At 38.9% G+C, this 113834-nt stretch carries 84 protein-coding genes, 1 other RNA gene and 1 riboswitch (1 of these 86 only partly in view); of the genes, 43 read left to right on the top strand and 42 right to left on the bottom strand.

All coding sequences use genetic code 11. The features are described 5' to 3' along the window. Positions 1 to 229 precede the first annotated feature (229 nt). From BM179_RS10910 to BM179_RS10900, 3 genes are read right to left on the bottom strand one after another with little or no spacing between them, the layout of a single operon-like run. A complete protein-coding gene (locus BM179_RS10910; RefSeq protein WP_092016667.1) occupies positions 230 to 1549 on the bottom strand; it encodes a SusE domain-containing protein in 1320 nt (439 codons plus the stop codon). A 24-nt stretch (positions 1550 to 1573) separates the two neighbouring features. Then, complete coding sequence (locus tag BM179_RS10905; RefSeq protein ID WP_092016665.1) at positions 1574 to 3142, bottom strand: RagB/SusD family nutrient uptake outer membrane protein; 1569 nt, start codon at positions 3140 to 3142, stop codon at positions 1574 to 1576. A gap of 44 nt (positions 3143 to 3186) precedes the next feature. After that, the gene (locus BM179_RS10900; protein ID WP_092016662.1) at positions 3187 to 6192 is read right to left on the bottom strand and encodes a SusC/RagA family TonB-linked outer membrane protein; all 3006 of its coding nucleotides are present in this window, start codon (positions 6190 to 6192) and stop codon (positions 3187 to 3189) included. 624 nt (positions 6193 to 6816) lie between these two features. Between BM179_RS10900 and BM179_RS10895 the strand changes: the two genes are divergently transcribed. Continuing rightward, positions 6817 to 9669 (top strand): alpha-amylase family glycosyl hydrolase, encoded by a 2853-nt coding sequence (locus BM179_RS10895; protein WP_092016660.1) that lies wholly within the window; start codon positions 6817 to 6819, stop codon positions 9667 to 9669. 100 nt (positions 9670 to 9769) lie between these two features. On the opposite strand, the gene BM179_RS10890 is transcribed toward BM179_RS10895, so the two are convergent. After that, positions 9770 to 10618, bottom strand: a complete 849-nt coding sequence (locus BM179_RS10890) for a DUF481 domain-containing protein (protein ID WP_092016658.1) — start codon at positions 10616 to 10618, stop codon at positions 9770 to 9772. A 217-nt stretch (positions 10619 to 10835) separates the two neighbouring features. On the opposite strand from BM179_RS10890, the gene fabG reads away from it, so the two are divergent. Together fabG and BM179_RS10880 are read left to right on the top strand one after the other, a co-directional pair. Beyond that, positions 10836 to 11582: a 3-oxoacyl-[acyl-carrier-protein] reductase gene (fabG, locus tag BM179_RS10885; protein WP_092016656.1), complete on the top strand. Its 747-nt coding sequence runs from the start codon at positions 10836 to 10838 to the stop codon at positions 11580 to 11582. A 174-nt stretch (positions 11583 to 11756) separates the two neighbouring features. After that, positions 11757 to 13841: a vWA domain-containing protein gene (locus tag BM179_RS10880; RefSeq protein WP_092016654.1), complete on the top strand. Its 2085-nt coding sequence runs from the start codon at positions 11757 to 11759 to the stop codon at positions 13839 to 13841. A 47-nt stretch (positions 13842 to 13888) separates the two neighbouring features. Here the strand turns inward: BM179_RS10880 and BM179_RS10875 are convergent, their stop codons facing one another. Further along, complete coding sequence (locus BM179_RS10875; protein WP_092016652.1) at positions 13889 to 14680, bottom strand: S1/P1 nuclease; 792 nt, start codon at positions 14678 to 14680, stop codon at positions 13889 to 13891. Between the two features lie 122 nt (positions 14681 to 14802). On the opposite strand from BM179_RS10875, the gene BM179_RS10870 reads away from it, so the two are divergent. From BM179_RS10870 to trmD, 9 genes are all read left to right on the top strand, one after another. After that, the gene (locus tag BM179_RS10870; protein WP_092016650.1) at positions 14803 to 15714 is read left to right on the top strand and encodes a DUF2279 domain-containing protein; all 912 of its coding nucleotides are present in this window, start codon (positions 14803 to 14805) and stop codon (positions 15712 to 15714) included. A gap of 177 nt (positions 15715 to 15891) precedes the next feature. Beyond that, positions 15892 to 16884 (top strand): Smr/MutS family protein, encoded by a 993-nt coding sequence (locus tag BM179_RS10865; RefSeq protein ID WP_092016648.1) that lies wholly within the window; start codon positions 15892 to 15894, stop codon positions 16882 to 16884. A 42-nt stretch (positions 16885 to 16926) separates the two neighbouring features. Beyond that, positions 16927 to 18342: a DUF4403 family protein gene (locus tag BM179_RS10860; protein WP_177219361.1), complete on the top strand. Its 1416-nt coding sequence runs from the start codon at positions 16927 to 16929 to the stop codon at positions 18340 to 18342. A gap of 99 nt (positions 18343 to 18441) precedes the next feature. Then, positions 18442 to 18832, top strand: an RNA gene (gene rnpB / locus BM179_RS10855) — RNase P RNA component class A. Between the two features lie 636 nt (positions 18833 to 19468). After that, entirely contained in the window at positions 19469 to 21544 is a 2076-nt protein-coding gene (locus tag BM179_RS10850) for a S9 family peptidase (protein WP_092016644.1), read from the top strand. 73 nt (positions 21545 to 21617) lie between these two features. Next, positions 21618 to 22931 carry a DUF418 domain-containing protein gene (locus tag BM179_RS10845; RefSeq protein ID WP_092016642.1) on the top strand — a complete coding sequence of 438 codons (1314 nt, stop codon included), beginning with the start codon at positions 21618 to 21620 and terminating at the stop codon, positions 22929 to 22931. Between the two features lie 154 nt (positions 22932 to 23085). Next, complete coding sequence (locus BM179_RS10840) at positions 23086 to 23619, top strand: 30S ribosomal protein S16 (protein ID WP_092016639.1); 534 nt, start codon at positions 23086 to 23088, stop codon at positions 23617 to 23619. Positions 23620 to 23751: 132 nt separating this feature from the next. Beyond that, entirely contained in the window at positions 23752 to 24279 is a 528-nt protein-coding gene (rimM, locus tag BM179_RS10835) for a ribosome maturation factor RimM (RefSeq protein WP_092016637.1), read from the top strand. A 12-nt stretch (positions 24280 to 24291) separates the two neighbouring features. Beyond that, complete coding sequence (trmD, locus tag BM179_RS10830; protein ID WP_092016634.1) at positions 24292 to 24975, top strand: tRNA (guanosine(37)-N1)-methyltransferase TrmD; 684 nt, start codon at positions 24292 to 24294, stop codon at positions 24973 to 24975. A 99-nt stretch (positions 24976 to 25074) separates the two neighbouring features. Here trmD and BM179_RS10825 read toward each other — a convergent pair whose 3' ends face one another. After that, positions 25075 to 26361 (bottom strand): O-acetylhomoserine aminocarboxypropyltransferase/cysteine synthase family protein, encoded by a 1287-nt coding sequence (locus BM179_RS10825; RefSeq protein WP_092016632.1) that lies wholly within the window; start codon positions 26359 to 26361, stop codon positions 25075 to 25077. A 762-nt stretch (positions 26362 to 27123) separates the two neighbouring features. On the opposite strand from BM179_RS10825, the gene BM179_RS10820 reads away from it, so the two are divergent. Continuing rightward, on the top strand, positions 27124 to 30687 hold the full coding sequence (locus BM179_RS10820; RefSeq protein ID WP_092016629.1) for an SdrD B-like domain-containing protein: 3564 nt from the start codon (positions 27124 to 27126) through the stop codon (positions 30685 to 30687). Positions 30688 to 30780: 93 nt separating this feature from the next. Here BM179_RS10820 and BM179_RS10815 read toward each other — a convergent pair whose 3' ends face one another. Further along, positions 30781 to 31722 carry a hypothetical protein gene (locus BM179_RS10815; RefSeq protein ID WP_092016627.1) on the bottom strand — a complete coding sequence of 314 codons (942 nt, stop codon included), beginning with the start codon at positions 31720 to 31722 and terminating at the stop codon, positions 30781 to 30783. Between the two features lie 288 nt (positions 31723 to 32010). Here BM179_RS10815 and BM179_RS10810 point away from each other — a divergent pair, with 288 nt between their 5' ends. Both BM179_RS10810 and BM179_RS10805 read left to right on the top strand, forming a co-directional pair. Beyond that, positions 32011 to 32922, top strand: coding sequence for a cyanophycinase (locus BM179_RS10810; protein WP_092016625.1), 912 nt, complete (start codon positions 32011 to 32013; stop codon positions 32920 to 32922). 173 nt (positions 32923 to 33095) lie between these two features. Next, a complete protein-coding gene (locus BM179_RS10805) occupies positions 33096 to 34043 on the top strand; it encodes a glycoside hydrolase family 43 protein (RefSeq protein ID WP_092016623.1) in 948 nt (315 codons plus the stop codon). A 67-nt stretch (positions 34044 to 34110) separates the two neighbouring features. Here the strand turns inward: BM179_RS10805 and BM179_RS10800 are convergent, their stop codons facing one another. Further along, positions 34111 to 34710, bottom strand: a complete 600-nt coding sequence (locus tag BM179_RS10800; RefSeq protein ID WP_092016621.1) for a dTDP-4-dehydrorhamnose 3,5-epimerase family protein — start codon at positions 34708 to 34710, stop codon at positions 34111 to 34113. Positions 34711 to 34727: 17 nt separating this feature from the next. Between BM179_RS10800 and BM179_RS10795 the strand changes: the two genes are divergently transcribed. Genes BM179_RS10795 through BM179_RS10785 form a run of 3 tightly spaced genes read left to right on the top strand, consistent with a single transcriptional unit; the run spans position 34728 to position 37033 of the window. Further along, on the top strand, positions 34728 to 35654 hold the full coding sequence (locus BM179_RS10795) for a Gfo/Idh/MocA family protein (protein ID WP_229632938.1): 927 nt from the start codon (positions 34728 to 34730) through the stop codon (positions 35652 to 35654). Beyond that, positions 35651 to 36487 (top strand): glycosyltransferase family 2 protein, encoded by an 837-nt coding sequence (locus BM179_RS10790; RefSeq protein ID WP_092016619.1) that lies wholly within the window; start codon positions 35651 to 35653, stop codon positions 36485 to 36487. The genes BM179_RS10795 and BM179_RS10790 overlap by 4 nt, the downstream gene beginning before the upstream one ends. Before the next feature lie 24 nt (positions 36488 to 36511). Beyond that, the gene (locus BM179_RS10785) at positions 36512 to 37033 is read left to right on the top strand and encodes a hypothetical protein (RefSeq protein WP_092016617.1); all 522 of its coding nucleotides are present in this window, start codon (positions 36512 to 36514) and stop codon (positions 37031 to 37033) included. A 29-nt stretch (positions 37034 to 37062) separates the two neighbouring features. On the opposite strand, the gene BM179_RS10780 is transcribed toward BM179_RS10785, so the two are convergent. After that, positions 37063 to 37542, bottom strand: a complete 480-nt coding sequence (locus BM179_RS10780) for a YciI family protein (protein WP_092016615.1) — start codon at positions 37540 to 37542, stop codon at positions 37063 to 37065. 237 nt (positions 37543 to 37779) lie between these two features. Between BM179_RS10780 and BM179_RS10775 the strand changes: the two genes are divergently transcribed. After that, the gene (locus BM179_RS10775) at positions 37780 to 39786 is read left to right on the top strand and encodes a heavy metal translocating P-type ATPase (protein ID WP_092017048.1); all 2007 of its coding nucleotides are present in this window, start codon (positions 37780 to 37782) and stop codon (positions 39784 to 39786) included. 207 nt (positions 39787 to 39993) lie between these two features. On the opposite strand, the gene metE is transcribed toward BM179_RS10775, so the two are convergent. Both metE and BM179_RS10765 read right to left on the bottom strand, forming a co-directional pair. After that, on the bottom strand, positions 39994 to 42324 hold the full coding sequence (gene metE, locus BM179_RS10770) for a 5-methyltetrahydropteroyltriglutamate--homocysteine S-methyltransferase (protein ID WP_092016614.1): 2331 nt from the start codon (positions 42322 to 42324) through the stop codon (positions 39994 to 39996). Between the two features lie 170 nt (positions 42325 to 42494). After that, a riboswitch (cobalamin riboswitch) is annotated at positions 42495 to 42711 on the bottom strand. A gap of 289 nt (positions 42712 to 43000) precedes the next feature. After that, a complete protein-coding gene (locus BM179_RS10765; protein ID WP_229632937.1) occupies positions 43001 to 43933 on the bottom strand; it encodes a glutaminase in 933 nt (310 codons plus the stop codon). Positions 43934 to 44085: 152 nt separating this feature from the next. Between BM179_RS10765 and BM179_RS10760 the strand changes: the two genes are divergently transcribed. From BM179_RS10760 to BM179_RS10735, 6 genes are all read left to right on the top strand, one after another. Beyond that, on the top strand, positions 44086 to 45000 hold the full coding sequence (locus BM179_RS10760; RefSeq protein WP_092016612.1) for an alpha/beta hydrolase: 915 nt from the start codon (positions 44086 to 44088) through the stop codon (positions 44998 to 45000). Positions 45001 to 45156: 156 nt separating this feature from the next. Then, positions 45157 to 45771 carry an RNA polymerase sigma factor gene (locus tag BM179_RS10755; RefSeq protein WP_092016610.1) on the top strand — a complete coding sequence of 205 codons (615 nt, stop codon included), beginning with the start codon at positions 45157 to 45159 and terminating at the stop codon, positions 45769 to 45771. A gap of 86 nt (positions 45772 to 45857) precedes the next feature. Next, entirely contained in the window at positions 45858 to 46964 is a 1107-nt protein-coding gene (locus BM179_RS10750) for a FecR family protein (RefSeq protein ID WP_092016608.1), read from the top strand. Between the two features lie 234 nt (positions 46965 to 47198). Beyond that, positions 47199 to 50681, top strand: a complete 3483-nt coding sequence (locus BM179_RS10745) for a TonB-dependent receptor (protein WP_092016606.1) — start codon at positions 47199 to 47201, stop codon at positions 50679 to 50681. A gap of 30 nt (positions 50682 to 50711) precedes the next feature. Further along, entirely contained in the window at positions 50712 to 52589 is a 1878-nt protein-coding gene (locus tag BM179_RS10740; protein WP_092016603.1) for a RagB/SusD family nutrient uptake outer membrane protein, read from the top strand. Positions 52590 to 52980: 391 nt separating this feature from the next. Further along, positions 52981 to 55104, top strand: a complete 2124-nt coding sequence (locus BM179_RS10735) for an outer membrane protein assembly factor BamB family protein (RefSeq protein ID WP_092016600.1) — start codon at positions 52981 to 52983, stop codon at positions 55102 to 55104. 147 nt (positions 55105 to 55251) lie between these two features. Here the strand turns inward: BM179_RS10735 and BM179_RS10730 are convergent, their stop codons facing one another. After that, positions 55252 to 55542 (bottom strand): DUF4884 domain-containing protein, encoded by a 291-nt coding sequence (locus BM179_RS10730; protein WP_092016598.1) that lies wholly within the window; start codon positions 55540 to 55542, stop codon positions 55252 to 55254. Between the two features lie 399 nt (positions 55543 to 55941). Between BM179_RS10730 and pdxR the strand changes: the two genes are divergently transcribed. Then, positions 55942 to 57444 carry a MocR-like pyridoxine biosynthesis transcription factor PdxR gene (pdxR, locus tag BM179_RS10725; RefSeq protein ID WP_092016595.1) on the top strand — a complete coding sequence of 501 codons (1503 nt, stop codon included), beginning with the start codon at positions 55942 to 55944 and terminating at the stop codon, positions 57442 to 57444. Between the two features lie 67 nt (positions 57445 to 57511). Here the strand turns inward: pdxR and BM179_RS10720 are convergent, their stop codons facing one another. The 15 genes from BM179_RS10720 to BM179_RS10645 all read right to left on the bottom strand — a co-directional run bounded on the left by BM179_RS10720 (position 57512) and on the right by BM179_RS10645 (position 76111). Beyond that, on the bottom strand, positions 57512 to 58120 hold the full coding sequence (locus BM179_RS10720; RefSeq protein WP_092016592.1) for a succinate dehydrogenase/fumarate reductase transmembrane subunit: 609 nt from the start codon (positions 58118 to 58120) through the stop codon (positions 57512 to 57514). Between the two features lie 63 nt (positions 58121 to 58183). Next, entirely contained in the window at positions 58184 to 58645 is a 462-nt protein-coding gene (locus BM179_RS10715) for a cupin domain-containing protein (RefSeq protein ID WP_092016589.1), read from the bottom strand. A 250-nt stretch (positions 58646 to 58895) separates the two neighbouring features. Continuing rightward, a complete protein-coding gene (locus BM179_RS10710) occupies positions 58896 to 60095 on the bottom strand; it encodes a PepSY-associated TM helix domain-containing protein (protein WP_092016586.1) in 1200 nt (399 codons plus the stop codon). Between the two features lie 4 nt (positions 60096 to 60099). Continuing rightward, entirely contained in the window at positions 60100 to 62409 is a 2310-nt protein-coding gene (locus tag BM179_RS10705; protein ID WP_092016583.1) for a TonB-dependent receptor, read from the bottom strand. A gap of 66 nt (positions 62410 to 62475) precedes the next feature. Continuing rightward, positions 62476 to 64890, bottom strand: a complete 2415-nt coding sequence (locus BM179_RS10700; RefSeq protein ID WP_092016580.1) for a TonB-dependent receptor — start codon at positions 64888 to 64890, stop codon at positions 62476 to 62478. A gap of 469 nt (positions 64891 to 65359) precedes the next feature. After that, positions 65360 to 65875: a DinB family protein gene (locus tag BM179_RS10695; RefSeq protein ID WP_092016578.1), complete on the bottom strand. Its 516-nt coding sequence runs from the start codon at positions 65873 to 65875 to the stop codon at positions 65360 to 65362. A 113-nt stretch (positions 65876 to 65988) separates the two neighbouring features. Further along, positions 65989 to 66639 (bottom strand): NAD-dependent epimerase/dehydratase family protein, encoded by a 651-nt coding sequence (locus BM179_RS10690; protein ID WP_092016575.1) that lies wholly within the window; start codon positions 66637 to 66639, stop codon positions 65989 to 65991. Positions 66640 to 66747: 108 nt separating this feature from the next. Beyond that, on the bottom strand, positions 66748 to 67707 hold the full coding sequence (locus tag BM179_RS10685) for a Fic family protein (protein ID WP_092016572.1): 960 nt from the start codon (positions 67705 to 67707) through the stop codon (positions 66748 to 66750). A gap of 122 nt (positions 67708 to 67829) precedes the next feature. Then, positions 67830 to 68228 carry a hypothetical protein gene (locus BM179_RS10680; protein WP_092016569.1) on the bottom strand — a complete coding sequence of 133 codons (399 nt, stop codon included), beginning with the start codon at positions 68226 to 68228 and terminating at the stop codon, positions 67830 to 67832. Positions 68229 to 68409: 181 nt separating this feature from the next. After that, on the bottom strand, positions 68410 to 68703 hold the full coding sequence (locus tag BM179_RS10675) for a Dabb family protein (RefSeq protein ID WP_092016566.1): 294 nt from the start codon (positions 68701 to 68703) through the stop codon (positions 68410 to 68412). Between the two features lie 202 nt (positions 68704 to 68905). After that, positions 68906 to 69472, bottom strand: coding sequence for an LURP-one-related family protein (locus BM179_RS10670; protein WP_092016563.1), 567 nt, complete (start codon positions 69470 to 69472; stop codon positions 68906 to 68908). A gap of 393 nt (positions 69473 to 69865) precedes the next feature. After that, positions 69866 to 71302 carry a TolC family protein gene (locus BM179_RS10660; protein ID WP_092017044.1) on the bottom strand — a complete coding sequence of 479 codons (1437 nt, stop codon included), beginning with the start codon at positions 71300 to 71302 and terminating at the stop codon, positions 69866 to 69868. A gap of 4 nt (positions 71303 to 71306) precedes the next feature. Continuing rightward, positions 71307 to 74501, bottom strand: coding sequence for an efflux RND transporter permease subunit (locus BM179_RS10655; protein WP_092016559.1), 3195 nt, complete (start codon positions 74499 to 74501; stop codon positions 71307 to 71309). 25 nt (positions 74502 to 74526) lie between these two features. Then, entirely contained in the window at positions 74527 to 75612 is a 1086-nt protein-coding gene (locus BM179_RS10650; RefSeq protein ID WP_092016557.1) for an efflux RND transporter periplasmic adaptor subunit, read from the bottom strand. Between the two features lie 157 nt (positions 75613 to 75769). Next, entirely contained in the window at positions 75770 to 76111 is a 342-nt protein-coding gene (locus BM179_RS10645; protein WP_143095201.1) for a hypothetical protein, read from the bottom strand. 704 nt (positions 76112 to 76815) lie between these two features. Between BM179_RS10645 and BM179_RS10640 the strand changes: the two genes are divergently transcribed. From BM179_RS10640 to BM179_RS10625, 4 genes are all read left to right on the top strand, one after another. Continuing rightward, on the top strand, positions 76816 to 77235 hold the full coding sequence (locus tag BM179_RS10640; RefSeq protein WP_092016552.1) for a lipocalin family protein: 420 nt from the start codon (positions 76816 to 76818) through the stop codon (positions 77233 to 77235). A gap of 541 nt (positions 77236 to 77776) precedes the next feature. Then, positions 77777 to 79156: a PepSY-associated TM helix domain-containing protein gene (locus tag BM179_RS10635; RefSeq protein WP_218159200.1), complete on the top strand. Its 1380-nt coding sequence runs from the start codon at positions 77777 to 77779 to the stop codon at positions 79154 to 79156. A gap of 151 nt (positions 79157 to 79307) precedes the next feature. Beyond that, complete coding sequence (locus tag BM179_RS10630; protein WP_092016546.1) at positions 79308 to 82157, top strand: TonB-dependent receptor domain-containing protein; 2850 nt, start codon at positions 79308 to 79310, stop codon at positions 82155 to 82157. Between the two features lie 4 nt (positions 82158 to 82161). Further along, complete coding sequence (locus BM179_RS10625) at positions 82162 to 83424, top strand: hypothetical protein (protein ID WP_092016543.1); 1263 nt, start codon at positions 82162 to 82164, stop codon at positions 83422 to 83424. 92 nt (positions 83425 to 83516) lie between these two features. Here the strand turns inward: BM179_RS10625 and BM179_RS10620 are convergent, their stop codons facing one another. From BM179_RS10620 to BM179_RS10600, 5 genes are all read right to left on the bottom strand, one after another. Next, on the bottom strand, positions 83517 to 84569 hold the full coding sequence (locus BM179_RS10620) for a ferritin-like domain-containing protein (RefSeq protein WP_092016541.1): 1053 nt from the start codon (positions 84567 to 84569) through the stop codon (positions 83517 to 83519). A gap of 24 nt (positions 84570 to 84593) precedes the next feature. Next, on the bottom strand, positions 84594 to 86525 hold the full coding sequence (locus BM179_RS10615; protein ID WP_092016539.1) for a hypothetical protein: 1932 nt from the start codon (positions 86523 to 86525) through the stop codon (positions 84594 to 84596). A 667-nt stretch (positions 86526 to 87192) separates the two neighbouring features. Further along, on the bottom strand, positions 87193 to 88524 hold the full coding sequence (locus tag BM179_RS10610; protein WP_143095200.1) for a BACON domain-containing protein: 1332 nt from the start codon (positions 88522 to 88524) through the stop codon (positions 87193 to 87195). Positions 88525 to 89059: 535 nt separating this feature from the next. After that, entirely contained in the window at positions 89060 to 89263 is a 204-nt protein-coding gene (locus tag BM179_RS10605) for a KOW motif-containing protein (RefSeq protein ID WP_092016533.1), read from the bottom strand. Between the two features lie 82 nt (positions 89264 to 89345). After that, positions 89346 to 90920, bottom strand: a complete 1575-nt coding sequence (locus BM179_RS10600; protein ID WP_092016529.1) for a Na+/H+ antiporter — start codon at positions 90918 to 90920, stop codon at positions 89346 to 89348. 273 nt (positions 90921 to 91193) lie between these two features. Here BM179_RS10600 and BM179_RS10595 point away from each other — a divergent pair, with 273 nt between their 5' ends. Next, the gene (locus BM179_RS10595) at positions 91194 to 91604 is read left to right on the top strand and encodes a (R)-mandelonitrile lyase (RefSeq protein WP_092016525.1); all 411 of its coding nucleotides are present in this window, start codon (positions 91194 to 91196) and stop codon (positions 91602 to 91604) included. Between the two features lie 71 nt (positions 91605 to 91675). After that, complete coding sequence (locus BM179_RS10590; RefSeq protein WP_092016521.1) at positions 91676 to 92113, top strand: putative quinol monooxygenase; 438 nt, start codon at positions 91676 to 91678, stop codon at positions 92111 to 92113. 146 nt (positions 92114 to 92259) lie between these two features. Here the strand turns inward: BM179_RS10590 and BM179_RS25690 are convergent, their stop codons facing one another. Further along, a complete protein-coding gene (locus BM179_RS25690) occupies positions 92260 to 93066 on the bottom strand; it encodes an SRPBCC family protein (RefSeq protein WP_092016518.1) in 807 nt (268 codons plus the stop codon). A gap of 4 nt (positions 93067 to 93070) precedes the next feature. Beyond that, positions 93071 to 93553 (bottom strand): SRPBCC family protein, encoded by a 483-nt coding sequence (locus BM179_RS10580; protein ID WP_218159199.1) that lies wholly within the window; start codon positions 93551 to 93553, stop codon positions 93071 to 93073. 125 nt (positions 93554 to 93678) lie between these two features. On the opposite strand from BM179_RS10580, the gene BM179_RS10575 reads away from it, so the two are divergent. The 6 genes from BM179_RS10575 to BM179_RS10550 all read left to right on the top strand — a co-directional run bounded on the left by BM179_RS10575 (position 93679) and on the right by BM179_RS10550 (position 102954). Then, entirely contained in the window at positions 93679 to 94659 is a 981-nt protein-coding gene (locus BM179_RS10575; protein ID WP_092016515.1) for a GlxA family transcriptional regulator, read from the top strand. A gap of 387 nt (positions 94660 to 95046) precedes the next feature. Next, entirely contained in the window at positions 95047 to 96147 is a 1101-nt protein-coding gene (locus BM179_RS10570) for a sensor histidine kinase (RefSeq protein ID WP_092016513.1), read from the top strand. Continuing rightward, positions 96144 to 96899 (top strand): LytR/AlgR family response regulator transcription factor, encoded by a 756-nt coding sequence (locus BM179_RS10565; RefSeq protein ID WP_092016510.1) that lies wholly within the window; start codon positions 96144 to 96146, stop codon positions 96897 to 96899. Before BM179_RS10570 ends, BM179_RS10565 begins: the two co-directional genes overlap by 4 nt. A gap of 307 nt (positions 96900 to 97206) precedes the next feature. Next, positions 97207 to 98358, top strand: a complete 1152-nt coding sequence (locus BM179_RS10560) for an efflux RND transporter periplasmic adaptor subunit (protein WP_092016507.1) — start codon at positions 97207 to 97209, stop codon at positions 98356 to 98358. Between the two features lie 28 nt (positions 98359 to 98386). Continuing rightward, the gene (locus BM179_RS10555; protein WP_092016504.1) at positions 98387 to 101542 is read left to right on the top strand and encodes an efflux RND transporter permease subunit; all 3156 of its coding nucleotides are present in this window, start codon (positions 98387 to 98389) and stop codon (positions 101540 to 101542) included. Next, positions 101542 to 102954, top strand: coding sequence for a TolC family protein (locus BM179_RS10550; protein WP_092016501.1), 1413 nt, complete (start codon positions 101542 to 101544; stop codon positions 102952 to 102954). The genes BM179_RS10555 and BM179_RS10550 overlap by 1 nt, the downstream gene beginning before the upstream one ends. Positions 102955 to 103068: 114 nt before the next feature. Here the strand turns inward: BM179_RS10550 and BM179_RS10545 are convergent, their stop codons facing one another. From BM179_RS10545 to BM179_RS10510, 8 genes are all read right to left on the bottom strand, one after another. After that, positions 103069 to 103884 carry a helix-turn-helix domain-containing protein gene (locus BM179_RS10545; protein ID WP_092016499.1) on the bottom strand — a complete coding sequence of 272 codons (816 nt, stop codon included), beginning with the start codon at positions 103882 to 103884 and terminating at the stop codon, positions 103069 to 103071. Between the two features lie 130 nt (positions 103885 to 104014). Continuing rightward, a complete protein-coding gene (locus BM179_RS10540; RefSeq protein WP_092016496.1) occupies positions 104015 to 105034 on the bottom strand; it encodes an SDR family NAD(P)-dependent oxidoreductase in 1020 nt (339 codons plus the stop codon). 103 nt (positions 105035 to 105137) lie between these two features. Next, positions 105138 to 106112 (bottom strand): aldo/keto reductase, encoded by a 975-nt coding sequence (locus BM179_RS10535; RefSeq protein WP_092016493.1) that lies wholly within the window; start codon positions 106110 to 106112, stop codon positions 105138 to 105140. Between the two features lie 199 nt (positions 106113 to 106311). After that, a complete protein-coding gene (locus tag BM179_RS10530; protein WP_092016491.1) occupies positions 106312 to 107130 on the bottom strand; it encodes a PhzF family protein in 819 nt (272 codons plus the stop codon). A gap of 118 nt (positions 107131 to 107248) precedes the next feature. Continuing rightward, entirely contained in the window at positions 107249 to 107698 is a 450-nt protein-coding gene (locus tag BM179_RS10525; protein WP_092016488.1) for a hypothetical protein, read from the bottom strand. A 276-nt stretch (positions 107699 to 107974) separates the two neighbouring features. Then, positions 107975 to 108559, bottom strand: a complete 585-nt coding sequence (locus BM179_RS10520) for a Crp/Fnr family transcriptional regulator (RefSeq protein ID WP_092016486.1) — start codon at positions 108557 to 108559, stop codon at positions 107975 to 107977. 121 nt (positions 108560 to 108680) lie between these two features. Further along, complete coding sequence (locus tag BM179_RS10515; RefSeq protein WP_092016483.1) at positions 108681 to 109208, bottom strand: VOC family protein; 528 nt, start codon at positions 109206 to 109208, stop codon at positions 108681 to 108683. A gap of 64 nt (positions 109209 to 109272) precedes the next feature. Beyond that, positions 109273 to 109944 carry an SDR family NAD(P)-dependent oxidoreductase gene (locus BM179_RS10510; RefSeq protein WP_092016480.1) on the bottom strand — a complete coding sequence of 224 codons (672 nt, stop codon included), beginning with the start codon at positions 109942 to 109944 and terminating at the stop codon, positions 109273 to 109275. Between the two features lie 226 nt (positions 109945 to 110170). Between BM179_RS10510 and BM179_RS10505 the strand changes: the two genes are divergently transcribed. The 5 genes from BM179_RS10505 to BM179_RS10485 all read left to right on the top strand — a co-directional run. Further along, entirely contained in the window at positions 110171 to 110863 is a 693-nt protein-coding gene (locus tag BM179_RS10505) for a helix-turn-helix transcriptional regulator (RefSeq protein ID WP_092016477.1), read from the top strand. 76 nt (positions 110864 to 110939) lie between these two features. After that, on the top strand, positions 110940 to 111353 hold the full coding sequence (locus tag BM179_RS10500; RefSeq protein ID WP_092016474.1) for a DUF1761 domain-containing protein: 414 nt from the start codon (positions 110940 to 110942) through the stop codon (positions 111351 to 111353). Between the two features lie 11 nt (positions 111354 to 111364). Then, complete coding sequence (locus tag BM179_RS10495; RefSeq protein ID WP_092016471.1) at positions 111365 to 111931, top strand: YdeI/OmpD-associated family protein; 567 nt, start codon at positions 111365 to 111367, stop codon at positions 111929 to 111931. A gap of 187 nt (positions 111932 to 112118) precedes the next feature. Continuing rightward, the gene (locus tag BM179_RS10490; protein WP_092016468.1) at positions 112119 to 113015 is read left to right on the top strand and encodes a helix-turn-helix domain-containing protein; all 897 of its coding nucleotides are present in this window, start codon (positions 112119 to 112121) and stop codon (positions 113013 to 113015) included. A gap of 285 nt (positions 113016 to 113300) precedes the next feature. Further along, positions 113301 to 113834, top strand: the 5' portion of a protein-coding gene (locus BM179_RS10485) for a YdeI/OmpD-associated family protein (protein ID WP_092016465.1). Its footprint extends 57 nt past the window's final position; only the first 534 of its 591 coding nucleotides appear in the window; it begins with the start codon at positions 113301 to 113303; its stop codon lies beyond the right edge, outside the window.

Raw genomic sequence — 113834 nt, 5'->3', positions numbered from 1 at the left:
CCTTTAATCGCACCAGATAGGAATTGAAACAAAACTCAGTTTTGGTTTGGCAAAAGTGGCAGACTACCTTTAATCGCACCAGATAGGAATTTAAATACAGCACTTGATCTTCAACTTAATAAGTTTCCCGGTATTAAAATTTTGCTTTCTTTCAACAAAAAATACCTGACAAATTGCTTCGTCAGGTATTCATGATTTATAGGATTTTAGTTTGTTTCTGAAGTATCTGTTATTTTTTACTTAGCTTATAAGTCAGTTTACTGGCATTTGATAAATCCAGGATAACAGCATAGGTTCCGGCTGTTACAGGAATATTGTCTGTCCCTGCTTCCAATGTACCATCGGCACCTTTGTCCCCGTAATTCAGATCCCATTTATCATTGAAACGGAATTTGATTTCTCCGGTTTTTAAAACTACATTGTCCAGAATCCAGACCCCGTCATGAGAGAAATCCGGTCTGAATTTGGCATCCGGCCCATCCCAGCCATTTGGTGCAGCACTTCCGACAAGTCCCCAGGTAGCAAAGGCTTCCAAAGTAAACTTCGAAGTCGCAAAATCTACTGTAATCAGATAGGTACCTTTAGTGACTTTAATATTATCTCCTCCGGCATCCAGTGTTCCGTTAGCCCCGGTGTCTCCGAAATTGACAGTCCAGTCATTATTCTGGCGGATTTTAATTTCCCCGGTGTTTAAATAGACAACCGCTTTCCAGAAATTTGTCGTAGGATCATATACTAAAGGCATATCCGGCCCATCCCAGCCATTGGCCACAGCACTTCCGACAAGTCCCCATGAATAAGTCTGGATAGTATATTTAAGGACATTCAGATCCAGTGTGATTTTATAGGTTCCGGCTTTTACCTTAATGTTGTCTCCACCATTATCCAAAGTATTGTCTGCTCCGGTATCCCCATAATTTACATCCCATTTATTATTCTGGCGGAATTTGATTTCTCCTTCCTTAAGCGTTACATAAGCGGCAAAAACATTATCCTTATCCGTTTTATAGAAAGGCATATCCGGTCCGTCCCAGCCATTGGCAGCAGCACTTCCCACTATTCCCCAGATAGAACTCAGATCCAGTTTATCAAGATATGGAGTGGCTTTGATAGTACTTACGGCTGAAGTGACCTTTGTAACAGAAGAAGCATCTCCGATTGCTGATACTACTCTTACATCAATATCGGCAGCAGCTCCCGCAGGAAGACCTAATTTTAAAAGAAGTGCATTTAATTCAGCATTTTTAAAAGTTTTGTTTAAATCAGTACCTGTTTCAACGGCCATTGCATTGCTGAAATCACCCCCTTTTTTATCAATAAGAACGGAGTATTTTACCCCTGGCGTAAAACCATAGTCCGGCTTTGCCCATGAAACGGTTAGCGCATCTTTATCTGCATTCTCTTTTGTTAAAACAACATTCTGAGAAGATAAGGTTATTGCCAATTTTACATTGGCATTCATGATAATTTTGTCCTCGTCTTTTTTACAGGCCCCCAATAAGACCAAAGCACTAAGGAATATAAAAAATCTATTGATTGTCGTTTTCATTACTTTGTCTATTTAATGGTTGAATTAATAACCTGAATTTTGTTTCAGGTTTGGATTGGCAGTAATATCAGCCGCAGGAATCGGGAAAATGTTGCGGAAATCCTCAACAGCTTTACCTGCTTTTATACCACCTTTCCAGGCCCATAAATAAGTACCGGTTGTGAATTTACCATATCTGATCAGGTCGGTACGACGATGACCTTCCCAATACAGTTCACGTGCTCTTTCATTGAGGATAAAGTCGAGATCAATGGTAGAAACCTGACTGGCTCCCGCTCTTTTACGAAGCAGATTCACATAATTCAACGCAGTAGTTCTGTCTCCTCCGGTTCCGTTGCGTAATACAGCTTCAGCGTACATCAGGTAAGCATCTGCCAGGCGGAACATCGGGAAATCAGTATCAACAAAAGTAGGATTGCTTCCTGCGGCTCCTGTGGAAGTAAGATTTTTGTATTTTCCTACCGCATAACCGTCCGGGAAGTTTGTAATGTCATCAATTTCAATATTTTGTCCATCTTTAAAAAACATCGCACGGGAATCTCTGGCATCGTCAAACATGGCAACAAATTGTTTGGTGGTACGCAAACCGGCCCAACCGCCGTCGATACCATAATCGGCTGCATTCATTTTTCCACCCACTGAAGCATGAACAAGGAAAGTAGTGCCACCATAGGTTTTGGTACGGGTTCCGTCAAAATTCACAGTAAAGATATTTTCCCCTGATTTGTGGTTATCAGCCAGGAAAAGGTTTTTGTAATTCCCTTCCAGACTATAACCTGAAGAAATAACTTTGTTCAGATAAGTTAATGCTTCGGTATTTTTATCCTGACCGATATACACTTTTGCGTTCAGATATAATTTTGCTAAAACCATCCAGGCTGCGGCTTTATCGGCTCTGCCATATTCATTTTTGCGGGCATCAACCAGGTCTCCTTCAATGGCTTTTAATTCAGATTCCACATAATTGTATAAATCTGTGCGATTGGTCTGTTTCGGGAAAAATGAACCGATCGGGTCATTTTCAGTTACGAAAGCAACATTACCGAAAAGATCAAGTGCATGATAATAACTTAAAGCCCGAAGGAATCGTGCTTCAGCACGGTAAGCCTTGATCTCAGGGATTGAAATTCCTCTGCCAGACATTTTGGCATCAGTTGTTTCTCTGATAAATTCATTGGCAACTACAACCTGATAGATCAGACGAACATACAAACCTCTGATTTTATCACCGCTGGAAGTCCAGTCCATCGTATGATAATTCACCAGAGTTCCGTCTGATTTCCAGGCAACTACTGCTTCATCAGTAGTCAGCTCCTGAGCACCCCAGTAATTTCTGATATACTGAGATTCTCCTTCATTAATTACACTTTCCGGAATATCAGGTTTTCCGGTCGGGCCTTCCTGCCCGGTTACGGCCAGACCTGCATAGATTTTGGCCAGCAATGGTTTGTAATTGGCAGGATCTTTATAGACTGCCAGAGAAGTAGATTCAATAAAAGGTTCCCGGTTCAGGTCTTTGGTACAGGAGAAAGTTAGTCCGAGGAATGCAGCACAGATTGCTGCTCTCTTTATATTTATCGTTAATTTTTTCATTTTTCTGAATGTTTTAAAACCAATGTTATCACTTTAAGATCTTCTTAGAAACCTACCACGGCACCTAAAGAGATGGTTCTGGCTCTCGGGTATAATTTGTTGTCAATACCTCCGGCAATTTCCGGGTCAAGACCTCTGTATTTTGTGATGACAAATACGTTCTGGGCAGTAGCATTCAATCGTAATGTTGCTCCCTGACGGGTGATTTTACCAAAATTGTAACCTACCGTGAAATTATCCATTCTCAGGAATGAAGCATTTTCTACGTAGTAGTCACTTTTATTCTGATTCAGGTTAAACTGTGTAGTATTGATATCTTTTGAAAGATTGCTCAGGAAACCTGTAGAATTGTACAGGCCAGTGTAGTTGCCATTGCTTGAGAATACGTTGTTATAAACATAGTTTCCGATATTCCCTCTGAGCGTGAATCCTGCATTGAATTTCTTATAGCTGAAAGTCGAGGTAAAACCATAGAAATAATCAGCAGCCGGTTTCTTATAACGGTAACGATCATCCGGGGTAATTTTTCCGTCCCCGTTCAAATCTGCATAAACACCTTCCAATGGTTTTCCGTTAGCATCATAAACCTGCTTGTAAACAAAAAAGGAATTAGGCGCATAATCAACCGTGTGGATCTGGATGTTTCCTCCGGTTCCTCCGGCAATACCACCTACTTCCAGACCAGCGTAATTCGGATCAGGGTTTCGGGTCAGATTTGTAATTTTAGTCGAATTTCTGGTAATGTTAAATGAAACATCCCAGCTGAAATCTTTTCGGGCAATCAGGTTGGTATTAATGGTCAATTCAACCCCCTGGTTTTCCATATTTCCTACGTTTGTCAGCAAGCGACTTGAGAAGTTTGATCCTGTTGGCAAATCAACTTCAGCCAGTAAATCCTTGGTTTTCTTGAAATAATAGTCAACACTACCTGAAATACGGGCTTTTTTGATGGCAAAGTCAAGACCAATGTTTGAAGTGGCAGTTTGTTCCCATTTAAGATTGGCATCATATCCTTCAGGACGGATTGTATTGTAATAATTATCTCCCAGCTGATAACCTGCTGTTGGCAAACCAGGTGTATAAAGACCCAGATAAGGATAATTGCTTGAAGAGATATTCTGCTGTCCGGTGATACCATAACCAAGACGTACCTTCAAATCAGAGAAAACATCACTTTCTTTAATAAAAGGCTCCTCACTGAGTTTCCAGGCAAAACCGGCAGAAGGGAATGTTCCCCAGCGATTGTCCGGTGAGAAACGGGAAGAACCATCCTGACGGAGGGTAAAGGTAAGTAAATAACGATTTTTGAAAGCGTAGTTCAAACGGCCATAAAACGATACCAGGGTACTTTGTGTTTTATAGAAATAATTTTTCAGGTAACTGCCTGTATTAAGAAGGTCTTTGTTCTGGTCAAACCTTTCAGAAAGAAAATCCTGATATGAATAACCACCCATTACATCAATACGGCTATCGATGCTTTTAAGGTCTTTTACATAATTCAGGTAAAATTCTAAAGTAGAGTTGTTATTTTTTCGGGTATAATATTCATCAAGACCTTTTGAGCTGAAATTAATAGCTGAGGAAGCAGGAATATTTCTTTGTCCTTCACTTGAGGTAAAATCATAACCTAAGTTCAGGTTAGCGCGTAACTCAGGTAAAAAATGAAATTTGTAATCGAAAACAATGTTTCCGATACTTTTCTTCACTTTTGCCTTATCTGTTCTCATTTCCAGCAGCCCGAGCGGGTTTCTTGGCGCAATGGTAATAGGCGTTCCTGAGGCATCCAGCCATTCAAAATAACCATTATAAGCTTCTTTGCTCGAATAAACCGGCTGAGTGGGATCAAAAGAAACGGCTGTTCCGTATGCTCCGTCGTTCGCAAAATTGTTATTGGTAACTGAACCTTTTAAATTAAGATCTACTTTCAGGTGATTATTCAGAAAAGTAGGAGAAAGACCTAATGAAAGAGAAGTTCTATCCATACTTGAAGTCTTGATAATACCATTTTGATCAGTGTAACCGGCAGAGAAGCGATAAGGCAGGTTTTTGTAAGAACCGGAAAGGCTCAGGTTATTATCTGTACTGATTGCGGTACGTGTAATAGCATCCTGCCAATCGGTATTTGACTTACCTAACAATGCTTTTGCTGCATCATTTCCTTTGGCATTTACAAGCGTACGAAACTCATCTCCTGAAAGCACATCAATTTTGCCCTGTTTTACGGAAGCAGAAGCCTGAGTACTGAAAGTCGCTCTGAAGTCGTCACCTTTTTTACCTTTTTTGGTAGTAATTAGAATTACACCGTTTGATGCTCTTGAACCGTAAATAGCGGTAGCAGAAGCATCTTTTAATACAGTAAATGTTTCAATATCATTCGGGTTAACAAAAGCTAATGGGTTTGATGCACCGTCTATTGTGCTGTTATCGATCGGCAGACCGTCTATTACAATCAAAGGATCATTGCTGGCATTGAGAGAAGAACCGCCTCTGATACGGATCTGAGAACCGGAACCAGGCATACCACCATTTGTGGTAATCTGAACTCCGGCCATTTTACCTGTAATCAACTGGTCAGGTGTAGAAATATTCCCTTTCTGGAAATCTTCCGAATTGATGCTGACAATAGAACCTGTCAGGTCTTTTTTCTTCTGAGAGCCGTAGCCGACTACAACAACCTCTCCGAGTGCCGAAATGTCTTCCTCAAGGCTAATATTAATTTCGGTTTTGTTTCCGGCTGAAACTTCCTGCTTTTTGTAACCGACAGAAGAGATTACTAAAATGGCATTTGATGGAGCAGAAAGAGAAAATTTTCCTTCCTGGTTGGTGGAAGTTCCTTTTGAAGTTCCTTTCACTACTACGTTTACACCCGGAACGCCGGCACCACTTTTACGATCGGTAATTTTACCGCTAATCAATGTCTGGGCATTCGCCACAAACTGGGATCCTAATATCAGAAGCATGCAAAAGGTAAATGCTCTTATGCTTGCTTTGCTAAATTTAACAAAGGGATTTTGACTATTCCTTTGAAACCATACTAGAGATTGCTTCATATTTTTTAGTTGGTTTTAAATGGTTTATAAAATGGTTATTGAGTAATATATAACCGATTTAATCTTGAAAAAGTAAAATATTGAATGGGAATAATATAATTTTTCAGGAAAATAATGTCACAAAATAAATTTACAAATTCCTTTTGTGCAATTCTTTGCCGAGAAAGTTTTATTCCGGTGTTGACTGATGATATCTTGAAAATTTAACAAATCTAATATTGTAGTATTTAGAATATTTGCAAGAATTAAGAAGAGTGATTTGTAACTGTGCTGGTTCAATTTTTTAATCGAAAAATAAAGCTATTTTTTTATGCGTAAATAATTGATTATAAGGTTATTGTATGTTAAATAAAACTCCGGATATGAAATTTTACTTTTTTAGAATAGCATAGTATAGTAGTGTATTGTAGCATAGTTTAGCATTGTATTATATTGATAAAAAATATTTTTCATAAAATAGGAATAAGCGGATAAATTATAGTCTTAAAACTTCTGATTTATTCGTTTTTCTGACAGGTTTCTGGTTAATTTTCTAGTTAAAGTGCAAAAATTTATATTTTTTGCTTTTTGTAAATAATTTTAAGCATTATATTCGCCGACCATTAACCATTTTCCTTTAGTTTTATGAGAAAAACTCTATTCCTTTTTTTCCTGATTTGGGTGAGAATATGCCCCCTTTGGGCACAGGTGATTACTACTGATCCCTCTTTGCCAACCGCAGGACAAAACCTGACGATTACATTTGATCTTAAAAAAGCTTCAGATGGAAGAGCCTTGAATTTGCTTGGAAAAAAGGATGATGTTTTTCTTTGGTCGGGTGCAGGTACCACAGACAGTGGGCCTGCATTCGAATACCAGCCATCCGGGCAAAATGATTTTTCCAAACCTTTTGAACCCGGTAAAATGACTTATTTAGGAAATGATTTATGGAGCATCACAATCAATCCGAGGAAGTATTTTAATGTACCGGATAGTAAACCCATAAGAAAACTCGGACTTTTGCTGAAGAGCGGAGACGGGAAAGCGCAGACTGAAGATCTGTTCCTGACGCTTTTGGAAGAAAATAAATTATATGTATCTTTTTCAAAACCGGTTACAAAATCCTTGTATATCGATGGAAATTCCTCAATATTGTTCGAAGGAAATACCAGCCAGACTGCCAAGTTAAAGTTTGACTTCTTATGGACTGATAAAAAGACCGGAATATTGAGTAGAAAAACAATCGGAATCCCGGATTCGGCTAAAGTATTTTCACAGAATATTACCGTATTCAGGGAACTGGGACAAATAGCGGAAGGAACTCAGATTACGGTCAGAATTACGGCAGTAAACCGTTTAAATGAAACAGCTTACGATGAAATTATGCTTACGGTAAAACCCACTAACCAGATTCTCACGGTACCTGAAGGGCTAAAGGACGGAATAAACTATATTTCTGATTCCAAAGTGATTTTAGTGCTTTTTGCCCCTTTAAAGGAATTTATTTATGTTATCGGCGATTTCAATGACTGGAAAACAGATTCCGGATTTCTGATGAATAAAACGCCGGATGGGAAACGTTTCTGGATTGAGATTTCCAATCTGATTAAAGGTCAGGAATATGCTTATCAATACCTGATAGATGGAAATATTACAGTAGGCGATCCTTATGCTGAGAAAATACTTGATCCGGATAACGATAAATATATTCCGGAAACGACCTATCCAAATCTGAAAAAACTTCCTGCGAATGTAAAATCAATAGCTTCGATTCTGCAAACCGGTCAGACTGCTTATTCCTGGAAGGTAAATAATTTTGTCAGACCAAAGCAGGATAATCTGATTGTTTATGAGCTTCTTGTTCGGGATTTTGTGGCCGATCAGCGTTATAAAACTGTAACAGATACCTTACCTTATCTGAAAAAACTCGGGATCAATTGTATTGAGCTGATGCCGGTAATGGAATTTACCGGGAATGATTCCTGGGGTTACAATCCGGTTTTTTATTTTGCTCCTGATAAAGCATATGGTACGAAAAACGACTTAAAGCAATTTATCGATAAATGTCATGAAAATGGAATTGCGGTAGTACTTGATATGGTTTTAAACCAGGCCGATTATGAGTTTCCTTATGTGAAAATGTATTGGGATGGCAGTAAACCTTCCGCAGATTCTCCGTTTTTTAACCAGACGGCTCCTCATCCTTTCAGCGTATTTTTTGATTTTAACCATGAAAGTCAGGCTACCAAAGACTATGTTCAGCGTGTTAATGACTTTTGGCTGAAGGAATATCGTTTTGATGGCTTCAGATTTGATCTGGCTAAAGGTTTTACGCAGAAAACGTCTTCAGATGATGGTTTTTTCAGACTTTATGATCAAAGCCGGATTAACATCTGGAAAAATTATTATGATAAAATAAGAGCTACAGATGCAAGTGCATATGTAATTCTTGAGCTTTTCTCAGAAGATAAAGAGGAACAGGTTTTAACTGACTACGGAATGATGGTCTGGGGAAATCTGAACGGGGACTACAGAAGTACAGCAAAAGGATATAACGGAGATTTTTCAAGAATGTCATATAAATCCAGAGGGTTCAGAAATCCGAATTTGATTGGATATATGGAAAGTCATGACGAGGAAAGACTGATGTTTGATGCCTTGAAAAATGGTCAGACTACCCAAAACTACGATGCGAGAAATCTGACCAATGCACTTGAAAAAATGAAATCAAATGCAGTTTTTTTCTTAGGAGTACCCGGGCCGAAAATGATCTGGCAGTTTGGAGAGCTGGGATATGATGTTTCAATTGATGAAAATGGCAGAACAGGCAGGAAACCTTTGAGATGGGAATATACCAAGGATCCTCAAAGAGCGAAACTATATAAGGTTTTTGCAGCTTTAAACAATCTGAAACTCAGCCAGCCTGCTTTTAATACTACTGATTTTGAATTATCGCTTAGCGGTTTTCAAAAACAGATTATTTTAAACCATGCTTCGATGAAAGTAAGTATTGTCGGCAATTTTGACCTTGAAGACCGTTCTTTTTCTAACGTTTTTCCTTCAGCGGGCAAATGGTATGACTATTTTACCGGTACAGAAATTCCTGTTGACAATACCGGAATCAGGTTTATTTTCAAACCGGGAGAATTTCATATTCTCACAACTCAGCCACTTGCAAAACCTGAAAGTGATCTGGTTCCGTGGAAAGCACCTCAGGCATTGGTTACCGGAATTGAGGAGGAAAAAGAACAACAGATAAAAGTCTTTCCTAATCCGGTTTCTGATTATCTGAACATTTCATTTCCGGAAAAAACGGCAGGAAATCTGGAACTTTCCATCCTTGATTTAACCGGAAAACTTTACCTGGAAAGTAGTATTAAGATAGACAAGCAAGGAGAAAGCCTGAAATTGGATATAAAGAAACTTCCTTTGGGAAATTACCTTTTGAATGTGGCCACAGATCATTCACATGGCGTAATTAAGTTTAACAAACAATAGGAAAAATATCGGAAAAGCGCCCTGGCTTTTAAGCATAATCTGGCTGGAATGTCAGCGTGTGTTTAAACCAATTTGAATTTTAATGATATCAAGGGCTGATTTAATTAGATGAACTGTAATTTAACCCGAATGTAAGATTCGTCTGAGCATTGCTGACGCCCTCCACATTTATGCTCTCATAAGTGTTTTCGAAAGTCAGAGTGAAGGCAACATGTTTCCCTAATTTGTAGGAGATTTGAGAAAAAGAGTTCCACCGCAGATAGGCCTCACCTAAGGAAGGCTGAAAAAATGTGGTATTCTGGACAAAGAGTTTTTCTTTAACAATCTCAGCTTTTACCCTGAATCTGGTGGAATTTCTCCAGACATTTTTATCCTGACTGGTATAGAAATCCGTCACCTCATGCAGAAAAGCATTGCTGATATTCATTGAAATCCTGGTATCAGGGTACTTTTTTCCTCCCAGAATTCTAAACCCTAATCCTATACCTGTCATCCATCTGTAATTGATCTTTCTAAGGTTGCTTTGTTCATAAGAACCAAAAACCAATCCGTATAAATCACTTTGTGTATAGAAAAGGGTACTGTTTAAATCTGCAAACAATTCTCTTTCCTGAAGCTGGTCATTAGTAGAACCGATCTGAAATTTAGGAGAAGTGAAAAAGCCCACAATTGATGCAGGATTTTCATAATTGACTGTAAATCTGGTACCAAAAAGCTTACGGTTTAAATTTCCGGAGCTGAAATTGCCATCCAGCCCAAGGTTGTAAAACAATCTGGGAAGTTGGGGTAAGCTATCAGTGGAAGGAAAGTTCTGGTCATCCGGATCAATTTGAACAGAATCCGGCAAGGCCTGCGGGCTGCTGGTATTTGTACTGTCCGGTGTTTGAGCGAAAGCCAGGTTTTGAGAAAGTAAAAAAACAGAAATCAGTAAGCAGAAAATATTCTTCATTATCAATGTCAACAATTCATAAATGCAAAGCTGCTCAAAAATAAGGATTGTTCCAGTAAAGTTTAATATTTTCTCAATATCTGGACTTTTTCAACTAATTTTGAACAATTAAAAAACTAAACTTTTTAAGTTTTTAGTATGGGTAATCTCTGAATGAACGCCGGCAAATATCCTTGCAGGTCATTCAATTACCCGATAATGTAAAAAAAATACACAAATGGCTTTATTACAAAACAAAGTAGCATTGGTCACCGGTGCTTCCCGGGGAATTGGTCGGTCAATTGCTTTCAAATTAGCTCAGGAAGGTGCATCAGTCGCTTTCACGTATTTATCTTCTGTAGAAAAAGGTCAGGCTCTTGAAGCTGAATTGGCAGCTTTAGGTGTAAAAGCAAAGGGTTATCGCTCAGATGCCTCTGATTTTAAGCAAGCTGAAGAGTTGGTTAATTCCGTTGTGGCAGATTTTGGCACAATTGATGTATTAATTAACAATGCAGGTATCACGAAGGACGGTCTTTTGATGAGAATGACCGAAGAACAATGGGATACTGTTCTTCAGGTAAACTTAAAATCTGTATTTAATTTAACCAAGGCTGCAACCAAGCCAATGATGAAAGCCAAAAGTGGCTCAATCATTAACTTAACGTCAGTAGTAGGGATTCGCGGAAATGCAGGACAATCCAATTATGCTGCTTCTAAAGCAGGGATTATTGGTTTTACCAAATCTGTAGCGCTGGAATTAGGTTCAAGAAATATTCGTTCAAATGCTGTAGCTCCGGGATTCATCGAAACGGAAATGACAGGAGAACTGGACGCTGCTACCACTGAAGAATGGAAAAAAACAATTCCATTGAGAAGAGGCGGCCAACCGGAAGAAGTGGCTGATGCCTGTGTTTTCTTAGCATCAGATATGTCCCGTTATATTACAGGACAGGTACTTCAGGTTGATGGAGGTATACTTACCTAGATTCAGATTCGTCTGATGTGAACAGTTATCGGTTATTCTTTGTTTTCGAACGATTTTCCTGCTATTTTAATAATTCGGTCCTTACAGCGTTAATAAACTGTTATGAATTGTTAAATTAACTGTTAGAATAACTGATAACTGAAAACATATAAATTGTTCATTGTCTTTGAGTTTATGAAAGTAGATTTCCTCTTACAATCCTCGCCCTGGCTGGTACCTATTTGTCTATTGACCGGTGCAATTTATGCATACGTTCTATATCAGAAAAATTCTAATTCCTGGAATAAACGACTTCTGTATTCCCTGACGTTCCTCAGATTTCTCGCAGTCAGCATTACTTCGCTTCTTTTACTTAATTTCCTGATTCGTCAGATTAAACAGGATATAATCAGGAAAACCGTCGTTTTAGCCATCGACAATTCCCAGTCTATGCTGGTGGCGGGTAAGAAAAACCTGTCTCTGGCAACTTCCGGACTTACTCAGCTTAAAAAGGATCTGGAAGATAAAGATTTTGAGGTTTCCTTCGCAAGTCTGGATGATGAGGCTCCTGAAAATATTGATAACCTGAAGTTTAGCAAGAAAATCACAGACCTTTCCGGTTTAATTAATAAAGTTAAAAATAATTTCGAAGGACAGAATTTAGTGGATGTCGTCCTGGTTTCAGATGGTATTTCAAATGAGGGAATTGCTCCGGGTTCAGAGAAATACAATTTCCAGGTACATACCATTGGTTTGGGTGATACTGTTCAGAAAAAGGACTTATTGCTTAAAGCTGTTTATGCTAATAAAATTGCCTATTTAGGGAATAAATTTCCGATTCAGGCAGATGTTTCTTCGTTTGGATTTTCTGGACATAATGCTACTGTTTTTTTAAAACAGGGCGGAAAAATACTTGAAAAACAACAGGTTTTTTTCAAGCAGAATGATGATGTAAAAACGCTGACATTTAATACTACAGCCTCGCAGGTAGGCGTACAGCATTTTGTGGTAGAAATTGAACCGGTTTCCGGAGAATTTACAACCAGAAATAACCGGCAGGATGTGTATCTGGAAGTGATTGACGGAAAAGAGAAAATCCTCTTACTGGCACTGGCACCTCATCCTGATTTGAAAGCATTGAAGAGTATTATTGAAAAGAATGATAATTATGAACTGGATATCCGGATTTTAACACAAAATCCTAATCCGGATTTATCAGGAAAATCATATGATCTCCTTATTTTACACCAGTTACCGGATGCTTTTAATTCTTACGCAAATGTCTTCAAACCATTAATAAACAACGGATTACCTTGTCTTTTTGTTCTGGGAAACCAATCCGGGACAACTTATCTGAATCAGCTTAATCAGGTAATGCAGATTAACTCCAATGCCGGACAATCTGATAAAGTAACCGGGATTTTTAATAATAATTTCCGGTTTTTGAATTTTGAGGCAGACCGGATGGAACTGATTAAGAAATTTCCACAGATTTCTGTTCCTTTCGGAGAATATAAAATTTTACCCGGAACGGAAGTCTTACTTTATCAGAAAGTTGGAAATCTCGCTACCCAAAAGCCACTCTTCGCAGTAAATACCGGAGCTAAAAAATCAGCGATTTTTGCCGGAGAAGGTCTTTGGTCGTGGCGGCTTGAAGAATTTCAGCTAACTGAAAAACAGGAAGTTGCTGATGAACTGTTTTTGAAAGTAATCCAATATATTTCTGCCAAGGATGACAAACGGAAACTGAGGGTATATCCGGTTAATTCTGAGATTTTATTAGGAGAAAAGGTTGTTTTCGAGACCGAAATTTATAACGGTATTTATGAAAAACAGTACGATATTCCTGTAAAACTGGAAATAAAGGATGAAAAGGGAAGCAGCCGAAATTACACGTTCACTACAAGTCAGGAAAATGCTAAGTTTGAAATCAGTGGTTTACCTCAGGGAATTTACAGATTCAAAGCAGGAGCAACGGTTTCAGGGAAACAGGAAAGTGCTTCAGGGGAATTCGTCATTAAGGATTTACAAATAGAAACCATGAATACCCGGGCGGATTTTGATGCCTTGCGTCAGCTTTCAGCTGCTACTGGAGCAAAGTTTTATCAGATTAATCAATTTGAAAACGTACAACAGGCCATTTTGAATCATAAGATTCCGGATAGAATTGATGCAACAGAAGATCTGAAAGAGCTGATAAACCTGAGATGGTTGTTTTTCCTGATTCTCGGATTACTCAGTCTGGAATGGGTATTGAGGAAGTATAACGGAAGTTATTAAAAACATGAAGCGCAGGACTCAATCCTGCGCTTCATGTTTTTTGAGGCTTATTCGAAAATATCGTTAAGGAATTTTGCTAATCTGACCCCGCCTTTCAGCAATTGGCTTTCTACAATACCAATATGGTCAAAATTGTATTTATAACTCAATTTATCATTCGGCCTGATTTCAGTATACAATTTCTCACAAATCTGGTAAGATTCATAAATACTTTCCTGAACACTGGTTCCCTGCCATTCTTTAATTTGTTCAGGGGTAGCAAAAGCCAGGGTATTTGAATATTCTGTATAACTCAGCTGCTGATAATCGATCAGGTTTTCATCCCATACTTTATGGAGGTTTGAGTTTTCATTAAACCACATTAGTTTAATCTGATTTCCACCTAAATCTTCTTTTCTGGCAGTATGCATCGGTTGGTGTAAATCTCCCATAAAGTGAATAATTAACCTTAAGTCCATAATCTTCTGCTGTTGGGAAGTATTAGGATTTTTCATATCAACCGCCAGCATTTTGATACGGTTGTAAATATTCGGAATAGTGTCGGTTTCAAGGTATTTAATAACATCTTCCTTAGAAAGCCCGGAAGGAAGATTAACATAATGCCAGCTGTTAAGGTAGTTGAAAGAAGGGTCAGACTTAATAAAATCGGGCCAGTTACTTGCCATGGCGATTGATTCATTACCTAAAAGCTTCCGGATTTCTTTTTTGGCCTTTTTGCTCAGGTATTTATCTGCAATCTGTCCTATTATCCGGTGGCCAAGCAGACCCCATGCATTTGTATCTTTGGGAACCAGTAGTAAAGTACTCATTAAAAGGAGCAGGGCTATTCTTTTTTTCATAACAGAAATTTTTATGTTTAATATTTGGATTAGTTCGTTCTACCTTTGATGGACAATTATTTCTGAAGTCTTTCTTCTCTAAACAAATTTAGGTAAAATCATTTAGCAACCAAACCATAACAATGAGGTGCAGTTTTAATTTTAATAAGTATTTAATCGGTGTTTTGTTATTTTTTTATGCACAGGTACCGGATTGTGCAGCCCAGTCAGACAGCACTCAGACAAAACTTAATGCAAAAAGACTCAGGGGATTTATAATCGGCGAATCAGTAGGTTATGTCGGAACTTTGGCAGGTTTAGGTTCGGCCTGGTATGGTGATAAAACTTCCGCTTTTCATTTTTTTGATGATAATTATGAATGGCTTCAGATAGATAAATTAGGACATCTTTATACGGCCTATAACCTTTGCCGCGTCAGTAATCAGGGTTTTTTATGGACAGGATTATCAAGGAAAAAATCAGCTGTTTACGGTGCAGTTTCAGGGGCGGCTTTCATGACGACTATTGAGATTTTAGATGGCTTTCAAAGTGAGTATGGCTTTTCTTTGGGAGATATGGCCGCTAATGTTGTGGGGCCGGGGCTTTTTCTGGGGCAGGAATTATTATGGGGAGAAACGCGGATTCAGCCAAAATGGTCCTTTCATCATACCAGTTATGCTAAATTATATCCTAACAAACTGGGTTCTTCCTGGAACGAAGAATGGTTAAAAGATTATAACGGACAGACCTATTGGTTTTCAGCAAATATTTACAAATTTTTACCGAAAGGAAGTAAGTTTCCCAAGTGGCTGAATATCGCCGCAGGCTATGGGGTAGAGAATATGGTTAATGCAGACCCTGTCAAAAGTATCGCCGAAGGTTATGCTCCTTATCGTCAGTATTATCTTGCACTTGATGTAAATCTTCAGCATTTCAAAACAAAATCCAGGTTATTGAATACCCTGATTTTTATTCTGGATCAGATTAAAATTCCCGCCCCAACCCTGGAATATAATTCAAAAGGAGGTTTTATCTTTCACGGTTTATATTTCTAGAATTTCAGCAGATTTCAGGGGTTTTGAACAAATGAAGTACAGGAAAATACCAGTTTCCCTGCTTTTCAAAACTTAATCTTCAAATTGAAAACATTTCAAACTCTTTTCCCTTCCCGCAGAATTTTATCAATAACTTTGTAACCGGATAGAATCCGGTTAACAAAATTTAGAGAAGAAATGAATATCGGGGATAAAGTAAGGCTCACTCATGGGATAGAGCAGGGGGTAATTACCAGAATTTTACAGGGAAATATTGTTGAGGTTGAAATAGAAGACGGATTTAAAATTCCGGTTCAGCGTTCTGAACTATCTGTTGTTTCTTCAGTGGAAGCACAGGTTTTTAAAGCACCTGAACCTAACAGATTTGAGCCTCAAAGACAACAGGAATGGGGGACACAAAGAACTTCCGGCCCGGAGATTGTTGCCAATAAAGGCATTTATATGGCTTTTGTAGTGGTAAATGACAGGGAATTATCTTTACATCTGGTTAACAATACAGATTGGGATTTACCGTTTATGTTATCGGTAGGAACAGACCCGCATCATAAAGGCCTGGCTTCTGGTACTTTGAAGCCTAAAACTACCTTGAAAGTACAGGATTTTCTGGTTAAAGAATTTGAAGAATGGGGAACATTTGTTTTCCAGGCTTTCTATTACAGACTGGCTTTTATGTCGCTGAGAGAACCTTTGATTAAAAAGATTAAATTCAGAGCCAATACCTTTTTTAATAATAAGCAGAAAGCTCCGATTTTAGCCAAAGATGCTTATGTCTATCAGCTGGATGCAGAAGAAAGTAAAGCTGCCAGACCTTTGAAAATTGAACCTGAGAAAATTATCGAAAAGATGTTTGATACTCAGGTAAATGAAACAAAAGTAAATTTGCCAAAACCTTCCCCGAGTGTGGATTTGCACATTGAGGTTTTGACGAAAGATTTTCTTTCAATGAGTAATACCCAGATGTTGAATCTGCAACTGGAAACCTTTGAAAAACAATTTGAAGCTGCTATTGCCAACGGAATGGATGAAATTACGTTTATTCATGGCATTGGAAATGGCGTTTTGAGAACAGAATTGCATAAAAAACTCTCTAAACACAAGAATGTAAAGTTTTTTGAAGACACTCAGAAAGAGAAATTCGGATACGGAGCCACTAAAATAAAAATTAAATAATAATCCATGTATCACGATTCCGGAAATCGTGTTTCAACTCAAATGAAAAATCTATTAATTTTCTCAATTGCCGCGCTGATATTGCAGAGTTGTGCAAGTTCGAAAAATTCAACAACCCAAATCACCGACCCGAAAGCCCCGAAAGAAGCTTATAGTTATAACGGAAAGCAAGTGGAAAAGTATCTCTCAACAATCAGTGTTCCTTTCGAAATATCAATGACAGATGTTGAAAAACAAATCAACAACAATGTTAAAGAATTGATTTTTGAAGATAACAGCATGGATGATAATAACTTCGACAATTTTATGTGTCGGGTTACCAAAAAACAAAATATCTCTGTAACAGCTGAAAATCAATCTTTTGTATTCAATGTGCCTTTGAAAATCTGGGTGAAGGTTGGTTATAAAGTGATGGGGATTTCTATTCCGGCGCAGGAGCTGAACTTCGAAATGAATGTAAAATTTGGTTCTCAGTTCAGCATTTCACCTAACTGGGAAGCCAATGTAAAAAGTTACCCGATTGGTTATGAATGGGTGAAAAAACCGACAATCCGTCTGGCGGGAGTTGATATTCCGGTAGGTGTTTTGGTAGAAAAAGCACTTAATTCAAAACAGGATGCTATTTTAAAGTCGTTGGATGAAGCAGTCCGTAAAAACGTAGAAATCAAGAAATATGTAATTCAAGCCTGGAATACTGCTTCTCAGCCTTATTTACTTTCAGAAAAATATCGTACCTGGTTGAAAGTGACTCCGGTTGATCTGGTAATGACTCCTATTACCACGGTAAACAATAAAGTGAAAGCCACGATCGGGATTCATGCCTATACAGAAACAATAACGGGCGGAAAACCTGTTGTGCAGAACGTAAGTGCCATTCCTGATTTAAAGCCTGTACCAAGCGTTCCGGAAGATTTTCAGGTCGCTATCATCTCTGATATTTCTCTGACCGAAGCCACGAAACTTACCGCAGATACTTTGGTTGGGCAAAAGTTTTCTTTCAAAGAAGGTAAATACAATGTAGAGGTTACCGGAGTTGATATTTACGGAAATCAGGACAAGATGATTATTAAAGCAGGTTTAAAAGGGAGTTTAAACGGGAATATTTATTACAAAGGCATTCCGGCTTATAATCCTGCCAATAAAACAGTGTATCTTGAAAATTTTGATTATGATCTTGAAACCAAGAATATCCTGATCCGAACTGCTAACTGGATCTTGCAGGGTAAACTTGGCCGGAATATGAAAGAAGCACTTACTTTCCAGATGGGTGGCCAGATTGACGAAATAAAGAAGCAGATTCAGGCTAACCTGAGCAACAATAAAGTGGCAAAAGGAATTGTATTGAATGGCAAAATAGAAGAACTATCACCTGATAAAGTGTATCTGACGCCAAATTCAATCATTGCCGTAATTCTGGCAAAAGGTAAATTGAATTTGCAGGTTGACGGACTTGATTAATAAGCGTTTAGCTTACAATTGGTTAGTGTCAGCCGAAGACCTGTCATAAATGAAACCGGCTTGGTCTTGATTACTGCCTGTAAAATGTGTAATTTTGCAGAAATAAGTCGTCTTATCGCCTTTGCTTGCAGGGGAGGAAAGTCCGAACAACACAGAGCATCATGCTTCCTAACGGGAAGGTACTTAACTGGTGACGGTTTTGTAACAGACAGTGCCACAGAAAATTACCGCCCTTTTGGCTTGCTGAGAGGGTAAGGGTGAAAAGGTAGAGTAAGAGCCTACCGCTCGGCTGGTGACAGCAGAGGCATAGGTAAACCTCATGCGTTGAAAGACCAAATAGGCTGATTGCTCAGTAAGAAATTACTGTAAAAGGGCTGCTCGCCCGAAGTCAGCGGGTAGGTTGATAGAGGCAGTAGGTGACTACTGTTCGAGATAAATGATAAGACTATCTTCGGGTAGACAGAATTCGGCTTATAGACTTATTTTATTTTTAGCACAAACTTTTTCCAGATTCAAATGGCTAAAGTTTGTGCTATTTTTTTGAGAAATCACTTCACCATGGTCCGTGGCGCACGGACCACCCAACTCTGTCCGTAGTCTTTTTGACTACTGATAATCTATGGAAAGAGTGTCTGTGACACGGGGAGTACCCATTAATTTCATTTTATCATTTTTTTCTCAGTCCTTACTCTTCCTGATTTACCGTGTCAGAGACAATTTATTCATTTGCAATCCGTAGAGTTCCGCAGGGCTCTACGGACAGGGTTTGTACAGATTATCTTCATTTTATATTTTTTCTCAGTCCTTACTCTTTCTGGTTTACCATGTCAGAGACAAATTATTCATTTGTAATCCGTAGATCCCTTCACCGTGGTCCATGGCTCACAGACCATTTGCCTTTTGAATTTATGCTCTGCGTGTCACAGACCATGGATTAAGGAATGATAATATCCAGCATTAAAAGGTTGCAAATCTAAAACTCAGGAAGTTTTATAGCCTCAAATTGCTATATTTATGAAAAGTTATCTCATCAACCTAAATTATCAAATTTATTGCCGGAAGGGAGTCTGATGATTCCATTATCAGGATTATTGAAAGTTTTCCGGCAAAATAACTAAAGCTATCTATGAAAAAAATCTGTACTTCGCTCTGTTTATTACTGCTGTCTCTACAAGTATTTGCACAATTTTCACTGGAACAAATTCTCAATTCACCTTTCCCGACAGAGCTGAAAGCTTCCCCTTCCGGAAACAAGATTGTCTGGGTTTTTAACCAGCAAGGGTCAAGAAATGTCTTTATAGCTGAAGGACCTGATTTTAAGGCCAGACAATTAACGGCTTATGAAGGTGACAACGGACAGGAAATAAATAGTCTGGCTTTTACCCCGGATGGTAATTCTGTCATCTTCCTGAGAGGAGGTGCCAGTAATTCGAGCGGTGAGATACCTAATCCGACTCAGACTCAGGAAGGTATTGACCGTGCTATTTATGTAATCGGAACGGATGGAAAAAACCTGAAAAAGCTGGCTCAGGGTTTTTATCCTAAAATTTCGCCTAAAGGAGATGTTCTGGTCTATTTATCGGCCGGACAAGTCTGGACTGTGCCTATGGATGGTTCCAAAGCCGGTGTGAAATTATTTCAATCCAGAGGAACACAAAATAGTATTCGCTGGTCGCCTGATGGACAGCAGATAGCATTTATCAGTGGGAGAGGAGATCATAGTTTTGCAGGGATTTATGATTTTAATACAAAGAGTATCAGATTTTTAGACCCCAGTGTGGATGGAGATACAGATCCGGTCTGGTCTCCTGATGGCAAATCGGTAGCCTTTATCCGTGTTCCGTTTTCTAAAGACGCCCTGATATTCGGGCCTGAAAGAGAGTCAAATCCCTGGTCGATCCGGGTGGCAGATGTTGAGACCGGAAAAGGAAGAGAAATCTGGAAAGCTAAAGAAGGAAAAGGAAGTGCCTTTTTTACAGGAGCATTGGTAGCTGAAAATCATTTGTTCTGGACTGCGGATAATTACCTGGTTTTTGGTTATGAAGGGGACGGTTGGCATCATCTGTACTCAATTAGCGGCAACGGGGGAGAAGCCCGTCTCTTAACACCTAATGAGGGGGAAGTAGAATATGCAGGTCTTTCAGCAGATAAGAAAACCATCATTTATAACGGAAATATCGGCGATATAAACCGACGTCATATCTGGCAGGTCGCTGCCGCAGGGGGAAATCCTAAACTACTCACTCCCGGGCGGGGAATAGAATGGTCTCCGGTTCAGATGGCTGACAATCAGATTGTTTTTCTTCGTTCCGACGCAACCGTTCCGGCTCGTCCGGCTGTTCTTGCTAAATCCGGTGCAATAAAAGACCTTTCTCCTGAATTGATTCCCTCAGAATTTCCCTCTTCGCAACTTGTGCAGCCTCAGGCTGTGATTTTAACGGCAACAGATGGAATGAAAATACACGGACAGCTTTTCCTGCCTGGAAACCATAAAAACGGGGAAAAACACCCTGCGGCAATATTCTTCCACGGAGGATCAAGAAGGCAGATGTTACTGGGGTTTAATTATGGAGAATATTATCACAAAGCTTATGCGATGAATCAATACCTTGCCAGCAAAGGATATGTGGTTTTAATGGTTAATTACAGATCAGGAATAGGATACGGCATGGAATTCAGAGAGGCGCTGAATTATGGTGCTACAGGAGCGAGTGAATATAATGACGTAGTGGGAGCAGGGTTGTTTCTGAAAAACCGTGAAGATGTTGACGGCACTAAAATCGGATTATGGGGAGGTTCTTACGGAGGGTATCTGACAGCATTGGGACTGGCAAAAGCTTCTGATTTATTTGCCGCAGGAGTTGATTTGCATGGCGTTCATGACTGGAATGTAGTTGTTAAAAACTTTATACCTTCTTATGACGCCAATAAAAGACAGGAATGGGCTAAAATTGCCTATCAATCTTCACCCCTGCCTTTTGTAAATACCTGGAAATCCCCTGTTTTACTGATTCATGGAGATGATGACAGAAATGTGCCGTTTTCGGAATCTGTAACGCTGGCGGAGGCTTTGAGAAAGAATCATGTTTATTTCGAGCAGATTGTATTTCCGGATGAAGTGCATAGCTTTTTACTGCATCGGAACTGGCTGGAAGCCTATAAAGCATCCAGTGCTTTTTTCGATAAATTCCTGAAGAAATAAGACATTCTGTACAGGAAAACAGTAATACTCATTAAACGATGTTATGCTATAATTAATTTAACTTACCATTTTTATGCAGCAAGGTCAGGCCTCATTGTGGCCAATTGAAAAAACAGAGAGGATTCAGTCAATCGATATGATTCGGGGGGTAGCACTTTTGGGAATACTGCTGATGAATATTGAGAGTTTTGGTTATTTTCATGAATATGTTGAAAATCCGGTCATTTACGGAGGAACTTCAGGAATCAATTATTGGGTCTGGTGGGTGATAACGGTTGTTTTTGAAGGGAAAATGCGGGGATTATTTTCAATGTTATTTGGGGCTAGTGTGATATTACTTACTTCGAAAAAAGAAACGGAGGGTCTTTCTGTTGCAGATGTATATTACCGACGTTTACTGTGGCTGTTGGTTTTTGGGTTAATTAACGCTTATATTTTACTGTGGCCGGGAGATATTTTATATGCTTATGCCATTTGCGGTTTGTTTCTTTTTCCTTTCCGTAAAATGAAACCGGTTTATTTAATCATCTGCGGTGTTTTGTTTCTGTGCAAGGATGTTGTTCAGTCTCAAATGGAATTTCAGGAACGTAAGGAACTGAGAAGAGAATACGTGGAAACGCAGAAATTGCAAAAGACCGGAAAGAAGCTCAGTGAAAAACAGAAGCAATCAGTACAGAAGTGGGAAGAATTTGAGAAAAGCACCAGGTTTGATCCCAAAAAAATAAAAGAAAATGATGCCCTCATGTTATCCGGTTACGGAACAATTTTTGGTTTTTGTTTTAAATTAAATCAGGAACTTCAATCCTCTGAATTTTATAATGAAACCTTCTGGGATTGCATCGGTATGATGCTTATCGGAATGGGTCTGATGAAAATCGGAGTATTTTCCGGTAAATTAAAAACAAAAGAATATCTCTGGCTTATGTTAATTGGCTATGGCATCGGGATTCCGATGGGTATTTTTGTGGCATTTCAGGAACTGTCCTTTTTCCGGGATGCGGTAGCCTTTATCGATCTTAATACGATTGATACCGTAAGTGCTACGTATGAACCCCGACGCCTGTTTATTACTGCCGGTCATGTAGGTTTGCTGATGCTGATTTTTAAATCGGGTTGGTTTAAAGGATTTGCTAAAGTTTTGTCTTCTGTCGGACAAATGGCTTTTACCAATTATCTGATGCAAAGTGTGCTTTGTACTTTGTTTTTTTATGGATATGGCTTAGGGTATTTCGGCAAACTTCAGCGATATGAATTATATCTGGTGGTATTATCAGTTTGGATTATTCAACTGATATGGAGCAATATATGGCTCAGAAATTTCAGACTCGGGCCTCTGGAATGGCTTTGGAAATCTCTGACCTATGCCCGGAAGCAGCCAATCCGATAAGGCAGATTTCAGTCCTCTCAGAGAAAGTCCCGGTAATAAATAAAAATTATTAGGGCATCATTGTTAATTGTGAAGATTTTTTGTACCTTTGCACCCTAATTCAGTAATACCATAACAACCGAAGGACGGGTTCCTTCACAAATAAACACAGAAAATGGCTGTAAAAATCAGATTAGCACGTCGTGGACGTAAGAAATTAGCAATGTTCGATGTAGTTGTTTCGGATGCAAGAGCTCCCCGTGACGGTCGTTTCATTGAGAAATTGGGAACTTACAATCCTAATACAAACCCTGCGACAATCAATATTAATGATGATAAAGCATTTACTTGGGTGATGAATGGTGCTCAACCAACTGATACTGTAAAAGCTATTTTGTCATACAGAGGTGTTTTGTTGAAAAAACATTTACAGGTAGGTGTTAACAAAGGTGCTATTACTCAAGAAGCTGCTGACGCTAAATTCAACGAATGGAAGTCAACAAAAGATGCTAAAATCAGTGGAAAAGCGGATAGCGTAGTAGCTAAGAAAGATGCTGATAAAAAAGCAAGATTAGAGGCGGAAGCTAAAGTTTCTGCGGCTCGTGCTGAAGCTATTGCAAAGAAAAATGTAGTAGAAGAAGAAGCTCCTGCTGTTGAGGAAGTTGCTGCTGAAGCGGAAGCTCCTGCTGCAGAAGAAGCTGCTGAGTAATCAGATAGATTTTAACAAGGAATGGTACAAATCAGTTTTAATAACGGGTTTGTATCATTTTTTGTTTCTGACAATTTCTGTTTAAAAATCACACTCGTATTCTGATTTGATTTTACAATTCTGTTTTGAATTATGACTAAAAACGAATGTTATGAGTTAGGTAGAATTACCAAAACTCATGGAATAAAAGGTGAAGTAAATATCTGGCTGGATGTTGACTTCCCGGATGAATATGAAGACCTTGAAAGTGTTTTTGTCGACATTAAGGGCGAACTCGTTCCCTATTTTGTTCAGAAAATACTGATTCGCCCTAATCAGACTATTGTGCAGTTTGAAGATGTTGATACTTTCGAAAAAGCGGAAGCCCTGCTTGGAGCAAGTCTGTATCTTCCTTTGGACGTACTTCCTGATTTGGAAAAAGATCAGTTTTATTACCATGAAATTGTTGGTTTTCAGGTAGTTGATAAAAAACTAGGTGTTTTAGGAACCGTGAATACGGTTTATTCAATGCAGGTGCAGGATTTGGTTTCAATGGATTATCAGTCTAAAGAAGTCTTAATTCCGGTTTCTGACAGTATTGTACTTTCTGCAGATAAAGCACAAAAAATATTGAATGTTGATTTACCTGATGGGTTGATTGATGTTTACCTTTCTGAATAGAGAATAATAATCATGCGGATAGATATAATTTCGGTAGTACCTAAGTTAATGGAAAGCTTTTTTGCCCATTCAATTCTGAAAAGAGGGCAGGAGGCAGGACATGTTGAGGTTGTTTTACATGATCTGAGAGATTATTCTGTCAATAAGCACAGACAGGTTGATGATTATGCCTTTGGCGGAGGGGCAGGAATGGTTTTAGGAATAGAACCGATTGCCCGTTGTATCAGAGCTTTGCAAAGTGAGAGAACCTATGATGAGGTGATTTATATGACTCCCGATGGTGAAACATTTAACCAGAGAATTGCTAATCAATTGTCATTGGGTGGAAATCTGATCTTTCTTTGCGGACATTATAAAGGTGTGGATCAGCGGGTTAGAGATTTATTTATTACCAGAGAGATTTCAATCGGAGATTATGTGCTTTCCGGAGGAGAACTGGCTGCGGCAGTTTGTGCTGACGCAATTATCAGGTTATTGCCAGGTGTTTTGAATGATGAGACTTCTGCTCTGACCGATTCGTTTCAGGATAATTTACTGGCTCCGCCGGTTTATACCAGACCTGCAGAATTTGAAGGTTCAAAGGTTCCGGAAATTCTTTTGTCGGGGCACGAAGCCAAAATTACAGACTGGCGTTTTAGCCAGGCTATTGAAAGAACCAGGACCAGAAGACCGGATTTGCTGGAAGGAATGGAATAGAAACAATTTTACAGGATACTAAAAAAGCGGTCGGAACGTAATAATTCCGACCGCTTTTTATATGAAGAAAACGTAAGAAACGCTTCTTTTTCATGAAAACTACAATTGAGCGAAAGCCTGCTCAATGTCGGCTTTTATGTCATCAATGTGTTCAATTCCTACCGAAATTCTGAGAGAACTCGGATCAACACCTGCTGAAATCTGTTCTTTTTCAGAAAGCTGCGAATGGGTTGTTGAAGCAGGGTGAATAATGAGTGTTTTGGCATCTCCCACATTCGCCAGATGGCTGATAAGTTTAAGGCTATTGACAAATTTTTCAGCTCTGGCCTTATCACCTTTTAGTTTGAAAGAGAAAACTCCGCCAAATGCTCTTGTAAGATACTTTTTAGCTAATTCGTGGTATGGACTGGTTTCGAGACCCGGGTAATTAACACTTTCAACTTCCGGATGTGACTGAAGCCATTTGGTAAGGTTCAGCGCATTTTCTCCGATTCTTTCTACTCTCAGGCTAAGTGTTTCCAGACCTTGCAGCAACAGGAATGAATTAAACGGACTTTGTGAAGGCCCCCAATCGCGTAAACCTTCCACTCTTGCTCTGATAATAAACTGAATATTGCCAAAAGGACCATTTAGTCCGAAGACATCATTTAAAACCAAACCATGATAACTTGGTGAAGGTTCTGTAAACTGCGGGAATTTGCCATTGCCCCAGTTATAAGTTCCGGCATCAACAATCACTCCGCCCATTGTTGTTCCATGTCCTCCGATCCATTTTGTAGCAGATTCTACAATGATATTGGCTCCGAACTGAATCGGCTTGCAGATAGCTCCGCCAGCACCAAAAGTATTATCGACGATCAAAGGAAGATCATATTTTTGAGCCAGTTTGGCAAAAGCTTCAAAATCAGGTACATTGAAACCAGGGTTTCCGATGGTTTCCAGATAAATCGCTTTGGTTTTTTCATCAATCAGAGCCTCAAACGATTCTACTTTATCGCCGTCAGCAAAACGTGCTTCCACCCCGATATTTCTGAAAGAGTTTTTAAACTGGTTATAAGAACCTCCGTAAAGAAAAGAAGTTGTTACAAAATTGTCACCAACTGTTGTAATATTATTAATGGCAACGAATTGGGCAGCATGTCCTGAAGAAACCGCAAGTGCTGCTACGCCACCTTCCAGTGCTGCTATACGCTTTTCAAAAACATCATTGGTCGGGTTCATAATCCGGGTGTAAATATTCCCGAATTCCTTTAACGCAAACAAATTTGCACCATGCTCTGAATTTTTAAACTGATAAGCGGTTGTCTGATAAACAGGTACTGCTCTGGAATTTGTGGTTGGATCAACTTCTTGCCCTGCGTGTAATTGGAGTGTTTCGAAATTCATGAGATTGTAAATTGGTTTATGGTTTTATTCTATAATGTCTATAGGCAAAGTTATGTATATTTTTAACAAAAGAAATACTAATGCTTTATTATTGAGTAAAAGACGGGGACAAAATGTAAGAGTTTCGTAAAATTACGATAATTTAGCATGGATAGAACTCCAAAATGCAGCTTTTTATTTCGTATTTCAACAAATAAAAATTAAGAAATTAATGGCAAATATTTGCATTTCAGACAAATATACTATATTGCAGATTCAAATCAATTTCGGGAAACAGGGTAGGTGGTTTACATGAAGGAAAGAATCTTTCGTGACAGATTGTTTACGTTCTAAAATATTTAAAAATAAAACAAAGTAAGGATTATAATTCAGAAAGCTCGGCGTCTGTGACGTTGGGCTTTTTTGTTTTACTTAATCGTATTTCATGTTCTGATAAAATAGATTTAACCATTATTTCATATAAAAAATCATTGATATTTTCTGATCAAACCCTGTAAATAATGATTGGCATAAATTTTGTCAATAGATACTCTGAATTGATTAAGGCCACTATTCCGGAGTAATTTCTCCCAAAACCTTCAGTAATCAATTTCAGAAAGTAATCTTGCAAAAAAAAGATGTTTTGGCTGGTAAATAATTGACTGTGAGGGTTGTATGCTCTCATAGGCTGGTTTTACATGTGTTATATTTATCAGGACAGATTATCATGCAGGGATTACTCAGATTATCGGGTAAGTGATACCGTTATTAGAGCAGGATATAATGAGCACACCAGCATTAACAGATTTCAGAAAATGCATTAAAATAATAACCCTGATTATAATTTCTTTATTCTCAGGAGAAACCCATGCCCAGGTTTCGAAAATCTCAGGAATGGTTTTTCAGGATTATAATGCAAATGGCATCAAAGATGGAGGAGAACCTTCTGTGTCAGGAGTAACCGTTAATGTATATGATGCCACGGGATCCGTAACCGGAACTGCAAATAGTGCTGCAGATGGATCTTATGCTATTACATCTTCTTTTACAGGGCCGTTTAAGGTTGTTTTCAGTAATATTCCTTCAGGTTTTTTTCCGGGATTTTCAGGGCCCGGAAATGGTACTTCTCTTCAATTTATTGCCGGAAACACCGGAATTGCAAATCTGGGAATCTATAATCCGCAGAATGATTACTGCAAATCTGATCCGGATTTTGCTGTTCCTGTATATGTAAATGGTGACCCTCTGGGAGGAGGCACTGCGGGTGAAGAACCAGCCTTAATTTACCTGCCTTATCATTCAGGATTCAATCCGGTTAAAACTGTTCTGGCCAGACAAAAAGAAATCGGGGTGGTGTGGGGACTTGCCTTTCAGAAAGAAAGTAACAAACTGGTTTCTGCGGCCTTCGTCAAGCGACATGCAGGTTTGGGGCCTCTGGGGATCGATGGTCTTTATATCAGTGACTATAAAACTCAAACCACTGGCAATTATTTTAAACTGAGCAATATAGATCCGGCTATTTCTGCGGGAACAGATCCGCACGCAGGTCTGGACAAAGATATGCTCGTTGCAAACTATGATTCAGAGACGTATAAATGGATAGGTAAAACCGGATTAGGAGGGATTGATTTTTCTGAAGACGGTTCGATTTTATATGTGGTTAACGTTTTTGAGAAAAAGTTATATGAGTTCCCGGTTGGCATTCCCGCCTCTGTTCCGACGAAATATAATCGGTATGACATTCCAACTCCCACCGGAGCCGACTCAAGACCTTTTGCCCTGAAGTTTTACAAAGGCAAAATATATGTGGGAGTAACCTGTACCAATGAAAGCATCGCTCCGGATACTACCGGTATGAAGGGAATTGTATACGAAATGACTCCTCAGGATTTTGGTGGCGGAAATAATAGTTTTGATGAACTTGGCTTTAAAAAAGTCCTTGAAATACCATTTACTTACAAAAAAGGAGAAAGTTTTACCGGAACACCATTTAGTTCACACTGGTATCCCTGGAAAAGTGATTATTTCAGTACTCCCTTTCAAAACCAGATTGGTGCAGATACAGTAGGTACCAGATTGTATCCTCAACCGTGGCTGACAGATATCGAATTTGATGACCATGATAACATGCTGTTAGGAATCAAAGACAGAACGGCTGATCAGATTGGTAACAGAAATTATATTCCGGATCCGATATTTACTTCCTCTTCATTAATCCGGACTCAGGGAGTAGGGGATCTGCTCGTGGCAGGACCATGCGGGCCTGACGGAACGTATATTTTAGAAAATAACGCTTCTGTCTGCGGTGGACCTGCTACGGGAGGTAAAGATAATAATCAGGGGCCGGGTGGCGGTGAATTCTATTTTCAGGATGATATGTTGCTTCATCAGGAAACCAGTCTTGGAGGAATTGCCGTTTTAAAAGGAAGTAATGAAGTAATAACCAACATGGTTGACCCCATATATTTCTGGACAAACGGGGTTCGGATGTATGACAATACCTCGGGCCAGGGAGTTGGGATGATTGAAATATTGCCTTCCAATAAAACCGTGGCTTCTTTTGGGAAATCGGCCAGTCTGGGGGACATAGAACTGCTGATGCAATGTGGTAATCCTCCGATTGAAATCGGAAACAGAATCTGGATTGATTCAAATAATAATGGATTTCAGGATCCGGGTGAAAGCGGACTCGAAGGCGTGACACTTGATCTTTACGAAGGAAATACCAAAGTGGGAACGACTATTTCCGGCATTTACGGACAGTATTATTTCAATGATTCTAATGTGCCGGAAGGATTAAAAGCCAACACTGCGTATCAGATCAGAATAACCGGAAGCCAAACAAGACTTACCAGTTATGCTTTGACTAAAATATCGGATAACTCAGATATCTTAACCGATAATGATGCTGTAGCAAGTAACGGAAGTTATATTGTTAACCTGGTTACGGGAAATAAAGGTGAAAATAACCACAGTTTTGACATAGGATTCATTTGTGATTTAAAGCCTGCGGCAGGAGCCAGATCCAATGCAGTATGTTTGAATACAAGCATAGAGTTAACTTCTTCCGGAGGTGATAAGTATGCCTGGACCGGACCGGATAATTTTAGCTCTTTCGAGCAAAATCCAGTTATAAATAATGCCACCAATGCAAAAAGCGGTACTTATAGCGTTACCGTTTATGCCTTAAATGCATCGGGATCAAATCTTTTCAGTAATAGTGGTTTTGATAGTTCCAATGATGATTTTTCTTCAGATTATACTTTTACAGGAGACAATAATCCTGAGACTGATCTTACCGTTAACGGAAAATTTTCTATCATTAAGTTGCCCAATAATGAATTTGTTCCAAGTGGGGTAAAAGACCATACAACTCAGACCTCATCCGGATATGTCCTTTTAGCGAATGGAGCTACGAATGGGAATAGCAGAGTCTGGTATAAAACGATTCCTGTAAAGCCCAATTCCAGGTACAGATTTGCTTTTTCAGTCTTAAATACTTCAATAAGCGGTACGCCCCCTGAGATTGCCGCCTCCGTTAACGGGCAGAATGTAATCCCGGCAAATAACCTTACTACTTATTATCAGGGAACATGGATCGACTTTGAATATATCTGGGATTCCGGAATTAATACGACAGCCACTTTTGCAATTAACGACCCTAATGGCGGAGATGCAGGGAATGATTTTGCTTTGGATGATATCAGTATAATAAGTTATGATGCCTGTGAAAAGAGCGCTTCGGTATTGGTGAATGTAATTACAGTACCGGATGGTGGACCGGACTTAGCGGTTTGTTCCCCATCCGAAACTGCAAAACTACCGAATCCTACAGCGGGACAGACCTGGAATATGGTCTTAAATCCTTCCGGCTCAAATCCGGCAATTACTCCGGATGGCCAGGTTTCGGGAATGAATATCGATGGCATTTACAGATTTTCTTTGTCTCAGGACGGTTGTACTTCGTCGGATACGGTTCAGATTATTCGCAGATCAGCTCCCGCATTTAATCTGGCGATTTTTCAGGGAGGCTGCAATGGTGGAAATTCTTTAAACAATGCCACCATCAGCATTGTAAATGCCGGTAATCCTGCTGACAGATATGATATAATTGAGGGATCAGTTTATAACGGCACCAAAGATTTTAATACAGCTTCCTCTGTTCCGCAAGACGGCATTATTCTTCAGAATATAACTAATCCAATAGGGTCTGTTTCTTATACTGTTCGGATTTTCACACAAAATAATTGCTATTCCGATAAAACAATAACCTTACAACATGTTGATTGTGGATGCAACGCACTCTGCCTTCCCTTTAACGTTAGTAAAACACTAACTGCAAAATAGTATAATTTAAAGAAAACAAAGTAAGGAATAGAGTATTTAAAGGCCGTCTTTTTAAGTTGGCCTTTTTAGTATGTCCACTCCGTACAGAATTGGCTAGTTGTAAATAAAGCCAACCTGCCAGCTTTGTTTTTTCTTTTTGGAAGGTTCTATGGTACTGATATTCAGTGTGATAAAATCTTTGTCTGTGGAGGCACTGAAACTGTTGACAGCTGCTGGTTGCTCAACCCAGTTTCTGGTTAAAACCTGTAATTGTTTCTTGATTTTCTCAAAGTAATTCTGTACGTCCTCCTGATTCTCTGATTCAAATAAGGTAGTTTTAAAATTAGCGGTTTGTCCTCCGTTATCTACCACTATCTGAGCATTTTTACCGGAAATTAATTCAAATTTTGCCAGATAACGTTCAATCCCGACTGCTTTATCCTTCTTGTCTTTTTTGATTTTATCGCCGTAAATGTCTTTGAAATTGTTCTTCTTAAGGTCTGTCAGCGCTTTGAATTTAGAAGCAAATTCCGGATCCAGAGAGGCTTCAATGGCTTTAGGTGTGGTAATGGTTTTTACAAGACGGTAAGTTCCGGTTTGCTGAGCGTCCATTGATGTTGCCAAAAGAGTATATACTCCGGATTTTGGTGCTACATAATGAAATTTGTTAAAACTTGCTCCCGAAAACGGGTTAGAATCATAGCTGAATTCAGTAGTTTCCTTAGGATCAGGTTTTTTGAAACCCAGCATTACACGGAAACTATTCGAAAAATGTTCAATAAACAACTCTTCTCCCGCTTTCAGATTAATGCTGTATGAATCATAATAGGTTTTCTGACCGTTTTGAGAAGCTACTTTGTCTTTTGCAGTCAAAGTACCATTCACTTCATCACGTGCCTGTAAAATACCATTTTTGAGTAGGGTTCTATCTAAAGCGAGACTTGAATCGATAGCTATGGCCTTTTTTCCGGCGGGCTTTTTCCCTGAATTTTTCTTTTGAGCCAGTACTGAAAAAGATAAGGTTATTAAAATAAAGCTAAAAAATACTTTTTTCATTATTTAGTATGGGTTGAATAAATTATTTACCTGCAAGAATGCAAACAAAATGTTAAGAAACAATACCGGAAAGCCGGATTTTACTGATGACTTATTTAACGTGATAGTTTTTCTGAAATTATGACTACAATCCGGGATTTTAATATTGAAAAGGTCTTTCATCTCTTTATTTCCGCCGGATGTCGTTACAAATCAGGAAATTCTGTTTTTTGATTTTGAAATAGCGGCATGTATTTATTTACTTGCATAGTTTTGAATGGAGCGTACCGGATCCTTTATTAATGAAAAATGAAACAATGTTTGCTTTTCCTGCTACTGCTTGGGTATTATGAGAGTTTTTCTCAAACGCCGATTCAGGTTAATCAGAAATCTGTCACCAGGCATGGCCCCGAAAAAGGCTCCCTTATTATTATCGGAGGGGGAGGGTCAACACCTGAAATCTGGTCAAAATTTGTAGAACTGGCAGGAGGTAAGGAGAAAGCTAAAATTGTGGTTATTACAGCCGCAGCAGGAGATTCTGCAGCCTTTAAAGTCTCAACCGTTGAGATGATAAAAAGGGTCACAGGGATTCAGCAAGTCACCTTACTGCATACCAATAATTTACAGGAAGCCAATAGTGAGAAATTTATAGCTCCCCTGAAAGAAGCAACAGGCGTTTATTTTGAAGGTGGCAGACAGTGGAGAATTGCTGATTCATATTTAAATACGCTGACGCATCAGGCATTTTTTGAGGTATTGAACCGTGGAGGGGTAATAATCGGGACTTCGGCTGGTGCAACGATTCAGGGGTCTTTTCTTTGGAGAGGAGATACCAAAGGCCCTGATATTCTGATTGGAGATCACACCCAGGGACTGGCTTTTCTTAAAAATTCTGTGATAGACCAGCATTTGCTCAGAAGAAACAGACAGTTTGATTTAGTGAATTTTGTCAGACAAAGTCCTGAATTAATAGGAATAGGTCTGGATGAGGCTACCGCTATTTTGGTGCAGAAAGATACCCTGGAGGTGATGGGGAAATCCTATGTAGCTATTTATGATTATAAAACAATTACCGGACAGGCTCAAACATTTTTGAGTAAAGAAGGAGAGCGTAATAACCCCTCTTCTGCCCCTTTCTTTTTTCTGAGTCATGGACAAAAATATGATTTAAAAAACAGAGTTATTCTGAAAGAAAACAAAATAAATCCTAATTCCAAATAGTTCAATCACAGGTTATTCTGTGGCTCACCCTTCAATAAAGAAGGGTGAGTTTTTTTATTCTGGCAAGATTGAGTAGATTTGACACAATTTGGTTTTTATAAAATAAATCCTGGTAATCAGAAAGGGAAAAGGCCCTGAAATCCTGCATTTACTGTTCTTAACTCATTTTATTCATGAAGAATACATTTTTATTAAAGCTTATCTTTTTATGCTGGATACTTCCGACGGGATTAACTTTTGCACAGAAAGAGGTTTATCTTTTCTCTTATTTTGTTAAAAACGGAGAGGATGGTCTGCACTTTTTGTATAGCAAAGATGGCCTGAAATGGGAGGTTTTAAACCAGGGAAAATCCTTTTTGAAACCGGAAATAGGGAAGGACAAATTGATGAGAGATCCTTGTGTTACGCAGTCGGAGGATGGTACATTTCATATGGTTTGGACTAGTGGCTGGAAGGACAGAGAAATAGGTTATGCTTCTTCGAAAGACCTGATAAACTGGTCTGAACAGAAATCTATTCCTGTGATGGAACATGAGCCAACTGCCAAAAACAGTTGGGCTCCGGAAGTTTTCTATGACAAAAAAAAGAAAGAATTCCTGATATTCTGGGCAACCACTATTCCCGGAAGGCATTCTGATGTGGCAGATTCTGAAAGAGAAAAAGGATTGAACCACAGGATTTATTATACGAAAACAAAAGATTTCAGGAAGTTCAGCCCTACTGCAATGTTCTTTAATCCTTCATTTAGTGTGATTGATGCAACGATTTTGGAAAAAGATAAACGTTTTTACATGTTTCTGAAAAATGAAAATCCGAAACCAGCAGAAAAAAATATTCGTGTAACCAGCTCAGATCAGCCGGAAGGGCCTTATCCTGTGGAAGTATCAGCACCAATAACGGGAAACTACTGGGCGGAGGGACCAACGTCTATCCAGATTGGAGAATACGTTTATGTTTATTTTGATAAGTACATGGATCACCTTTACGGAGCTGTGCGCTCTAAAGATCTGAAAGTTTGGGAAGATGTGTCAGCTCTGGTGCAATTTCCGGAAGGTACCAGACATGGTACGGTTTTCAAGGTTTCTTCGAAAGTATTCAGTAAACTTAAAGAAGCCAGATAATCTGAAGAGTAAACATCATAAATTAACCCTGGAAAATAACCCTCACGTGAATACGAGGGTTATTTTTTTATACAGACTCAGAAATACCCGTTGCGATCAGCAATTCGCTTAAGCTGGGAGCGTTTCTGGCTTTTTCTGAAAGAATAGGGTTGATTTCAGGCCAGTTAATATTTAATTCAGGATCTTTCCAGTAACATCCTAAGTTATCATCATCATTATAATGATGATATGCCTCCGAGACCGCCTGAATATGAATAGATTGCCTGAAGAAATACCAGCCATGAATAACTCCTCTCGGAAATATTAAAGCAGACAGTTCGCTGCCATGTAATTCGTAAAGTACTGATTTTCCATAGGTTGGAGACTCTGGTCTCATATCTTTTAGCCCGACAAGACAATGTCCTTCGATCAGGCAGAAATATTCATCATGCCTCAGGTGCAGGTGCATTCCGCGTAAAACATTTTGTTCGGAACGAACAAGACTCCATTGTACGGGGTTAAGAACTGTTCCCCAGTCTTTTTGAAAAATTTCAGTAAAAGAGCCTCTTTCGTCCTCGCTTTCCTTTAAAAAAACTAAATTTGTTTCATGCAATTCAGATCCGGAAAGTAGAATTGATTTTTTGTTCATCGGCTTTAAAAGCGCTTTTAAAGATGCGTTATTAGTCATTAGATATTAATAAATGTGTGAATTTACAAGATAAATTGATTATTGGTATCCTTGGGTGCGGAATTTGGGGGATCAAAATTTTAAAAGAACTGGTTTTAATACAGGAAGCTGAAATCTGGGTTTATGACCCGGATCTCAGTAAACAGACTGCTATTATCGAAGCCGGTGCCAGCAGAATATTAAGTGATTTTCTTGAATTAAGTAATGCGGATGGCATTATAGTGGCAAGTCCGGCGACTACCCATTTCGGTGTTTTGCAGGAGTTAATACCATATAATATTCCCATATTTGTTGAAAAACCACTTACAACTGATCTCAAGGAAGCAAAAGCGCTTTTGAGGATTTCACATGAAAAAATCTTTATAATGCATATCTGGCGGTATCATAAAGGGGTAAAACTTTTGGCTGAAATTGCCGGAAGCGGAGAACTTGGTAAGATTCTTTCATTGAAAACCACAAGAACCAACTGGACAAGCCCCAGGAAAGATACAGATGCTGTCTGGACACTTCTTCCGCATGATCTGAGTATTGCTTTGGAGATTTTTGGGGAAATTCCAGAGCCGAGACTGGCAGTTTCAGAATTGCATAAGGGTATTCCCAGGAGTATGATAGCCATATTCGGAGAGGAACCATTTATGTTTGTGGAAGCTTCAAACAGGTATCTTGATAAAAGAAGAGAAATCAGATTGCAGGGGACACTCGGAACAGCTGTGTTGAAAGATGAAATGATTGATTACATCGAAATCGTGAAAGGAGATGCAAATTCCAGACCGGAGGAGGTAGTTATCGAAAAGCGGAAGTTTGACAATATTTCTCCTCTCAAATTGGAATTGGAGGCATTTATTGGTTATTTAAAAGGAGGAGCAGTTCCTGTGAGTGATTTGAAAGAAGGCGTGGAGGTGATCCGGATAATTCAGCAATTAAGAGAACTGGCTAACATATGAACCCGAAAATTACGATTATTATTCCTACTACCACAGACAGAGGTTTATTGCTGCCCTTAGCCGTCGACAGTATTCTGAATCAGACTGTACAGGAATTTGAAATCTTTATTATTGGAGACGGAATGACGGAAAATTCAAGGTCTGTCATTTTAGAATTGGTGGCTAAAGATGCCAGAATCAGGTTCTTCGATCACCCCAAACATTCCAGAAGAGGAGAAGAATACAGGCATGAGGCACTCAGAACCTGCCGGAGTGAATATGTTACCTATATGTGCGACAGGGATTTACTTTTACCAAATCATTTTCAGAACTTGCTTAATTCTTTCAAAAAGGGCAATTTTATTTCAGTAACACCTTATATGGCCAAAGGAAATGAAATCTTTTATAATGTGATTTCTATGTCATATTTTATGAAAAGAGGAGGAGTACTTTCAGCCGTAGGCCATACTTTAGCATTGTACAGAAAACTCCCTTATGGCTGGAGAACTACACCTGAGGATTTTCCGACTGACGTGTATATGTGGCAGCAATTTTTAAGCCATACGGATTGTGAACCCTTTTATGCGCTGGAAGCTTCACTTTTGTATTTTAAGCGGGGAGATCATCCCGGACTGCCTACTTCTGAAAGATATAAAGAATTGAAATACTGGGTAGAAATAATAAAAAACCCTGCTATTCTGCAGAATTATGAAGAAGATGCCCATCGGAAACTATTGCTCGAATATGTAAAAATACGTACCAGCTGGTTCAGCATTAAGGGCAGGAATATCGGGGAATTGCCTGAAGCGATAATGAATAGAATCGGCCTTATTTTTCAGAAAATATTAAAATAATGTTTGATCAAACCTTTCATTTCCATGATTCCTTCAATTATTAAGAAAATAGCAAAATCTGTGATTCCTCAACGCTATCTTTTTTTATTAAGAAGAAAAAGAGGTTTTAGCGAATACCAGAAAACAAAATCCTACAGGGAAATCAGACAGGGGGTAGAGCGGTTGTATTTTCAGGAAAATGCATTTTTGGAAGTTTTTTGGAAAACTGTAAGTATTGGCAAAGGGCCTTCTTTATCCCTGATTGTACTTGACGATGAAGTACTCAGGTTTGATTGTTTTGGACACAAAGAAGGACATTTTCATATCTCACTGACCACTTTTTACGATACGAAAAAGGATCGGATGTTTTTCTTCGAAAATAGCGTGGAAGAACAGATTCAGCGTACTTATTTTGAATTGACGAATAATCTTGATTACTATCTTCAAAGGAATAAAAGTAAGAAAATCAGACATTTCAAAATCGACAAATCTCTCCTGGAAACGGCTCTGAAAGAAGCCTGTAGAAAAATGCGTGAATTTCATAACCTGGTTCCGGATTTACAATAATGCGGAACACCATTTGACCAGCTCATACTTTAATCGGCCACACTAACTTTTTCAAGTGATTTATGGATTTTCAGCGATTCGATTAAAGCAGCGGAACCATACCAGGGATGTAATTCCATAATCAGTGTACCAGCCTTTACAGCAGGATCGGTTGAGGTAAGCTGTGTTGCTTCTTCTACCGATTCTAAATTAAAAATAAAGATTCCCCGGATTTCCTGATTATCCAGAAAAGGACCTGCCACAATTAGTTTACCCTCCTTAGCCAGCTTTATTATGTTTCTTAAATGCGCCATTTGAAGGTTCGCCCTTTCAGCAGAATCCTTAAGGCTGACCGTACCCTTTTTCAGGAAAGCCATTACGTATTTTTTCATACCGTATTGGTCTGCACCTAATTTTTTTGCCAATTCTGCATTGTATCCAGATTTTGCAGATTCTTTCTCTGTTTTCTGGCTCAGACCAGAAAATCCGCAACATAGTAGCAGGAAGAGAAAAATCAAAGATTTTTTCATATAAGTATGGAAATAAGGGTTTATCTTGTTGTCAGAAAATTCAGAAAGCAGTAAGCAATCTGTTTCAATTTACTTAAATTTTCAGAAATACCTAAATGATTATTTGCACGTTGAAATAGTATTTAAAAAACTATAACAGGTTTGTTAACAGCGTTTTGAAACGAAAAAATATGATTTAATACTTTGAGCCCGGTGATACTTTCTACCGCAATTGCCGGCCTTAAAATTCTCAATAAAATGACTCATTCAAAAGACAATATAACCCATACTCATGAGGACTCATGTTGTGCCTCAAAGGAAAAAATAACTTTGGTTTCTTCTCATAAGCATACCCATAATCATGAGCATGAGGGGCATGACCATGAGCACGGGCACAGTCATGAGGAATCTGAAGAAAGTTTGCTGAAAAGCCGTTGGACGTTATGGATGAGCTTGCTGATCGTTCTGACTTACCTCTTATTGAAATGGGGTTTTGGCATGGCATTTTCTCAAAATACAACTTTTGTTTTAATGGCAATTGCCTATCTGGGTGCCGGATATAAAACGGTTTGGAAAGCGTTAAAACTGATTGGAAATGCTAATTTATTTAATGAATTTACCTTAATGACCTTAGCAACTCTTGGGGCTTTTTACATCGGAGAATATACCGAAGGAGTTGCAGTGATGCTTTTTTATGAAATTGGTGAATTATTTCAGGATTTGGCAGTGAATCGTTCCAAAAAGTCAATCAAAGCTTTACTGGATGTCCGTCCTGAAAAAGTTGCGCTGAAAAAGGCCGGAAACTTTGTGGATGTCAACCCTCAGGAAGTGAAGGTCGGAGATATTATTCAGGTAAAATCCGGTGAAAAAGTAGCTTTAGACAGTATCCTGCTTTCAGATTCAGCTGTTTTTAATACCGCAGCTTTAACCGGAGAATCCCGTCCTGATTCTAAGAAAGCCGGAGAGGAGGTTTTTGCCGGAATGATCAGTATCGACCAGGTTTGTGAATTGCAGGTAACAACTTTGTTTAAGGATTCAAAATTGTCCAGGATTCTGGAAATGGTGCAGGATGCTACAGCCAGAAAAGCCCCGACACAGCTTTTTATCAGCCGTTTTGCTAAAATTTATACCCCGATTGTGTTTTTCCTGGCTTTAGGAATTACCGTTTTGCCTTATTTTTTTGTTACAAACTATGTATTCAATGAATGGCTTTACCGGGGAATGGTTTTTCTGGTAATTTCCTGTCCGTGTGCGTTGACAATTTCTATTCCATTAGGCTATTTCGGAGGAATCGGGCTGGCTTCCAGAAATGGTATTTTATTCAAAGGTTCTAACTTTTTGGACGTCGTTACCAAACTTACTGCGGTAGTGATGGATAAAACCGGAACACTTACCAAAGGTGTTTTTAAGGTGCAGAAGATTGATAGTCAGATAGATGAAAAATTATTTATTCAGTATATGGCCTCATTGGAAAGTGTTTCTACACATCCGGTTGCAAAGGCTGTAGTTAGTTATGCAGACAAAGAATCATTGCTGAAACCTGCTGATGTCAAAGAAATTTCAGGGCAGGGATTGAGCGGAAAGATTGATAATCATGAAGTTCTGGCCGGAAATGCCAAATTAATGCATGCTTTCCGGATTGAAATTCCCGAAAGTATTAACCAGATTCCGGAAACAGTTGTAATCGGTGCTATTGATGGCAAATATGCAGGTTTTATCATCATTGCGGATGAACCTAAGGAGGATGCTGCAAATGCCGTTTCTGAAATGAGAAAGCTTGGCTTGAAAACGGTTATGCTTTCAGGAGATAAGTCGGCAGTTGTTCAGAAAGTGGCGGAATCCTTAAAACTGGAAACTGCTTACGGAGATTTGTTACCGGAAGATAAAGTCAATAAAGTACAGGAATTAAAAGATAAAGGATATCAGGTGGCTTTTGTAGGAGATGGACTGAATGATGCTCCCGTAATAGCACTGGCTGATGTAGGCATTGCAATGGGTGGTTTGGGTTCGGATGCCACGATTGAAACCGCAGATGTTGTCATTCAGAATGATCAGCCGCATAAGATTGTTTCGGCGATTAAAATCGGAAAAATTACCCGTTCGGTCGTCTGGCAAAATATCATTCTTGCCATGTCTGTCAAATTAATCGTTCTGATTGCAGGTGCAGGAGGATTAGCGACTTTATGGGAAGCTGTTTTTGCTGATGTGGGAGTCGCTTTGCTGGCAATCCTTAATGCCTACAGAATACAAGGCAAAGAAGTTTAGATCGGAAATAAATAAAAAAGCCTCTCCCGGGATACCCGGAAGAGGCTTAATTTTTACCTTTGGAAAGCGCTTACCAATAACCTGTTACATCTCCCGGGCTGAAAGTAATTCAGCAATTAGAAAAATTCCCCTTTTAAAAAAATCCTAAACAGAAAGACTTCTCAGCCGAAGGAGACGTAACAGGTTATTGGTAATGTACAACGTATCTTATATGATTTCAGCATTGGCCGCTTCTCTGATTTTCTCAGTAGCAGCAATCATATTTTTCAGGGCAGCTTCGGTTTCAGCCCAATGTCTGGTTTTTAGTCCGCAATCAGGATTTACCCAAAGATTTCTTGCAGGAATGACATTCAATGCCTTTTCCAGCAGGAATACAATTTCATCTATGCTCGGTACTCTCGGAGAGTGGATGTCATAAACTCCCGGCCCGATTTCATTCGGATATTTAAAATCAGCAAAAGCATCCAGTAATTCCATTTGAGAACGTGAGGTTTCAATGGTAATAACATCTGCATCCATTGCTGCAATATGCTGAATAATATCATTAAATTCTGAGTAACACATATGAGTATGAATCTGCGTTTCATTTCTTACTCCGGCAGCACTCAGCCGGAATGCTTTAACGGCCCAGTCAAGATAATTAGCCCAGTCTGCTTTTCTCAAAGGTAAACCTTCACGAATGGCAGGTTCATCAATCTGAATTACTTTAATTCCGGCTTTTTCAAGGTCAGTTACTTCATCTCTGATGGCTAGCGCAATCTGATAAGCAGTAGTCTGACGAGGCTGGTCATCTCTTACAAAAGACCATTGCAAAATAGTTACCGGACCTGTCAGCATACCTTTCATCAACTTATCGGTTTTGGATTGCGCATAACCTGACCATTTTACAGTCATTGGATTCGGACGCTCAACATCACCGTAAATTACTGGAGGTTTTACGCAGCGGCTGCCATAACTTTGTACCCAGCCGTTTTGTGTAAATACATAACCTGAAAGCTGCTCTCCGAAATATTCAACCATATCGTTGCGCTCGAATTCCCCGTGAACCAGTACATCAATGCCGATTTCTTCCTGCCACGTAATAGATTTCTCAATGGCTTCTGCAATTTTAGCGTCATAATCCGCCTGAGAAAGTTCGCCTTTTTTAAGATTGGCACGTAATTGTCTTACCTCATCTGTCTGAGGAAAAGATCCGATGGTGGTTGTAGGGAAAAGGGGCAGTTTTAAGGCCTCCAATTGAATTTCCTGACGGATAGAAAAAGTACTTTCTCTGTCAAAATCCTTTTCTTTAATTGCGGAAACCCTGTTTTTTACTTCAGATTTATGAATAAGTTTAGAGGAGCGACGGCTTTCAATGGCAAGATGGTTATCCGTTAACTGTCTTGCAAAATCCTTGAAAGTTTTTGGGTCGGCAAGTTTGCTTAAAATGACCACTTCGTCAAGTTTTTGTTTGGCAAATGCCATCCAGTTCTTAATTTCAGGACTTAAAACTTCTTCATTTTTTTCAAGATCAAGGTCACACGGACTATGAAGTAATGAACATGAAGGTGCAATCATCACGCGATCTTCCCCCAGTGCATCAACCGCTTTTTGAATAAGACCTAATGATTTGGTATAGTCATTTTTCCAGATGTTTCTTCCGTCAACAACTCCTAACGAAAGGATTTTGTCTGATTTAATGAAATCGGTATTTTCAAGAATATCTCCTAATTGTGATGGACAACGAACCAGGTCAACATGAAGACAGTCAATCGGCAAAGTAGTGGAAACATGGATGTTTTCACCTGAGCATTCAAAATATGTTGCTACCAATAGCTTCAATTCCGGAACAGCTTTTCTGATTTTTGCATAAGCCTGCTGGAATACGATTTGTTCGTCCTCTGTAAGGTCCAGTGTTAAACAAGGTTCATCCAATTGTACCCAGGTAGCGCCTCTTAAAGCCAGATCTTCCAGAACTTCAATATAAACCGTAAGGAGGTTATCAAGTAATGAAATTCTTGAGAAGCCAGCCTCTTTTTCTTTGCCCAGCAGCAAGAATGAAACTGGTCCGACCAATACTGGTTTGGTGACGATTCCCATTTGTTTGGCATCTTCAAACTCTACGATAATTTTGTCTGAATAGCGTTGGAAACGTTGATTTTTTACAAATTCAGGGACGATATAGTGGTAATTTGTATCGAACCACTTGGTCATTTCCATTGCTTTGATATCGATACCATCTTTCTGAACACCTCTTGCCATAGCAAAGAAAATATCCAGTTCACGATTTGACTTTCCATCAATCAAAGCATGATAACGATCAGGAATTGCACCGACTAACAAAGCGGTATCCAGTACGTGGTCATAAAATGAAAAATCATTTGAAGGAATCAATTCAATTCCGGCTTCAGCCTGTGTTTGCCAGTTCTGACGGCGAATCTGACGGGCGTTTCTGATGAGCTCGTCTTTTGAGATTTTTCCTGCCCAGAACTGTTCACTGGCACGTTTTAATTCTCTTTTGCTTCCGATACGTGGATAGCCTAAATTGTGAGTTAACATTGAATTTGGTGTTAAAGATTTGAAAAATGAAACACCCCATTACCTTTTTGCGGCAGTAATGGACATACAGATCCTTCCTGTGTATGATTAGAGAATCATACAAAAGCACGAAAACAAGGAAATAAAATCTGTAAAATCAATGCGTGATTCTAACCCTATGCGTGAGAGTAAAATCATTGAGAATTCAGGCAAGTCTCCTGACTTATAACATCTTTACCGCCCTTCTCATCCTTTTAAAAGACAATGGGCATTTTTGGAAAAGATTAGTTTTCTTTCAAAAACAGTTATTTACAGTAGCACGTCTGTTCGTGAATTTCACACGATTCCTTTTTTAATTTATTGCGTTAAACCAAATAACACAACAAAACCTGAAATCCGATTGACGGGTGTTCCTAAGAACGAAACAAAGGTAGTGAGAAAAGAAGATTTGAGTAAATGGGTTTACTGTATAAATGTTTAAAATTGGTTGTTTTATCTAAAAAATTATTTTTAGTAATTTATTTTATCTTTTATATGTGTTCAAATAGGAATTTATATCTTTCTGAAAAAAAATAAAAAAGAATGGAATATCAGTACTCGTAATAAATGATCGTTTTTTAAGCCAGAACCTGAAAAAGATTTATCGGATAAATTATCTTCAGATTCAGGTTCCGACAGGATTTTTAGCATTGCGTGCTTAAAAAATAGATAGCTCCGTTCTGGTTGTCAGCAATTCGAGTGTTTTCATTCCTTTTGTCGAATTACCTTTTTTGTTCAATTTCGGACTCCAGACAGCGATGCTGTATTTATCGGGATGAATAGCAACAATTCCGCCACCCACTCCGCTTTTACCGGGAAGTCCTACTTTAAAAGAGAACTCACCAGCCTCATCATAAAACCCGCAGGTTTGCATAATGGCGTTTACCCGTTTCGATTGACTTCTGCTGACAATGCATTCACCGGTTCCGGTTAAGGTTCCATGATTGGCAAAAAGCAGGAACGTTCTGGCTAATTCCTTGCAGGTCATTTCTATGGAGCAAAGATGAAAATAGAAGTCGAGCACGGTCTCCGGATCATTCTTGATATTCCCGAACGACTTCATAAAATTGATTAGTGCTGTATTTCTGAAGCCTGTCTCTTTCTCAGAATTGGCCACAGCCGTGTTATACTGTATTTCATCAGAACCACTGATTTTCCTGATAAAACTGAGATAATCAGCTTTTGGGTTAACCAGATTGCTCACCAGAATATCTGAAATAACCAGTGCACCTGAATTAATCAGAGGATTTCTCGGAATACCGTTCTCTGTTTCTAACTGGATCAGAGAGTTGAAAGGATTTCCGGAAGGTTCCACACCTACACGTTCCCAGAGTTTATCTCCCATCATTGAGAAAGCCAGCGTAAGAGAAAGCACTTTTGAAATACTCTGAATAGAGAATTTCTCATTGCTGTCGCCCATTGCATAATTTCCCTCGTTCAGGCAACACAAATGAATCCCGAATTTCTCAGGATTTACTTTTGCCAATTGCGGAATATAATTGGCTACATTTCCCTCGTAATCAATATTGGCGATTTCTTCATAAATATCGCTTAATATTAATTGGTAATTTATTTGCTCTAAAAGACACATGGCAAAATTGTAAAGAATTTTTAAAGAACAAAATTCCCCTTAATTTCCTGAATTAACAATCCGTGCTCAGAATAATATCGATAAATTATTTTCACTGAGAAGTATAAAAAGCTAAATTCAGGAAATCCTTTAAATCCATTTAATTTTCAAAAATGAAATACCTGAAATGTTTAACAATTAGTCTTGCTGTATTGATTTCGAACAATCTTTACGGGCAAAATATTCAAAAAAGTAAAGCCTCTCTCAAGGGAGAGAGTTTCAGCTTTTATTACAGGCTTCCGGCAGAAAAAACAGAGGGAATACTTGTTTTGCTGCCTGGCTGGGGTGAAAGTCCGCAGAGTATTTTCAAAAAAACAGAACTTCCTGCTGTTTTGGCACAAAGAGGATATTTGACCGTCGTCCCGGAACTCAAAAGAACACTTTTTGCGGATGATTTTCAGTTGGCAGAAATTGATCTGATGATAAGTATGCTGAAAGAAAAACATAGTTTGGGGGCGATTCCATTGGTAATAGGAGGGCTTTCTGCCGGAGGCTCAGTGGCAATAGGTTATGCAGAGTATTTACTTTCAGAAGGAAAGAATTCGGGGCTGAAAGCAGTTTTTGTCATCGATCCTCCTTTGGATTTGGAAAGAATGTACATTTCTTCCGAAAGAAAAATAAAATATGCCTGTCTGGGATTGGTACAAAAAGAAGGTGTTTTTATCAAAAATTACCTGGAAAATGCCCTCGGTGGTTCTCCGGTTTCAAAACCGGATGAATACCTGAAGCGATCTTCTTTTTCCGCAAATGCTGTTGACGGAGGACGGGCAAAATTTCTGAAAAATATACCAGTCAGATTATATGCAGAACCTGATCTTGAATTTGTACGAAAAACCTATTGCTCTGATCTTCAGTTTGATGATATAAATGCGACTGATCTTGAAAAGTTAAATAAATTTCTTCAGCAAGCCGGGAATACGAGATCTGAGTATATAGCTACAAAAGGGAAAGGTTTTCATTCCTGGAATATTCCTGAAGCAAAAGACTGTGCAGACTGGATATTGAAATCCGGGAACCAGCAGCATTGAAATGAAGTAAAACTGCGCTGAGGGTTTCTGAGTGGAAAGAGTTCTTTTCCCATAATCGTTAGAAAAGAGATTGGTTAAAATTACATTTATTCTGGATTTAGTTTTATATTAATGTGTATTATTCCTTATTTTGTGATCCGATCCGGAGATATTTAATTGAAAAAGGATACCAACATATCAAATCCCGAACATCCTTACGATGAACTTTGGACCCGCTTCAGAACTGGAGATGAAGTGGCCTTTGAAGAAATTTATCAGACTCATGTGGGCATTTTATACAATTACGGCTTTCATATTGTTGCAAATGCCTGGTTAGTTCAGGAAGCTATTCAGGATCTTTTCGCTGATTTATGGAGAAGCCGGCATGCTCTTTCCGATACCACTTCTGTTAAATACTACCTGTTCAGGTCATTGCGCAGGAAACTGCACAGGATGATAAGCGCTGAGCAAAGCTATACAGAAATATGCGAAGATGATAAATCTTATGAAATGCCTCAAACCAACTCCTTCGAAACAGATCATATTGCGGAGGAGAATCAGTTTGAGCAGATCCGAAAGCTTCAGATTTCAATGGCCGGGCTCCCGGCAAGGCAACTCGAAGTAATCAGACTTCGCTTCTTTGATGAGTTCAGTTTGGAGGAAATAGCCTCTATTATGCAAATGAACGAGCAGTCTGTCAGAAACCTTATTCAACGCTCTATCCGGAAACTCAGACAATCTTTTGTCGGAATCCCTATTACCTTTTTCTTCCTTTTTCACTTTTTTTTCTAAAAAAAGCTTTTCAGGTGAGTTAAAAGCAAAGAAGCTGTCTTTGGAACTTTTGAAGGCATAAAATTTGTATTTAAGCTCCACCAAACATGAATTATTTAAACTTTAATGTAGAAGATTTTTTACTTGACCAAAAGTTTCTGGATTGGGTAAAAAGAGGTCAGGATGACTCATTTTGGCAGGAATTTCAATTGAAATTCCCGGAAAAGAAAGCTGAAATGGAAAAAGCCAGAATTGTCATTCTGGCGGGGTCCGGTCTTTCTTATACCGAACCTGGTCAGGAGGTCAGGAATGCGATGTGGGAGAATATTCAGGCTCAGATGAATGATGAAACCCGGGAGACTAAACCGGGTAAAATGATTCTGTTCAGAAACTGGCGTTGGGCAGCGGCTGCGGTTTTATTGGCAGGTTGTATCATTGGCTGGCAATTGAAAATCAATTGGGGAAGTACTGATAAGGTTACTTATGAAAACCTGATTTCCTATGCCCAAACCTCATCATTTGTAGAAAAAGTTAATGATTCTGAAAAACCCTTACTGATTAATCTGCCTGACGGCAGTTCTGTTTTACTGCAAAAAGCTGGAAAGTTAAGCTATGACACTAAGATGTTTGGTGGTGAAAAAAGGGAAGTGTACCTCTCAGGTGAAGCATTTTTTGAAGTAACGAAGAATCCTGCAAAACCCTTTTTTGTATATGCCAATGAATTGATTACCAAGGTTTTGGGGACAAGCTTTACCGTAAAGGCTTTTCCTGATGAAAAACAGATTGAAGTATTGGTGAAAACCGGAAGAGTTTCTGTCTTTACCCGTAAAGATCCTTTTAAAAATCGTAAGTTAAGTAATCGGGAACTTGAAGGAATTGTACTTGCACCAAATCAGCAGATTACGCTTGAAAGGACTGAATTACGTCTGTCCCGCAGCCTGGTGCAGGAACCTCAGATGCTAACAATGGCTGCCCAGCAATTTTCATTTGATTTTGATGATGCTCCTGCTGCAAAAGTGATTGATTTGATTGAGAAAGCTTATGGCGTTGATATTATTTATGACGAAGATCTATTGGCGAACTGCAAACTGACAGCTCATTTAAATGATGAACCTTTGAATGATAAAATCAGGCTGATATGTGAAGGGCTGGAAGCTCATTACGAAATTATTGATGCGCAGATTGTGATTACTTCAAAAGGATGTGGCAGATAGGATTAGCTTAATACTGTAATTAAAAAGAATGAATAAAAAGTACCTTAAAATCCAAACAAATAATATATGAAGAAAAATTACGTGAATAGCCCTTAACTCCACAAAATATGGTCAATGATGCGGCCACATCACTGACCATTCGCTTCTCTTTCTGTCGGTAAAGACGCCCGCCAAAGCGGGTGCGTGGGAAGCTGTTTGTCAAATTTTAACAACTTAACAAAATCTATCAAATGTATGAAAAATCGTTTACAATTCCATGATTTAGCCCATAAGTTCATGAGGATAACCATTTTCCAGTTATTGATGTGCACGGTCTTTATTAATGTTTCATTTGGAAGTGAAACAAACGCACAGGACATACTTAATAAAAACATTACGCTGAATCTTGAAGATCAGCCGGTAAAGACTGTTTTGAATCAGCTTGAGAAATTATCTGAGGCACAATTTCTGTACAGTTCCAGTCTGATTCAGGTAAACCGTAAGGTAAATATTAATGTAAATAACAAACCGCTTGGTGAGGTACTGAATACTTTACTCAGACCATTACGTCTCAATTATAAACTTTCAGGCAAACAGATTATATTGAACCGGACAGAAGATAATGCCGAGGAACCCTCCCCAAACGAGCAAAACATCTCAGGCGTGGTAAGGGATGAAAAAGGTGAGGCGATGCCCGGGGTCAATATTGTTATAAAAGGAACAGCGAAAGGAATTGTCACTGATGCAAATGGACAATTCAGAATAAATATACCCTCCAATAATGCAGTTTTGGTAATCAGTTTTGTCGGATACGAAAAACAGGAAGTTTTAGTAGGAAACAAAACTAATCTTACGATTACCTTGAAAACCTACATTAATGCAATGGAAGAAGTTATTGTTGTGGGCTATGGTACTCAGACAAAAGCGAGCTTAACCAGTGCTGTATCTACGGTGAATGCCAGAGAAATGGTAAATATTCCTGCTTCCAACTTATCAAATATTTTGGCGGGGAGGGCTTCGGGTGTATATGTACAATCAGCTACGGGGATTCCGGGTCAAACGTCTAGTGTTCGGATTCGTGCTGCTTCATCCTGGAATGCCGCACCTCCTTTGTTTGTTATCGACGGAGTTATCAGAGACCAGAGTGCATTTGATGCTTTAGACCCCAGTCAGATCGAAAGTCTGAGCATTTTAAAAGATGCCTCTTCTACAGCTATTTATGGTTCACGGGCATCAAATGGAGTATTACTGGTAACCACAAAAATTGGTAAAAGCGGGAAAACGCAGGTGCAATTTACTTCAGTGGCGGTGTTAAATAGTCAGCCGGCAAAACAGTTTGAGTATATGCCTTTACTTAAATCGGCCGATATTGTTAACAGTTTGTATGCCCCGACTGTAAAATACAATGATTATGACAAACAGTGGATCGCTAAAAATAATCCTGATGGCAGAATTTATTTTAATGAGGTTTATCAAAATCCTTTTTCCCAAAAGCATAGTTTAAATGTTTCGGGAGGTAGTGATAATGTCAACTATTTTATCGGGGGCAATTATTATGATGAAAAAGGCTTTTTGCCAAATATGACAAGTGATAGATACGACATACGTGGCAAAGTTTCGGCCAAGCTGAATAAAGATTTAACAGTAGGTGTAAACCTGAATTTCAATAATTTCAATCGACAGTCAATTGCAGCATCTCTTGCTTCCCAGACAGATTTGTCCGGGTTTTATGAAAAGTTATTTTATTTGGGTGGAGGTACTGCTCCGGCTTATATTGATGGCAAACCGGTAGATCCGGGCTGGTTGGGGGGCAATCCTATTGAAGTTATGCGAAAAGGAGGATATGTCAAATCCAATAATCAGCAGATAGATGCCTTATTAACAGCAGAGTATAAAGTCCCATTTATAGATGGACTTACGGTTAAAATGCTGTATAGCAATAATACTGTCTATAGTTTTTCAAAATCATTTGCTCAAAAGGTAACGCTGTATAAATTTAAACCGGATCCGAATTCTGTCGCCGGAGTGTTTACAAATGAAGTTACAGGCACTGTTGAAAGCGGTTCTCCATCCTCAGCTTATATTGAAAACACCAATGGAAAGAGGACTTCTTATCAGTTGAATGGAATAATGACTTATGATAAAAAGATTAACGAACATACCATAAATGTTTTAGCTGGTTACGAGCAGTCAGAAGGTTATTATACTTATTCTTCCATTAATAAGCAAAACTTTCCGTATTACACAACCGATCAGTTTGCTTTTACAAGTTCAGTAGCAGGGGATACGAAGGCAACAGGATATGAAGCTTATTTACCTAGCCGGATGTCTTATATCGGAAGGATTAATTATGATTACGATGGAAAATATTTAGCGTCCTTTTCTGCACGTCAGGATGGTTCCAGCAATTTTGCGCCAGACAAACGCTGGGGCTTCTTTCCTTCTGCTTCGGCAGCCTGGGTAATTTCAAAGGAATCTTTCTTTGAAAATCTGGACAAAAAATCAATGATAGATCTTCTGAAACTACGTGTTTCATATGGGACTACAGGTAATGACCCTTCTTTCAATTATTTATGGAAGGAGCTTTATAACGCATCTACTACTTCCTATGCAGTTGGTGACCCGGTAGGAAATTCGAGTATGGTAGCATATAATGGTATTTCTAATCCAAATTATACCTGGGAAACATCAAAATCTTTCAATTTAGGTATGGATGTCAATTTCCTCAAACACTGGAACCTTACCGCAGAATATTGGACAAAGAATACCTATGATATTTTAGGTAAACGTTTGTTAAATCTACCAGTTGAATTTGGTGCAACATACCCTCCTGAAAATTATGGTAAAATGAATGCAGAAGGTTTTGAAATAGAGTTAGGTTATAAGCGGGCAAAATTATTTAAAGGATTTGAGATGAATGTTTCTGCCAATTTAGGACTGGCTACCACCAAGGTGATTCAGATAGATGCTCCTTCCAATAGCTTGCCGGCTGAAGATCCTAATGGTAAAGCACTCAATGCAATGGTTGGTTATAATGCTACCGGAATCCTTAGAAATCAAAGAGATGTGGATAATCTACCTGCAAACTATACCATATTCGGAGCTAAACCTGAATTAGGAATGATGAATTTTCAGGATGTTTCAGGGCCAAATGGAAAGCCTGACGGGAAAATTGATAATTATGACAGAATAGTGATAGCCCAATATGGTAATATGGGGAATACAGCTGCCAGCTATAATGGCAATGGTACGTTTGGATCGAATAATGCGCCAATTTCATTTGGTTTAAATCTGAATTTTAACTACAAAGGATTTTCTCTTGATATGCTTTGGGGAGGATTAGGTGGTTACAAAATTCTTTATAATGATCCTTGGGGAAGAAGTTTCCCGGGCTTGGTTGCACCAACTTATTATGATAATGCTTGGACTCCGCAAAATCCGGATGGAACAGCCCCTAAAATCTTCAGATCAGGAGATCCGAGAGAAAACGGCTACAAAGTAGCATCAACCTACAATATCTATGACGCCACTTTTGTAAGATTGAAAAACGTGCAGCTTTCCTATGACCTGAAAAATTTAATCAAAGGAAAGGTAGGAATTAAGTCGGCAAACGTATTCATCGGAGCTACTAACCTGCTCACTATTACCGGATTTAAATATTACGATCCTGAAACATTTTCAGGTTCAAGCTATCCTGTGATGCGAACGGTGAATACAGGGATCAATTTCCAGTTTTAATTATTTATGTATTATTTAAATGCTATATAAATGAAAAATATTTTTTCAATCATAATAGGACTTACCATAGCATTTTCAATGCTATTCAGTAGTTGTCGTACCAATATATTGGATAATCAGCCATTAAATACGCTGGATGAAGCACAAATCTGGAGCTCCCCGACAGCTGCAACCGCATTTTTAGATACTGTATATTATAACCTCATGCCGGGTATGGCTTATGGCACCGGTAATCCCGGAGGTTGTTCCAAAGCTATGAATAACTGGTTCTGGAGCTGGGATGCAAATACGAATCTTGTGCAGTATAGTACCTATACCGGTACCGACGAAGCAGCTCCCACAGACATGGAAACATCAAGGTATCTGTTAGGGACTGCTACCTACGACTGGCTTGAAAATTATGACAGAGCCGATGTTTCGGAAGGCTGGGCTGTAAAAACTTACGGAAGTATCCGAAGTATCAATCAGGTTTTGGCAAAAATTGACAAAGCTACTTTTGATGAAGGAAATAAAAAAGCAATAAAAGGACAAGCCTTGTTTTTCAGAGCCTGGGCTTATCATTCATTGGTAAAAGATGTAGGAGGTATGCCTTTAATTATGGAACCTCAGCCTGTAGGTGATTTGTCTTCTATTCAAAAACCCCGTAACAAAACTTCTGAATGTGTGACACAAATCCTGAAGGATTTAGATGATGCTATTGCCATATTACCAGATAGCTGGAGTGGAAAAGATGCTGGTCGTATAGACAAAGGTGCGGCGATGGCTTTTAAAGGAAGAGTATTGTTATTTTATGCCAGTCCTTTATTTAATGGTTTAAATGGTGTGGCAACATGGCAAAAAGCCTATGATGCCAATTTAGCAGCAAAGAATTATTTAGATTCAAGAGGAAAAGGTTTATATCCGGTTTTTGGTAAAATCTGGGAAGATGAAATGAACAGAGAGGTAATCATGGTAAGACGATTTAACTATCCTGAATCTTTTTATCCGGCACCGGGTTTCATTCCATTATTTGCTTCGGCTGATGACTGGGAATCTGATTGTCCTTCCTGGGAGTTGTTAAAAGCATTTCCGATGAAAGATGGTTCTGCATACAACCCAGTTACAACAGCTGATTATCAAAAATATTTTCTAAATCGGGATGACAGATTTTATGCGACAGTTTTGTATAACGGAGCTCCTGTAATGTGGGGTTCAAAATGGCAGAAAATGAATGTGTATAATTGGTCTTTCTTACAATATGGACAGATTGATGCAAACAATAATGCGCTGGATAAGAGCAACGGGAAATATAAAAATGACTTAAACCAGTCATGGTCAGGGCTCACAGAGTTCTCACCCAATTGTACTTACAGAGCCAAGGGTATAGATAAAACGGCTCCTGATGCGCTCCATACAGCTACTGACTGGCCTGAAATAAGATATGCCGAAGTATTATTAAATCTCGCTGAAGCTGCTTTTGAATCAGGAAAGGGTTCCGAGGCGCTGAACTATTTAACACCTATCCGGCAACGGGCAGGCATAAGCTCTGGCACAGGGAATTATGGTATCAATACTTCAGATTTACGCAAGGCCATTCGTGATGAAAGATTTGTAGAGTTAGCTTTCGAAAACAAACGCTGGGATGATTTACGTCGCTGGAAAGCCTTTGATTATTTAAGATCACTGGGGAAAAGACATGGATTTGCTATTATTTTAAAACCTGATGCCTCTTTGCCGGGAAAACTGGATGATATTAATCAGCCCGCTGTTTATTCCAAATTTTCATGCACCGTAGTAAATGGAGATAAAGCACCAATTAATATCCAGGATAACCAGTATTTGTTTGGATTGCCTTACAGCATTTTACAGCGTAACCCTAAATTACAGCAAAATAACAATTGGGGAGGTAGCTTTGATCCGTTTCAATAAATATCATTTTATCCTTATGAGGGTTTCTTTTATGATAAATGATTTTTGAAGTAATTGAATTATTGGTCTGGTGTCCTTCAGACTGACCGGTTCTGTATCTGTTATAAAAAGTATAAACCCCGGAGTAAGTTAATTTTAGCTTACTCCGGGGTTTGCGTTTAGAATTAGATATAAATATTAAGACAATGATTTGAAAATCAGTTGATTATTTGTGAAAATTAATAGAAGCAATAAGCCGATAATCAGATGAAATCAGGAATATTAGCAGGAAATATTGAAGGGGTACAACATTATATGAAATAAATTATATCAGAGTGCATAGAATAAAGGACAGCTTTTACCCTGGTTTTTACCGATATTAACACTCAAATACAAATACCAGCTTATAAATATGAAGAAAAAAATTATCCCTTTAATGTTACTGTCTTTTGCCTCAGTTATAGCCATGCAATATATTCCCTGGCGGAAGGCTTTCTCTGAAGGTGAAGAATGGTCAGAATATCTTGGAGGGCCGGGAAGGAACCATTATTCTTCTTTGGATCAGATTAATACTTCCAATGTCTCTGACCTGAAGATTGCCTGGGAATATCATTCACTTGATTCAGGGCAGGTTCAGTGTAACCCTATCATTGTAAAAGGAACGCTTTTCGGGGTGACGGCTTCTAATAAATTATTTGCTCTGAATGCTGAGACCGGAAAACAAATCTGGCAATTTTCTGATGGCAACGGTTCAGCATTTAATACAAACCGAGGGGTAACTTACTGGGAGGATGCCCTGAATAAGGATGCTTCAAGGATTTTGTTTGCCTATGGTTCCTGGTTATATGCTGTTGATGCCGGAACGGGTCAAAAAATTACAAATTTCGGGGATAACGGAAGAGTGAGTCTGAGAGAGGGTCTTGGTGAAAATGCTGCCGACAAATTTGTTATTTCCAACACGCCCGGAACTTTATACCGCGATTTGATTTTCATGCCTTTAAGGCTTTCAGAAGGGGCGGATGCTGCTCCCGGCAATATTCAGGCATTTAATGTTCGTACGGGAAAACTTGCCTGGGTATTCCATACCATTCCTCATCCGGGAGAGTACGGGTACAATACCTGGCCGAAATACGCCTATAAAAATACCAATGTCGGAGGAGCCAACAACTGGGCCGGAATGGCCGTTGACAGAGAAAGGGGCATTTTATTTGTACCCACAGGTTCGGCAGCCTTTGATTTTTACGGAGGAAACCGGAAAGGGCAGAATTTGTTTGCCAATAGTTTATTGGCTTTAGATGCCAAAACAGGGAAACGTCTCTGGCATTATCAGTTTGTGCATCATGATATCTGGGATAAAGATTTGCCGGCACCTCCCAATCTGATCACTGTTACACAAAAAGGAAAGAAAATTGACGCAGTGGCGCAAGTTACCAAAACGGGTCATGTTTTTGTGTTTGACCGGGTAACTGGTAAACCATTGTTCCCGATTCTGGAAAAACCTTTTCCTAAATCGGAATTGTCTGATGAACCAACCTGGCCTACGCAGCCGATTCCGGTTTTGCCGGCACCTTTTGCCAGACAAATCGTAGGTCCCGGAGATATTAACCCTTATTCCGATGATAAAAAGGAATTGACCGCCACTTACAATCGATTACAAAAAGGCGTTTATCGGCCTCTGAATAAGAAAGAAACGCTGGTATATCCGGGTGCTGACGGAGGAGCTGAATGGGGCGGAGCGGCTGTTGACCCTGACGGTATCATGTATGTTAATGCCAATGAAATGGCCTGGGTTTTTAGTTTGAAACCTACTCCTAAAGAGGACGAACTGATCCATCTGAGTCCAGGACAAAGGATCTATACTACCACTTGTACTGTTTGTCATGGTCCGGAAAGAAAAGGTAATCCAACCAGCGGTTATCCTTCGCTGGTTAATATCGGACAAAAGCGCGACAGAGAATATGTATCGAAATTGATCACAAACGGGAAAGGTATGATGCCGGGTTTCTCAAATATTTCGGCAACAGAGAAGCAGGCATTAATTGCCTTCCTGTTTGGTGATGAAAAAGTTGAAGCTGCTGCCGCATCTGCCCCGGGTAAGAAAGAACCTTTTGTTCCTTATAAGTTTAACGGGTATAATAAATTTCTGGATTCCAAAGGTTATCCGGGGATTCGTCCGCCCTGGGGAACACTTACGGCTATCGACTTAAATTCAGGAAAACATCTTTGGCAAAAACCATTGGGAGAATTTCCTGAATTGAAAGCAAAAGGTATTCCGACTACGGGATCAGAAAATTACGGAGGTCCGGTGGTAACGGCAGGAGGGCTGCTATTTATTGCTGCTACCAGAGATGGCATGTTCAGAGCTTTCGATAAAAAGTCAGGAAAAATTCTTTGGGAAACACAACTTCCCGCAGCCGGATTTGCTACACCAAGTACTTATTCAGTCAATGGGAAACAATATGTAGTAGTAGCCTGCGGAGGTACGAAATTAGGTACTAAAAAAGGAGATAGTTACGTGGCTTTTGCATTGCCTTAAACCCTCTTAAAATAGTTCATAGGATTTTTAACAGGTTTCCCGGCTTCAGGAAAACCTGTTTTTTATGACCTTTACCCGTGCTCTGTGACCCACAGAGCACAGATATTAGTGACTCACAGAGCATAGAGATAAAGATGTTTTGTCGTATTATCTTTTACCAGGAACTGGTATTGTTTTATCGTAGTTTGTGATATTCTCTGCATAAAATGTGCAGTTTTTACCACAGGATTCAAGCCATCCTACCGAACTGTTATTCTCACATTTTGTGAAATATCTGATAGCTCCGCCGTCATAAAATCTGTAAACTTTGCATCCGTCAACTTCAAAAAGTAATTCTACTTTTATCTGAGGATTGGAACCCTGAAGAGCCATTTGCGCAGGAGCCATGCAGGAAGAAAGCCCCAGTGCCAGAAGAACAATTGCCAATAATTTTTTCATGATTTTCGATTATTTTAAAAAGGTTATGTCTTAAGGAATGAAGAGTATGATTGTAAAAGAAGAGCTGCTGAATAATTGCTGTTAAGTACATTATTATGACTCAGAAACAATCATTTGGATTATTGAAAACATGAATAAATCTTATTGAAATCACAAAAAAAAGTTGGCTCTGCTCTTTGAAAATGCTGATAATCACATATTCAGTTTTGTCTGTTTATTATCGAATAGACAGGTGGATAGCAATTATCATTTTTCTGAAAGAGAGGCCAACGGAACTAATTATCATATTTAAATTAAAAACAGCCAGTAAAAGACAATATTCAGCGTGCTGAGAGATAATTTTACATTTGCATATGATTGATGTGAATTGTATTAAACCTCTTGCCTCTTCGAAAACAAATGAGCGTAATTGACCTGAGTAATTACATTAATATTGACAAATTGTCTGCACAGCCGATCTATCTGCAAATTGTAGAACAGATTGTTTCAATGATCCAGAACGGCATTCTTCAAAAGGGTGTTAAAATACAGACTTCCAGAGATTTGTCTGGAATGCTTGCTGTAAACAGAAATACAGTAGTAGCCGCGTATGATGAACTGTATGCGCAGGGATGGATTGATGTAAAACCCAGGAAAGGCTGTTTTATTACCTTAAAATTCCCTGTTTTAAATCCGATTTCTCTCTCTTCTCAAAATCAGGGAAACATGGAATATCCGGAAAACACCTTGTTTCAGGTTGGGTATGAACTTAAAGAGGAACTATTTGCCAGCTATCCGCCCAATACAGCAAAATATGTTTTCAATGAAGGCTTTCCGGATGTACGTCTGACTCCCTTAAAGGAATTATTGAGAGAATACAGTGTTTTTGGCAAAAGAAAAATGTCCCGGAAATACCTTTCATATTCCGACAAGAAAGGCTCTTTAAGGCTGCGGAAGGAATTGGCAAATATGCTTCGCCAATCACGTGGAATGAGTATTGAGTCAGAAAACATACTGGTTACCAAAGGGGCGCAGATGGCTATTTATTTAGCTGCGTCTCTGTTACTGAAACCTGGTGATAGTGTCATTGTGGGAGACCCCAGTTATTTTCTGGCCAATCAGATGTTTGCGAAACTCGGAGCAGATATTTGTCCTGTTCCGGTCGATCAGGAAGGCATAGATGTGGCTGCTATTGAAAAATTATGCCAGTCGAAAAGTATCCGGTTGATTTATGTTATTCCACATCACCATCATCCTACCACCGTTACATTGTCTGCCGCCCGGAGACTTCAAATGCTTGATATTGCGGCAAAATACCGAATAGCTGTAATTGAAGATGATTTTGATTTTGACATTCATTATGAAAACAGACCTACTTTGCCGATGGCAAGTTTTGATCGGTATGGCAGTATTATTTATATCGGAACACTTACAAAGGTACTGGCTCCGACCATACGTTTAGGGTATATCGTTGCACCCGCAAACTTTATAGATTTACTGGCGCAGCATCGCTTTGTAATAGATCTTCAGGGGGATACTTTACTGGAGGAGGCGATGGCTGAGTTATTTATTAACGGTGCGATAGAGAGACACCTGAAAAAGATACGAAGTTTGTATAAAGAACGGAGAGATTTGTTATGTCATTTGCTTAAAGAGAATTTGAAGGAGATTGTCTCATTTGTTGTACCGGATGGTGGACTTTGTCTGTGGGTTGAATTTAAAGGAGTTGATACCAAAAACATTGCTATTGAAGCAGGAAGAAACGGATTGTTTATCAGAGACGGGAAAAGGCATAATCCCTCCGGAAAAGACCTGAATGCCATGTGTATCGGGTTTGCTTCTATGAATCTGGCAGAACTTGAAAAAGCAACAAAAATATTAATATCTGCCGTAATCTCCTGTAAATCGGATAAGTGGAAGTAATTGTCAGTGAATTTCACTTGTATTGCTCTGGATTTGAGCCAGGGCAATACAAGTTGACAAAAAAGGTTTAGAGGGGATACAAGAGTCCTGTAAAAGATATCATGATTAAAATGGTGACAATAATACCAACCAGACAAATCATATACGCTTCTTTTTTAAATAGTCTGATGTCAGCGGTTACAGCTTGTTGAGAAATCTGCTGTTGTCTGCGAACGTAATGAGCGCAAGCCACGTGTAGGAAAACACTCAGTACTGAAAGCGTGTAATATGGAATAAAGAAAAGCTTTTCAGGATAATGGACTGCCACACCGGAGGCAAAGAAAAAGTCTGTTTCAACATGCCATTGATAACGTGCTGTCAGAACCGCTTTTATATGATTAACAAGAAAAAGTGAAAGATATAACCCACTGAAAACCTGTATCTTGAAATAAACGGGCTTTTGACGGAACCCTCTTTGGAAAATCAGGATAATACCGCTGATAATCTGGACAAGAATACAAAGGAAAAGGAACAATTCGACAGGGGGAAAGCGATAGATATAACGGAACAATTTCATGACCGAAATATGAAGTGCCGGCCCGCCAAGTGCAAAAAGATGATTGGTCAAATGAAGGAAAATAAACACAGAAATGCTGATTCCGCTTATTCTGTGCAGGTTCTTTAGATTAAAGCCCATGTCGGATTAGAATTTAACAGTCAATTTCAATGTAGAATTTTTCGGAAAAACTAACCGGACAGATTAATTTTTAGAGGTCGCCGGAATGTATTCCGGTTTGTAACCTTCCCGGCCTTTTTTGATGATAGTGATTAATAAAACCTTGCTTTTGCGATCCTTCAGGTTGTTTCCGGCGAGATTGTGCAGAATATTTCTTCTTTCATAAAACATCTCACCGGCTTTATATATGGTAAAAGGCTTGTTTTCCAGGCCGATCTGAACTTCTCCGTCAAGTACATAACCGAATAGTTCGCAATCGTGCCGATGACTTACCGTATCAATGGCTCCGGGTTGAATTGTCATTACGTTTGATTCCATTTTATACTCTTTAAGTTCAGGATCAGAAAGCCACTTGCTCAGCACTGACTCAAACGATAAAGGAGGAGGACTTTTGGTTAATTTCGACTTTGAATCATGATGTTGTCCGTAAGTTGTTGAGACAGAGACAAGGAGGAATAGAATCGGCAATAAGCGTGTTGTTTTCATAGCTATGTTTGAGTTTTACAGGACCAAATATAGCGCAAGGTAAAAGCGAACAATCAGGCCACAGATTATTAACCTGCTAGTCCAGAGTAATGTATTTTAGATGATCGGAAGATGTATGTGATTTAAGAAAACATTTCAGAAGTTGAGAGATTGAAATAGTCGATTTTAAAAATAAACCCGGATTTCTTTCCAAAAGCTGGATGAAATCCGGGCTGTTTCCTTCTTTGAAATCTTAATGCTTAGTTAAGCATTAAATAGTTGCTTTGGGTTTAGGAAAGTAAATGTTTTTGCCTGTCCGGCTTGCCGGCTTGGATTTCTCTTTTTTCTTGCGTCCAAGCCATATGCAAAAACCAGTGAGAGGTAATGTAGCTGCCACGAAAGAAGCGATAAATGCGAGAATCATTCCTGAAAGCCCCAGTATTTTACCTACATGAATATCATAAATCATGGAAGTGAATTTTTCTGCTCCCGTTTGGGTATCATAGGCTTTATTTTTAATTAAATCCCCGCTTTTCCGGTCAAAAGAGAGAAAACTTCTTTTCATATAATTATGAGCACTATGGTAAATATTGGTGCGAATAACTGCTTTTGCATTATCTTTTTCAGGGAGGTTAAACATAAAAACTTTGCCTTCCGGAACAATCTGATAGGAACGATCAGCCACTTTTTGCAAAATCTTACTGGTTTGTAAAGTCAGTAAAGTGTCAGAGTTTGCCGGTGTTTCTTTGGCTGGAATATATCCTCCGTTTCCCGTCCAGATTACAGTTGCTTTAAACCAGTCAAAGGCAAACCAAAGCCCGGAAAGACCGATGCATAAAGCCAGAAGTATAACATAGAATCCTGAAATATTATGCAGATCGTAATTCTTTCGCTTCCATTGTGTGCTCGTTTTCCAGTCAAATCGAATACGTTGTTTCAAAGCCGCTTTATTTTTGGGCCACCACAATATCAATCCTGAAATAAGTAAAACAATAAATATAACAGTACTCCATCCGACAATCTGTTTTCCCGGTTTGCCTAAAAGAAGGTCGTAATGCAAGTGTAGAATGACAGGGAAAAAGGCATATTTCGTATTTTCTACCTCCAGAACTGTTCCGTTGTAAGGATTAAGATAAACAGTATAGAAATAATCCCATTGTTTGTCATAATTCCATCCGTTCGGATTGTACTTTGAGGCAATGAAATGGTAACTGCTTTTGCTGTCAGCGGAGGCAATAATACGATTGACAGGCATTTCTTTTCCAAGTTGAGTCTGAGCAATAACAAGAAGATTATCTAATGGCAGGCGTTGTTTTTGAGCTGAAACATAAAGCTTATCTGCATATATCCAATCCTGCAATTCTTTTTCAAAGCAATAGATACAACCTGTAGCCCCCAAAATAAACACCACCAACCCGGATGCTAATCCGAGCCAGAGGTGTATTTTTCCAATGATTTTCTTAAAAGTCATTCGATTAGAATTTAACAGATAAACTCAAAGCATAATTTCTCAAAGGTTGAGCATATCCATAACCGTCCCAATTTTTCTGATCTGCCAGGTTATTGATTTTTAAACCGAATCTTATTTTAGGTAAATCATAAAATGCAGTGGCATTCAATAGCGTATATGATGGAATGTAGAATGTGTTGGCTGAAGAGAAGAACATTTTATCGACATAATAGCCTCCGAAACCTAATCCCAGGTTTTTAAGGAATTTGTAGCTAACCCAAAAGTTGGCAACATTTTCAGGAGCTGAGGCAGCTTTTTTACCCTCTGTTGTTTTGTCGGTTGCCCTGACAATTTTATTATCATTATAGGCATAACCTGCAAAGATGTTAAAACCTTTAAAAGGATTTGCAACAAATTCAAGTTCCCAACCTTTACTTACCTGTTCTGCATCCTGAAATGAAACACCTTTTTCATCACGACGGATTGCATTATCAATCGCAATTTTATAGTAACTTAATGTGATATTCAGCTTTTTATCTAACAATTCGGTTTTAATACCTCCTTCCGACTGAACTGCATAAACAGGCTTTGCCACAAATTGTTCTCCGGTTGGCTGGCTGATTGGCCCCTGATTCTGGAAACCACTCATATAATTACCAAATACTGAAACCTTATCTTTCAATACCTGATAAACTACACCTAATTTCGGCGCGAAAGCGGTCTGGCTATATTGCGGCGTTGAAGTAATACCGGCATAATTGAAATTATCTATTCTTAAACTCAACATGGCGGACAATTTATCCGATAAGCCAACTACATCTGAAACATATGCACTTGAGGTAGTCTGATCTGAAATCTCAAAAGGAACCATACCTCCCCTTGAGGCAATAGCCTGATCTGTTTGAGCTTTTGTCAGGGGTTTGAATGCTTTTGTAACATTTACTGTATCTATAAATCCGTTATTATTTACCAGTGAATAGTTAAACGATCCGCTGTAATAACGGTAATTAACTCCTGCCAGAATTTTGTGATTAATAGAACCAGTATTGAGGTTACCTGTAAAATTCTGCTGAAAATTGGTGTAATTGTTATAAATAGGACCATATACCAGGATATTTCTGGCTACCAGAACAGGAGAAAGCCAGGTGAGGTAATTCTGATAACTGTGTTTTACAGATTCTGTTACAAAAGAAAATAAAGTTGATGAAGTCCAGTTATTTGAAATTTTATAGTTTGCTTCCAGATAGTACTTTGAAGCAAATGTTTCAGCATTGACATCATCGTTAAAAAGGTTTTTCTTGTAGTCTATCGGGAATTCTGCCGGATTGGTATAACCTGAAGGTGTATTGACACGGGTATAAATACTGCGGGTCTGATCGATGCTCAGAAACTCAATATCTGCCAGAATACGGAAACGGTTGTTGACCTGGTAAGAAAAACTCGGGGCAATTAAAAATGTATTATTATGTCCCTGATCCAAAAAACCATATTGTCTGTTTACTACGGTATTAACTCTGAACAGGGCCGTTTTTTCTTTGTTAACCGGTGTATTGATGTCAGCCGTTAAACGATTGAGTCCATAACTTCCCAGGGTATAAGAGATATCTCCTCTGAAGGTTTCGAAAGGCTTTTTTGTGACGAGGTTTACTACTCCGCCAAAAGAAGAGATTGCTGAACCAAACAGCGTTCCTGACGGTCCTTTAATCACTTCAATCCGTTCAACGTTTCCTATTTCCACGGATGAGCGTGAAGCTGTGGTTTCCATGCCGTTTCGGGCATTAATACCTGTAGAAAAGCCTCTGGAGGTGATGGCAAAACCACCTGCAGGATAATTGATCGGTGCTGCGCCAACGGCGTTTGTCAAAGCATTATTGATACTTGTGACAACCTGCTCTTCCAATAACTCTTTGGGAATTACCGTGTAAACCTGAGGGTTTTCAAGGTTTTTCAAAGGCAGACGAGCTACATAATCAGTTTCTTTTTGTGAAAATTTGTTGGTATTTGACATAACAACTACTTCCTGCAACTGATTGGCATTTTCTGCCAGAGTAAAGTCAACGATAAGGGTCTGACCTGCCTTTACTTCAATCTGCTGTTCTTTGGTTTCAAGTCCGAGGAGACTTACCTTGATCGTAAAAACACCGGATTTGATTCGTTCTATCCGATATTCTCCGGCCTCATTGGTGCTTGTCCCTTTGTGGGTACCATTCAATTGCACATTGACAAATTCGGCAGGCTTGCCGTCAGAAGTACTGATTTTGCCCTTGATTGTGGCATTTTGAGCAAAACAGATTATACTGCAAAGCAGAAAAGCTATGGTAAAAAATGATTTCATCGGCTTATTTTATTTAGAAATAACTATTTGAAAGTTTATGAGTTAGTATTTACTTTTATGCTTTAATCAGAATTTATAGGCGAAACTTAAGGCGTAATTTCTGGGCTTTTGGGGATTCAATGTTGACCATCCTCCATTGAAATATGCCTTGTCGGTAATATTGTTTATATTTAATGCAACCCGGAATTGGCTGGTGTTGTAAAAAACAGAAGTATTAATAACTGTATAACCCGGTAGCAGGAATGTTCCGGTTACCTTACTATCCAGTGTCGCTACCGGACTGGCATAGTTACCTCCAAGGCCCAAACCAAAACCATTCAGAATATTACCGTTGAACTTATACGTTGTCCAAAAATTGACTAAGTTTTTAGCACCTGCCCAGATAGGTCTTTTTCCTGTTTCCAACCAGACATTGGCTTCATCTCCTTTAATAATCTTGCTGTCGTTGTAGCTATATCCGGCAATGACGTTCAGGCCCCTTAGTGGATTTACATTTAAATCTATTTCAAAGCCTTTGCTTTGCGCTTCTCCTCCTTGTAAGCTGTTATAAAAATTGGAAGGGTCGGCCGTTACCAGATTGCCAACCTCTATGTCATAATAACTGATGGTAGCATTTAATCTATCCGAGAAAAGATTGGTTTTTACCCCAAATTCAAGCTGATTGGCATGCTCAGGTTTGAAAGCTTTTACTTTTGGATTACTCCCGTCAGGATCAGACACACGCACCGGACCAAGATTTCTGAATCCATTCATATAGTTTGTGAAAAATGTTACTTTGTCAGGAATCAGCTGGTACAACAAGCCAAATTTTGGCGACAATGCTGTTTGGGTATAGTTATCATCATTGGTATTTATATCGCCTTGAGTATCGAAATAGTCTAACCTCAAACTTCCCATAGCAAGTAATTTGGGTGTAATATTCACCACATCTGAAACATAGGCGCTATAAGTGGCATCCTGAGGATTGTAGTTTGTTGTCCCCGATGTTGCCAATACATTATCTACAGAAACCTGTGTTAAGTAACGGGGAGCGAGCGTATCACCTGTTGCCGGGTTTACATAATTGATTTTACCCTGTGGAGTAAGATTATAAAGCCAGCCATAACCAGAACCTCCGTAAATTACCTTTCTTTCGAAATAATCGACACCAATGACCATACGGTTACGCATCCCGGCAATCGTAAAATCCCCGATAAAATTTTGCTGGAAATCAGATGTTATTGTTTGCGATTGAGACTTGGTAATCCAAAGGCTAAAATCTCCATGACCATTTTCATTATCGTAGATGTAATTGTAATAACCGTCAGATCTTGTCATTCCTCTTGATAAAACCGTTTGAGAGGTCCATTTATCCGAAATTTTATAGGTCATTTGCCCCTGTAAATTGTATCGGGGATTTTTCATAGAGAGGTCATTACTGTAAAAAGAAAGCCTCGTGTTATAGTTTAGTGCTTGTAAGTCAGCGAATTGTAAAGGCGTATTTCTTCCTAAAAACAGCATGGGGGGAGTGGTCTTCTCTTCCTGCATAAATTCTGTATTAATCAGAAATGATAATTTTTCGTTAACCTTGTAGGAAAGTGTAGGAGCAAAAAAGAATGAATTCCGGAAGCCGGCGTCCTGAAAACTATTTTCAGTCTGGTAAGAAGTATTTACTCTCAATGCCACTTCAGCGGTTTTTGTTAGCGGTGTATTAACGTCAGCAGTTACACGGTTAAGTCCGAAACTACCGGCTATATAGCCGATTTCCCCGCCAAAAGTTGCATAAGGTTTTTTAGTAACAGTATTGATAAAACCACCATAGCAAACCAGGCTGCTGCCAAATAATGTTCCGGAAGGCCCCTTGATAACTTCAACCCGTTCAATGTTGGCGGGATCCAGACTTCCGTTGGTTAAACCTGGCAAACCATTTACCATATTTGCCTGTGCTTCAAATCCTCTCAGGGAATAATAAGAACCTCCGTCGCCACCACGTCCTGTAGATTCCCATAATTTTTGGATACCGGGTACATTTTTTAAGGCATCTTCATAATTGGTAATAGCCTGCTCTTTCAGTAAATCTGATGAAACTACATTGTAAACCTGTGGATTCTCAAGGTTCTTTAATGGCATTTTAGAAACATATTCAGATTCTTTGTGCACAGACTTACCGGAAAGCACAACTACCTCCTGTAGCTGATTAGCATTTTCTGCTAATGTAAAGTTGATCACCAGATTTTGTCCGGTTTTTATCTCTATTTGCTGCTCTTTTGTTTCAAGCCCGATCAGGTTCACTTTCAGCACAAAAATGCCGGCTTTAACCCGATCTATTTTATATTCCCCATTTTCGTTGGTAATAGTTCCCTTGTTTGTACCATTTAGCTGTACATTAACAAATTCGGCAGGCTTGCCGTCTAAAGTGCTCACTTTGCCTTTGATGCTGGCGTTCTGAGCAAAAGCAAAAAAACTGTAAAAGGTTAAGAGGTATGTAAAAATTGATCTCATGCGATTGTTTTGTTTGTGAATTATCTTACATTTTGTTTAGAAATTGAATACCATTTCAGGCCATTGATTTCATACCAATGGTAAAAGGAAGTAGAATCAGGCAAGAAAATTTAAACCAGGATCTTAACGATCTTTTATATTCAGGATTGGAACTATTATACTGTTAGCCGGAAAAGCTGAAAATTCAAGTTGTATTAACGTGGGTATTTATTATTTTTATTTAGACTTATTTTAAATAATACATACAAATGTATACCACAAAATGATTGATACATAATTATTTAGAATAAATATAAATAATCGCCCTAATTTGTATAAAAAGGCAAAATAAATATTTGAATAGTGATATAAATGCTTCTTTTAATTTGCTTTTTTCAGCGAAGAAGTGAATGGTAATGAAGCTAGAATAGCTCTTTTAAGGAAAGCTATCCGGGGATACTGATAGTAGGAGGAGAGATGCGGGAAAGATTTAAACAGACAATTGTTCTAAAAAGTGGTCTATTCTTTTCTTTTGTCTTAAATGGTGACGAAAGTGCATTTCCGCAAATTGGAGCCATTCGGGGGCATTAAAATAATGAAGTCCCGGATGTTTAGTTTTGCCTTTTGCCGGACTTTTTTCAAGTAGCTCCAGCAGAAGATTGATTTCATTCTTTATGTCTGTCAGGTGAGTAATTAACTGTGCTTTGCTCTCGGGTTGGGGCATTGTGGAATTAGAAGGAGCTCCTTCAATTGCCATATCGGGAAAATCATTGTTGAGAAACATTACCTTTGCTGTCGGCGAGGCTTCTTCAAGAGAATGTTCATTGGTCGCAATACAAAGTTTAACCTGTTCTATGTAATAATTTGTATCGTCTATAAGATGTATATAAACTTGTCCGAGCGACCAGCCATCGGCAGAAGGTTTGGTACATAATTGCCTGAAATCGTACTGATCCAGTGCTTTTATCCAGAGGTCTATAGTATTATTAAAATCTTTGATTAGCATGGCTGAAATGTTTTTGTCAGAGTTTTAACAATATCAGTATTAAGTAAAATCTTTCTCAAATCGTTCATGTAAGATTTCCTCAATTACATAGCAGGAAGTGATTTTTACTGTCATTAATTCATTTCTGCCAATGCTTTAATATCCTGTATTTCCAGAATCTGTTTGGGGTAACCTTTTAATACTGCATTTATCATAGCCTGTCCAACCTGTTTCATAGTCAGTGATCTTTTCGGAAGTAAGACCGGGTACAAGAGAACCAGTACTTTAAAAATGCTTTTTACGTTTTTCTGCTCTTTAAATGGTTTCATAAATCCCGGGCGGAAATTATAAACCCCTTTAAAAGGTAATTTCATCAGGGCGTTTTCGGTTTTACCCTTTACCCGTGCCCACATAATTTTCCCTTTTTCAGAACTATCGGTATGTCCTCCTGAAACAAAATTAAAAATCATTTCGGGGTTGAGATTTACCAGTTTACTGGCAAAACTCATGGTAGTATCGTAAGTGATATGCGTATATTTCTCCTCGTTCATACCGACAGAACTGATTCCGGCGCAGTAAAAGCATGTATCATAACCCTTCAGAGTATCATCATATCCATTCGGATTCATGAAATCAGGGACGGTCAGTTCTTCCAGTTTAGTATGCTTGATAGGGGAGGGTCTGCGATTTACCATCAGCACCTTTTGTACTGCATGGTTTTCCAGACATTCCAATAAAACACCTTCTCCAACCATGCCTGTTGCCCCTGTGATAATTACTTTCATACCTGATTTATGTTAAAATGATAGATTTTTCTTTGTGTTTTATACTTTTAAAGTAATGGAAGGTTACTTACGCATGAAATGGTTTGTGCGACACCAATCGCGAGGGGATTATTTTTCCAACACTTTATAAATAGTTAATATTTTATCGCCGCTTTTGGCCAGAAGCCCCGATTCTATTCCTTTTCTAAGGTCTCTGCTGGCAGTAGCAGATGAAATATCCTTGAAAAGCGTCATATAATCTTTCCTCGTGAACACCGTTTTCCCATTGCTTATGAAATATGCTAAGCGGTCTGTATCTTTCAGGTACTGGTTTTTACAGTCAAGCAAGGTAGCCAGAGACTGGTTGATTATATTTAACATGTATTCGATAAAAATAGTGGATTTTCCCTGATTATCACTTGCTGCCAGGGCTTTATAATATTCCTCCTGATTTTGACTAATTAATGTTTCAAATGGTAAAAACTCAAACACCGGATATTTCTTCATCAGTATCACAGTTTGCCATAATCTACCCATTCTCCCGTTCCCATCCATGAACGGATGAATAAATTCCATTTCATAGTGAAAGACACAACTTTTTATGAGCGCAACATCCTGATCTTTTTTCAGATAATCAAAAAGATCTTTCATAAGAAAAGGTACATTTTCAAAGGGTGGAGCAATATGTTCAACTTTAGAACCCTTAACAATGCCAACACTTTTATTTCTATAATTTCCTGCATTTGGTATCAGGTCTTTCATCAGAATTTTGTGAGCAGAAAGAAAATGCTTTTCTTTTAGTGGATCAAAAGTAGATAACTTGTCATATACATCAAGTGCATTTTTTACTTCAAGAATATCCTTAGCCGGTCCAAGTACTCTTTTATTTTCTATAATAGCTGTGATTTGCTGCTCCGTCAGCGTGTTACCCTCAATCTGCAAAGAGGAATGAATGGTTTTTACCTTATTCTGTTTCCTTAACTGAGGAGATTGCCTGTTGAGGTATTTTGCATTTATTTCTCCGATTTTCTCAGAAATCGAAATAATTTGTTTTATTATTTCTGTTGTTATTTCGTAAGGAGGCTTCATCTTTGATACTATCATTTGATACTATCAAAGATAGTATATTCTGTCTGATTCTCTTGTATAGAATATATTTTTGCTTACGCATGAAGTGATTTGTGCGACACAAATCACGGTGAGGTTTGTCATTATGATAAGGTTTTTGTTGGATTTGAAGTTAACCCAATTATTTCAATGACTTCGCATTCTGCAATTCTTTTACCTTCATAAAAATATCCTTTTGTTCCGATTTTGATTTTATCTGCGTGATATGGTATCAATTCACTATTGATAATCCACATTTTTGCCGTTCCTGAAGCTGAAACGAGTACATGTGAATCCAAAATGATCTCGCCTTCCTCATTTTCAAATTCTGGCCAGATCATAAAAATTCCTTTCATTGTATGATTGTGATTTTCATACCAAAAATTAAATCGAGTACCTTGATTAGGTAAGATTTTTCTGCCTCCTTGATCTTCACTATAAAACTGATACTTGACTCTAAAGTCGGCTGAACGTCCTAATATTGATTCGTATAATTTGTGCATGAAAGATTTTAACTAAAAAGTATCTAAAATATTAGTGAATAACAGTTGGAAGGAAGGATCTTTGTTTTCCTAACTCTTTGAGAAAAAACTATCATTTGATAGTTTTTATAAGTTTGCTTATGCATGAAGTGGTTTTGCGACACAAACCACGGATTAGATTAGTGAAGTACTGAAAGGTTGTTTAGAGCATTGGTTTGTAGTCAATTTCCAGAAAATCCTCTACAGATTTTAACCAATGGTTTTCTACAAAATACAAATGATCCGGATGATTTGTATAATAGTCATAATGATCCATATTCTCAAATTCCATAAGAATACCATATTCAAATCTATTTTTGGGACTTATCTGTCTTAATATTTCAAAATTCTGTACACCGGAAATAGCTGTTAGTTTATCACAAGCTTTAAAGAAAACCTGCTTTTCTTCTGAACTGATCTGAGATTTAAATTTGAAGATAACCGAATGCCTTATCATTATTTTTGTGTGTTTTATAGTTTTTTGTACAAGCCGGATTGCCTAGAGGTGGTTTGGGCCTTGAGAATCATGGTGGATTTTACTCAATTCATATAGCTTCTCTACGTTTAGCAGGAAGTGATGTTTTTCGGGTATCTGGATATGTTTGCCCACTCTCACTATGGATTGTGCGACACAAACCACACTGAAAATGAGGTGATTGCTAATATTCTACAGCTTTGGGCTGCCAGGTATTATCAAATTTTTTTTCAGGCGATCCTATATTTCCCAGGTCGAATGTGATTGTATTGGTATTATTGTTATGATCAGTTGAGTTATCAATGATTAAGCAAAAACTTATTAATAATTCAACATCGCAGTCATTGTCTGCTATTATTGAATAGTTATCTCCGTTAAGCAAGGATATCCATTCTTTATCCCACCAGGCAATTTGTATATCATTCTTATAAATTGAATACTTTCTTCCCAAATGTCCATAAATATCATAGAGGTCTTGTCCAACCTGACAATAATAATGAAGTCTCCAAATACTTTTAGTTCTAAACTTAAACAAATTATTGTCATACCTCGACAGGTTATAAGAAGTCTTAAACCATGCAAATTGTTTATTAATCGTATAGATTGCTCTGTTTTCCTGATTTTTAAATAAATTTATTTCCGGCAGCCAACTAAAAAGTTTTGTCGAGGCAAAATAAGATTTTTGTCCATTAACAGATATCTGGTATTTGTCGCCCATTGAAATTTTGTACTGATTTATGTCTATTTGCATTTGTGAGGTTTCTCCTGAATAGAAAACAAAGAGAGTTTAGTGGTATTTGGAAAATATTGAATCATAACTAAAACCCAATTTATATATAAAATTTATGATTGATTCTATTACATTAAAATAATTGTGGTTTGTGCAACACAAGCCATACTGAGCGCTTACAAAGACAAAGAAATCTGCTGCGGAGACTTTGATTACGTTAAAAATTAGATGTACTGATCTGAAGTAAAGGGAGGTTTTTCAATATTTTTCAGCAAAATGCGGTATTTATGAGAGCGTCTCTGCTGAAAGAACTTTGGAGAGGGGGAAAGAAAAGTGGCTGGTGAAGACACCAGCCACTGGGAATATAAATAAAGGGGGTTATTAACGATTTCTTTGAAACCCGGAATAATCTGCTTAATTCCAGCCTCCGCCAAGTGCCCGGTAAGTATTAACCAAAGCATTCATCTGCATCATTTTGGTTTCAACAAGTTCCATTCTTGATTCCAACACATCACGCTGAGTTAATAACACTTCCATATAATCGGCTCTTGCTGATTTGAATAGCTTGAGTGAAATATCGGTTGATTGAGTCAGAGCCTGCACCTGATTATTTTTCATGTTATACTTTTTCTCAAGGTTATCAATGTTTGATAATTGGTTGGATACCTCGATATAAGCATTCAGAATGGTTCTTTCGAAATCATAAACTGCCTGAATCTGCTTAGAATTGGCACTTTTATAAGTGGCAATAATAGCGTTCTTATTGATTAGCGGTCCTGCTAAATCACCTGCCAGAGAAGACATTAACGCCTCCGGAAGATTTGCCAGGTACAAAGGATTATAAGACCTGAAACCCAAAGAAGCTGAAAGTCCTAATGATGGATAAAAGTTTGCCTTGGCCACACTTATATCAAGTTTGGCAGCTACCAGTTTCAATTCAGCCTGTTTTATATCAGGACGGTTTTCCAGCAATTGTGATGGAAGCCCCGCGTAGATTTTATGAGGTACTAATTCATTGAATCCCTGGGAACTTCTCTGAACCGGTTGCGGATATCTACCTACCAGAAAGTTAATACGGTTTTCAGTTTCAACAACTTTCTGCTGAATTTCATACTGAAGACTTTTTGTTTTAAAAACCTCGGCTTCAAACCTGCGTACAGCTAATTCCGTTACTTTAGCTGCATCTTTTTCCTGTTTAATAATGGCAAGTGCATTGTTCAGAATAACAATGTTCTTTTGGATGATTTCCAGATGATTATCAAGTGCCATTAATTCATAGTAAGATCTTGCAATTTCAGCAACAAGATTGGTAACAAGGAAGTTTTTCCCTTCAGTAGAGGCCAGATAATTGGTTACTGCTACTTTTCTGGCGTTACGCAATTTATGCCAGATATCGACCTCCCAGTGAGCAAATGCTCCGAAGTATGTATTTGGTAAAATATCCGGCGTTTCTTTACCCGGTTTTATTTCTGACATTGCATCACTGGCCCCCTGACTGGTATATCTCGATACTTTCTCAGCACCTGCTCCGCCACCAAGGTTTACAAAGGGTAAATATTCCCCTTTTCTGCTCTGTATTTCATTTCTGGCAATCTCAATTTCCTGCAAAGTGATATTCAGTTCCTGATTGTTTTGCAAAGCCACATCAATCAGCGCAGACAGATTAGGATCAGTGAAATAATCTTTCCACTTAACCTTTGCTGTATTGGTTGAGTCCTGCGAGTTGTTATAACTCGCAGGTACGCTGGTATTAGCTTTTTTGTCAATCAGAGTAACAGGTACAACACAGGCTGAAAACGATAATGTTAGGAAAATGAATCCCAGCCATTTATATGTGATTTTATTGCTCATTTTTTTAATTTTCATCTTCTGCTTGGGTAAAGTTGTCGATAGCGTGGACAAATCCTTCTGACAATGAACTGTCGTCTTCATCTTTGATCATTTTTCTGCCATCGGCCAGACTACCAAATATAAAGTACAATCCAGGGATGATGATAACCCCAAAGATGGTTCCGAAAAGCATACCACCAAGGGCAGAGGCACCAATGGTACGGTTACCAATAGCTCCGGCACCGGTTGCAGTAATCAAAGGTATTAATCCTGCCACAAACGCGAATGAGGTCATTAAGATTGGACGGAAACGGACTTTTGCTCCTTCAATGGCTGCATTCAGAATCGTTTCTCCCTGCTGACGTTTCTGCACGGCAAACTCGACAATCAGTACGGCATTTTTACCTAATAAACCAACAAGCATGATTAACCCGATCTGGGCATAAATGTTATTTTCCAGATTCATTCCCTTTAATACAAAGAAGGAACCAAATACCCCGACAGGAAGTGAGAATACTACCGCTAAAGGAATGATGAAACTTTCGTACTGGGCTGCTAACACAAAGTAAACAAAGGCCAATACAATCAGGAATACAACCAGCGCTTCATTTCCACGGTTAGCTTCGTCATAAGAAAGTCCTTCAAATGCGATACCATATCCTTTTGGTAAGGTCTTAGATGCAACTTCCCGAATAGCCTGTATGGCATCTGCTGTGGTATAACCTTTTGCAGGAAGACCCTGGATAGCCGCTGAATTGTATAGGTTGAAACGGGTAATTTCATTAGGCCCCTGACCTTTTTTAAGCGTCATGAATGATGAGTACGGAACCATTTCTCCTGCTTCATTTTTAACAAAAAGCTTTAAAAGATCAGATGGAAGTCTTCTGAAACTCGGATCAGACTGCACGTACACTTTGAAAAACTGGTTAAACTTAATGAAACCTTGTTCATAGGTACTACCGATCATGATGTTAAGGTTGTCCATCGCTTTTCCGATAGATACACCTTTTTGCATGGCCAGCTTGTTGTCGATCTCCAGTTCGTATTGAGGATAGTTTGCAGCAAAGAAGGTAAACAAGCCGGTAAGCTCTTTACGTTTGCCCAGATTCTCCATAAACTCCTTGTTGATTTTATCAAACTCACGATAATCAGTATCGGTTGTTTTATCCAATAAACGCATAGAGAAACCACCTGAAGTACCAAAACCTGGAATTGCCGGTGGTTCGAAGAATTCAACCGTGGCTCCAAGATTCCTTGATTTTACTTCCAGTTCTTCCATGATCTCCTTCACGTTTTGGTCACGGTCTGACCAAGGCTTAAGGTTAATCAAACAGGTACCGGCATTGGATCCACGTCCTTCTGTCATAATCTCATAACCTGCCAAAGAAGATACTGATTCAACACCTTTCACTTCCTCACAAATTTTCTGAAGGCGACGTGAAACTTCATTGGTTTTTTCAAGGGTAGACCCCGGAGGAGTCTGGATGATAGCATAAATTGTACTCTGATCTTCGTTTGGAATAAATCCTGCAGGAAGAATTTTATTCTCATATGCTATCCCGGCACAGAAGGCCAATAATATCGCAAACGTAAGGACTCTTCTGTTAACGATTAATTTTAGCAAGCCTACGTACCAACCGGTAAGTTTTTCAAAGCCCTGGTTAAAACTGTCAATTGCTCTGGCCAATAAGTTTTTCTTTCTGGCATGTCCATGATGATTTTTCAACAACATGGCACACAATACCGGGGTAAGCGTTAAGGCGATCAAAGCTGAAATTACAATAGAACTCGCCATTGTAATCGAGAATTGCCGGTAAAAAGTACCTACCGGACCTGACATAAATGAAATCGGAAGGAATACCGATACCATTACGGCAGTGATTGCGATAATCGCACCACTGATTTCTCCAAGTACTTTTTTAACGGCAGCATACGGTGAGAGATGAGGCTCTTCTTCCATTTTGGCATGGACGGCCTCCACCACAACAATCGCATCATCTACTACGATACCAATCGCAAGAACAAGGGCAAAAAGCGTAATTAAGTTGATAGAAAGTCCAAAAGCCTGAATTACAAAAAACGCTCCGATCAGGGATACCGGAACAGCGAGAATCGGTATTAAGGTAGAACGCCAGTCACCCAGGAATATGAAAACAACCAGGGCTACCAGGATAAAGGCATCTCTTAGTGTATCAATTACCTGTTCAATAGAGGCATCCAGGAATTTAGAAACGTCATAACTGATTTTATAATCCACTCCCGGAGGAAAGGATTCTTTCATGACATCAAGTTTTTCTTTTACCTGTTCAATTACGTCATTGGCATTACTACCATAGTTTTGTCTTAATACAATAGCGGCAGAAGCCTTGCCGTCGAGGTTGGAATAAATATCAAAGAATTCACTACCCAATTCGACTTTAGCTATATCCTTCAGATGGATACTTTCACCCTGTGCATTGGCCCGGACGATAATATCTTCATATTCTTTCGGATCACTGTACCTTCCTTTATAGGTCAGTACATATTCAAGCGACTGGGCGGCTATCCCCGAACTTTGACCAATCCGGCCCGGACGACCAATAATACTTTGTTCTCCGATGGCCTTCATTACTTCTTCCGTAGAGATGTTGTAGGCACGCATACGCTCCGGGTTTAACCAGACACGCATCGCATATCTACGGCTACCCAGGATCTGAGCTCTCGCAACCCCTTTGGTACGTTGCAGCTCGGGAATCATTTTAACTGTTGCGTAGTTGAACAGGAATTTTTCGTCAATGCTTTTCTCCTTTGAATAAAGGTTAACATACATTAACATACTTGGCTGAACAGGTGAAATAATAACCCCTTCACGCTGAACTAATTCAGGCAGAAGCGGCATAACCTGATCCACCCTTGTTTTTACCCGGATAACCGCTACGTTCGGATCCGTCCCGGGCTCAAAGATAATCCTGAGTGTGGCCTCACCGGCACTGGTAGCATCGGTAGCAATATATCGCATATCCTGAACCCCGTTGATGGCCTGTTCCAGGGTAATTAATGTGGATTTTACCAATACATCGGCACTGGCACCAGGATAAGCTATAAATATATTTACAGTTGTAGGGGCAATATCGGGGAATTGTGAAATCGGCAATTTCTCGATAGCCAATATACCTATAAAGACTATCATGATCGAAATCACAATAGCGAATACAGGCCTGCGTATGAATTGATTAAACATATCTTTTCTTTTTTAAAATATCTTGTTATTCGGCGTACAGACTTAAATGAGAGATAACATAACCAGGATCCATGAATTTGTACTGAATTTTTTCATTTTCATGTACCTGACGTAAACCTTCAAGCAGGATTTTATCATCCTTTTTCAAGCCGGATTTCACAACAAAAATGTGAGGAAGTTCAGCAGCTATGGAGATTTCTCTTGACCGAATCACATTGTCTTTGTCAACAACATAGACATATTTCTTTTCCAGCACCTCGAAAGTAGCTTTCTGTGGAATCATCAGGGCAGACTTAAATGGCGAAGTAATGACAATACTACCGGTTTCTCCATGTCTCAAAAGCCCTTTCGGATTCGGGAATGTAGCACGGAAAGCGATGTTACCGGTCTCATTATTGAAATCAGCCTCAATTGTTTCTACGGTACCGATATGATCAAAGATCTGGTTATTGGCCATACGTAATTTTACAGCCTCTTTCTTATTGGAATTAAGTCCATTCTGATAATTCAGATATTCAGCTTCCGGTACGTTAAAATATACCCACATTTTACTGTTATCAGATAATGTGGTCATCAAGTCACCTTCATTCACAAGGCTACCCAGCCTTACCTGAAAATGATCCATAATACCACTAAATGGTGCTCTGACTTCGGTGAAGCCTAAATGAACTGAAGCCAGAGATAATTCTGCTTTGGCTTTATCCAATTTAGCTTTGGCGAGTGCCAGCTCATTTTTTGAAACGATATTACTATCGGCAAGTGCCTTAGTGTTTCTGAACTCTACTTCAGCAAAATTTGCCTCTGCCTGAGCTTTTTGCTGCTCAGCCTGATAAAGCATCGGCATAATCTGGAACATAAGTTGTCCCTGTTTTATATGCTGCCCTTCATCAACATAAATTTTTTGCAAATAACCTTTTTCCAAAGCACGCAACTCAATATGACTGATTGCGCGGATCTGGCAAACGTAATCTTTGTCTATGATCGTATCCTTTTCAATAGGGCTGGTTACTAATAACCTGACTTCTTCTTTCTTTTCTTCACCTTTCTTTGATTCGCAACTGGTAAGGTACACTAAGGCACCTATACTCATAAGGATGAGGATTTTCTTCATGATTGATTTTCTATAAATTATTACTGAAGTTTTAGAAAGTATAGCGTACGATAATGCACCCTGCCATCGCAGCCTGACTTTCGCTAAATGCTTAATACTAAAAAAATGGAATTGGGAAATATAAGGTAATTAAAATTTACCTTTTGAAGTTCTTAAATCATATTCTGAATACACAGAATGCAATATACAGTTTATCAGGAGAGAACTGTAATAAATGCTTACAAAAATGTAAGATTTTAGGGGTTTTAAACTTAAAAAGTGCAGAATCCCATTTATAAAAGAATGCAGTAAAAATATCACTGCCGCAAACAGTCTTTTTATGGGTTCTGAAAGTATCGTCATCATCTTCCTCTTCAATGTGTTCATTATCATAGAAAACATTTTCCAGACGATCAACTGAAGGGAGGAAAGAGGCACGTGCAGGATGTGAAAAGTCCAGGACAAAACAGGTCTCCGGAAGACTTTTAGATGGAAAAACAGAGGTACTCTCGTTACGCATGTGAGCAGACAGTTGACCGTCAATGCTCAGTAAGAGAATATATATCGGGATAAGATATTTTATTAATGCCTTTGTCATTCAGCCCTAAATCTAATGCAGAAGGCTTATGGATGCAAGACTTTAATCCTTAATTTTTAGTGAAGCAATGCAATATCTTCTATTTTTCATATATTATCTTCTATTATTCAAAAAAACTTTCAGGAAGGCAAGATTTTTCTCCGTCGGAAATTATAAATGCAGGTATGAATTATAACATTTTTCGGATTCATTCTACAGAATATTGTTCAGAGTTTGTCTGCTCATGAGCTGGTCGGTAGAGAAAGTTGCTGATAATAAAGAAAAGTAGAATGAAATATTGTTCTGAGAGGTTTTGAAACAAGAAAAAATGTTTTTCGAACCGTACAGATGTACGTAATACAGCTTAATGGATTATTTAAAGAAATGTTACTTTTGCTTCATACTGAAAATCAGACTGATTTACTTGTGATAAGCAGTTTCTGGTCTGATGAATGAATTAAAGATTAGTTTTTATACAATTGCCGTTTTCAGGATGCTGATCCGGTTCAGGTAAAAATTCCTGCCATGCTTGCCTTTGGATTCCTGCGAGGAAAGATTTCTCCCTTATTTCCAATCTGCATTCCAACCAATTCCTTATAAATAATGTCTTTATAGCGGAAACATAATCTTTTAAACGCTTTAACTCTATGAAACCAGCTTTGTTAATTTTCCTGACTTTGTTTTTTATCGGAACTATTTCCTGTAAAAATGATGATAATAAGAATCCTGTTCAGAATAAAGGACTGGTTGGTAAATGGAAACTGACTGAGGTCCTTTTTGATCCGGGAGACGGCAGCGGTAAATTCAGAACTGTTTCTGAAGCTGAATCTGGTACGGTTGAATTTAAGGCCAACGGAGATTTTTCGGAAATAAAAGGCCCGATTTATTCCTCAGTTAATCCATATAATACCTATAAAATTCTGGATGATACAAGAATAGAACTTAGTATCAAAGATAAACCTTCCATGAAGACAATCTGGTACTATTCGAATCTGAGTTCAACTTCGCTTACATTGGGTTATGGCTGTATTGAAGCCTGCTCCGGAAAGTATGCAGCAGTGCCATAATTAGTATCACTTATAATCCTTTACTTTGTTGAATGTCCGGTATACTGCCGGACATTTTTTATTTGTCCTGGCTAAAACTATAATGCAGAGTCTTTCTATAAAGAATGGGCCTTTATCAAATCATTGCTTTTTCTATAAATAGGTTTCCTGCAAAAACAGAAATTAAATCATTTCTGAACCTTGTTCGAAGATATCTGAGCATAATATCCTTTTCAATCGGCAGATCTGTCTAACTTCCCTATCCGTTTATTCTCTGAAGATTCATTGATTAATGGTGGTTTGAGGAGAACCATCACATGATTTTTTTGAAATCATCCGGCTTAAAAAATGACTCTTACTCGTTTATTACCTTATGTTATTTTGCTTGTAAGCGTCATCAATAATCTGCTTTAGAAAGCTGTTTTTTTAAAAAATGAGCTGTTTAAACAATCTGATATAGAATGTGTTTGAGCGGGTCAGACAAATAAAATGATTTATATTATTTATAATTAGTCTAAATAAATTACCTTTGCAAAAAGAATAACTTCATCTTTTTATGGCAATGGCTAAAAATTATACTTTCAGAAAGCTGATTAATGACATTCACTTGTGGGTTGGTATTCCTACTACTATCGTTTTGTTTATCGTTTGTCTGACCGGCACAATTTATGTATTTCAACGGGAAATAACACAATGGGTGGATAGTGATAAATTTTTTGTTAAAACAGATGGGAAAGATCAGGCTTTGCCTTTAGCCGGGCTTATCAGGAATATTGAGCGGGAAAAAAAAGATTCAAAAGTTACTAATATTCAGATTTCAGATATTAAAAATGAAGCCTGGACCTTCACTGTAACTCCTAATGATATTATTGAAAAAAGAAAAGCTGAAGAGGCGGAGGAAAAAAAGAATAAGATGGCAGAAGGAAAGCCCGGAAATAAGGAGAAATCTGATAAAAAAGCAGGAGAGAAAGGAAAAGGAAATGATAAAAAAGCTGCACAAAAAGACCGTGACCGGATTAAGAGATATCTGGTAAATCCTTATACCGGAGTTATTCAGGGAGAATCTCAAACCCCGACTTCAAAGTTTTTCAGTACGGTATTAAAACTGCACCGCTGGCTGCTTATGGAAGATAATCGTGATACAGGAAAAGCCATTATCGGTACTTCATCAATTTTAATGATTCTGCTTGAACTGACAGGATTGATACTGTGGCTGCCGGCGAAAGTAAAAAGCTGGAATAAATGGAACCTCTGGAAAGGTGGTTTTAAAATTAAGACCGATGGCAACTGGCGCCGCATGAATTTCGATTTACATAAGTCGCTCGGATTTTACACGTTCATCTTTGTAACAATTATGGCAGTCACAGGTCCTTATTTTTCTTTTAAATGGTATAGAGAAGGATTTAGCAATGCTCTCCGGGAAAAGAAGGAGAAAGAAAGCAAGCCATTGCAATCTCAGTATTTGGCCAATTCAAATGCTTTAAGTCTGGATGATATACTGGCAAAAGCAAAGAACGTTTACCCTTATCCGTCATTAACCCGTATTTCAGTTCCGACAGATTCATTGGAAGCGATATCAATACAAAAAGCAAAAACAGGCTTTTTCCCTGATGCCGGAACAGACCGGGTAACTTTTGACCAGTATAGCGGCAAGGTTTTAAAACTTGAACGTTTTTCTGATAAAAAGACGGGAGACAAGATTGTTTCCCTGGTATTTGGACTTCATACAGGAGAAATCTTCGGAACATTCTCTAAAATACTTTATGTTATGGCCTGTCTGATTGCCACCAGTTTGCCTGTGACCGGATTTCTGATCTGGTGGGGACGAATCAGGAAGGGAAAAAAAACAGCCAGACAGCAAACTTCAAAACCCGCAGCAATACCTGCCGGATATGTCTCTCATAAAGCTAAGCAGCCTTTGATGAACAAGGTCCAGGTTTAAGCCTGAATATAGAATTAATGCCAATAGAGCAAGTATCATGACAAATGATATGATGCTCTTTTTTTGCCGATATCACAACAATACAAATAGACAGATTAAAATAATACCCATCATTACTCATAGAATATTTTTGAAAAATTAATTAAAACGTATGAACAGAATTTCTATTTTCTCAGTCATACTGATGTTAATGGGCTTTGTCGCGAATGCCCAGATCAGTATAAAAGGTACCGTATATGATAAGGATTCCAAAGAAGTCCTTCCCGGCGTAAATATTGTCATAAGAGGTAAAACCCAGCATGGAACTACTACAGATGTCTCAGGTAAATTCAATGTAACGGTAAAAGAACACGAAAGGCTGATTCTCAGCTTTACAGGTTTTAAAACACTTGAGTTAAGTTATAATGATTTATTGCAAAATCCGGAGCAAAAGTTTTATATGGAGCCGGGAATACTTCTGAATGAAGTAACGGTAACGGCAAGTTTGGCAAACTCAAGGAGCAAAAAAGCAATCGGCGCAAACATTGAACATATCGATGCCGGTAAGATTGTCGAAACCAGCAATCCTTCCTCATTGGCAGATATCATGAACGGCCGGATCAGCGGGGCTCAGGTGTATAATACCAATGGAAAAGTGGGAATGCCGATCAGGTTTGATATTCGTTCTTCTGCTACATTTAGTATGGACCGTGATCCCTTGATTTTCATTGATGGAATTCGTTACAATAACAGCAATACAAGTGATATAAATTCTTCACAGGAAGGGATGAGCGCCTTGAATGACCTTCCGCTAAATGATATTGCCTCGATTGATGTGATAAAGGGGCCTTCAGCAGCGGCTTCATATGGGGCGGAAGCAGCTAACGGGGTAATTGTAATTCAGACTAAAAGAGGTGTGTCCGGTAAAAAAGGGATTTCTGTAAATGCTAAATACACAACCGGATTCAGTCAGCTGGCAAATAAATATACCCAGTTTGTAAATAACGATGCTATTAATAATTTCTTTGATAAAGGAACAGAACAGCAGGTTTATGCTAATATGACGGCTCAGTTTGACCAGAATAACAGCCTTTTCTTTTCTGTAAATAACAACGTCGTAAATGGTATCGTACCGGGAAACCGGGATGACAGACAAACCATCAGAGCCGGTTACGATTTCTCAAAAGATCGCTTTAAACTTGCTTTAACTGCCGGTTTCGTAAAAGGAAAACTCAGTATTCCGCAATCTGCTTCAGGCCGGAATGATGCCATCTGGAACCTGATGCGCACCAAGGAGCCCTGGGCTTATATTACAGAAGATACCTGGAGAGCTATTGATAAAAGCTATGATAACAGTCGTTTTACAGGAAGTGTAAAGGCGGGCTATACCTTTCCGCTGGACATAAAAATGGAAACACTCATTGGTCTGGATGTAAATAATATTAAAGGAGTAAATTACCTTGCTTACGGATATTTGTTAGGTACTTCCAATACAGGCAGTAAAACATTAAGTAACAGAAGCAATGACAATCTGAACTGGGATTTTAAACTGAACCGTAATTTTATTCTTAATTCAAAGCTGCAACTGAATCTGGTATTGCTTTCACAATTGACCAGATCTTATGAAAAATCCAGTACAATCAATGTGCGTAATTTTGCAGTTGACGGCATAAGTAATGTAGGTTCTGCTGCTGAGATATTGAGTGTAGGAGAAACTGACTTTGAAAAACGTACACATGGATTATACGGAGAAGCATTCTTGAGTTATAATGACGTACTGTTTATCAATACCGGATTGAGAAGAGATGTTTCCAACATGGTCGGCCGTAATGTGGCCAGTATATGGTATCCTACTGTGAGTGTTGCTTATAACATTGCAAAACTACCGTTTCTGCATGGAAAAGTTGACGAATGGAAACTAAGAGCTTCTTATGGACAATCTGGCAGATTACCTTATCCAACTGATGCACAGACTTCGTATCTGGTTCAGAATTCTTCATTCGGAACTTCTGTTACCCCGAATACAAAAGGAAATCCGGACATTAAACCTGAAAGAACAAGTGAACTTGAATTTGGTACAGATATTAATTTATTCAAACAAAGAATAAGTTTTACCTATTATCGTCAGAGAACAACTGATGCCATTGTTTATACTACCTTAAAACCATCATTAGGCTGGCCTTCCAGTCTGAGTGGAGACTATCCTGAAAATATAGGAATTGTGAGCGGCCAGGGAATTGAACTTTCAATAAACAGTCGTGTTTTCACCAGTAACAATAATAAAAACAGCATAGATGTTTTCGCCATACTCAACCATCAGTCAAATGAAGTGATAAATGCTAACGGGCGTGATATTTTAAATACGGTAAGTCTGATCCGACAGGGATTGCCTACTTATGCCTTTTATTCAACCGTTTCTGAAGGCCCGGTTTTCAATGCTGCCGGTGTATATACAGGAGCGAAAGAAAGCGAGCTGAAATATCTTGGAAAACCTTTTCCAACTTTTAATGGTTCTTTCGGATTCAGAGCCCAGTTGCTGGGAAATCTGAGTATCCAATCTCTTTTTACGTATTCTCAGGGAGCCAAAGTGTATAATATTTCCATGAGAAATGTGGCTTCTCAAGGTGATAACTTTAAAGCTTCAGAAGATTTGAAAGCGTTACTGGCAACACAGACCCCGGATACAGATGCTTACAGGGCAACTGCAACTGAATTGGCAAAATATGCGAATTATCGTGGTAATTACATTGAATCAAATGATTTCATAAGACTTAGTAACCTGACAATCTCCTATGATCTTGGCACCTGGGCTGCAAGACAAACAGGAGGAGTGCTTAAACGTTGTGTGATTTCTGTGACAGGAAATAACCTTTGGCTTAATACAAGTTACAAAGGAGCTGAGCCTCAGATTGACTCTCAGGGAGGAAGCAGCCGAACCAGAGGAATCGGAAGTCTTTCTTATGACTGGACAGCAGTTCCGGCACCCAAAACTTTTGCACTTAACTTAAACATTGGATTTTAGCATTATGAAATATCTGAATAATATAAAAATATCTTTTCTTTCAGGAGCAAAACGGATACTTCTGACAACACTTTCCTGCTCAGCACTGGTTTCATGTGATAATTGGGTAAATGACACCATACTTCCAAGTAATACCGTGGAAGAATCTCAATTAGGCAGCCTGGGGATGTTAGGCAGTATTGTTGATAAAAATTATGTTGGGGGACCTGTAATTGCCGGGGTGTGGAGAGCAGGCTCCTCAGCCTCTTCCTCTTTACTTGTGGCATCAGGAGCTATTGTAGACGAAATCTCTTCAACCGCCGTTCCTAACTCACAATTTTACAAAGAACTGGACGATGATAAGCTGTCTCCGGACGATCTTACTTTGTACAGCTCATGGTCGGCTATACAAAATTACAGAGCCAGGGCAGAGGATGCCATTGCATTGGTTGCAACTGTTAAAGTTGTAAATCCGAATGCAGATACTGATTTAATTAAAAATAAAGCACTTTTTAATGCCAGATTACATGCAGGATATGCCTGGATGATGCTTGCAGATTATTTCAGCGTAAGCAATACTCAGAGGTCTGTGTATGTGAACGGAGCTTTGGTGAGTCATTCCGACGCTTATGGCAAAGCGCAAAAATACTGGGAAGATGCTCTTTCCGGTGCATCTGCTCAGGAACAACGCTTATTACATTCATTACTGGCTAAACTCGGTATTCATTCAGGTAATTATACATTGGCATCAGCACATATTGACCAGACTTTTCAGGCAAAGGAAAACTTTCAGTTTATCAATACAGTTAATACGGCTTCAAATGCATTCTTTACAGCATTAAATGTCAATGTAAGAGATGCGGCAGTAGATGCTACTTTGGTCTCTGCCTTGAAAACTACTGCTGAAAAAGCCAGAGTCCCTGTAGTAAAAGCTGCCAAAGGGCATTGGTCTTTGACATTATTTGCTGAGCGTGATCCCTTGATGGTATCTGATTTTGACGAAATGCAATTGATTCGTGCTGAACTGGTGACGAGAAAATTAGTAACAGGTGATGCCGCTGCGCTCGTCAATTCAGTGATTGTAAAATATGATGCCAGTGGCAATTCCAACCTCAAAACCCAGCCTGTTCTTGCTGACTTTGCTGGAATCCGAAGAGTATTTTTGTCTTTCAGAGGGACACGGTTAATTGATTTACGGAGATTCAATTTAAATGGTGATACAAAACCCGGATTTTTGGAGAGAAAATATCAATGGATCAGTGTGCCGGAAGTAGAGACGCATAAGTAGACATGCAGCTTTGTCAACCAATTTAAAAAAGGACTCAGGAAAAACCATCGTAATTTTCCATGAGTCCTTTTTTGCAATAGCCCGGCTTACGTTTAAGTCAATAAAAATTCGGCAGGACTTATAAATTCAAATGAAGGAGCAATGGTATAGCCGTCTTTCCCCGGAAATGGCATAGCACATAGCTTTTCAGCATAAAGTTTGATGTCATACATCAGTCCGATACAATTATCAAGATTTCCCGGTTCTCCGTTAAAAGCTGTATGCAGTCCATCCAGCAAAGAATAATAGCTTGAATTGAATTCGTTCATTCTGCGTCTTGCTTCTGTACCCTCCGGAAGCATATCTGTTTTTGTATTCGGGAATATCGGATAAACACTGGCTGCATCAAAAGGAATAGGATCACCGCTGAAAGAGAAACCATTAGGAGCATCCGGATTTTTAACCAGTTTTTTTCCTACATAAATTTCCTCAAAACGATAATAATGAGCCACTTCTCCATCCTGATCAAGCGGAGAAGTTGTTGTGCCTTCACCTTGTTCTACGATAATATTAATGGCATTAATAGCATCCTCTTTTGTAAGAATCGGATACAATAAATCTGAAGGGAAGAAGTTGGATGTAACCTGTCTGGCCGGATCACCCGGTAATTTATCATCAGCCAGTTCGCCTATTTTTTTCTGAAGGGCAGCATAAAACTCTCCGATAGTCTTATACGTAACGTCTTCAGCAGATAACATAACCTTAAATTCAATCGGATTTTCAGGCTCTTCAATCTCCATAAAGACATTTTTAACCAGATCTTTTGAAAACTTTTCGATCCCTACTATCAAACCGCCACCGATTCCCATGGGCAGATTTCCCGGATATGAAGGAACAAAATCCGCTTTGTTAATAACGGGTTGCCCGCCCAAAGCATTCAGAATATTGGAAGAAATTGTCATATGCAGCATTTCTTCTATTACAATGGAGTGGATGATTCCTTTTGGTCCGGCATTAGTCCCGGGTTTTAAAGAATACATCGCAGTAAGGTAAGGAGGAATAGTTGCGTGTTCCAGCTCTATCGCTTTCTGGAATAGAAAATGCAGGTCTGCAAGCGAGGTTGCGCTTTCGACCATTTGAACGTATTTTGAGTCTAATCTTAGCATTTCAGTAGATTTTTAAATGGTTTTCTAAATGTTTCCAAATGGGTTTTCAATTTCCGGAAATGAAAGCATTGAGCCGTTTTTGGCTTTTACAGCTTCTTTGTATTTCATCTGTTGTTCATTCAGAGGGGTACCAGGTGAAATAGGATTTTCCGGAGAAGAGACCGCATCGCTTTTAAATACGGGCGTCTTGCTTTCCATATTGGGATTGTTCAGCCATTTAAGAATCGTCTGCCTTTTGGCATCAGAGAGGTCTCTGGTTACAGGCATATGCATCGTATCATTGATATCTCTGCTAAAGGCAAAAAGCAGGATATTTTTCTTGAGTTGGAGATCTTCCGGATTGGCCAGATTGACAATATACTTACTCATAATAGGATAGAGGTTCGCATATTGAATCATGGTCTGAGAAATGTCTCCCCAAACAGGATTTTCAGGGACGGCATAATAATCTCGCAGATGTACTATAATATTTTCGATGCCGAAAGCCGGGTCAACTGTCGGTAACTGATAGTCAAAAGTATAGATCTGACCATCGAGGTAAACTCTTGGACTGTGAATGGCATTACCTGTAATAGATAATTGCCCGAAACCGTCTGAATCAGTTGTCACGGAAGTACAATAGCTGAGTCCATCCTGAGGGAAATTGTTTCCGTAAATTTCACTGATAGGATTTTGCGGACCAACAGGAGTATCCGGTGTTGGTGCTTCCATACTTACTGAAATAGTGGCATTCGGAAGCGTTTTTCCCCATTGATAGGTATAAAAATTGATAATATTGGTTTGCCCGGTATCGATTCTCTGAACAAAATTATCAGCCCGTACCAGATAACCATCTACTGACTCCCTTGCCAAAAGCCCGAACTGAGTCGGATCTGTTGCGGAAGGACTTAGTAATACCAATTGACGATTTTCCAGTGCCTGTAAGGTAGCCTCCGGTAAATTCTCAAAAATAACAATACCTCCGGTTTTATTCAGCCAGTCAGGACCTGCCTGGTAATCAAGTAATCCGATCTCTATAAAATCACTTTTATTGAGGTACTGAATATCCAAAGAGGCGCCATTGCTTAAAGGATTATTGGCTACCCCTAAAATAAAAGTGCTTGTAGTATTGATTGTACCCAGCGAGTCTGAAATAGGAAAGCTATTGCCAAAATCAATGGTAAGCCTTTTGGCAGCAGTGTCCACCTGAAAATTACTGTTCCCGAAATAAACAAACGGATTTTTCGGTTTAAGATTTAATACACCATACAGGCGTCTGCAAGGAGCAAATGTTTCAGGTTCACCTTTAAACCAGGGACCAATGGACCCCAGAATTCTGCCAAGAGAAAATCTGCCATCCGGAGCGTGATTATAATAGTACCCGAAAGCATTAAGATTAAGTGCAAGTTTATCTTCCTGCGTAGTTTCTTTAAGGATTTTTAAAAAAGCTGAGTTTTCGGCTTTTTCTCCCCAAACCAGATTAGTAAGAACCGAAGTCCAGGAAGCTCCCAGGGCCTGTCCGTTTACTGCAGCTCCGCTTGTTTGTCTTAACTGAATGTCGCGGAAAGAGGTGGTAGTGATGTCACCTTGCAGTAATAATTCATTTTGAGGAGTACAGATACGCAATTGGGCGCACCAAAGTGCTGAAACCATCTGAGCATCGGGGTCAAGATCTACCATTTTTCCGGTAGGTCTTCCCTCAGAACCTGATACAATCCGGCCAATAAGGATATCTTCGGAAGAATCAGACAGAATTGTGCCATCCGGTAAGGCAAGCTGCTGAACTGTACAATTCTGAAAATCGAAAACAGCTCCTCCTTCAGGATTCCACCAGCCGTTGGCACTTCCTTTCCCAAATTCCTGGAAATTGGGTTGAAATGTAGCGTTGTTGTAGTGAGCGGTGTCGTTGTTTACAGTGGAGACATCAGACAAAAAGTCTCCCGAAAAGATTAATCTCGGTGCATTTAAATAAGCCATGTGTTTATAGTTATGTAGGTTATCATGTGAATTTACTCAATAATTTGATAAGTGTAGAATATTAACAATAAAAGTTTTAAAAAGATTTTTTGTGAAACGTTGATGGTCAGATTTGTCTGGATTTGACTATAAATTATGTTTATTATATTACCGGTATAAATACCTGTTTATTCTAAACTCAGGTAAATAATCAGGCAGATTTTCTGATTCCGGATCAGAATTTTTTAAACAAGGCAGATTTTCCGGCCCTGACTGTCACGATATAGACATCAGCAATGGTTTTGAGATATAGGCTTACCATTGACGTTAAATACACCAGGTGGCTGTGGAATGCCTTGCGAGAAAATGGGGTATTTGCTCAGGCCATGAGCTCCTGCATTTTTGGCTATTTCACATTTGCCAGGTTCCAGAGGAGTCGATAACCGAAAGCAGGGCGATGAAGAGTCGTTTGGGCCGATATCATTTCCATCATAACCCGAACCTGCTGGTAAACCGTGAAATCCCCGGTTTCAAACCGGGGATTTCCTTCCTGGTTGAGGGCCTTTCATTTGCATCAGGTTGCTGGCAGGCAAAACAACATAACAGTATGACCAGCAATGCAAGTACCAAAGAGAAAAAGCGGGTAGAGGACAGCGGGGTGTCGCCCAGTGGTTTTTCCAGCGTCTTTTTAATCGTTTTTAGGGTTAATCCTGTTTTCTATGAGTTTCTTGTTCACAAGCATAAACAACTCCCTCTCCTTTAGAGAACGGTTTAAGATGGGCGGCAATCCGCTGGGCGGCACCCCTTGAAGCTTTTGGGGGAGGCTGAAAATGTTAAGATTAGGCTTAAAGCCACAACCGATTCCACTTAATGCAGATGAAGCAATATTGCTTTGAATAAATTTGTTACTTGAGTCTGGGTTGTTATAGGTTTGTATACCGAAACAATTATCAGCGGTAACAGTATTATTTGAGCCCGAACCGCTGATATAAATATTAACGAAGAAATCATCTTCAATTCTAAAATTAGAATTGGTAATATTAACAACGTTGTTGGTCCCGTCTATATATACAGAAAGTAAACCCGTAAACTCTGAATTGATAATACTGGTCTTAGAAGGCAGATCGCCGGATCTGATACCGTAGATTGCTATGTTACTGTTATTATCTCTAAAAGTAACGCCTCTGAGTTCTACCGTATTTGCTCCTTCCTTAATAAAGCCAATTAAACAATTAGAGAAATAGATATTTTTGAATAAATGTCTTGCCGATGTATTACTGGCAAACAGATATATTCCAAAATCGACATTGTTGATGCTGGCATATTGTATCTTGCCTGTGCCGCTTTTGCCGAAAGAAATTCTACCCCAGTTATTATTTGAACTTGAAGAATACATATTTACAGGGCTTGCAGAGACTCCATTCATGTTTAAATTCCCTTCCACATAAATATCAGCAACTCCACCATATGCCCCACCGTCATATGCTCCCTTCGGTAGGCGGCCACCTACTATTTTTACATTTGTTCCTGCATTAATACTCAGCGTTTTTCCGCCTGGCACAACAATATCACCGGTAAGAAATATATTACCCTCCCAGACCTCATCTGCTGTTAGTTCATGACCTTTTACATAGCTGATTTTAGTATAAGAACCTTTCAGTACTACACCCGATGCCATGCCAATTTTCCCATTAAGCGTTGGCGTAATTTTCAGGATAGCTGCATTGATTCCATTAACGAGCTTAGTGGTATCAACGGAAACCAATAAGGTATCTTTGTTTTCTTTAATGGTTCCTGCTGTTTTGTTTAAAACAATCCAGGGGCTATCGGATGTCACTGTGTATGAAACGTTTCCTTCACCAAGCTGAGAAATAAGAAGGGCAGAAGTTGATTTTGGAGTAATCGCTCCAAAGTCAGTAGCAGAAGCAAAAATTGAAATAGTCGGATCCGGGATCTCTGTTTTAGAACAGGCTCCGGCTATTAACAAAAACAACATAAAAACGGTAAATTTCAACATCATTATAAATTATGATTTACGTGAAAAACATTGAATTCTTCAGGTATTTGCCATCAGTAAGAGTGGGGTGTTGCCAGGCAGAGAGATATTTGATCTATGCCGTTGTGTTAACTAGAGTTAAGATATTTTTCTTTCCATCCAAGGGTGAAAGTTGCAGCTGTCTCAATTTCAGATTGTGCTCCCTGGACAATATAAGAAGCTGGTAGCCCGGTAGTAAAACATTAACATACTTAATTAAACTTTTGATTACGTGTAGATCGTTTAACAGAGTGTGTTAATATCGTTGCAGTATTGTGGGGCAATACTAAGAGTAGCAGAAAGATAAAACTAATTCTGAGGCAATAAATGTCTTTTTAGCTAATAGAAATGTCTTTTTGGCTAAGGTGGAATTGATAAATGCTAATACTATTAAAAAGAGAATGATTACTGTCTTTTATTTTACAGGAATTATTCTCCTTTTAATAGTATCATGACTTACTAAGATTATTTTATGGAACTCCCGGAATTAGCCGATGTTATACCAGCGGACTAGTCTGCGTTATCCAATTTCATTGGTAAGAACAATTACATTCCTGCCAAGTGTTTTGAACCGCACACCGTTTTTTTGTTCAACTGTAATGGTTATATGTCCGGTTTTGCTGGTGTTTACGTCTCTGACTGTACCACTTTTACCGGCATGGGTACCTCCGATTACCTTACACTGGTCGCCATCCTTTAGATTTTCAGTTACTGGAGTATTCATAGCCTTGTTTTAGTTTGTGAAAATCCTGCACTTTCAACAGTAAAAGAGCAGATTAACTGGTATTTTATGGACAAAAATCTTCTTATAAAAACCTCAGTTTCTCCTCTTCCAGATCAAGGTGCTGTAAATGTTTACGGATAATTTCTTCATCAAGCGTCTCTTCAGCTTTGTTTTTATCGTGCAGCCATATTCTTTGTTGATTCAGAATGTCAAGATATACAGCTTTACACTCTTCTGCCATTAATACGTCATCAGCCAAACGACTGTTATTTTCCCATTTGAGTGCCATTTGCTGTAAGGCTGGATGATCGTCAAGTTGGTCAATGTAATTAGTCCTGAGGTGAAGTAAGGCATGTTCCGCTAATTGTTTTCGGATCAGATTGTCGAGTTCTTCTTCAGGTAAAGTCGGGTCCAGATCAGGGATATGTATTTTCCTGATTAAATAAGGCAAGGTTAAACCCTGTACAAGTAAGGTTAACAGGATGACAATAAACGTAATAAATAAAATGAGATTCCGTTGCGGAAAGGCAGCACCATTTGCCAATTGCACCGGAATTGACAAGGCCGCAGCAAGTGATACTACACCCCTCATTCCTGTCCAGCCCAAAACGAAAGGTACTTTGTATCCGGGATTCCGACGGTCAGCGACGGTAATGAAATTACGGGCTATCAGTGTAACAACAACTGCTGCATATGCCGATAAAATTCTTCCCAAGATTAAAACAAGAGTAATCAGTACACCGTAACCGATTGCGGAAGAAATGCTTACTCCGTCAAGATCTGCGGTTATTTCCGGTAAATCCAGTCCGATCAGGATAAATACCAGTCCGTTGAGTACGAAACAAAGGCTTTCCCAGACATTCGTACCCCGTAAACGGGAAGTACTGCTTAAAAAAAGATGTCTGTTATTCGCTAATAACAATCCACCGCTTACTACAGCAAGTACACCGGAACTGTGCATTTCTTCTGCTGCAATATACATAATATAAGGAGTGACCAATGTTAATACAATGTCGGAATTGGCATCAGTAGGCAGGTATTTGTGAGCTTTCATGAAAACCCAGCCAATCAGCAGGCCCGTCCCTACGCCGCCAATCAGCATCCAGCCAAAGTTTAATGCAGCATCATACCAGATAAATTGCCCTGTAGCAACTGCGATTAACGCAAAACGAAAGATAATTAAAGAGGAGGCGTCATTCATTAAACTTTCTCCTTCAAGAATCGAAGACATTCGCTTCGGTACTTTTACAAATTTCAGAATTGCCCCCGCACTTACAGCATCCGGTGGTGATACGATCCCTCCCAGTAAAAAGCCTAAAGCCAATGAAAAACCGGGAATAAAATAATTGGCTGTAAAAGCCACTGACATGGCTGTGAAAAATACTACTACAAAGGCAAAACTGCTGATAATACGTCGCCATCGCCATAATTCTTTCCAGGATATGGCCCAGGCTGCTTCATATAACAAAGGGGGAAGAAAGATGATAAAAATAAGTTCAGGGTCTATATGCATGGCAGGAATCCCGGGAATAAAGCTAATGACCAGTCCAGCAAGAACCAATAGTACGGGATATGCCACTTTTATTTTATTCGCCAGCATGATCAGCAGTAAAATGGCTACAATAAGGCTTAGGTAAAACGGAAAATTTTCTAACATTTATGTGAATATTTTAAACTGGCACGATTAATATAAATCTGATGTAAACGGATAAAAACAGAGGTTAACAATATAATTTAAATCATCGGAAAGTTTTGCAATTTCCCGCTTAATTATTTGAAAAATTTGTTTCCTGTAAAGAATCTTCAGTTTAGTCCGAAATGTATAACTTTACGTTAGGAGTAAGGTAAAAGCCTTTTACAATGTTAAAACGGTTTTATGACAAAAAACCTTCTTAATTGGATAGAATTAACACTTTAAAGCATATGAGAAATGGAAAATCAGGAACAAAACAATGAAATATCAGAGGGATATAAATCCGTTCCTTCGGAATATTTTACAGGAAAGGTTTGGTTAAAAGCGCTCGTTGCTTCGGATGAGCATACCAACTGTACGATTAGTGAAGTAGTGTTTAGCCCTGCTGCGAGGAACAATTGGCATACACATCCCAGTAATCAGATCTTAATTGTAACTGAAGGAATTGGTTATTATCAGGAAGAAGGAGCTGCTATCCGCGAAATCCGGACAGGCGATGTGGTAAATGTGCTTCCGGGGATTAAACATTGGCACGGGGCTTCACCGGATAGCAGATTTGTACATCTTGCTGTTAACCTGAATACTGAGAATGGTATGGTAAACTGGATGGAAAGGGTAACAGACCAACAGTATTATCTGAAAGCTTAAATGCTGATCCGGATATCAGTTTATCCGGAATGTCTGAAATAAAGTATTGACAATCATAAAATAAATTAAAAATGGAATTCAGAAAAATACATTCTGTTTCAATCGGTGGAACAGGCTTCCTGCACGGATTATCTCTGGTTTTTACCGGATTTCTGCTGTCACTGTTCTCTTATGGAAATGCTTCAGCGCAGGATAAAAAAACGATCGTCAGAGTGGCGAAAATCCAGATTGATTCTACCCAGCTCGAAAGCTATAAAGCCGCACTAAAAGAAGGGGTTGAAACGGCAATACGCCTCGAACCCGGCGTGCTGGCCTTATATGCTGTGTCAGAAAAGGATAATCCTACTCATATAACCGTTTTTGAAATATATGCCAGTGCAGAAGCCTACAAGGCTCATCTGGAAACCCCACATTTCAAAAAATATAAAAGCACAACAAAGGAAATGGTTAAATCTCTCCAACTTATTGATTCTGAGCCGATTGTTCTTGGGGCAAAAGAGAAGAAATGATTTTTATGCTAATGAAAAATGCTGAAAACCTGGAAATTGAAGTTTTCCGGATTTTCAGCAAGGAAATCATTCCCGGTTCCCCTGCTTAAAAATTCCGGGAATTTAGCCTTTTTTAGGGGTAAAAAAGTGATAGATATTCTTTAATATTAATAAAAGAACTGTTCTGATATAATCTGACCATCTTTTACTTCATATAGCATTATCTGGTCAATTTTTATTCTTCCCAGATTTTGCAGGGTAAGCTCCATTTCTCTGCCCACTGCAAAATGATTGCCGCCTACAACGGGTTCTGTTGTATGTGCTCGGTGAACAGCCACGATCTGTTTCACAAAGTCTTCACCTTTTTTTCGAACTGTAGCCTTACCTTCAGCATTTTTAAACCAGAGAGAATGCGGCGGTTCTATGCTCTTTATATGATCTGCAAAAAATTCCTCCTGGATTTCAAACCATTTTTCCTGTCTGGCAAGTTCACTGAATCTTGCCGCCACTTCATGAATGGTATAGGCTGTTTTGCTGGTATTTGGCTGTCCTTTACCGGTAGTGATCAGACTTAGCAGACTGCGCTGGATATATTGACTCCATCCGTTCACACAGGCATTATAACATTCATATTCAGGAACTAAACCTTTATGAGTGAACAGAATTTGTGTTTTGTGATCTTTCTCTGAAATTTCAAAAATAATATGTGTTCCGACCCATTCGCTTTTATCCTGGGTAAAAGAGAAATAATTGTCTTTGACAAGCCAGACAACTTTTTGGTCTGGAATGACTTCAGTTAATTTCATTTTACAACGATGAACATCCTGGTAATGATAGGTAAATTCACCATTGAGTTTTTCTGTATTGCCTTCGATTTCTTCTGACCACCATCCCCGGACATTGTTGATGGCCTTGAATACTTCCTCAGGAGATTGATCTACCAATAAAACAGAGGTGAAATCTTGATTTTGCATGATCTTATTTTTTTGTTGATTTATCTTTTGTTTCCTGACTTAAAACATTAGGTTTTCCTTCGCCTTTGGCTATAAAGTTCAATAAACTGCCCTGTAAATAATGATTCCATCCACCCGAACAGCTCTGGAAACATTCAATTTCAGGAACCAGACCTTTATGAGTGAACAGAATTTGTGTTTTGGAATGCTGATCAGAAATTTCGAAAGTAATAATGGTGCCAGTCCATTCACTTTTGTCTTTAAGAAAACTTAAAAAACTATCTGTAACAAGCCAGACAATTTTCTGATCCGGAATTATTTCTGTTAATTTTTGTCTTGAATAATGCATATCTCCGAAGCGTACCTCAAATTCGTCATCCAGCTGTTGCGAATTACCCTTAAAATCCTCTGACCACCATCCGCAAATATTATTGATGGCTTCAAAGGCTTCCCGGGGAGATTGATCTACCGATAAGGTAGTGGTAAAATCTGATGCAGCTATTTCCATGTTAATTTTGTGAGTTTTATGCAACAAAGATATTGTCTGAATATTACTTGCAAAGGGTGTAAAATGGACATTTTGACGGGTTGATTTGGACAAAGTAAATATTTATCTTTGTTTTAAAAAAAGCGATGCAGCATCTGACGATAATAGTCCCTGAGGGGGAGAACAATTTAAGCAGCATTGTAGGTGCTTATAAGATATTTACAAGAGCCAATGCATATTGGAAGGAATCCGGCAGGAATGAATTGTTTACCATTCAACTGGCAGGTATTTCCAAAGAAGTCGAATTCTATGACGGATTGTTTTCTGTAAAACCGCATGTTAATATTTCAGCCATCAGTAAGACAAATCTCATTATTATTCCTTCGTTAAATCATAATTACAGAAAAGCAGTACAGGAAAACCAGTTACTGATTGACTGGGTGGAGCAGCAGTATAAAAACGGTGCTGAAGTGGCAAGTATATGTACCGGTGCATTTTTACTGGCTTCTTCCGGTTTACTGGATGGAAAAAGTTGTTCGACACACTGGGCTGTTGCAGATAACTTCAGGAATATGTTTCCACAGGTGAATTTACAGACAGATAAATTGATTACAGATGAAAAAGGGATTTATACCAATGGTGGTGCCTATTCTTTCCTGAACCTGATTATTTATCTGATAGAAAAATACTATGACAGACAAACAGCTATTTTCTGTTCTAAAGTATTTCAGATTGAAATGGACCGGCAAAGCCAATCGGCATTTACCATATTTACAGGCCAGAAGTTACATGGAGATGAAATGGTTCGGCAGGCACAGGCCTATATTGAAAGTAAACTGGATGAAAAAATATCCGTTGAGCATTTATCTTCAAAGTTTTCTGTAGGCAGACGAAATTTTGACAGAAGATTTATCAAAGCAACCGGAAATACACCTGTTGAATATTTACAAAGAGTAAAAATAGAATCTGCTAAAAAAGCATTTGAAACCAGTCGGAAAACCATTAATGAAGTGATGTATGAAGTTGGTTATTCGGATGTGAAAGCTTTTCGTGAAGTATTCAGGAAAATTACCGGAATGTCACCGTTGGAATACCGGAGCAAATACAATAAAGAGGCAACGCTTTAACAGCATAATGCCTGATTTGCAAAAGATGACGCTGGTTATCATACGAGTTTGCGCTATGTCTGTCTCTTTGCCTTCACCATGGCCTGTGTCTCACAGCCCACTTTAGCTTCAGTCACCGATTCAGCGTATTGAGCGCTAAGTTCTGACGCTTAGGTGTAATAAAAGCTTTTTCGGAAAATTAAATGCTTCAACTTTGATTTTTATATATTCATTGGAATAATGGGAAACTTCGTTTTTGCAGCCATGAAAGTATCTGGCAATTCAGTGAATTCTGAAAAGAAAAAGACAAATTTGTCCCGGATTATTTCTGAAACAAAAAAGAAAATCCGGAAAGCTTACGAAAGATGTTATCGTGTAAATGGACGATAGATCAGTTATTTTTACAGTATGGAAGCAACCAGGCACATATTTCCCAATAACAAAGCCATGCGGATTGCGCTGGTATTATTTGCTTTTGCAATGTTGTACCTTATTTCATATTTACTGAATCCTTATTCAGCAATGTGGGTAGGTTATTTTGAGCATCCACCGCTCATGCTTATCGGGGAATGGGTGGTTACCCTGTTTTTCTGTGTCATCATTTCAGAGACAAGTATATTGATCAATACAAAGTTGAATAAAAGATTACCCTGGACCAAAAAACCGATTAATAGATTATTTACTGAAACCACCTTAAACATTGCTTCAGTACTCTTCATCATTTTGATACAGAATTACATTTTTATTCTGATGAATGCTTATCCTGAGGATGGTATGAGTTCAATGGAGGCGGAAATTGTAAACTGGCACTGGAGCGTGGTGAGTATTATTGTAGCCTTGATGCTGAGTACTATTCATACCGGAAACCACTTAATTCATAACTGGAAAAACTCTGCTATGGAAGCTGCTGAACATAAATTAAAGGCAGCTGAACATAAGCAGGCGGCCGTGGAGGCAGAACTTCAGGCCCTGAAACTACAGATTGACCCGCATTTTGTGTTCAATAACCTCAGTGTACTTTCTGAACTGATTCTGGAAGACCAGCAGCTTGGTTATAATTATGCAGAAAATTTTTCAAAGGTTTACCGGTATTTGTTAGTTAACTCCAAAAAGAACATGATTACGCTTGAGGAGGAAATAAAATTCCTGAATGCTTACATATTTCTTTTAAAACACAGAGCAGGCAGTGGAGTCGTTTTTAAAATAGATATTCAGGAGGGTTTTTATAATTTATACCTGCCACCCTTAACCCTTCAGTTGCTTATAGAGAATGCGCTGAAGCATAATAAAACCCTAAAGGATAATCCTTTGAAGATTACTATAGAAAGTAATAATAATCTGGAATTGGTTGTCTCCAATTCTTTTATCCCTTTGGAGAGAAAAGTACTTTCGTCAGGCACCGGCTTGAATAATATCATTCATCGGTACAAACTTTTGTGCGACAGAGTGCCTAAAATAACCAGTAATCCGTTGCTGTTTTCTGTTTCTATTCCATTAATCAGATTATGATAAAGAATATTTTAATTATCGAGGATGAAAAGCCTAATTCAGACAGGCTTAAAAGGCTTATCGCATTATTAAGACCTAATGCCCGGATATTGGCTGTGTTGGAGACTGTCTCGGAGAGTGTAAACTGGTTTTCAGGAAATGATAACCCTGACCTGGTAATGATGGATGTAAGGCTGGCAGACGGGATAAGTTTTGACATCTTTGAAAAAATAGAGCTGAAATGCCCTATCATTTTCACGACTGCCTATGACGAGTACGCTGTACGGGCCTTTAAATTTAACAGCGTTGATTATTTATTAAAACCGGTTGAACAGGAAGAATTGGCCGCTGCATTTGAAAAGCTGGAAAGTATTACCCAAACAGAACAGCACAAATCAATAGAAGGACTGATGAATTTTTTACAGCCTAAAGAGTTCAGAAGCCGCTTCCTGCTTCCTTACAGAGACGGATACAAAACAGTTCTGGTAAGTGAAATATCCTGTTTTTATTCAGAATTGAAAATTACAAGGGCAAAACTCGATAATGGAAAAGAGGAAATCATCCCTCAAACAATGGAAGAACTGGAAAGCCAGCTCAATCCCAAGTATTTTTTTCGTGCCAACAGGCAGTTTATTATTCATGTAGATGATATCCTTCAGGTACATAACTATTTTAACGGAAAACTTAAAGTTGAGTTAAAGAAAAACCCTGAGTTAGAGATTTTAATCAGCAGGGAGAAAGCTCCTGTATTCAAAGCATGGATGGATTATTGAATAAATTCACGAGATAGTTTAAAGGTATTTTATGGCAAAACTGAAACATTTTGCTATAAGAACCTGACAGAATATTCAGGCCCTGTTACAATGCATTTGACATATTGTTCAGGGCTTCGTTGTTTTCCTGTGAATCGCCTGTCCTGCTTCATTAAATATCATTTCTGATCACTCACTAACATCCGACTTTTCGGTTTACGAAATAATCATTTCAGTTCTTAATTAATACACTTCAGTCAGTTTACACCCCTCAGAGGGGAAATTAGCCTTTTTCTTTGCTGTTAATTATCAAATAATTCAACAGAAAATGACAAAGCAACTAACTACGTGCCTTAAAATAAGCTGTGCTATCCTGATGGTTGCGGCTACTACTGTGCTTACCTCATGTGGTTCAGAAAGTAATCAGCAGATTAATCAGGAAATGCCTCCTCAGGCAACGGATTTTATTGAATTAAACAGTGGAAGTACAGCAGTAAAAACTACTTATCCGGGTACCATTGAAGGGAGTATAAATGTGGACATCAAAGCTCAGGTAACAGGTTATCTGGAAGCAATTTATGTGAAGGAAGGCGATTACGTACAAAAAGGACAGTCACTTTTTAAAATCAAAAGTGAAGTGTTTAATGAGCAGGTTAACAATAGCAGCGCTGCCCTGAAGGCAGCTTTGGCAGCTCAGGCCAATGCCAAACTGGAATTAGAAAAAATAAAGCCGCTTGTGGAGGGTAAAGTTGTGTCGGAGATGCAATTGAAAACCGCTCAGTCCGGTTATGAAGCTTCAAGTGCGCAGGTGGCACAGGCAAAAGCATCTTTAAGTTCATCACAAATTAATGCAGGTTTTGCATTAATAAAAGCTCCTGTGAGCGGTTATATTGGCCGGATTCCGAACAGAATCGGCAATTTAGTGACCCCGGGTGATACAGCACCACTTACCAGTTTATCCGAAATTAATAACGTATTTGTTTATTTTTCAATGAGCGAGGCAGATTTTGTTGCTTTTAAAAAAGCTGATAAAGCTGACAAAACTGTTGCAGGAAAAGTAGAATTAGTAATGGCAGATGGTTCGGTATATGGGCATAAAGGAAATCTGGAAGCAGCAAGTGGCAATATTGACAGGGCCACAGGAAGTATGACCATGAAAGCCGTCTTTCCCAATCCTGATAAGTTACTGCGTTCCGGTGGGGCAGGACGTGTAGTGATTCATCAGACACTGAACGGCGTCTTGAGTCTGCCAATGGGAAGTGTAAAAGATATACAGGACAAGTTCTTTGTATTCAGGCTGGCTGACAGCAATAAGGTTGCCATGACTCCGATAGAAATCGCAGGTAGTTCCGGAAATCATTATCTGGTAAAATCCGGAGTGCAATCAGGTAATAAGATTGCGGTAAACCGCATAGATGTGCTGAACGACGGTATGCAGGTAGAACCTAAGATGATTTCATCAAACTCCCTCTCAAAATAATTTATAACTGGTACAATAAGACATTGTTATGTTGAAGAAAATAATAGACCGGCCTGTACTGGCAACGGTTATTTCTATCGTGATCGTTATCCTGGGAATTCTGGGCCTTAGCCGGCTTTCCGTTACCCGTTTTCCGGATATTTCACCACCAACCGTTACCGTATCCGGCTCTTATCCCGGAGGTAACAGCCAAACCGTTATCCGCTCTGTAGTGACACCTTTGGAAGAGCAGATTAATGGAGTGGAAAATATGCAGTATATAAAATCAACCGCAAGTAATGATGGATCATTCTCCATTTCCATCATTTTTAAACAGGGCGTCAATGCCGATCAGGCTGCGGTAAACGTACAGAACCGTGTGCAGCAGGCTACGGCAATATTACCACAGGAAGTAATTCGCATGGGATTATCTACTTCCAAGCAGCAAAACAGTATGATTATGATCTTCAACCTGTACACTGAAGATAATAAAAAATATGACGAGAAATTTTTGCAGAATTATGCCAATATAAACCTCATTCCACAGATTAAAAGGGTACCAGGGGTAGGTCAGGCGCAGGTATTTGGCAGTAAGGATTATTCAATGCGTATCTGGTTAAATCCCAGAAAGATGGCCAGCTACGGACTGGTACCAGCTGATGTAACGAATGCGATTGCTGACCAGAGCCTTGAAGCTGCGCCAGGGAAGCTGGGGGAGGAGTCGGACGCTGCGCTGGAATATGTCATCCGTTATAAAGGAAAGAAAAGTCTTCCGGAAGCATACGATGAAATTGTTGTCAAAAATAACGGGATTAATGTGGTTCGTCTCAAAGACGTGGCACGTGTAGAATTTGGCTCTATCTCTTACAGTGGTGATAATAAATCAAATGGCAGGAATGCTGCGACGATAGCTATTTTACAGACAACAGGTTCTAATGCCAATGAAATTGAAATAGGTATCAATAAGGAGATTCAACGGCTTTCGAAATCTTTTCCTCCCGGGGTAAAGTTTTCAAAACTTATGAGTACCAAGGAAAAACTGGATGAAGCTACAGGTCAGGTGAAATCAACCCTGATTGAAGCATTTATTCTGGTATTTATTGTGGTGTTCCTTTTCCTGCAGGATTTTCGCTCAACTGTTATTCCGGCGATAGCTGTTCCGGTCGCTATTGTGGGAACGTTTTTCTTTTTGCTCGTTTTTGGATTTACAATCAATATTCTCACATTGTTTGCCCTGGTACTTGCCATTGGTATAGTGGTAGATGATGCCATTGTGGTAGTGGAGGCGGTGCATAATAAAATGGAGCGGACAGACATGACGGGGAGAGAGGCTACTCATAGCGCTATGAGTGAAATTACCGGTGCGGTAATTTCCATTACTTTGGTGATGTCGGCAGTGTTTATTCCTATTGGTTTTATGACAGGTTCGGCTGGGATATTTTTCAAACAATTTGCCTACACGCTGGCTATTGCGATCATTATTTCAGCAGTAAATGCCCTCACGCTGACACCAGCTCTCTGTGCACTTTTGCTGAAAAATACCCACAATCATGACCATGAAAATAATCTTCAGAAAGCAGGTTTTGGAAAACGCTTTTTCATAGCCTTCAATGCCGGTTTCAATAATCTTACAGGAAGGTACATCAAAGGTATCCGTTTCTTTGCCGTAAGAAAATGGCTGGCAGCGGGCTTTGTAACGGCTGTCATTTCTATTGCTGCCTGGGCGATGTTAAGCACCTCTAAGAGTTTTGTGCCATTAGAGGATGACGGAATGTTCATCTTTTCGCTCTCAATGCCTCCCGGAACGGCATTAGGTCCTACAACAGAGGTGACTCAAAAAATAGATAAGCTGCTTTCTGAGGTGGAGGCTATAGAGGATAATACTGCAATTACGGGATTCAATATGTTGAGCAATAGCACCGGACCAGCTTATGCAGTAGGATTTGTGAAGTTTAAACCTAAAAATCAACGAGGGAAAGTTAAAGACATAGATGCATTGATGGGGATCGTTAATGAAAAGCTATCCGCAATTAAAGAAGGTTCTGTAATGGCTCTGAGAATGCCTCCGGTTGATGGATATGGTATTGCCAGCGGAGCAGAAATTGTACTCCAGGATCGTATGGGTCGTGCGCCAGAGGTGTTGAAAGTAAGAGCAGATGCGCTGATCGGTGAGTTATTTCAGGTACCGGGTGTGCAATTTGCCTATACTACTTTTCGGGCAGATTATCCTCAGCTTGAATTGGAGGTGGATGAAGACAAAGCCAAACAAATGGGCGTAAGCATTAGCGGGATGTTAGCTACCATTCAGACTTATTTTTCCGGAGATCAATCGCTCAACTTTTCAAGATTCGGGAAATTCTATCGGGTGAATATTAAAGCAGATGGCGTGTTCAGGATGGATGAACAGGCTTTCAATGAAATATTTGTCAAAAATGCTGAGGGACAAATGGTTCCTGTAAAATCCCTGGTATCTCTGCATAAAGTTTACGGCCCTGAATCGGTTAGTCGATACAACCTTTACAATGCAGTGACCATCAATGTGAATGCCTTGCCTGGTGTAAGTAACGGAGAATTAATGGAAAGAATGGAACCGGTGTTGAGTAAACTTCCTTCAGATTATAGCTATGAATGGACGGGTCTGAGTCTGGAAGAAAAATCAGCCGGTAATCAGACAGTGGCCATCCTGGCCTTATGTCTTTTGTTTGTCTATTTCCTTCTGGCTGCACAATATGAAAGTTATCTGTTGCCATTGGCTGTACTTTTATCCATTCCTACCGGAATATTAGGCGCCTATCTTGGTATAAAGTTTGTTGGCCTGGATAATAATATTTATGTGCAGGTTGGTCTGATAATGCTGGTTGGTTTGTTGGCAAAGAATGCCATTCTGATCGTAGAATTTGCGGTACAAAGGAGACGTTACGGCTTGTCAATCAGAGAGGCTGCTTTAGATGCTGCCAAAGTTAGGCTGCGCCCTATAATTATGACTTCACTGGCATTTATTGCAGGAATGATTCCGCTGATGATTGCTACCGGCGGTACAGCAACCGGTAACCGGTCTATCAGTACCAGTGCCGCAATGGGAATGTTAAGTGGTGTGGTGCTTGGTATTTTCGTCATCCCCTTGCTCTTTATCCTTTTCCAATACTTGCAGGAAAAAGTATCCGGCAGCAAGCAAGTAGTTATTCAACCTGTAAATGAACAATAATGAAGTCAATTAATAAAAATATGATACTGGGTTTTGCATTGACAATCGGTTTGTCTTCCTGCGTATTGAGCAGGAAGTATGCAAGACCAGAAATGAATCTGCCGGAAACGTACCGTAATCATATTGCCGTAACAGCTGACACCATACAACTTCCCTGGAAAGCTTTTTTCAGGGATCCGCAACTGATAAAACTGATTGAAAAGGCATTGGAGAAAAATAATGAAGTTGCGACTGCCCTAAAGAATATAGAACAGCTGGAACTGGCTTTCAAACAGGCGAAACTTGGTCTGTTGCCTGCCCTTGATTTGAATGCAGGGGCCAGCCGTGCCTGGCAGTCTAAAAATACACTGAATGGCTCATTGAGTGAGCAGTTTGTCGGTACAACTTATCTGGATGACTTTAATGCATCACTTCGTCTTTCCTGGGAAGCAGATATCTGGGGGAAAGTAAAAATGCATAAAGATGCCTCAAAAGCTAATTATTTTGCACAAAAAGAACATTTGTCGGCACTCAAAACCCGGATTATTTCTCAGGTTGCCCAAGCTTATTATAATCTGGTCGGTTTAGACGAACAATTGAAGATCGCCCGGCAGAATATTTTGCTGAGCGACAGTACTTTGCAAATGATGCGGCTGCAATATCAGGCTGGTCAGATCAATTCTCTTGCATTGAATCAGGCAGAAGCGCAGAGAAAGACTGCAGAATTATTAGTGCCGCTTGCCTTGCAGAATATTGAGGTTCAGGAAAATGCATTAAGTATTTTATGTGGCAGTTATCCTGACAGCATAACCCGTTCCGGCAGTCTGTCAGGTGTTATGCCGGAACAAATACTGGCTTACGGTGTTCCGGCACAGCTGCTTAGCCGCAGGCCTGATGTAAAAGCCGCAGAATATGCCGTAGTATCAGCCAATGCTAAGACAGGACTGGCTCAGGCTGATATGTATCCAGGTTTCAGTCTGAGTCCGCAAGTAGGGGTAAATTCCCTGAAATTCAGTAATTGGTTTGACTTACCCGGCTCAGTAACAAAGACACTGGCAATAAATTTAACACAACCGGTATTTCAGAAAAAAGCCTTGAAAACAGCCTATGAAACGGCTGTTCTGGAACAGGAAAAGACAGTAATACAATTCAGACAATCTGTAATGACGGCTGTTAACGAGGTTTCTGATGCCATGGCTAAATATAAAGGAGCTTCGGAAAGACTGAATCTGGTGCAGGAAAAAACCGGTTTACTGCAAAAAGCAACCGGCGATGCCATAAAATTGTATAGCAGCGGTATGGCTACCTATCTGGAAGTAATTACTGCCCAGAATAACAGGCTGCAGAACGACCTGGAAGCAATAAATATCAGAATGGATCATCTGAATGCCATTACTGATCTTTACAGAGCTTTGGGTGGAGGTGTTGAATAGCTAAACTGTAATAAAGTTGAAAGGGGAGAGGTTTCGGAAGGGATTTTCTCCCTTATTTTAACAAATCCGGACAAGTAAAGTTCAGATTGATAATTCAGGAATGATTAAATGACGTTAATCAATATGAGCAGGCAATTGGGTAGGGGCTAATCCGTATTTCTTTTTAAAAGCATAGGAAAAATGAGAGAGATCTTCAAAACCTACTTCAAGATATACTTCGGCTGGCTTTTTCTTTTTTCCGGCTAAATGATAGTATGCCAGTTCAAGTCTTTTTTCTGTCAGCCATTTTTGAGGAGTTGTACGGAAAAGTTTTTTGAAATCCCTGTTAAAAGTTGATAAACTGCGGCCGGTTAAGTAGCCCAGTTTTTCCATGGGCATATTGAACATAAAATTACGTTCCATAAAACTGATTAAATCAATTTTGCCTGGTTCATCAAAATTTGCCAGTACATTGTCAATACTTTTATCTATTACTCTCAGAATACTGATGGCTTCCGTAATTTTTAAAGAGGCGATTTCTTCCGGAAAATCTCCTTCCAGGTCGAAATACGGAATTAAAGAAGTCAGACAGCTTTCCAGTAAGGGGTGATTACTGAAACTATATATTTTTTGCTCAGGTGTGATCTTGTTACTGATCTCAATTTTCTCATAAAACTTTTTTAACCGTTCTGCTGATAAATGCATGACCACAGTTTTATGAGGCAATCCGTTTTTAGGATAATTGATAATGGTGGCAAGTTGATTTCTCGGAATCAGAAAAATATCTCCTGTTTTAAAAAGAAAAGTGACATCAGCCTGTACAATTTTGGTTTCACCGGAAATGAACCAGATCAGCATATGATCGTCAAACATCAGGTCTGATTTAAATAATTTATCATCATAGCTGGAAAGTTTAATATCCTGAGTCAAATACTTTGATACATGTTCCATCCTGTCGAGGGTCTGCTGCGAATTTTATTTGCCTAAATTAAGCAATAAAACAAAAATATGCTTTGTTTTATTGCTTAATCAATTTGTATGATGAGGTTACAGGAGATAAGCAAATAGCTGATTATTTAGCTTAATTTACCGGAAATGCAATGCTGGTCATTTCCTCGCTTAAATTCCAGAGCCGTCTGGCATTTGCTTCATCCAACGAATAAGGCTGTACTCCTCGGATTGTTGAAGGATCATCATATCTGTGTTCTATATTTCCCAGATCCAGCTCTGCGATATCTGCATCCTCACAATACACTCCGCCGATATTATTGAGTAAAGGACTTGTTGCACACCAGATTGTAGTGGCAGCCCCTTGCGGAATAGTTTTCAGGCGTGCAGCAACCTCTGGTTTAAGGTTTCCTTCCTCATCATGCGTTCCCATTTGTTTGAATAATTCTATAGGTTCTTCTCTTGCCAGATCCGTTCCGTTTACGTTTCCAGGATGTAATGAATATGCTCTGACTCCAAAAGACTTTCCGCGACTGTCTAGTTCTACTGCAAATAAATTACCGGCTGTTTTTGATTGCCCATATCCTTGCAAAGTGTGGTATTCGCGATTTTCAAAATTCGGATCTTCAAAGTTAAAAGGAGCCATCTGATGCCCGAAAGAAGATACATTTACCACCCTTGCTCCATTGGCTTTTTTCAGGGCAGGCCATAGTCTTGCTGTAAGCTGAAATTGCCCGAGATGATTGGTCACTAATTGTGATTCGAAACCACGGAAGTCCCTGCGTAAAGGTACCCACATTATTCCGGCATTGTTGATCAGCAAATGAAGCGGTCTGCCGGAAGTCAGAAATTTTTCTGCAAACGCATCTATAGAATCCGGATTCATCAGATCCATTGTTTCCAGTTCTGCATTGTCGATACCTTTCAGGTTTTTTTGTGCCTTATCTGTATCTCTGGCAGGAACAATTACCGTAGCTCCTGCGTAGGCAAGAACTTTGGTAGTTTCCAAACCGATTCCGGTATGACCGCCAGTCACAATTACGACTTTTCCCTTAAGGTCAATGCCTTGTATTACATCATTTGCAGTTGAGGTTGCGTTAAATCCTGAACCGACGGGTTGTTGTAATGCTCCCTGATAATTATTCTGTCCCATTTTTTTAAGTTTAATTGATAGGACAAAATTAGGAGTATAGTGGTCAGGCTATTTTGTTTAAAACGTCAACTTACTTTGTTTAAAATGTCAGGCTTCTGACCGATTAAAGACCAGTCATTTTTTCCAGCTGTTCAGGATATCGGGGAGCATCCACTTTTATACTTCCGATCTGAAGAAGGTCGTCGGAGCTTAACTCTATGGCAGCTGCTCCAAGGTTTTCTTCCAGACGGTGCAGTTTGGTTGTACCGGGAATCGGAACGATCCATGGCTTCTGAGCAAGCAGCCAGGCCAGGGCAACCTGAGCAGGTGTTGCGTTCTTTTGCTTAGCAATATTCTCAAGCAGACTCACCAGGTCCTGGTTCGCTTTCCGGGCCTCAGGTGTAAACCGGGGTAATGAATTCCGGAAGTCAGTACTTTCAAAGGAAGTATTTTCGTCAATTTTACCGGTAAGAAAACCCTTTCCCAGAGGGCTGTAAGGCACAAAACCGATACCCAGCTCTTCCAATACTGGAATTACTTCCTCTTCAGGTTTTCTCCACCAGAGAGAATATTCACTTTGCAGAGCAGTTACCGGTTGAACTGCATGAGCCCTGCGAATAGTTTGAGCACCGGCTTCAGAAAGCCCGAAGTGTTTAACTTTCCCTTCAGTAATCAGGTCTTTTACAGCTCCTGCTACTTCTTCTATAGGAACATTTGGGTCAACACGGTGTTGATAGAACAGATCGATAACTTCGATTTTAAGGCGTTTTAATGAAGCTTCAGCAACTTTTCTGATATTTTCAGGTCGGCTGTCAACTCCTTTCATTGCCCCATTTTCTATCCTGAACCCAAATTTGGTGGCAATGGCTACCTGATTGCGGAAAGGAGACAAAGCTTCCCCGAGTAATTCTTCGTTGGCAAACGGCCCATATACTTCGGCGGTATCGAAAAAGGTTATTCCCCGTTCTACTGAGGCACGAAGCAATGAGATCATATCATGTTTATCGGGAGGTGTGCCGTATGAAAAGCTCATTCCCATGCAGCCAAGGCCAATGGCCGACACTTCAAGATTACTATTTCCTAATTTCCTGTTTTTCATTTGACATTGCTTTTATAATCAATAATTATATTCAGATAATTTCGGCAGAATTCCTGCGTTTTTACCATTACAAAGTTCTAGTCTGTTGCCTGATCTTTTGTTATATATATTACGGTATTACTTACCAATATTACTGATGCATAAATGTCAGATTTGAAAATGGAGAAAAGGCTGCACAGGCCTTAGACAAACGAAGATTTTAAACTAAATAATGCTCAGGCATTCTTCCTTCGAATATAATTTTGGCGTTGCTTATTACTTCAAGTGTTGTGTCACTGATAATTTTTAAGCGCATAAAACCGCCACGTTCAGATGCCTGATAGGCAAGCATTTCCTTTTTGCCTAAAATATTGCCCCAGTATTTTGCTAAAACAGCATGTGAAGCACCTGTTACGGCATCTTCATTAACTCCCAACCAGGGACAAAAAGACCTGGAATAGAAATCATAATCTGAATCCTGTGATTTTGCAGTTATAACCACCTGTTTTACAACCCCGGATGTCTGAACCGCCCGGGTAAAGTCGGGTTTGATATTAATTAATGTTGTTTTATCAGCCACTTCTATAATAAGCATATCCAGTTCTTCGGCAAATTTTGTCTTAAGGGCATTTTCAATGCCGAAGGCTTCATAAAGTGCCTTGTCCGGTATAAAATCAGAAGTTTCGTACAATGGAAATGCCATCTTAATATTTTCACCTTGACTGCTTGCAGGTATTGTCAGTTGGTAGTTTGCCGAAAAATTAACTGAGGTTTTGTTCAAATGATGTAAAATGACTTTTGCAGAAGCCAGTGTGGCATGTCCGCAAAAGTCTAATTCTACCGCAGGTGTGAAATAACGAATCGTATATGCTATATCGTTGTTCTCTGATGGCCATAAAAACGCAGTTGCCGGCAGGTTAAGTTCTTTTGCTATCATTTGCATTGTTGCAGAATCTAATTCAGTATCCGGCAGACAAACTCCTGCGGGATTGCCTTTGAATGCTTCATCTGTAAAAGCATCAACAATAAATACTTTCATACTGAAATCAGTTATTTAAAATGCACTTAATGTTAAAATGACGGCCGGAGTTTTGGGTTTACTGACCGGGTGAAATTGAAATCCCGGAGTTCAGTTTTGCACAATAGACAGACCACTTCTATTTACCTCCAAAAATATATCCAATACTGACATTAACCAAAAATTGCGTTCCTGAAATTCCGATGTTGGAAACTTTTAAAACTTCATCGTTATTGCTGAATTTATTATGATAGCTAAAAGTGTCATTTGTCAGACTGCTTGCTACATTTGGCCACCAACGCAAACTGGAACTTGTAGTAATACCTTGCAGCCAATTATCTTGTTTTTTAAAAGGCATATAACGATAATATGCTCCCAGGCCAACAGTATAGGTTTTATAGGATTTTATAAGATTGGCAGGATTTTGAGTTTCCCCATCGTAATATACTTCCCAGCTATGTATTTTGGGTTCTATGCGTACATCAAAAAATGATGTAAAACGATAGCCAATTCCAAAACCTGTTGAGTAAGGTAAATGGTACGCCAGTTTTTGCGTTTTTGCTTCACCTGTAATTGTTCCGCCAGACATTTCCAGAGAAAAGCCATGTGAATAATCAAAACTCTAAAGTAGGTAATTTCTATATTCCCTCCTTTTAATACCATTGGCTGAATCAGACCCGCTAAAATGCTGATTCTGTTGGAATAAAGGAATGGTTTTTTGTCTTGTGCAAAGGAAGCGTTACACAACATTATTGCAGATGCAATAAAGAATAAGGATTTTTTGATTTTTTGCATTGTACCAATTTTTAAAAGTTATTAATGGTACAAAGGTCTCCTTGCGGCCTCCCATTCTACTGAACAAAAGTTAAAAAACGGATTTGATAGTGTTTTTTCTTAACCTGCTTAAATGCTGAGGAGTAATACCAAGGTAGGTAGCCAGATATTGAAGCGGGACAGTCTGAATGAGAATCGGATTATACTTCATTAGAAAGTGATATCTTTCTTCGGCGGTATTATTGAGAAAAAGTGCAATTCTTTTCTCCATAGTAATGGTCAGGTTTTCAGCTGCTTTTCGACCGAACTCCTGTGTTGCCGGGATTTTTTCATACAACATTTCTAAATCTTGCTTGTCAATAACCAGTAATTCCGCAGGTGACAAGGCCTGTATATTTTCAGTAGAAGGATTATTGGTTGTTAAACTTGGGAACGAAGTAATAAAGTCGTTAGGCAATGCGAAATGACAGGTAGTTTCTTCACCTTTTTCATTAGGATAATAATTTCTTAAAATTCCTGAATTTATGAAAGCTACCTGATTACAGCGATTGCCAACTTTTAAAAAATAACCCTCTTTCCCAAGACTTAATGGCTTAAATAATGCAAGCATAAAATCAATGTCTTCTTCCGGAATAGAAATAGTTGTTTTAATAATTTGTTTAAGCGATTGCTTCATGTTTTTGAAATATGGGTTTTAAGCTTGCTCATTAAGCAAATTTAAAATACGAAATTCAGGTTTATACCACAATCAATCTGATTTGTTACTTGTTTACAAAGATTTTCCAAAGGGAAAAAACTTATTTAGTGGTCTTGCTTCCCATTTTATTTCCCAGTCTTTCGTATTCAATATCATTTGGCTCCCATAATTCCACTTTATTTCCTTCTATGTCAATAATGTGGACAAATTTTCCGTATTCAGCTGTTTCAATTTTGTCTGCAATTGTTACACTGTCTTTTTTTAGTTCTTCTACAAGCGATTCAAGGTTAACAACCCTGTAATTGATTATGAAATCCTTCGTTGAAGGTTCAAAATATTTTGTTGATTCTTTAAAAGGACTCCACTGTGTATATCCTTTTTGGGTCGAATCAATAGCTTGTCTCCATTCAAAAACGGCTCCGTATTGGTTAGTATTTAAACCGAGATGTATTTTGTACCACTCTCTCATTTTCTTTGGATCCTTGCATTTAAAAAAGATACCGCCAATTCCGGTCACTTTTCTGACGTTTTCCTTGTCTGCAGATTTTGATGAAACAAGATCGTTGAAAGCGAAACCAAGTCCGAAGGTCGTCATAAGTGTCAATGTGGTAATTAATGTTTTTTTCATGGTCTTCAGATTTATAATATTACATAATATTGTCTTGTATTCTTTTACTAAGTTTTATATTACTTTACCATTTGCACTCCGTCTGGGTTTCTGCATTCCAGAATATTCCTGTCCTGAAATTACTTAAAACAAATTCAAGTATTTTCGCCGCTGATTCTTCTGCTGAAAGACGTCCGTTTACATTACTTTTTGCGATGGTGGTTCTTACCCAACCCGGATGTATCGCTGCCACAGACAGCTGTCCGGCCAATCGGTTTGCCAATATTTTTGTGTACATATTTATGGCCGTTTTTGACATCCTGTATGCAGCAGAATCTGCCAGCTCACATAAGTCTATGGAACCCATTTTGGAAGAAATATTGATTATTTTTCCGTTTTTGCTGATGTGTTTAAGCATCAATTCCGTAAAAAATGTTGTTCCGGTTACATTTACCTCAAAAGTTTGTTTAAATGTTTCTTCATCCGGATATTCAGAATCTAAATCAGGGCCAATCCCGGCATTATTGATTAAAATGTCTATCGAAATACCTTTATTCTGAAACGCTTTCTCAAACTCCTTTATACGGTCAGGGTTGGATAAATCTAAGGCCAGGACATCAAACTCCGGATTTGTAATTTCAGCAATTTTACCTGTTCTGCAGGTTCCGATAACACTGAAGCCATTGTTTAAAAACATTTTTGCCAGTGCAAAGCCGATTCCTTTACTTGTTCCTGTAATTAAAACCCGTTTGTTCATAGTTAACAGATTGAATCCGAGTTGTATTTTTGAAGGATAATGAATATTTGCAGCCTCGTTCAGATTTATCGTTGTATCAACAATAAAAAACAGATAAAGTGCTGAAAGTAAGTTAATAAAATACCAAGGTATTTCAGCGTAATAAAACTTTTATTTATCCGACTTATTCAAGCTTCGACATATATTGAGCAGGATAATTCACTATTTGAATGTAATTTGTGTGCGTATGGACAATGTAGATACTAAACGACTTCCCAGACTGACTGCAATTCTCATCCAATTGCAGACTAAACGGCTTTTGACGGCAACGGAACTGGCAAACAGATTTTCGGTAAGTGTCAGGACAATTTACAGGGATATCAGAGCCTTGGAACAGGCAGGTGTGCCAATTATGACGGAAGAAGGTAAAGGGTATTCTCTTATGGAACATTACCGGATTCCACCCATAATGTTTACAGAAAGCCAGGCTAATGCCTTGATTCTGGCAGAACAATTAGTTTTAAATAACAAAGACGCTTCGTTTGTAAAAGATTATTCAGAAGCTATAGACAAAATTAAGGCGGTACTTGGGCAGAATGCAAAAGACCATGCTAATCTGCTGGCAGAAAGAACCCGATTTAACCAAAATACCAACCGGGAAAGAAGCAGTAATAATTTATCTGATTTACAGTTTGCATTAACCAATTTTTACCTGACCAGAATTGATTATACCAATGAAGCGAATAATACCACAACCAGATTGGTGGAACCATTTGCCTTGCTGAGCACGCAGGAAAACTGGTTGCTGGTAGCCTGGTGCCGTTTGCGAAAAGAATTTCGGTATTTCCGGCTTGACAGGATTAAAAAAATGGAGCTTCTTTCAGAAAAATTTACCCCACACAAAATGACTCTGCAGGAATATTTTGATAAATTTTATTAGTTTCTGAAATACCCCTGACATAGGGCTGTCATTTAGCCAATTTAGATTTGCATCATAAACTTAAAAAAACAATTTTATGATCAATCAATTAGCCAATTTAAACTGGGTAAGTGTTTTACTGGCATTCGCTGCTTATTTTATCCTTGGAGCTTTATGGTTCACTTTATTCTTCAGTAAGCCTTACAAAATTTCCTTAGGCCGTGAAAACGAAACTTTACCCAACAAGCCTATTTTCATTATCGGGCCTGCTCTTTGCAGTCTTGTGATTACCATTGCGAGCGCCATTTTGTTTTACACACTGAATATTTCATCTTTTAATGCAGCATTAGAGTTTTCTTTACTGATTGGTTTTGGCTTTTTGGTTGCTAATACGGTTAATATTGCTATCAATCCAAATATTCCACGTCCCATTCTTTACGGAATTATTAGTGGCTCATATCATTTAGCGGGGATTTTGATGATAAGCGTTATTTTATTAATTATGAAATAACAGACTTAATTATGGAAACGTTTTGCCCGGAAAGCCTGCATGAGTGGAGACAATGGTTAGAGAAGAATCATAAAGCTGAACAATCCGTTTGGCTTGTTTTATACAAAAAAGAATCAGACAAACCAATTATTGCCTGGAGTGAAGCAGTTGATGAAGCCCTTTGCTTCGGCTGGGTGGATAGCAAAAGAAAGCCGGTTGACGAAGAGAAATTCATTCAGTTTTTCAGCAAAAGAAAACCTCATGGAACCTGGTCGAAAGTAAATAAAGAGAAAGTCAGAAAACTCATTGAACAGGGCCTGATGACTAAGGCAGGATTTGACTGCATTGAAAAGGCTAAACAAAATGGTTCATGGACGATTCTGGATGACGTGGAGGAATTAAAAATACCGGGAGACCTGGAACAGGAACTTAATGCCAGACCAGAGGCAATGGACTACTTTCTATGTTTAAGCAAGTCTGCAAAAAAGGTTATTTTACAATGGCTTGTACTTGCTAAACGACAGGAAACAAGGCAAATGCGGATTGCAGAAATAGCAGAATCAGCTGTCCGAAAGTTAAAACCCAAACCGTTCAGATAAGATGTTTTGAAAATAAAGGATTGATTACCAGTGGGTATTTTATCTTTTTGTAAACGCTAAGCGTTTCCGAAAGTCCTGTAGTTTGTATATAGATTACTGCAATGCTTACCATTATCACTGATATCATCCGCAGGATTTTATTGCTTGAAAGGAACATTTAAATTTGTATCGGAAAACTAAAGGTATTATGGAAGAAATAGTAAAACTGGAGAGTCTGGCACAATACAATGCTTTGCGTGGAGTGGAAACATTGCATCCGCTGGTAACGGTTCTGGATTTATCCAAAGTAAAACCAATGCCTGCACAAACGTTTAATTTCGGGATGTACGCCGTGTTTCTGAAAGAATTCAAATGTGGTGAGTTAAGGTATGGACGTAGTTTTTACGATTATCAGGAAGGAACCCTGGTATTTGTAGCACCGGGCCAGGTAGTGGGTGTGATGCCCAAAGTAACAACATTTGAGCCAAAAGGATGGGCATTACTTTTTCATCCTGAGTTGATAAAGGGGACTTCTTTAGGAAAGCATATACAGGATTATTCGTTCTTCTCTTATGATGTGAATGAAGCTCTGCACCTTTCAGATAAAGAAAGGCAGATTGTATTGGATTGCTTCGGGAAAATTGAGTTTGAATTGCAGCAAACAATAGACAAACACAGCAAAACGCTGATTGCGTCAAATATTGAACTGTTTCTGAATTACTGTACACGTTTTTACGATCGCCAGTTTATTACAAGAGATAATGTACATAAAGGGGTTATCGAAAAATTCGAAACCTTGCTGAATGATTATTTTAAATCTGACAGACCTCAGACCGAAGGTTTACCATCAGTAGCATGGAGTGCAGATAAACTGAATTTATCAGCGAATTATTTTGGCGATTTAATTAAGAAGGAAACCGGAAGGGCCGCTCAGGAATACATACATGCGAAAGTGATTGATTTGGCTAAAGAACGGATTCTTAATGTCGATAAATCTATGAGTGAGATAGCATATGAACTGGGATTTAAGTATCCGCAGCATTTTACCCGTTTATTTAAACAGCGTGTTGGCTGCACTCCGGTTGAGTACAGGACGATTAATTAGCATTGAGTATTATGATTAAAAACGAAAAGGCACTGATTTTCAGTGCCTTTTCGTTTTGTAGGCCAGGATTTGAACTTTGTTGTTTCCCAATATTTAAATACCTGTTTAGAAAGCCCGTTTTTCCTGCAAAATATGTAATTGAGAGAATTTTGGTTGTAAAAGCTATAAATAGAAGCCCGGCATCTGTAACGAAAGATTAACTCATCATTGAATTTGAAAATGGTTTTTATATATTTGAAGAGATAATAATCTCTAAATATTTAATCCATTCATTCAATATACTACATGAATCCTACCGTTGATTTTTATTTTAACAAAGCCGAAAAGTGGCAGGAAGAAATCAGGCAGTTGAGAACGATCGTTCTTGATTGTCACCTTACCGAAGAATTGAAGTGGGGTTGTCCCTGTTACACCTTTGAGAAAAAAAACATCGTTTTGATACATGTGTTTAAAGAATACTGTGCATTGCTGTTTTTTAAAGGGGCCCTGATGAAAGATCCCGATGGAATTCTGATTCAGCAAACAGAGCAGGTGCAGGCCGCAAGACAAATCCGGTTCACCAGCCTGAAAGAAACAGAGGAACTGGCGCCTATTCTGAAAACTTATATTTTCGCCGCTATTGAAGTAGAAGAATCCGGACAGAAAGTGGAATTGAAAAAGACAACAGAATATGCTGTTCCTGAAGAGTTTCAGTCTGAACTAACTGAGAATCCTGCTTTAAAAACAGCATTTGAATCCCTCACGCCGGGGCGGCAACGGGCCTATCTGCTACACTTTTCGGCACCAAAACAATCTAAAACCCGGGAGTCAAGGGTTGCA

The sequence above is a fragment of the Pseudarcicella hirudinis genome (assembly GCF_900115665.1).
GTDB classification, from domain to species: Bacteria; Bacteroidota; Bacteroidia; order Cytophagales; family Spirosomataceae; genus Pseudarcicella; species Pseudarcicella hirudinis.
The sequence above is the reverse complement of the archived record's forward strand: the minus strand, read 5'-3'. Positions and strand labels throughout refer to the sequence as shown.

Coding starts and splice junctions, on each gene's coding strand:
- BM179_RS10575 (WP_092016515.1), top strand. CDS start 93,679: ATGCAGCATCTGACGATAATAGTCCCTGAGGGGGAGAACAATTTAAGC.
- BM179_RS10550 (WP_092016501.1), top strand. CDS start 101,542: ATGAAGTCAATTAATAAAAATATGATACTGGGTTTTGCATTGACAATC.
- BM179_RS10655 (WP_092016559.1), bottom strand. CDS start 74,501: ATGTTTAATCAATTCATACGCAGGCCTGTATTCGCTATTGTGATTTCG.
- BM179_RS10810 (WP_092016625.1), top strand. CDS start 32,011: ATGAAACAATGTTTGCTTTTCCTGCTACTGCTTGGGTATTATGAGAGT.
- trmD (WP_092016634.1), top strand. CDS start 24,292: ATGCGGATAGATATAATTTCGGTAGTACCTAAGTTAATGGAAAGCTTT.
- BM179_RS10590 (WP_092016521.1), top strand. CDS start 91,676: ATGGAATTCAGAAAAATACATTCTGTTTCAATCGGTGGAACAGGCTTC.
- BM179_RS10890 (WP_092016658.1), bottom strand. CDS start 10,618: ATGAAGAATATTTTCTGCTTACTGATTTCTGTTTTTTTACTTTCTCAA.
- BM179_RS10785 (WP_092016617.1), top strand. CDS start 36,512: ATGATTCCTTCAATTATTAAGAAAATAGCAAAATCTGTGATTCCTCAA.
- BM179_RS10805 (WP_092016623.1), top strand. CDS start 33,096: ATGAAGAATACATTTTTATTAAAGCTTATCTTTTTATGCTGGATACTT.
- BM179_RS10695 (WP_092016578.1), bottom strand. CDS start 65,875: ATGCTAATCAAAGATTTTAATAATACTATAGACCTCTGGATAAAAGCA.
- BM179_RS10595 (WP_092016525.1), top strand. CDS start 91,194: ATGGAAAATCAGGAACAAAACAATGAAATATCAGAGGGATATAAATCC.
- BM179_RS10775 (WP_092017048.1), top strand. CDS start 37,780: ATGACTCATTCAAAAGACAATATAACCCATACTCATGAGGACTCATGT.
- BM179_RS10875 (WP_092016652.1), bottom strand. CDS start 14,680: ATGAAAAAAAGAATAGCCCTGCTCCTTTTAATGAGTACTTTACTACTG.
- BM179_RS10545 (WP_092016499.1), bottom strand. CDS start 103,884: ATGGAACATGTATCAAAGTATTTGACTCAGGATATTAAACTTTCCAGC.
- BM179_RS10740 (WP_092016603.1), top strand. CDS start 50,712: ATGAAAAATATTTTTTCAATCATAATAGGACTTACCATAGCATTTTCA.
- metE (WP_092016614.1), bottom strand. CDS start 42,324: ATGTTAACTCACAATTTAGGCTATCCACGTATCGGAAGCAAAAGAGAA.
- BM179_RS10815 (WP_092016627.1), bottom strand. CDS start 31,722: ATGAAAAAAGTATTTTTTAGCTTTATTTTAATAACCTTATCTTTTTCA.
- BM179_RS10870 (WP_092016650.1), top strand. CDS start 14,803: ATGAGGTGCAGTTTTAATTTTAATAAGTATTTAATCGGTGTTTTGTTA.
- BM179_RS10780 (WP_092016615.1), bottom strand. CDS start 37,542: ATGAAAAAATCTTTGATTTTTCTCTTCCTGCTACTATGTTGCGGATTT.
- BM179_RS10765 (WP_229632937.1), bottom strand. CDS start 43,933: ATGTGTCTTTTAGAGCAAATAAATTACCAATTAATATTAAGCGATATT.
- BM179_RS10880 (WP_092016654.1), top strand. CDS start 11,757: ATGAAAGTAGATTTCCTCTTACAATCCTCGCCCTGGCTGGTACCTATT.
- BM179_RS10565 (WP_092016510.1), top strand. CDS start 96,144: ATGATAAAGAATATTTTAATTATCGAGGATGAAAAGCCTAATTCAGAC.
- BM179_RS10865 (WP_092016648.1), top strand. CDS start 15,892: ATGAATATCGGGGATAAAGTAAGGCTCACTCATGGGATAGAGCAGGGG.
- BM179_RS25690 (WP_092016518.1), bottom strand. CDS start 93,066: ATGCAAAATCAAGATTTCACCTCTGTTTTATTGGTAGATCAATCTCCT.
- BM179_RS10650 (WP_092016557.1), bottom strand. CDS start 75,612: ATGAAGAAAATCCTCATCCTTATGAGTATAGGTGCCTTAGTGTACCTT.
- fabG (WP_092016656.1), top strand. CDS start 10,836: ATGGCTTTATTACAAAACAAAGTAGCATTGGTCACCGGTGCTTCCCGG.
- BM179_RS10490 (WP_092016468.1), top strand. CDS start 112,119: ATGGAAGAAATAGTAAAACTGGAGAGTCTGGCACAATACAATGCTTTG.
- BM179_RS10840 (WP_092016639.1), top strand. CDS start 23,086: ATGGCTGTAAAAATCAGATTAGCACGTCGTGGACGTAAGAAATTAGCA.
- BM179_RS10750 (WP_092016608.1), top strand. CDS start 45,858: ATGAATTATTTAAACTTTAATGTAGAAGATTTTTTACTTGACCAAAAG.
- BM179_RS10495 (WP_092016471.1), top strand. CDS start 111,365: ATGGAAACGTTTTGCCCGGAAAGCCTGCATGAGTGGAGACAATGGTTA.
- BM179_RS10700 (WP_092016580.1), bottom strand. CDS start 64,890: ATGAGATCAATTTTTACATACCTCTTAACCTTTTACAGTTTTTTTGCT.
- BM179_RS10680 (WP_092016569.1), bottom strand. CDS start 68,228: ATGCACAAATTATACGAATCAATATTAGGACGTTCAGCCGACTTTAGA.
- BM179_RS10910 (WP_092016667.1), bottom strand. CDS start 1,549: ATGAAAACGACAATCAATAGATTTTTTATATTCCTTAGTGCTTTGGTC.
- BM179_RS10845 (WP_092016642.1), top strand. CDS start 21,618: ATGCAGCAAGGTCAGGCCTCATTGTGGCCAATTGAAAAAACAGAGAGG.
- BM179_RS10705 (WP_092016583.1), bottom strand. CDS start 62,409: ATGAAATCATTTTTTACCATAGCTTTTCTGCTTTGCAGTATAATCTGT.
- BM179_RS10525 (WP_092016488.1), bottom strand. CDS start 107,698: ATGTCTGGCGGAACAATTACAGGTGAAGCAAAAACGCAAAAACTGGCG.
- BM179_RS10505 (WP_092016477.1), top strand. CDS start 110,171: ATGGACAATGTAGATACTAAACGACTTCCCAGACTGACTGCAATTCTC.
- BM179_RS10820 (WP_092016629.1), top strand. CDS start 27,124: ATGAGCACACCAGCATTAACAGATTTCAGAAAATGCATTAAAATAATA.
- BM179_RS10605 (WP_092016533.1), bottom strand. CDS start 89,263: ATGAATACTCCAGTAACTGAAAATCTAAAGGATGGCGACCAGTGTAAG.
- BM179_RS10790 (WP_092016619.1), top strand. CDS start 35,651: ATGAACCCGAAAATTACGATTATTATTCCTACTACCACAGACAGAGGT.
- rimM (WP_092016637.1), top strand. CDS start 23,752: ATGACTAAAAACGAATGTTATGAGTTAGGTAGAATTACCAAAACTCAT.
- BM179_RS10735 (WP_092016600.1), top strand. CDS start 52,981: ATGAAGAAAAAAATTATCCCTTTAATGTTACTGTCTTTTGCCTCAGTT.
- BM179_RS10850 (WP_092016644.1), top strand. CDS start 19,469: ATGAAAAAAATCTGTACTTCGCTCTGTTTATTACTGCTGTCTCTACAA.
- BM179_RS10635 (WP_218159200.1), top strand. CDS start 77,777: ATGGCTAAAAATTATACTTTCAGAAAGCTGATTAATGACATTCACTTG.
- BM179_RS10670 (WP_092016563.1), bottom strand. CDS start 69,472: ATGCAAATAGACATAAATCAGTACAAAATTTCAATGGGCGACAAATAC.
- BM179_RS10685 (WP_092016572.1), bottom strand. CDS start 67,707: ATGAAGCCTCCTTACGAAATAACAACAGAAATAATAAAACAAATTATT.
- BM179_RS10580 (WP_218159199.1), bottom strand. CDS start 93,553: ATGGAAATAGCTGCATCAGATTTTACCACTACCTTATCGGTAGATCAA.
- BM179_RS10745 (WP_092016606.1), top strand. CDS start 47,199: ATGAAAAATCGTTTACAATTCCATGATTTAGCCCATAAGTTCATGAGG.
- BM179_RS10640 (WP_092016552.1), top strand. CDS start 76,816: ATGAAACCAGCTTTGTTAATTTTCCTGACTTTGTTTTTTATCGGAACT.
- BM179_RS10645 (WP_143095201.1), bottom strand. CDS start 76,111: ATGCGTAACGAGAGTACCTCTGTTTTTCCATCTAAAAGTCTTCCGGAG.
- pdxR (WP_092016595.1), top strand. CDS start 55,942: ATGAGCGTAATTGACCTGAGTAATTACATTAATATTGACAAATTGTCT.
- BM179_RS10610 (WP_143095200.1), bottom strand. CDS start 88,524: ATGATGTTGAAATTTACCGTTTTTATGTTGTTTTTGTTAATAGCCGGA.
- BM179_RS10800 (WP_092016621.1), bottom strand. CDS start 34,710: ATGACTAATAACGCATCTTTAAAAGCGCTTTTAAAGCCGATGAACAAA.
- BM179_RS10625 (WP_092016543.1), top strand. CDS start 82,162: ATGAAATATCTGAATAATATAAAAATATCTTTTCTTTCAGGAGCAAAA.
- BM179_RS10555 (WP_092016504.1), top strand. CDS start 98,387: ATGTTGAAGAAAATAATAGACCGGCCTGTACTGGCAACGGTTATTTCT.
- BM179_RS10500 (WP_092016474.1), top strand. CDS start 110,940: ATGATCAATCAATTAGCCAATTTAAACTGGGTAAGTGTTTTACTGGCA.
- BM179_RS10600 (WP_092016529.1), bottom strand. CDS start 90,920: ATGTTAGAAAATTTTCCGTTTTACCTAAGCCTTATTGTAGCCATTTTA.
- BM179_RS10530 (WP_092016491.1), bottom strand. CDS start 107,130: ATGAAAGTATTTATTGTTGATGCTTTTACAGATGAAGCATTCAAAGGC.
- BM179_RS10510 (WP_092016480.1), bottom strand. CDS start 109,944: ATGAACAAACGGGTTTTAATTACAGGAACAAGTAAAGGAATCGGCTTT.
- BM179_RS10905 (WP_092016665.1), bottom strand. CDS start 3,142: ATGAAAAAATTAACGATAAATATAAAGAGAGCAGCAATCTGTGCTGCA.
- BM179_RS10675 (WP_092016566.1), bottom strand. CDS start 68,703: ATGATAAGGCATTCGGTTATCTTCAAATTTAAATCTCAGATCAGTTCA.
- BM179_RS10620 (WP_092016541.1), bottom strand. CDS start 84,569: ATGCTAAGATTAGACTCAAAATACGTTCAAATGGTCGAAAGCGCAACC.
- BM179_RS10900 (WP_092016662.1), bottom strand. CDS start 6,192: ATGAAGCAATCTCTAGTATGGTTTCAAAGGAATAGTCAAAATCCCTTT.
- BM179_RS10630 (WP_092016546.1), top strand. CDS start 79,308: ATGAACAGAATTTCTATTTTCTCAGTCATACTGATGTTAATGGGCTTT.
- BM179_RS10690 (WP_092016575.1), bottom strand. CDS start 66,639: ATGAAAGTAATTATCACAGGGGCAACAGGCATGGTTGGAGAAGGTGTT.
- BM179_RS10715 (WP_092016589.1), bottom strand. CDS start 58,645: ATGAAAACAACACGCTTATTGCCGATTCTATTCCTCCTTGTCTCTGTC.
- BM179_RS10730 (WP_092016598.1), bottom strand. CDS start 55,542: ATGAAAAAATTATTGGCAATTGTTCTTCTGGCACTGGGGCTTTCTTCC.
- BM179_RS10710 (WP_092016586.1), bottom strand. CDS start 60,095: ATGACTTTTAAGAAAATCATTGGAAAAATACACCTCTGGCTCGGATTA.
- BM179_RS10540 (WP_092016496.1), bottom strand. CDS start 105,034: ATGGGACAGAATAATTATCAGGGAGCATTACAACAACCCGTCGGTTCA.
- BM179_RS10720 (WP_092016592.1), bottom strand. CDS start 58,120: ATGGGCTTTAATCTAAAGAACCTGCACAGAATAAGCGGAATCAGCATT.
- BM179_RS10860 (WP_177219361.1), top strand. CDS start 16,927: ATGAAAAATCTATTAATTTTCTCAATTGCCGCGCTGATATTGCAGAGT.
- BM179_RS10570 (WP_092016513.1), top strand. CDS start 95,047: ATGGAAGCAACCAGGCACATATTTCCCAATAACAAAGCCATGCGGATT.
- BM179_RS10760 (WP_092016612.1), top strand. CDS start 44,086: ATGAAATACCTGAAATGTTTAACAATTAGTCTTGCTGTATTGATTTCG.
- BM179_RS10515 (WP_092016483.1), bottom strand. CDS start 109,208: ATGAAAAAAACATTAATTACCACATTGACACTTATGACGACCTTCGGA.
- BM179_RS10520 (WP_092016486.1), bottom strand. CDS start 108,559: ATGAAGCAATCGCTTAAACAAATTATTAAAACAACTATTTCTATTCCG.
- BM179_RS10895 (WP_092016660.1), top strand. CDS start 6,817: ATGAGAAAAACTCTATTCCTTTTTTTCCTGATTTGGGTGAGAATATGC.
- BM179_RS10560 (WP_092016507.1), top strand. CDS start 97,207: ATGACAAAGCAACTAACTACGTGCCTTAAAATAAGCTGTGCTATCCTG.
- BM179_RS10615 (WP_092016539.1), bottom strand. CDS start 86,525: ATGGCTTATTTAAATGCACCGAGATTAATCTTTTCGGGAGACTTTTTG.
- BM179_RS10660 (WP_092017044.1), bottom strand. CDS start 71,302: ATGAGCAATAAAATCACATATAAATGGCTGGGATTCATTTTCCTAACA.
- BM179_RS10535 (WP_092016493.1), bottom strand. CDS start 106,112: ATGAAAAACAGGAAATTAGGAAATAGTAATCTTGAAGTGTCGGCCATT.
- BM179_RS10825 (WP_092016632.1), bottom strand. CDS start 26,361: ATGAATTTCGAAACACTCCAATTACACGCAGGGCAAGAAGTTGATCCA.